Below are 115,343 nucleotides of genomic sequence, written 5' to 3' on the forward strand. Positions count from 1 at the left end.
ATTAGGCTAAAGCCTGCACAACAACACGTATGCCCGTGACATTTGCACCTGCCCCCTTTTCCGCTCGACAAACACAACCCAAATATTGAATCTAGACGAAGCACGAGTTGCACTATTGCCAAAAGCTGTTCGTCGTGGATCGATGCGGCAGCGGCTCGGTTTGCTTCGCTTGCGAGGCCGTCACGGCAGGCTTTGCCGGGGTGTTTTGCTGCGGTGGGGCGATTGCTGACCAGACGGCGACCTGAGGCTTTGGAAAGCCCGGCGACGGCACCGCACTGCCCGGCGACGGTGAAACGGGCACGGCGATGGGGGGAAGCTGGTTCTGGGGGAGATGTTGTTGGGGCACGGTGGCTGCTGGAGCCGGAACGTACTTGGTCGCCGTCGGCAGTCGGCGGTGGTAGCTGTAGCCACTCGATCTTTGGGAACGTTGGCGGCTGAAGTTTGCGTTTTTGTTACTCGTGTAGAACGCCCCCATTCGTTTGTTCAAGGGTTTGGCCCAGCCCCAACCGCTGTTGCCGCCGGCGCATGCATCACCGCCGGCTATCAAGCCGGACCCGAGAATGGAGAGAGCGACAAGTAATACGAATGGTTGGGGGCGATTCATCAGGGGATCTCATATTATTGGGGTCGGAATCGGTCGGAAAAAAGTTGGGATGGGCTCCAAGGCTGGAAGTTCACTTCACCGAGCGGAGACGGCGACCCAATGTTACGACGTTGACATCGAAAATAAAAACTTTTTCGTACGCCCATTGATTCGCCGCGAGCCGTCCCCCGATTGTCGTTCTGCCCGCCATTGTTCTGCCAATCTCTTGCCCGAACTCGGCGGCGTGTTAAGATGAAGTGAACCTTGAGAGTGATCGAGTGTCACTTTCAACGCATCGTTTTCCGCCACCGAATTGCAGTTTGTCAGTGAGTTGGCGGCGACCGACCAGTCAGGGGGGCGACTTGGATTCGACCGGATGATTGGAAGCGTATGGTCGCGTGTCGTGGTTGATCAGTTGGCCACGTAAAAAGCTGATCACAATTTTTAATTGCAGATGAAAATCTCCAATTGGCTGCCTAATTACAGGCTGCCCGGACTGATGGGGGCTGCCAGAGTCGCCTGAAAGTCCGTCACAATTCTGGATCGCCCACCGTCCTACTCGAGACGCGGTGGGTCAAACAAGATTCGAGTTAGCGAGCCACGTAGTTTGTCCAGCAGCGCCGTGGTAAGCGAAGCGAGTTTCGGCTCATAACCGCAGGACTACACACGTAGACGCCGTCGTGGACGCATCGCGGGACGAGGGTTCAATTCCCTCCGCCTCCATCACAAGCCGATTTGCGAGAGATCGCAAGTCGGCTTTTTTTTTTGCCGTTGATTCCACGCTGGTGGCCCAATTCTTTCAGCAACCGGCAGAGCACGCGCGAATCGTCTGTGACGTTGAAATGCCGAGTGTTGGGGGCTACGACCCTAGTTGCAACCACGACGGACGGAGGATCATGACCAATCCGAGCACTAGAATGACGACGCCGCTGAGCAGTTTTAGCCACCGCCCCTCACGCTCTTGCAATTTGCGGTGCGAAAGCGTGGCGACGACCACCGCGACCAGCAGCGTGTCGTCCAGCATGTAGGCCAGGATATACAGCGATAGAAACGCATAATTCTTCCAGCCGGGGTAGTCCTGGATCGTCAGCACTTGAGTGTACAGAGCCGGCAGCCCGGCTGTGCACAGCAGTTCGATCATATTGACGATCACCGCCAGAACGACTGCACCGGTCAAGGCCACCGTCAAATACTTGGCGCTGACGATCTCGCGGACACGCCGGTACAACTTAGGCTTGCTCGATTCGGGGATCGACAACGAAACCCCTTTCTTGAACGCAAAAAAGTCTTTGACATTGATCACGCCGATGAACAGCGCCAAAATCCCCAACGCAATTTGCACCGGTCTGGCGATTCCGATCAGCAGGAAAATATTCAGCCAAGCCGCCATGAAGGCGAAGTAGGCCAGCCCGCTGATCATGACAAACGTCCCCGCGATCAACAGAATCTTGCGGCGGTCTTTGATGTTGACCAACACCGAAAGTAAAAACACCAACACCCACATGGCGCAGGGATTGAATCCGTCCACCAAACCGATGGCCAAAGTAAACAGGGGCATGCCTAGCTCCGAAGCGCTCACCGGACCCAGCATCGGAACATCGATCGTATCGCTTGTTACCACTTCTATCGGCGTTTCGCTTTCACCCGACTGCGACGGCGTGGCTTCCTCGGGAAGCTCCAACAGATCCATCGGGATCTCTTCAGCGGAATCCTCCGGCTGCGTCGCTTGAGCAACCAGCAGCGCCATCGGCAAGACAGTGGCGTAAGCTTCCAGCTTGCGATCGGCGCCGCCGGCAAGCGGGAAGCTGGCGCCACTTAGTCGCCGACGGCTCAAGGGTTCTGGCTGTTTCATCCCCGAAACCTCCCTGATCAACTGTTCCAACTGGGCGCCGCTGGTGTCGTCACCCTGGTAACCGATCAAGATGCGTCTGGCAAAGTCAATTGTCGGCAACCCCGGCGGGCTGCCGGCTTTGCGACACAGCGTTTCCCACTCCGATCTGGCCGTCGCGGATCGATCGACATCATGGATCACGAAACGGATCGCCGGCCACCGTTGTTGCAAGGTCGGCACAAACGCTTTCAGTTTGCCGCACTTGGGGCAGGTCGTCCGAGTGTAGAGGTTGGCGGTAAAAAGCTGTTCGATCTCCGGGCCGGTTCGCCTCGCATCGTCAAAGCCAAAGTACATCCGGTCGCAGGCGAAAAACGCCGGCAGCAACGGTTTCTCTCGGCCCGCCTGTTTGGACAGTTCGTACAGACGAATCAGTTGCGTTTTGTCACTCAGTACATCATGAACATGAATGTCCAACCCGTTGATTCGCTGCTTTAATTGATCGCAATACGCCTGAACCGTTTCGGCGGATTCGCGATCACTGCGGACGAAGACGTCGAGGCGAATTTCATTCGTTGCCGCGTCGGGCGGACGGTCGTCGGCGCGTACCCAGGTCAGCGATGCGGACGATAAAAACAGAAAGCTCAGTAGTGCAAATCGGAAAGCCATGGTTGATCGGCTGATGTTGCGTGTTGGAAATCGGTCACCCGCCTGCCAGAAGGGTGACTTCAAAAACGGCACGACCTCCGCGCAATCGGTGCACGCAGCATACCAATGGCGTGCTTCGAATCGTCACAGGCTCAGGCTGACTCTTCAGCTTTGCCGCGCAGGTTGGCGACCGAGTACCGGCGCACCGGTTTGGAATACATCGTGCGCTGCGCGTATTCTTCGGCGGGCTGCTTGCAGCGCTGAATAAACTCCACAAACTGATCAACAAACGAGTCGACCTGCTTCCAATTGGTGAACTCATAATCGAAACGCGTGTCGGTCGGGCCGCCCTCTTTCTTGGCGACCCACTGCATCAGTTTTCGTTTCAGCCAGTTGTACTTGGAATAGGTCAACGCGCCGGCGAAATGAGTCGTCAACAGGGGATTCCAATCGGTCTCGTGCAAGTAGGCTTCGGTGATCTTTCGCACTTCATCGTGTTCGCTGTCGTCTTCGCTCATGATGCCCAGGCTGACCGAAAAAAATGCCGATGGCATTTCGTGCAAGAGGTCGCGAAACTGTTTGAGATACTCCGCCAGACGGATGTCGTAATGGGAGTAGTGGATCGGGGAGCCGACAATGACTGCGTCGTAGGCATCCAGCGCGATCGGCCGATTGGGATCGACTGCAATGTTGTGCCGGTCCGTTGCAATGCCTTGTTCGCTCAGTCGTTGTGAGATGTGACGGGCGATCTTCTCGGTTTGGCCTTCGTCAGTCGCAAAGAGAATCAAAGTCCGCATTCAACCTATCCTTGCCGGCGCATCACCGGCTTGTTGATTTTATCGATGTTTCGAACCAACGCGTTGGTATCAACCCCCCGCCTCCTCGCTTGACGCAAAAACGGGGTGTTGTTTAGTTAGCGTCAGGGCGCGAGCCCTCCGGTCTTTCACGTCGCAACCGGACGGCTCGCGGGCTGCCGTTTTTGTGAGCCGCGACGCGTAAGCGGCCGGGCATTCCGATGCTGCCCGAGGCCTTACGGCCAGCGGCTCACCATTGACTCAGCAGATCCCGACTAAATCGACAACCCGCTCGCGCCGTTCCGCTAACTCATTCAGTGTCAAAGTCGATGGTATTCAGGCTTGGCCTGAACGCGAAAACGAGGCGCGTCGCGTGGCCCCTTGCATACTTCAATGAATACGTCGGCGAGACGTTAGAACATCGCGGCGAGTGTTCCCGCCACCGTTTTGGCAAAGATCAAGAGCGACATGATCGCGATCACGATCACCGAAATCCAAAAGATCTTCTCATGTGGCGAGTCCTTCCAATTGATGCGGCTCATCGTTTTGCCTTGGGTTTTGAAGACCGGGGTACTCGGATCCAGGCATCCCGAACGCTTTGACACGACGCTGGGAATTTGCAGAATGCATCTTCTGTGCCAATTCCGCGCTGTCCCGATTGACCGTCACATCGTGCAACATCGTCGCGCGTTCGCCGCGTGTTGGCCATTTCCGCACACTCCGTCCACGAGATCCATCGATTGCTTTGGTTCCTGATTGTCGCACAGTTTCTGCTCGCCGCCGTGCTCGTGTTGTCGGCCCGCTGGTCTCCGCTGCCCTTCGCGGCATTGGTCGTCGCCGCGCCGGGGATCGGCCTGGCGGTTTGGGCGTGGGCGAAGGTGGGATGGCGGAAGATTCGGATCCACCCGGCGGCGACCGAGAAGACAGAGTTACTGACCGACGGGCCGTATGGAATCGTGCGTCACCCGATGTACGCGGGGTTATTGTGGTTTACCGCTGCGTTGCTGTTGACCCCGTGGCTGTGGTGGCGGGTGGTCAGCTGGGTCGCGCTGCTCGTCGTCCTTTACGCCAAATCCGCGCACGAGGAGCAGTCGATGCGCGAGCGTTTTGAGGGCTACCAGGCGTACAAGAACAGGGTGGGGCGTCTGTTTCCGGTTCGCCGCTGATCGATTCGACACCTCGTATTCTGCCGCTCGAGCGGGGCCAAAAGAGTCGCGGTCGCGAAGCGAAGTCCGGTCGCCCCCAACGGCACGTGGTCTGCTGGTGTATAATCGACCAGCGTCGACGGTGTTTTCTGGTGACAATCCTAGTCGAGCGGAAAAGGGGTCAGGCCCCAAAAACCAAATGGCCCGTAGGGTGCTGAGCATTTTTGGGGCCTGACCCCTTTTCCGCGGCACCCAAAACTGTGCAGGCGGTGTGTCATGGATAATGCGGAGTCTCCATCTTCAATTTCGTCCGTCGACGATCCTGCCGAGCGGCGACGCGTCGGGTTGGACGAAAACAGGCGGATCGCAAATCATCTCGGTGAGATCGCCAGTTTGCTGGAATCACAACACGCCAGCGAATTCCGTGTGTCGGCCTACCGCAAGGCGGCCGGCACGTTGTTGAACCTTCAAACCCCCGTGCGATGGATTGACCAAAAGCATGGGATCGAGGGCTTGATTCGAATCGAGACGGTCGGGCAATCGATTGCGAGGCTGATCGACCAGTACCTGAGAACCGGTCGAGTCCCGCTGCTGGATCGGTTGCGTGGTGAGGCGACCGCGGAAAGGATCTTTACGACGTTGCCCACGATCGGTCCCGAACTGGCCCATCGAATCTATGACGCGCTGCACGTGGAAACTCTTCCCGAACTCTACAGCGCGGCGATCCATGGCAAACTCGGCCAGGTCCCTGGGATTGGTCGCAAACGGGCCGCCGCGATTGAAGAGGTGCTGGCTGAACGTTTGCGTCGAAACCCCGGTCCGATGACGCCCTTGTATCCACAGACAGACCGTTCGATACCGGTTGCCGAGATTTTAGACGTCGACGCCGAGTACCGTCGCAAAGCTGAAGAAGACAAATTGCCCAAGGTCGCGCCCACCAAATTCAATCCCGGCGGTGTTGCCTGGTTGCCGATCTTGCACACCCAGCGTGACGACCGCCACTACACAGCCTTGTATTCCAATTCGGCACGCGCGCATGAATTAAATACGACGAAGGATTGGGTGGTGATCTACCGAGACGACGACCAACAACACGGCCGTTGGACGGTGATCACGTCCCAGTTCGGGAAACTACACGGATGTCGAATCATTCGAGGCCGCGAAGACGAGTGCCGCGACATCTATTTGAGGTCCCAGCAACAAAACCAGTAGCGTCGACAGCCCTGTGGCCACGTTTAATAATACGGCACGAAGGGCGTCGGCACGTAGATCTCCACCTCGTAGTGCTGTTGCAAGAACGTGACCAGATCGGCCAATTGCGTCACCGTCATTTCGTCGTTGTACGACCGCATCTTGGAAACCTCACCCTCTTGGATTTCGTCGGATTTGTAACCGAGTGCGAAGCGGTGGGAGGGGTTGATGATGGACGTCACGAGATCGCCGTAGGTCACCACGTATCCTTTTTTGCCCCCCAGGGCGACCGTCGTGACGTCTTCCGAGACGCTTGCGTCCAACTCCACTCCGTCGACGGTATGGCACGCGTTGCACTGCAACGCCACAAACGTTGCTTTGCCACGTTCGGCATCACCCTCGGGCAACGTGAATCCCCAGCCGGATTTTGGATCCGTCGTGCATCCCACCAGCGCTGACAAAAGAAGCACGCCCAACGCCGTTTTGAATGACTTGATCATCGATTGATTTCGATTGGGGAAAGACCTCGAACCGCCACAGGAAAAGATCAAACGCAAGCGTTGTGCCAACCATGATGTCCGGCTTTCTGACCCAGCGTTTGGCCTGTGACGCACACTTCGCGAAATAGTGTGCGTAAACGCTCGTCATGCCGTGGCCAGATTGTGCTATCCCACTCGACAGATCCGACACTCGTTTTCGATTGGATCCTAAATGACCAACGTCATGCCCAGCACCATGCTATCTTGCACGACATCCCGATCGCTGACGGTTGTGATGTCGATCAGCGGGGCAAAACCGGAACTGCGGACGTATTCAGCCGACACGCTGCAGTGGCCATTGAGGTGACGAAAATAGCCGATCACCAATTGGCGATTGAACTCAAATTCCGAGCCATCGGAGCCCTGGTCACCCGCACTCCAGCTGACACTGACGTACTGCGGGCAGGTTCCCCGGTCGATCCAATAGGCCGCTTCGGTTCGATAGGCGCTGACCAATGTTCCGGTGACCGGCCAGGGATGGGTGGTCGAAACAAATTCTCCGGCCAAGGACAAGCGGCCCTTGTCGATACGGCCGTTGACGTTCCAGCCGCTGTTGTAATCAGACCCGAATTGGTTCGCATCCAAATGCTCGGCACTGAAACCGTCATAGATGGTGCCGAGAAGGAATCCGACGCCCAGCTGGACCGAGTGTGTGGAGCAATCTCCGGCATGCCAGGTCGCGTTGGCCGCCAGGTTGTTCAGTTTACCGCGCTCCGGTGAATCATTCAGGCGGATTCCGCGGCCGCCGTTGATTGCCGCTGCCGTCAGGTCCCAGCGTTGATCGTGGTATCCGATGCCAACGCCTTCGGCCAACGCGGCAAAGTAATGCCAGGTGACGGCCTGGGTGAACGGGCTGAGCGTGCTGAAATCGCCAAAGCCAACGTTTTTCTTGCCGAGGTAGAAGTAAAACGGCGAAACGTCCAGGTCACCGATCAAAGCATACGCTTGCCTGACTTGCAGGCTGCCCTGTTTAAAATCGCCAAAGCTGAAGACGTCGGAAAACAACAGTTCGCCATGGACGCTGACCGTGGGCGCGACATAGGCGGTCGCGTGCGCGTTGGCCTGCAGCATCCGCGCATCGGTGGCTGTTTTGCCGCTGAAATCCGTCGGGAAGCGGCCCAGGTAAGGAAACTTATTTTCTGTGTTGGTCGTCGCCGCCAGAAACGAAAGTCGTGCCTGGCCGCCGACGACCACAGCGGGCGACGTCGATCCGGATTGCCTGCGGTGATGCAGGAGATGCCGTTCTTTGTCCGTCTGTCGGTTCTGGAAATCGAGCATCTGCTGGGTCAATCCGCCGTTCAGCCGCAACCAGTGCCCGGACGCGGAGAACTCTGTCGTCGACCATCGATGGCTGACCGGTGCGACGGCCGTCATCGGATCCAACTCGACGTCCGCCTCCCAGTTCGCTGATTCCGCACCACTGTTTGTGGGAGCGGGTTGCGCGATCGCACAGCTGGCAGTCACAACCGTCGCAGTCACAACCGAGACCGCGATCCACAGCCGCGCGAACCGACCGGTGCAGGCAGCGGCGCGAAAGCGGGACGTACTTTTCTCCTCGCTGTCGGCTGGTTGATGCCGACTGAACGATCCGTGTCGATTCCCCATTGGCTTATCCGCTATAAAAAGGCGCGTCCATTCTCGGCTCGATCGCAATGGCGCCGTCAATCGCATGCGTGCCCGACGCGTATCGACTGAATCGGTTATGGCGACTTTGCAGGTTAGGATACTTTTCCGGCCGGCAGCATTTCTCAAACAAATCGCGGCCTTTGACACAGACTATGAACGCATCAGAGGTCCAGGCCGGCAAAACCAGCGTGTTTCACGCCGTCGACATCGCCAAGATCTATCAGATGGGCGAGGTGGAAGTACACGCGCTGCGGGGGGTCAGCCTGGACCTTTACGAAGGCGAATTCGTCGTGCTGCTGGGAGCATCGGGCAGCGGAAAGTCGACGTTGCTGAACATCCTGGGCGGATTGGACTCGCCCACGTCAGGAACGGTTCACTACCTGGATCATGAATTGACCGCCAGCGATGCATCCGACCTGACACGTTATCGCCGCGACAATGTCGGATTTGTGTTCCAGTTTTACAACCTGATCCCCAGTTTGACGGCTCGTGAGAACGTCGAATTGATCACCGAGATCGCCACGTCACCGATGGACGCGATGGATGCGTTGGATCTGGTGGGGTTAAAGCCTCGCGCCGATCACTTTCCCGCTCAGCTTTCCGGGGGAGAGCAGCAGCGCGTCGCGATTGCCCGGGCGATCGCAAAGAATCCGAAAGTGTTGCTGTGTGACGAACCGACCGGCGCGTTGGACGTGCAAACGGGGGTCGTGGTGTTGCAAGCGATCGGGCAGATCAATCGACAGTTGGGGACCACCACCGCGGTGATCACGCACAACGCGGAGATCGCCAAAATGGCCGACCGGGTGATCTTGTTGTCCGACGGTCACATCGCCGGCATCGAAACCAACGCAACCAAGGTTGCGGCGCAGGACTTGAGGTGGTGAGCGATGCGAAAGCTGGACCGCAAACTGCTCCGAGACCTGAATCAACTGCGTGGGCAAGTGACGGCGATCGTGTTGGTCATTGCCGCCGGCGTCGCCACCTTTGTGATGTCGATGTGCGCCTATCGTTCGTTGACGGCGACCAAGGACGCGTTCTACCGCGACTATCGGTTTGCGGATGTCTTTTCCTCGACGCACCGGGCTCCGGACGCCCTGTTACCGCGACTGCGCGACATCGAGGGCGTCGCGGCCATTGAAACCCGCTTGGTCTACGACGTCCTGTTGGATGTTGTCGGCATGCCCGAGCCGGCCACCGCCCGTTTGATCAGTGTGTCCGATCGCGGCCAAAGTGAATTGAACCAAGTTTACATCCGCCGCGGTCGCATGATCGAACCGTTGCAAAGTGGCGAAGTCGTTGTCTCGGAGGTGTTTGCCGCGGCGCACGGATTCGTTCCCGGTGACCAGGTTCGTGCGATCATCAACGGCAAGACCCAGTCGATGAAGATCGTCGGGATCGCGTTGTCGCCGGAATACGTCATCCAAGTTCAACCGGGCAGCGTTTTGCCGGACGACAAACGGTTCGGCATTTTCTGGATCGGCCGCCGTGACTTGGAAGCCGCCTTCGACATGACAGGCGCCTTCAACAGCGTCACGGTCCGTTTGGCACTCGGTCACGAGACGGCACGCGTGATTGATGAACTGGACCGCTTGTTAAAACCCTATGGCAGCGTCGGCGCGTACGACCGCGACGAGCAATTGTCGCACCGGTATCTGTCCGACGAGTTGTCACAGCTTCGCGGCATGGCGGTGATGGCACCGGCGATCTTTTTGGGCGTTGCCGCCTTTCTGCTCAACATCGCAGTCTCCCGAATCATCACCCAGCAACGCGAGCAAATCGCCGCGCTCAAGGCCTTCGGGTACTCCGATTTCGAAGTCGGCGCGCACTACCTGAACCTGGTGTTCGTGATCAGCGTCGGCGGCAGCGTTACCGGTTCGTTGATCGGATTTTGGATGGGTGCCAACATGATGGGAATGTATGAGGAGTTTTACAAGTTCCCGGCACTGACGTTTCTGATCCATTGGCCCGCCGTCGCCGCCGCGTTCCTGATGACCAGTGCTGCCGCGGTGGTGGGAACGTTTCTGTCGGTGCGATCGGCCGTCACGTTGCCACCGGCCGAAGCGATGCGGCCCGAAGCGCCGCCGAGCTACCGAACGTCTTGGTTTGAGCGTGTGGTGCCCAAGCGGTTTTTGGCACCGGAAATGCGGATGGTCGTCCGCAACTTGACTCGGCGACCGGTCCGTGCGGCGCTTTCGGTCGTCGGAATTGCGATGGCCGTCGCGGTCATGGTGCTCGGCAATTTTTCCCTCGACGCGATGAACTACATGATGGAGTTTCAATTTCGCTTGGCCCAGCGTCAGGACTTGACCGTCACCTTTGTGGAACCGGCGACCGAATCAGTGATGTACGAAGTGCAAAACCTGGACGGGGTCTTGGAAAGTGAAACGATGCGAAGTGTGGCCACCCGCATACGATTCCAGAACCGTTCGCGTCGGATCGGCATCATGGGTCTGTTGCCCGATCCCCAACTGTATCGATTATTGAATGCCGATGAACGAGAGGTACGCGTGCCCGAGTTCGGGATCATGCTCAACAGCAAACTCTCGGAGGTCTTGGGGGCGTCGATCGGTGACGAAGTGATCGTGGAAGTCTTGGAAGGAAAACGTCCGACGTTGACGTTGGAGGTTTCGGCGATCGTGGAGGAATACGCGGGAATCAACGCGTACATGAACAAACGCCGTCTGCACGAGGTGCTGTTGGAATCCAACGTTGCTTCGGGGGCGTTTTTGAAAGTCGATCCGAACCGCATCGATGCCGTGTTCGCCGAGCTGGAAGAACGCCCGGGGGTGGGCAGCGTCACGATCAAGGACGCCATGATGCAAAGTTTTGAACAAACCGTCGCCGAGAATATCTTGGTCATGCGGTCCTTCATCGTGATGTTTGCTGCGGTGATCGCGATCGGCGTCGTTTACAACACCGCCAAGATTTCGTTATCCGAACGGCAGCGTGACTTGGCGACAATGCGTGTCATCGGTTTCACCAATCGCGAGGTGTCCACCGTGCTTCTGGGAGAGATCATCATTTTTACCGCGTTGGCGATCCCGCTCGGCTGCGTGATCGGGTACGGTTTGGCGGCGGTGATGACGGCGGGGTTGGATACCGACAACTACCGGATTCCGTTGGTGATCAGCCGCAACACATTGCTGTTGGCGGCGTCGGTCGTTGTGGTGGCGACGATCTTTTCCGCGACCCTGGTGCAACGACGCGTGAAACGTCTGGATCTGATCAGCGTGCTCAAAACAAGGGACTAGTGGTGCGATTTTCGCTCAAGACATTGCTGTGGGGAATCCTGGTGATCGCGCTCGTGATGGTCGCCGTTGCTGCGTTATTCCCCAGTCCCGTTGCCGTCCGAGCGACGCCGGTCACCCTCGGGCCACTGCGGGTGTCGGTCGTCGAAGACGGTAAAACACGGATTCGCGAAAAGTACACGGTGTCCGCGCCGGTCTCGGGACGTTTGTCACGCATCGAACTCCGCGAAGGCGATTATATCAGTGTGGATCGCTTGCTGGCGGTGATCCTGCCCAGCGACCCCGCGTTGCTGGACCAACGCTCGTTGGCCGAAACCCATGCCCGGGTTCAAGCCGCCGAGGCCGCCGTGCTGCGAGCCGATTCGAGGGAGCAGCAAGCCAGGATCGATTTCAGCTTGAGCCAAACGAAGTTCGATCGGGCCAAACGTTTGCTGCCCCAGCGAGGCATTTCGCAAGACGAATATGACATCGCCGAATCGCAAATGCTGGCGGACAAACAAGCGATCGAAACCGCGTCCTTCGATGCGGAAATCTCACGATTTGAACTCAAAATGGCCAAGGCGGCGCTGAATCAATTCGAACAAGACGACGACGAGGTCCAGGTCGCTCCCTTCGAAATCTTTTCCCCCATCGACGGTCGGGTGCTACGCGTGATGGAAAAAAGTTCCACGGTGGTCACGGTCGGAACACCGTTGATCGAACTGGGCGATCCACGCAATTTGGAAATGGAGATCGACGTGTTGTCGACCGACGCGGTCAAAATTCGAACCGGCGCGGATGTCACGATCGAGCACTGGGGTGGAGAATCTCCGCTCAAGGGTAGTGTGCGTGTGGTTGAACCCGGGGCTTTTACCAAGATTTCATCGCTCGGCGTCGAAGAGCAACGCGTCAACGTGATCGCCGATTTCAACGAACCGCCCCAGCGAATCGCTTCGCTGGGCGACGGCTATCGAATCGAGGCTCGGATCACGATCAACCAGCTCGACAAGGCCCTGTTGATCCCAAACAACGCCCTGTTTCGCTATGAGCAACATTGGCACGTTCTGGTGGTGCAAAACGGCGCCGCCGAACTGCGAAAGGTCCAGATCGGCGTTCAAAACGAATCACAAGCCCAAGTCCTTTCGGGATTGGTCGAGGGAGAACGCGTGATCGAATACCCCAGCGACCAGCTCAACCCCGGTACGCCGGTCACCGTTTTGGACTGATTTTGAAAGGTTTCTTGGAATTGACGCCCAGAATCGCGGTAAAATTCTGACCGAACTTGTCAGCACGCGCGCCTGGTGCAGTGTCCGCCAACGCCTGATCACACGAGGGCCTGATCGAGAGGTCCGCTTGACGGCGTTTGAAGCGTTCGAGCGCGATGAGTTCACCTCTCTTCTTTTCAAGAACCGGTCACAGGGGAAGTCAGCATGGCAACGACAAGTATGCTTGGGAACGTCAAGACGAAGCCTGCTTCACGGGTGAGACCCTCCAAGGTCGACCCGCGGACAGCGCAGCCGTTTACCTTGGATCAGGAACTGGAACCGTTTGGAACGTGGGCCGGCGATCCGATTCTTGTGCCGCCCAAAGACGCCAGCACGGAGATGGCCGAAACGATGCTGCGTCAGTCGGGAATCTTGACGTCCAAAGACAGCAGCTGGGAGGCAGTGGTCCAACAGCATCGCAGCCAATTCACCGAAGTCCGGGAACTGGAACTCACCAAGGCTTCGATCCGGCTGCCCAAAACCAAGTTGTTCTTCACCGTTACACAACAAGAACATTTTGACAAAATCACCGATTCGATCCCGGCTTGTGTGCAAACACGTCTGGATGAGTTTTTGGCCGGTCCCGGAAAGCAGCCCGGCGTCAAAGTCTATTACCTGAAACCCCTGTGCATCGAAGTCGATGATGAATTGATCTTCACGTCCGGAGCAAGTCTGGCGGCCGCGATCACGAAGATTCAGGAAGAGGTGTTTACCGAGTATCGACGGTTGTACCTGTTTCGTCGTCCCCGGCACGTGATGCGTCAGGCGGCACACGCGAGTTTTGCCCTGCCGCGGGCCATCGCCAACCGGGCGATCCAGCGGCGACAAAAAGCGATCGACGCCTATCAGGCCAAGCTGGAATTCCAACGCCGCAAGACTGCCTTACGCGCGGCCAAGACCTTTGAAAAGAATCGCACGACGGGGTGCACCTTTGATGAGATGTTGGAACTGACCAACCCCCTGCAACGGTATGATGTGATCGAGCAATTCGGCGTCGAGAACGAACTCTCGCGGGCCAAGCGAGATCAATTGATCCGCATGGCGGCGGGGCAGCTACCTTGGTTTGTCGCGTTCTCCATCGGCGCGTCGTACCTGGTTTCCATCGGCATCACTATCGGTACCTCGCTGTCGCCGCCGGTGTTGGTCTGCGACCCGGCCTTTGTCGCGGAGTTCCCCGGATCCAAAGGCCAGGTACTCAAAATCGGCCACTTTGATGAAGTCGCGGGCGTGACCCACGTCGAAATTTGAACCGGCTGGTTTCGCGACGACCCGGTTGCGTCGAGTCGTCCAGCCATGGCTGGCGACTCGTTAGAATGTTCGGATCGCGACGTAGTTTCGCGCACTGTTCCGCTTCGTCATAGACACTGGAAGTTCCCATGGCCACACGATTCATCTTCAATCCACCCGTCGATGCCGTTGAGTTCGACGAAAAGGTCGCGTTGGAGCAACACCCCGAGCACCGCATCTCCATCAAAAGCGGGAGCACGGTGGTCGATGAGCTGACCGTCGAAACGGACTCCGACACCGAGATCTTGAACCTGCAGCAGGAGTTGGCCAAGTTGTTCGGGACCGTGACCGTCCAACGCGGTGTCCGACTGCATTAGGATTCCGTCGCAGCAATCCAGACGTGCCCACGCTCCCCGGGCATCAATTGTCTCGACACCTCTAAAGTCACCTTCCCTGGCAGGGATTGGTGTCTGCGTAAATAAGCCGGCATTCTTTTCTGGCTCCCCTTTCCCCAATCAAGTCGTGGTTGCCAATTCAACACGGTCGACATGCCAGTGATCGATGCGATATGACAAACTCTCAATCTCGACGACGGGTTGATTGGGGGAGAGGGGCTGGGGCTGGGGCTGAGGGGCTCAGCATTGAGACGCTTCACATCGATTGACGCGCTAGATCGCCGATCATGTTGAGGCGTGATTGTTGTCGGGTTCAACCGCTTGGCTATCACGTCGCCCCTTCGGGGCTTCTCTGCTCGTCTGCGTCACGATGGTTTGGATTCCGATGCCCTAAACGAGAGGGGGACTTCAAGTCTTGCGACTCTCTCCCCACGCTTTGGCGGTCTCGGCGACGACATTGGAGTTCCGCTTGCTGCTTCGTGGTTCGGTCTTTGTTTTGATAGGGGAGACCATTGACCACTCACAATGGGGTTCGGGTCGCTCTTGTGGCTGTTCATCATGCCACCCCGATCAACACATGGGTGGGCCACCTTTCTCCCAGACTGGTGTTGATCGGGTGAAAGACAAATCGATAGGAAGGGCGGAAACAATAAATCGATCTTGGGTTAATGGTTGTCGCGACGCGCTTTAGAAACACCGCTAGGGATGACGATTCGTTTTAAGGACAGTCGGGACAACCATTCGCTTTCTCGTCCCTTGACAATCAATTCGAACGAGCAAGCATGTAAGCTCCTACCTTTATGCAAGCACTTCGTCGGCCGGCCTCCTCGGTGCTGTCACACGCCCACCCAACAGAAGCGTGTCGAACGACCCGGATTCGCACAATGTGATGTTTTCTAATTGTGTGTTTAATCACCGGAACTTAGTGGCCACAACGTAAGTTTTAAGACTTGTATCTCTGAACTACCTTTCTTTCCACCTTTACATCGAGACCCTTCAATGAAGCGTTCCGCTCGTCCGAGCAACGGTTTTACACTTGTTGAGCTTTTGGTTGTTATCGCCATTATCGGTATCCTCGTCGGTTTATTGCTTCCCGCTGTCCAGGCAGCTCGAGAAGCCGCCCGTCGAATGAGTTGCAGTAATAACTTCAAGCAATTGGGGTTGGCAGTCCACAACTATCACAGTGCTTATAAGCAACTTCCGATCCACGGGGTAGGCACAGGGAGCACCGACGGCGGGAGCGCCCCCTTCGGTGTCGTCACCGCCACCACCAACTGGTGGACGAACTACGGCGATTCCAACGCGTGGCGGTTGAGTGCCCTGGTCGGCTTGACTCCGTTCATGGAGCAGCAAGCGATCTGGGACGAGATTTCAAACCCCAGCTACATCAACGCGATTGATCCGACCAACCGACTGAGCGTCCCCTGGCCCGCGATGGGGCCGACCGTGCAGTTCATTCAATACCGTCCCTGGGTTACCGAGATCCCGATGCTGCGTTGCCCCAGCGATCCCGGCGTCGGTCTGCCCGCACAAGGGCGAACCAACTACGCCGCCTGCTTGGGCGATTCGATGGAATGGTCGGTTCGCGGCCCGAAACAGCACCAAGCCGCACGCGGCGGTGAGGTCGTGACGAACCAGACTTGGGCGATCCGGTCACTGGCCGCCGACCGCGGTGTCTTCGTGCCCCACAAAGACTCCAAGTTTCGCGACATTTTGGACGGCTTGTCCAACACCGTGGCCTTTGGTGAAATCCTCACCGACCTCGGCGACCGCGATGTGCGGGGAACCCAAAGCATCAACGGTAATCCTCCCAACGAGATCCGTTTGAATCCCAGCTATTGCGTCGACAACAACCAGCTCGATCCCGACCGTCCGGGATATTGGGCTCCCGGGACGCCGACGGAGAATGCCAATAATGGACGCGGGTTCAAATGGGCCGACTTCCGACCGAACTTCAGTGGTGTCCACACGATTTTCCCGCCCAACGCAGCGATCGGCGGTGGCAATAATTCCGGCCAAACCGGCATGTTTCCCCCGTCCAGCCGACACCAGGGTGGGGCGCATATTCTGTTGGCCGATGGTGCGGTGATCTTCATCACCGACTCGATCGAATCAGGCGACTTGCACCAAGAAATGGTCTGGCAGTCTCCCGTCAACGGCGTCTCCGTCCCTGGTTCGAAAAGCCCGTATGGACTTTGGGGGGCACTCGGAACGAGAGCCTCTCGCGAAACGATTCAGGAACAACTGAATCAGTAGTCTGGTGAATCGTTCGCCCGCCGCAGTGTCGTTGTTGGCGGGCACCGAATCCGATCATAGAAAAAACTCTCGGCCCTGCAGCGGGCCGAGAGTTTTTTGTTGTTGGTCAGCGCCCCGAAAGGCGATATTGCAAAACGCGATGCCGCAAATTGTTACGCCGCCGCTGCGAGCGGCCGACTCGCTGAGATCCCTCGATGCTATTTAGCGGCTTTGTCCGCGTTCTTCATCTCGCCGGCCAGCGCCGATTGCTCGGCGGCTTCGGTCGCCAAATACTCGTCAATCGCAGATTGATCGGCATCGGAGACGGCATCGGGCGTTGGCGACGAGCACCCGGCGAGGCAGAGGGCCAGCAGACCCAGCGTTAACAACTTTGCGTAAGGCTTCATCCATCTATCCTAGTAAAGACGATTAGTGTCATGGGACAAGCCAGAATTATAACTGTCCAGTCATTTTAGCATAGCTGGCATTTTACTTTCGGCTCGAACAAACAGCGTGGTGTTTCGCCTTGGGGTCAAGCAGACTCCAAGCGATTAGGTGGTAATGCGAATGCCTCGAAACCATGCTGCGAGCCACGGTGCGACGAACAAGACGGCAAGCCCGATTGGCATCAGCCCACCCTGCAGCATGTTGTAATCGGCGCAAAGTTGTTGCCACGAGAGCCCGGCCACAAACCGGCCGAACAGCAGTTCAAACGCCAGCGTCAACACCACCCACACCGCACCCGCCTGAAGCAGGTCCCTGCGGCGTGTCGGACCGATCCAGCGTATCGACAACGTGGCGAGTCCGAGCAGAATTGCCGAGCCGGTGAAAACACCGATCTGGTTCGAACGAAACTGCCCGACCAGAGGCACCAGCGTCAGCGCTCTGGTGATTCCATGAGCGATTTCGGCGACGATCATGACCAGCCAGATCGCGATGGTGCGTGCGGTGAGGTTCAAGGTGTTTTCTGCTCCAGCAAAGGGCGGCTTCAGCGCGTTCGGTACGGGCCTGGCAGTTCAACCGAAACGGTCTCAGCGGCGTAGCTCAATTCCCAGGCTCTTGATTCGAGACGCGAGCGTGGTCGGTTTCATGCCGAGCAACTCCGCAGCGCCACCGGCTCCAGATACCTTGCCCTTGGATTGTGACAGGGCGCGGCGAATGTTGTTGGTTTCCAATTCACGCAGTTCTGCGGCTGTTATCACGCGTTCGTCCTCGACGGGCTCGGTCGCACCGGTAACCTCGGTCGCGCCAACGGATGGGCGGTCGCTTGCGGATCGACCGGTGTCAAGCTGGAATCGTAACCGTCCGGCTTTGGACGTGATCATGGCGCGTTCGAGGACGTGCTGGAATTCGCGAACGTTGCCGGGCCAGTCGTAACGCTGTAAATCATGCACGTTTGCCTTGGTCAGCCGGGGTGTCGGACGGCCGAGCTTGCGGGCGAGCTGTGTGAGAAGGTGTTCGGCGAGCAGCGGAATGTCCTCCTTGCGTTGGCTGAGCGGTGGCAACTCGACCGGAAAGACGCTGAGGCGATAGTAGAGATCACTGCGGAATCGGCCGGCATCGCTTTCCGCTTTCAAGTCGCGATTGGTGGCCGCGATGATCCGCACGTTGACGCGGCGTGTCTGCTCTTCGCCGACTCTCTCCAGCTCGGATTCTTGAAGCACCCTCAGTAACTTGCTCTGCAGATCAAGTGGAATCTCACCGATTTCGTCCAGGAACAACGTGCCCCCATCGGCCAATTCGAAACGTCCGATGCGATCACGCACCGCGCCGGTAAAGCTGCCTTTGGTGTGACCGAAGAACTCGCTGTCGTACAGCTCGCGCGGGATCGCAGCGCAGTTGACCTTGATCAGCGGTCGATCGCTGCGTGTCGAACGCCGATGAATTTCACGGGCGACCAGCTCCTTGCCGGTGCCGCTTTGGCCGGTGACCAAAACCGTTGAATCGGTCGGCGCGACGAGCTCGATCTGCTCGGCGACTTTTTGCAGCGCCGCACTTTTGCCCACCATGTCACCAAACGCGTTTCTCGTCCGCACTTCCTCTTGCAGATAGTCGTTCTCCATTTCCAAGCGGCGGCGCAAGGATTCGATCTCCTCCCATGCCGACGCATTGGCGAGCGAAGCCGCCGCGTGGTTGGCGATCGTACGCAGCCAGTCCAGGTCTTCGTCGTTGATCGTGGTGCGACTAAACACGGCCAGTACCCCGAGCACTTCACCGCGGTAAACCAACGGTTGGCCACCGAAACCGCGAATGCCTTCCGCTTTGGCCCAGTCCGGGTGAACCAGCCAATCCGGCTTGCCGGCCAGATTGCCGACTTCCAATGGTTCGCCCGTCGCCGCGATCCGCCCCACTTTGCGGACCCCGATCGGGAACCGTCGAAACTGGCCATCGGTGCGCGACAGGTCGCGGTTTGGGTCCACCGCCGACGCACCGCCGCTGGCCACCAAATGCAGACACCTGGTTTGGTCGGGGCACTCCCGCCGCAGCGGGCACGATTCGCAGCCGGCTCCTGGCCGTATGAGCCAAATTCTCACCAACGCCACCGCCGGCGACGCGGCAATGTGATTGACGATTAACTTCAGCGCATCGTTGACCTGCAGCCGCTGGGCCATCTCCAGCAGCAGCGTCTTGGGCTGATCAATCAGGGGTGACTTTTCGCCGAGCATCCGCAAAACATATGCGAAAATTCGTGAACGGCAAGCGAAATGTCGTAAATCTACGATATCTCGGTGTCTTCGGTTTGCCCGCTGGGCTTCTGTAAGTGCCCTTTAGTATTGCAGTTACGGATTCCCAGGTGTTTTGGCCCGGGGCGTGCGATAGGGGGGCGCGACGAGCAGTGACTTCCACTGCTTGCAGTTCAGAACCCCTTTGTATGAGGACAGTCGTGATGACCCGAATCAGCCCCATCAACCCTGCAACCGCAACCGGCACCGCCCGAGAACTGCTCAACGGCGTCGAGTCCAAATTGGGCATGATCCCGAACATGATGTCGACGATGGCCAACTCTCCGGCCGTCTTGGACGCGTACCTGAAATTCAGCGGCGCGCTCGCCGCAGGCGGACTGTCGGCCAAAGATCGCGAGCGCATCGCGTTGGCCGTCGGGCAAGCCAATCGATGTGACTATTGTCTGAGCGCTCACACGGCGATCGGCAAGATGGTCGGACTGTCGGCCGAGCAGATCCGTGATGCCCGGTCGGCGACCGACGCCGATGCAAAGTCCGATGCGATCGTGAAGTTCGCGGCACAGCTTGTTGAAAAACGCGGTTGGGTTTCTGACGACGAAGTCGCCGCGGCCCGGCGTGCCGGTTTGGGCGACAGCGAGATCGCCGAAGTCGTGGCCAACACGGCGTTGAATCTGTTGACCAACTACTTCAACCACGTCGCGGAAACGGACAACGATTTCCCGCCTGCCGAGCCGATCGACTCACCGGCCTCCTGTGGCTGCCACAGCGACACCTGCGGCGTGGCCTGATCAACGCCGCAGCCGATCACCGTAGCTAACATCTCGTTTAGAGGAGGTTTGATGCGACGGTGCGAAGCCAGCATCAACGACGGCGCGATCGACCAATCGGATCGCAAGTTCCACCGGCCCCTCGGTCCCCGCCCTGCGGATCATCCCGGTTTGGGAGAGTTCGTCAGATAGGCGGGGTTTGATTCCCGAGTCGCTGGCCCGCTAGGTAAGACGTTCACGCCGATTCAAGTCACCGTCATGCGCGTTGCCGCGACCAGCAGAAGGCTGCTTTCGATCTTTCGGAAGCAGCCTGTTTTGATTCAGCGTTGTCCGAGCGATCGTTCCCACCGGGTCAATTCGCCGGAATGAAACCTCGAATGGGTTCGAGTCTTGAAAGTCGTTGATCGAGTGAAAGAATTTCGTCTCCCAAACGATCGACCTTGGCGTCGAGGGATTGGAGCATCGTGGTGAAATACTGTGGATTCTTCAGCAACACAAGCGATAGCTGTGCCAACTCGTACTTCAGTTTCAAACGTTCCAATTCAAGTTCATTCACCATTCCGTTGTCGTGTAGCTTTCTTCCATTCTCGAATTTGAGTTTTGCCAAACGGATTTTTTCTTCGGCATTACGAAGCCGAATACGTTCGCTTCCACCAACGGTCGCCAACTCCGCCTCTTGAAACCGTTGCTCGGCGATCGCCACGTCGGAATGCAACCGCTCAATCACAAGTTGCGCAATCGTTCCTGGGGACTCTCTGTTGATCTCCATCGCAGAGAGCAGCTCAACTTTCGCCAGCGCCAACTGCGTTTTGGCGTGTTTGACATTTAAGTCGTGCCATGAAGGCTCGGTCGGCGCGGTCTGGTTTTCTTGGCAAACCGATGGATTGGCCAACACGACCAGTAAGCAAAACGCGAATCCGACCGCATTGGAATGTGACATTGCTCCACCCACAGTTGTGCGAATTCGCCCACTCTTTCCTTGGTGGCGATGCGCTGATGACTTTCGTTTCCTCGTCCGGGTCAACTGCAAAGCTCGCGCCGCAGTGTCCGTGCTCGTCATCAGACTCGCGGAGAAAAACGCTTGAGCCATCAATTGGTGCCCGAGTGGAGTGGGATGGACACCGTCGCCGGCCAGCATCTTGGGCTCAGTTCCTTCGGCGACCGCATCGTCGAACATGGTTTGAAAGGGTACCCAGACTGCTCCTGCGTTGTTGGCGACGGCTTCGGCATACTTGCGGCGGACGTCGAACTCTGGGAACCATTTGTCACGGTTTTCCTAGACCGTACCGCTCATCAAAACGAACGGCTCACAGATCACGAATGTCGTCGTCGGAAGGGCGTTTCGCGTACGCTCCAGCAACGCGGCAAACCCATCGCGATACGTTTCCGACGTTCCGTCGTAACGGCCGTTGAGCATGTGCCAGATGTCGTTGACTCCGATCAGGATGCTGAGAATCTTGGGTTGAACGTCGACACAGTCTTGTTGCCAGCGACGGCTCCACGCCCACGTCACCCGACCGTGCCGCAGAGTTAAATCGATCCCGCGCCGGTTATCATCTCGCCCCAAACGGCATTTCCGTAACCCGTTGCCGTTCACCTCGAGCGGGCGCGTTTGCAGGGGAAGGAAGGTCGAATCGTTGCCGCAGAGCGGCCGGACGGCGAACGCATTGAGTTTCGCTGGTCATTTCGGGAGCATTGTCCGCCGACAAAGGGACGCACTCGTGAAGCCACCGAGCCTTTCGCTGCAAAAAAAAACGCCCGGTGAAACACCGGGCGATTTGCGAAGCGACGCGGACGGGACTCGAACCCGCAACCTCCGGATCGACAGTCCGGGGCTCTAACCAATTGAGCTACCGCGCCGAAGTTTGGCTCGCAAAATCTTGCGTCCCATCCTTCGTGGATGCGGGATTATATCGATGGTCGATCCCGCCGCAAGACCATGCTTCGGCTCATTTGCCGATCTTTCTTTAACCTTCTGGGTCGGATTGTTTTGGCTGGTCGTATTTTGCCTAAAAAACCACGTTCGGGACCATTCGGATTCCTGCCCAGCGGCGAAATTTTGGCCGTCGACGCGATGTGGAGACCTAGCATTTTTACGGTGGATTGCGTGCCGAGTCGCGAAAATCCATGTGTCGTTTTCGTTTGCCCGTTCCTTTGCCCCAAAATCGTCGCCATGTTTTTTAGCGTTCACCCGCCTGTTCTGGCCTCCGTCAGCGACTTCATCCGAGACGTCGGCAACGAATTGACCACGTATTCGAGCCAAATGACCACCACGCACTGGGGAATTGTCGCCGGATGCGCCGTCGCTTTCGGCTTTTTGTGCTTGAAGGGTAGCGGTGTAAACCGATAACAGCTTGGCAACGTAGAATCACGAGAGATCTTGAGTCATTTGTTGGGACCGACTGTCGACCGGTCCGGTCGGCCCACCACCCGGCGAGCCCTCTTCGCACGGAGAACTGGAAATGCCACTTTTTGAAATAGAAACCAATTCCCATATCATCATCACCTGGGCAGAGAACGAAGATGCCGCTCGTGAGGTGGTCCATGACGCCTATCCCCACGACGAGGTTGTCCGGCTGACCAAACGTCCTCGCGACACCTGGGTGATCAGCAAGGGCGCGTTGGGATTGACCAACACCACGCTGGATCCGTGCATGGTCGCCCGCGAATGCCTGAATCGATCGGCCGGTGACAAGGTCAATGCGATTCGTTTGTATCGGATGGAAACCGGCAGCGACCTCGATCAGGCTCGCAAAATGATCGAATCGAACATGGTCATGGGTTGGTAGCGAACGCCAAGCCACCAAGGCGTCGGGCATTCTCTGACGCCACCCGCGCAGCAAGTTCCGCTGCTCGGCGTATTCCTTGCCCCCTTGCGTAGCCGTGCAGGAACGCGCCGTGAAAGGTGTCACCGCAGCCCGTTGTGTCGATCGCCAATTCTGGTGAAACCGCCGGCCGGTGAAAACTCGCTCCGTCTCGCGCGACCCAATCACTTCCCGCCGGTCCGTCGGTGACTGCGACGATCTCGCAATCGAACTCCTCCATCAGTGATTCAGCCAACTCCATTGCAGGGAGTCGGCGCAGGCAGTCGGCTTGCGACCGGACATGCGAGTCGGCAAACTGCCGCGCAAGAATCGCGAAATCGGCGGCGCGGAGCATCGGCAGAATCTCCGGGCGATAGCGATACGCCCCACCGTCGAACGAGATCTTGACTCCACATTCTTTGGCGACGCGAATCGCCCGCAGGCAAATCTCGCCATGCCGTCCATTGAAATGCAAGATCTTGGCTTGCGAAATGAGCTGCTCGATTTGCGGCGTCCACCGCAACCGTTCACACGCTGAGCCGGGCGAAAAGACGATCGTTCGCTCGGCGGATCGTCTATCGGACCAGATCGACGCGGCCGAACTGGTCAACCCGGCGTGCCGGGCGATCGCTTGCGTGTCAACGCCCTCGGCGCTGAGCGTCTGGAAAATTCGAATTCCCGCGGGGTCATCGCCAACGGAATCAATCAGCGCGGTTTTCGAACCCAGTCGTGCTGCGGTCGCCATCGCGACGGTGATGCCACCCCCGATGCCTTCGAGGTGCCGCTCGGCCTGGACCACCGAGCCGGGTTGCGGCAGCGAATCGACCAGCATCAGGCTGTCCCAAACGGAGACGCCGATACCGACGATGTCCATTCGGTGACTCATCCTTGGTCGATCATTTCTTTCGCACCGCTGGCGACCGAGGCCGACGCGGCCAAACACATCGCCACCGACCAGCGCCCGTCTTGGGCGGTGCAATGCAGCGGGTGCCCGGTTTGAATCGCCTCGGCGACACGGACGATCTGGTCTTCCAACTCGAACAGCTCTCCGGTCGGCTTTTCGATCGGCACGTCGACGACTTCGTTGCCGTCAAAGGCGCGCAACTTGAACGTCGGGTGTCGAGTCCGATCCATCGCCCCGCTCCAGGACGCCCACAAGGCGCCTTTGCTGCCGGTGACCTTGGCGGTTTGGTGGTGTTCGAACGCGCTGAGCGTTTGCGAGACGACGGCGTAGGCGTCGCCGGCAAAGTGCATGATCGCACTGAAGTTGTCTTGCAACTCGGGACGCTCCGGGTCTCGGGAATTGGCCGTCGCATAGACCGACTGGGGCATGCCGGCCGTTTCCAGGTACCAGCGTGCGAGATCGAAGAAGTGGATCGGTTCTTCCAAAATCCAGTTCCCGACTCGATTGATGTCGTAGCGCCAACCGCCGGCACCCTGACGATACGGGTTTCTGGAGAGTTCGACCAGACAATACTGCGGCGTGCCGATGAACCCGTCTTCGATCATCTCTTTGACCTTGCCCCACATCGACGACAGTCGCAGCTCGTGACCGACGCACAGCAATCGATCGTGCGTTTCGGCCGATGCGATCATCGAGTCGCATTGGTCCAGGTTGATGCCCATCGGTTTTTCGAGCAACAGATGCTTGCCCGACTGGAGCACCGCCGTGGCGACTTCGTGGTGCAGATAGCTGGGGACGACGACGTCAATCACGTCTAAGTCGTCGCGTGCGAGCAGGGCGTGATAGTCCGTCGTGACGAAGGCGTCGGGATACGCTTGAGACGCATCGGAAGCCGTCGCAACACTGTGGGCTGCGATTCCGATCAGCTCGGCGTTGTGTGCTTTGCTGATCGCATCGGCGTGGTGTTTTCCCCAGGCGCCGAAACCGATCAATCCATATCGAACCAAATTCATTGTGTGTTTGAAAAAGTGAGGAAAGGCATTGGAAGGAAGGAGATCGACGCGGCCGGAGGTTTGTGGTGGAGGTCGAGGAAGTCAGACGGAATCAATTTCGTAACCGGAGCGATACTCTCGCGACATCAACCCGTTTGCCTCTTCGTCGCTTACAACACGTTCCGATTCGGCGTCCCACTGAACGGTGCGGCCCAACCGCAAGGCCAAATTGGCGAGGTGGCAGGTCGTCAACACGCGGTGGTGTGTCGCGATATCGGAAATCGGCACGTCACGCGTCTTCAAGCAATCGACGAAGTCTCGCATGTGCGAGGTCGGTTGCCTACCTCGATACAACTTCGTCATCGCATCGTCGTCGAGTGGTTGATCTTTCAACGCGTTGACCGGGATGCCTTCCAGCGTTCCCCGATTGACGAAGAAACGTCCGCGGTCCCCTTCAAAGGTGATTCCATTCCGCGTTGAATCGATCAGCATTTCGATGCCGCCGGCAAAGTTGCACGTCACCGAAAACTCGATGGGAGTGTTGTACATGTCACTTCGGGTCGGCCTTCCGCCCCGCAGCGGCTGATTCATCGTCGCGGTTCCGCCGACCGAGATCGGTCCACCGTGTTCTTGGCCGATCGCCCATTGTGCGATGTCGACGTGATGGGCTCCCCAGTCGCACAGCTGGCCGCCGGCGTATTCGAACCACCAACGAAACGTGCGATGGGTCCGTTGGGGGATGTAATCGGTCAGCGGTGCGGGGCCGAGCCAGCGTTCCCAATCGAGCGTCTTGGGTGGCGTGGCGGTGGCGAACGGGCCACCCTTCCATCCGGGGCCGAGTCCGATATGGATGCGTCGGAGATTGCCGACGCGGCCGTCACGAACCATCGCGATCGCTTTCAGAAATCGCTGGTCGTATTCGGTCCGTTGCTGCGTCCCGACCTGGAACACTCGGCCGGTTTCTTGCGCGACCGCACGTAACCACTGGCCTTCTTGGATCGTCACGGCGACGGGTTTTTCGCAGTACACGTCTTTGCCCGCCCGCATCGCTTCGATGGCAATTTTGGCGTGCCAGTGATCCGGGGTGGCGATCAACACCGCGTCGATCGATGGGGTATCCAGGACGCGGCGGTAGTCGTCCACCATCGCCGCTTTGCCGCCGCAGATTTTTTGGTTGGCAAAGTCGGCGGCCACCGAATCGAGTTCGCAGATCACGGGAATGTCGGCCAGTGAAGCGGCTTGGGTGCCGATCGCAATGCCGCGGCCTTGCCGTTTGGTTTCCGGTTGCCAGCCGGCGCCGATCAGTCCGAACACCGGCCGATCGTTTTTCGACGCGATCGCGGTGCCCGTTTGATAGGCAACGGTGGTGGCCGCGATGCCGGACGCACAGCGTGCCAGAAAAGTTCGTCTGGTCGTTGACATGGTGGATGGTGCTGGGGGGAGGGAGTGGTGGTGGAGTCAGCCTCCGGCTTGCGTTCCGAGGCCACGGGTCGCAAGCTGTAAGCTTACTCCGCTGGGGCGTTGCTCCATGGGGGTCGCAAGCTGGAAGCTTACTCCGCTGGAGCGTTGCTCCACGGGGGACGCAAGCTGGAAGCTTACGCCACTGGGGCGTTGCTCCATGGCGGTCGCAAGCTGGAAGCTTACTCCGCTGGGGCGTTGCTCCACGGGGGACGCAAGCTGGAAGCTTACGCCACTGGGGCGTTGCTCCATGGGGGTCGCAAGCTGGAAGCTTACGCCACTGGGGCGTTGCTACACGGCACCAGTGTAACATCGGCCGGTCGTCATCGGGTAAGCTGTTGATTCGTGCGGTTTGATTGCTGTCCCGCCCTCCATCCTTCCTTCATTGCACCGGTATTCATGACTCCCCTTCAAGGTATGCGTGACGCTGCGGTTCCTGGTCAGCGAAACGAGAGTGGCTCGTTGTTCCCATTGGCGATGACCTGTGACGAAGGCGCGGTGACGCTGGAACAATTCATCGATTGGGTGTCCGAAAGTCGCGATGACTTGTTGACGCTTTCCAGTCAGCACGGCGCGGTGGCGTTTCGCGGGTTTCCGACGCCGACGGTGGACGAGTTTGACGCGTTCATTCAGGCGCTCAAGATCGAGAATTTTCCCTATGCAAAGTCGCTGTCCAACGCGGTCCGCATCAACCGGACGCCGCGGGTGTTTTCTGCCAACGAAGCCCCGCCGGAGGTGAAGATTTTCTTTCACCACGAGATGGCTCAAACGCCGCTGTATCCCAAGTACATTCTGTTTTACTGTGAGATCGCGCCGGAATCCGGCGGTGCGACGCCGTTGTGCCGAAGCGATATTCTGTTTGCGAAACTGGCCGAGCAGTGTCCGGAGTTTGCGGCCAAGTGTGAATCGACCGGATTGCGTTACACCAACGTGATGCCCGGAGCTGACGACGCAAAATCTGGAATGGGACGGAGTTGGCATAGCACGCTGGGGGTGGAAACCAAGGCGGAAGCGGAGGCTCGACTCGGCGAGTTGGGTTACCGCTTTGAATGGCTGGCCGACGATTGCTTGAAAGCGACGACACCGCAATTGCCCGCCGTGATGGAGGTTTCACCGGGACAAAAAACATTCTTCAATCAGTTGATCGCGGCCTATTGCGGTTGGAAGGACGAACGCAACGACCCGTCCGATGCGATCCGACATGGCGACGGCACAAAACTCGATCCGGACGCTGTCGACGTGGCCGTTCAGCTTGCCGAAGAACTCACCTATGACCATCAGTGGCAGGCCGGAGACATCGTGTTGCTGGACAACACGGTGGCGATGCACGCGCGGCGGCCCTTCCAGGGGACTCGCAAAGTGTTGGCATCGTTGGCGGAAATGCGAACGCATGCCTTTGACGCAGTGGGTTAACCGAAATGGATGACGAAAAACGGAATCCCGAGGAGCCGGCGGTCGACGGTCCAGGCGAACCGGTTGTGTTGGACCCCGGCGGGAGTTCATCGGGTCGCTGGTACGATGGGGTGACGCGTTACCAGTGGTTGATTCTGATCATCGCCTGCGCTGGCTGGGTCTTCGACGTGTACGAAGGCCAAATCTTTAACATCACTCGCAGCGACATGTTGCTGGAAGTGCTGGACGGTGACGAAGCGGCGGCCAAAGCGTGGGGCGATAATTTTTTGGCGATCTTCCTGGCCGGTGGGACGATCGGCGGGCTGTTGTTCGGATCGCTGGCCGACCGATGGGGCAGACGCCCGATCATGATCGCGACGATCTTGATGTACTCCATCTTTTCAGGGTTGACCTATTTCGCCAACGACATTTACGTGATCGGAGTGTTGCGTTTTCTCGTCGCACTCGGGATCGGCGGTGAATGGGCGGTCGCTGCAAGTTTGGTGGCGGAGGTGTTTCCTAAGAAAGCGCGCGCCCAGGCGGCGGGGATTTTTCATGCTTCCAGCATCTTGGGGACCTGGCTGGCAGCGCTGTCGGGGATTCTGGTCGGCAGCCACTGGCGCTATGCCTACCTGCTGGGGGTGCTGCCCGCGCTGCTGATCGTCTGGGTGCGGGCGAGCGTGAAAGAGCCCGAGCGTTGGCAGGCGATTCGGAACAGTGATGTGGGGCAAAAGTCGGGCAGTTTTCGTGATCTGCTGTTGAATCCCAAATGGAACGGTTTGGCGTTTCGTGGGATGTTATTGGCCGCGGTCGGTTTGGGAACGTTTTGGTCGGTGACGGTTGCGGGGCAGGACCTCGTCAGAGCGTTGTTGTTGTCGCTCGGCACCGATCCCGAAGTCGCGGGGGCGAAGAGCAAGTTTGCCTACGGCATCGTGCAAGCGGCCGGTGGAGGTGCAGGGCTGCTGGCGTTTGGTCCGCTGTGCGCCCGGTTCGGCCGCAAGCCGACCTTTATTGCCTATCACATTCTGGGATTGTTGATCGTACCCGTTGTGTGTTTTCTGCCGCAAACCTACACGCAGATGCTGTTCATCCTGCCCGTGTTCGGGTTCCTGACCTTGGGGATGCACTCGGGCTATGCGATCTATTTCCCCGAGCTGTTTCCGACACACATTCGCGCGACCGGAGCGAGCTTCTGCTTTAACGGGGGACGTCTGTTGGCGGTCCCGGTGCTGTTCTTTTCCGGCTGGCTGAAAGGGCGTGAAGATGTCTCGCTTCAGCACGCGGTCTGGTGGCTGTCGTCGTTGTTTCTGGTCGGCATCGTGGTGATGTTGACACTGCCGGAGACCAAGCAGCGAGACCTAGTCGAGAACTGATGTTTTCTGGCGACCTGACCGTTTTCTTGTACATCGGCGTGATCGCATTGGCGGCGGGATTTGTCCACAGCGCGATCGGATTCGGATTCGGGATCGTCGCGGTGACACTGTTGCCGCTGGTGGTCGAAGTCCGGCAGTCGCACGTGGTCATTTCGACGGCCAGTGTTCCGGTATTGATGATGGCCGCGTGGGCGTATCGCGATGGGGCCGATTGGTCCGCGCTGTGGCGCGCGCTGGTCGGTGCGGCGATCTGCATGCCGCTGGGGTTGTTGGCGTTCGAGTGGGTCTCGCCGGACTGGTTGATCCGGGGCACGGGGATGGCGATTCTGGCGATGGTGGGGATCAGTTTTCGGAATCGGCGTCGGGCAAAGATGGAAATGAAATCGAGCGGCGGATCGTCATGGTTTGCCGGCGCGTTGGGTGGTTTTTTGGCCGGTGCGGTCACGATCGCCGGGCCACCCGTCGCCGCGTACGCGTTGTCACAGCCGTGGGAACAGGCCCGGTTCAAAGCATTTTTGAATCAGTTCTTGTTTGCGGTGTCGCTCTACAAAGTCACGGGGCTCGCGGTGCGCGGGTTTATCGATCAAGAAACGCTGGTGCAATCGGCGGCGTTGGCCCCGATGGCGATCATCGGCATTCAAGTCGGCGCAATTTTCAGCCGTCGACTTTCGACGCAGCGGTTCCACGTCTTTGTCGCGATCGCGCTGGTGGCGGTGGCGGTCTATTTCGTCGTCAGAGGGGCCGGCGAGTGATCTGCGGATCCACTAGTGAATCCAACCCAGGTAATCGCGAAGGATGGACCAGCGGGGCTCGTTTTCGCCGTTGGTTTTGCCCAGCACCCAATGGTCGTAGTAGTCTTGGGCGGTGCCGTCTTTCTGACGCAAACCGACCCAATACTCCAGGAAGTCGCGCATCTGCGCGTCGCGATTTCCCACGGCATAAAACAGGGGCAAGCTGGCTTTCAGTTCGTTCGGGATGATGACTTCGAATCGGGGGTACATCAATGTAAACGCCGCTCCACTCTCGGCGCTGATCAGTAGGGCATCCAGGTCGGGATGATTCCCGTTGAAGAAATCTCGATTGTCGGCGATCTCGACGAGCGTGGCATCGGGAAGCGCGGTTTCGATTCGATTGACGAAGCCGCGGCTGAGGTCAACGAATCCGATCCGCAAGTCATCCAGGGCAGAGATGCGTTTGAGCGTTCGGAAGTCGTTGCACCGAAAGTCGCGGGTGACCAATGCCAAGTTGACATCCATGTAACTTTCCGTGTGCGCCATTGCCTGGGCGCGTTCCAAGGTTCCCACCAGTCCGGACATGACGATGTCGAAGTGATCGGCGTCGAGTTGTTGGACCAGGGTGGCCCGATCGAATCGCACCAGTTCCAAGGTGACGCCCAGGTCGCGGGCGAGGGAGTGGGCCATTTCCACGTCATAGCCGACCAGCGTTCTGCGATGATTGAAGTAGGCGAAGGGCAGCTTGTCTTCGTTGTAACCGACGCGGATCACCCCGCGGCGGCGGATCCGTTGGAGCAAAGATTCTCCGTCGCGAAGGGGTTCCGGATTCGGACGGGGCTGTATGATGACGATGTTTTCGACCGGCTGCTCAAGTAGCTGCATCCGCTCGATGACGTCATATTTATTGTCGGCCATCGAGATCACGCGATACAACACCAGTCGCACGCCGACCAGAATGATGATCCCGAAAACGCAGACCACCAACGCGTATTTGACCAATCCCCAAAGCTGAAAACGCAGCAACCGGTTGAAACCAAAAATCGAGATCAACGTCAACACGCACAGGTGCATTGCTCCGACGGCGTCACCAAGACGTTCGCCGTAGACGCCGGAGACCAGGAACAGCTGGAACATGTCATGCGGCAACTGCATTTGGTCCAGCAAGAAGGGGATGGCGACGATCGGGCCACCGAAGAATGAAAACAACCCCGACAACAGAAAGCCGGGGTAGTTGGATGGCTCGATCGGGGCGCCCAGGAACCATGCCGCGAACGGAATGAACAGCATGCTCAACAGTTTCCCGACATGGGGAAACGGATAGGCGGTTCCGTAGAGCAGATCGATCGCCGGCGATTCGTCTTTTCCATCGATCTTGACCTGTGTTTCAAAAAGCCGTTCGGTGTTTTCGATCAGCATCGGCAACACGATGATCAGCTTGCCGGTGGCAAAGGCGGTCAACATCGGCTCTTTGACGACGAACAGGACTTGTCGATAGGTCAACGGGGTCAATGTCGTCACCAGCAACGGCAGAACGACGAAACCCAAAAAGACGGCACCGGCGGTGTAGGCCACCAAATATGCCTGCAGCCGTCCGACTTCGGCCACTGAGACGGTCCCCGCGGTGCTTGCCGCAATCGCAAAAATTCCGACCGGGGCCAGCCGCGTGATGAACTTGCTGATTCGCAGCAACACGTCGGCGGCGACATCGAGTTGGTTTAAGACGATCGTGCGATTGCGAGATTTGGACAAAGCCAACCCGCAACAGATGCCGAACAGCACGACGGCCGGTACCTGGTTGTTCGAAAGCGACTCAAAAATATTGGCGGGGATGAAGTAGGCAAGCACGTTGAGCGGCTCGGGGGCTTCGATCAGGGCGGTGCTGAAGAACGATCCCACGCTCCATTCGGGAAACGACGTGGGCATCACCCAGACCACTGCCAAGCAGCTCGCCCAAAGGCCCAACAGGACTGTCCCGCCGATCAGGGCCAGCCGGCGGCTGCTACGCAGTCTGAGTCGACCCAGGCTGACGACCAGCGTGACCAAGATGTAGGGCAGCACGGTCATCCGCAACAGTCCCACAAAGGCATCGCCGACAATCGCCAGCGGTGCGCACAGCTCGCCGGCGAACAGGCCACTGAAAATGCCCAAAGCCAGTGCGATCAAGATTTGCGTCGACAGGTCCACGTGGCGGACGAACCGCGCATAGCATCCCCGGACCGATGGTCGCGTTGAATCGGTCGGATTCGACTGCTCCGGCATGACATCTCAATAAGGCAGAACGGTGGCGTCACTCCGGCGACGCACCGCGATGGATCGAAGCGATTCTCGGATGAATCGTCTGACGATCGTTATACCGAAAGAATGGAAACCAAGGTCACCCCCGGACGGGATTGTCGCGCAGGACGCGTGTCAAATGCCCGCGACGTTGACGCCGTGCGGGGTGTTTCTTGTTAGCGGCAGGGCGCGAGCCCTCGGGTTTCCCATCTTTACCGAAACACCGGAGGGCTCGCGCCCTACCGCTAAAGAATGCTTCACAGCGTTTCCCGCTGGGTTGCCGCTCGCTGACGCGTCCCGCTGGGAGGGCGGAACGGCTATTTCGCTTCGGATGCTGGGGCTTGGCGTTGGGCCGCGTTGTCGTCGCTGCGGCGGCGGTTTTGTTCGGCCAAGCGGGCGCGATCTTCGGCGCGACGGTTCTGGCCTTCCAGATGATCGGTCCAGCGTCGACGTCCGTGTGACTGAGTCGGTCCGGGGGCGATCAAGAAAACGGCTCCGAGCCCGAAGATCAATCCGGCCATCATCGATCCAAACGTCATCGTTGTCGTGCCCGGTCCCAGCGGTTTGTCGGAGACTTGGGGAGGCCCGAGTTCGGCGACCAGGTTGGTCGACAGCGCTGCCGATCGACTGGCCCGCGCATCGACCAGCCTCTGTTCTGCTTCGGCCAATTGCTCCGATCGCTGTCGAAGTTCGGAATCGATTTCGGCGTACGTGGTTCGTGCTTCAGCCAGCATTTGCAGTTTGTCGGAGAGGTTGCTGACCTTTTCCGAGAGCTTTTTGACTTGAGCGACCTGCAATTCCAGCATCGGCTGCATGGAAGCGATCACCGATAAGGTTTCTTGGATGATGCGTTCGCGAATTTCTCGCTCGGTCGCGATCGCGGCTCTGCGTTTCGGATTCTCCAACGTGTAGACGCCGGAAAGCTGACTGGCCCGGAGCTGGGCGTCGATCAAGCCATCTTTCAATCGTTGCAACGACGGTTGGCTGTTCAGCAGATCGCCTCCGCTGATCAACAGCTTGGTCGGATCTTTCGAACCGGCAACCAGCAACGCATGAAGTGACTGAAGCTTTTCAAGTTCCAATTCGGCCAGTTGCAACTGTTCTTTGGTGGCCACCAGCGATCGCCGGTAGCTGCTGTCGCCGCCGTAGGTGTCGTTCAGGTTGCGTAGCTCGCCGAGGTCTGCACCAAATTGAACTTCGATTTCTTGCATCCGCGAGGATACTTCGTCGAGGTTTTGTTTGGCCAGATCGCGGGCATGGGTCAGTTCGACGATCACGCTATCGGCTCGAACACGCCGAACATCGCGCAAATGTTTCGTCAGGGAGTCGAACATGGCGTGACAAAACAGAATGGCACGATCGGGGTCTTCCGCTTTGACTTCCAGATAGACGACTTCGGTGTTGCCGAAGTCGGCGCCTTGCGGGGCCAAGAGATTGACGGATGATCGGATCGCTCCATTGACGTTGGACGGCGACGGCCAGTCCTCGTCCAGACGCCCATCGGGCGGACCGATCTCGCGCAATGCCGCCGCAACGACTTCGCGGTTTTGGGCCATTTCGAGAATGGTCTCCTGTGCCGCTTTTAGCTCCGTTTGGCTGGCGAATCGGCCCAGTCGGTCGACCGCACGCGTCGCTTCGTCACGCACCACCAGTGGTTGGCGGGCAGAGTAGACGTCCGAAGTGAGGAAGGAATAAGAAACGCCGATCAGGCCAAAGACCAGGACGGCTCCGATCCAAAGAGGCGCGAAGAGCACCAGGACGTTCCGAATGTGTTTCCAGGGGATCGGCGCAGCAGACATGGCATGCTTCAGAAGGGTAAGTGGAAATCTCTCCCAACCCTACGAGCGCCTTAATTCGGCGCGATCGCGATGTCTGTTTCAGTGACCGCAGTCCGGCCAGATGGATGCGGCCGGTAAAGATTGTGCGGGAATTGACGATTAGGGTTCACTGGGGGGAGTCCCGCCGTGTCCGATGGCGTGTCGAGGGGCGCGAACGAACTTTCGCAGCGCCGGCCCTCTCTGGCGTTTGCTTGCTGCGCAAACGCCGTCTCTCCCAGAGGGAGAGAATCTAAATCGGTTGCCAAATCCTGCAGTAAAAGAATCGACATCCCGAGGGAGAGTGACAAATACCTTTCAAACTGTACGACCTCCCCACGGGAGGGTGGCGCAGGCAATCTATGCTTCACGTCGTTAGCGAGAAGGTTTCCGCGAATCAACGCCCTAACGGACCAAAGACGGGGTGCGATTTCGCGCCGCGACGTCGGGCCTAGGCGACCGGAGTCGGCTCGTAGGGGATGTCCTCGATCAAGTCCATTGGCAGCGGTTTGACTTCCACGCCCGCTGCGGTGCAGATTGCGTCGATCGCTTCTTGAGCTTCCTTGACGGTGTTTTCACGCGTTTGGCCCTTGTAGCGGGTCGGCGACGCAGAGGGGCTGATCGGACCTTCGAATCCGGTTGCGATCAGGTGTTTGACGACATTGACGTGATTCAATCCGCCTTCGACGGCCGGCAGCACGCAATCCAAGCGGGTGGCTTTGGACGGGTCGGCGTCGTCGGCCAACGTTCCCAGCCGAACCGCAACGATGCTGGATCCGGGGATTTCGCTCAGTTGGTCCATGCCGCCGTCGCCGACCGCCCAGTCCCAAGTGTCGATGATGTAGCCGACGTTCGGGTTGGAAACGGCTTTGACGATGGCGATCAGGCCTTCGACGTTGCGGACGAAATCAAACTCTTTCGATTCACGAAGGACTTTGCTGGAGTTGAACCCGACGCCCAGCTGAATCCCTTTGGCCGACAGCACGTCGGCGACCTGCGACAGGCGGTTTTGCTGGGTGGTGAAGTATTCGTGGTAGGGCAAGCGGTCGGTGGCAGCGGGCAGGTCAATGTAGGCCCGTTTGGCTTCCAGGTCAGCCGCCAGTTCGGTCAGCGGGTGCAGTGCCCCGACTTGGCTGGTGAAGGCGTCATCGTCGGCGTCCAAATTGATTTCCAATTGGAAGCCCCCGATTTGCTCCAGACGACCCATCCCTTCGCCCATCGCGGCTTTGAGAAACTTTGCCGCGTCATCGGCCGTGGTCCGTTGCGACCGACGCAGGATCTCGTACATGTCGATGTCCATCGACGCAAAGCCGTAGGTCAGTGCGAGTTCGATCAGTTCGCTTTGGCGTCCGTTAATTCCAAGAGACTTGGGCGAGAAATTCTTGAGCATTCGTGATCCTGTCAGTGGTTTGCCAAGACGTCTTTCCCCGGGGCCAGCGACGCGTCGGCATAAAGGACGCCGAAAGGGTGGTCACCGTAGGGGGTCTGGCTGCCGGTAAAAAAGGGTGTGGAAGTGATTGGTTTGCGACTTTGGCGGCGTAGTATCGCAGAATCACCCCAAATCAGCCAAGGGGCGTTTGACCAGCTAATTGACGAGAATTTCAGCGAACGTTCGGAAACAGAACACTGACGGCGTTCTTGGCCGGCCGATGGCAAAGGACGGAAATTGGGGCCGAATTCGACCGAAAACCATTCAAACTCGGGCGACAATCTGCTTTAATGACACGATGTCGGGTCGTTGAGGCTCGATCCCCACCCCAAATGCGTAGTGAACTCACCCACCATACTACGCCCCACATCCGATTTCAGAACCTGTCGCGGTTCGACCTGCCCTGTCCGGCCACGACGTGGGCAGGCCGCGATTGCGGCGGGTAGGTTTGCCCGAATCTACACTGTCGCGAAAAATCAGTTGCGGTTTGATTCCGCCCCGCGAGATGGATTTGGAATCGGATCCCCACCACAGTTCCGCGTCACTTTATGAACAGCTCTCCAGCGTTTGACGCCGCACGGCTTCCCGCCGCGCCGCTTGCCCCGACAGGGCGACTCCGGTTGCTCGGAGCGATCGGTGTTGTCTTGCTGGCCGTGGGAGCCGGTTGGCACCGCCCGTCGGCGGCCGAATCACCGGGCGACGCTCTCACCCAAGCGACGTTGGCTCGGGGCAATCAAATCTACGCCCAGCAATGCCTCTCCTGTCACGGAGAAGGCGGGCGTGGAGAGACGGACGGTTACGCCGATCCGCTGGTCGGTGACGCTTCGATCGGCGAGTTGGCGGAGATCATTTCAGACACCATGCCGGAAGAAGACCCCGGGCAATGTATCGGCGATGACGCAAAAGCCGTCGCGGAGTTCATCTACGAATCGTTTTACAGCGAAGCGGCACAACTGAGAAACCGTCCCGCCCGACAGCAGTTTTCACGGCTCACGGGGACCCAACTGCAGCAAAGTTTGGCGGACCTTTACCAGCATTTCTTTGGCACACCGTTCCGAGTCCAGGAGCGTGGGCTGAGTGCGTCTTATTTCGATAGCGGGCGTTGGGACAAGAAGCACCTGAAAGTGGAGCGTGTTGATCCGGTGCTCGATTTCGACTTCGGCCACGACCCGCCGGTGGAAGGTGTGACGCCGGAAGAGTTCTACATCCATTGGTCCGGTTCACTGCAAGTCGAGCATACCGGACGCTACGAAATCGTGGTGCACTCAACGTGTTCGATGAAGGTTCGTTTCGGGCATCACGAACATGTGTTGATCGACAACCATGTCCAGTCCGAAGGGCGAACCGAATTCCGTCGAACGTTGAACTTGATCGGTGGTCGTCAGTACGCGATTCAAATCGACTTCACGCAGCGGAAACGAAAGACCGAACAACCACCGGCGACGTTCTCCTTGCGATGGGTGCCGCCGGGCGGAACGGAAACGGTCATTCCGAACGAGTACCTGTTGCCGTCGACGTTGCCGAGCGGGTTCGCTCTGCAAACCAAATTGCCGCCCGATGATCGCAGTTACGGCTACGATCGCGGAACGCGCGTGGATCGTCAGTGGGAAGATGCGATCACGTCAGCGGCGTTAGAGTTTGGCGACGCCGCGGTCAAAGAGCTGTGGCCACAGTACAAGCGAAAGCACCGCAAGGATTCAGATGAAAACCGCGGTCGGCTGCGTGGATTCCTAACGGAGTTGGCGTCGGTCGCGTTTCGTGGCCCCATCGATGATCAAACCAAACAGCTTTACGTCGACGATCAAGTGGACGCGGTCGAAGACGACCAGATGGCGATCGCGCGGGCCTGTTTGATGATCATCAAATCGCCGCGGTTTCTGTATCCCACATTGGACCACCAGGCGCCGATCAGCCGGCGTGTTGCGACGCGACTGGCGCTGACGCTGTTTGATTCGCTGCCCTCGGACGCTTGGCTTCAAGACCAGACCGGCAAGGACAGCTTTGCCATCGATTCCAAGTCAGATCAAAAAAACGCCGAACAGCGGATCCGTCAGGCGGCGCTGCGCATGGTGGAGGATCCGCGACTGCACGGGAAAGCGATGGAGATGTTCTTTGATTGGCTGGATGTTGATCCGGCGGCGGAAGTCTCCAAGGACCCCGAAAAGTATGCCGGTTTCGACACCCCTCTGTTGCTCGACTTGCGACGGTCGCTGGAAGCGGCAATCAGCGACGTGTTGTGGTCCGAGTCAAGCGACTATCGACAGCTGTTTCTGCGGGATTGGAATTGGACCAACGAGCGGCTCGGTGAATTTTATGGTGAGGGCTGGATGCCGGCGTCGGAAAGCACCGGCCACCGGCTCGTGGGTAGCAAACCTGCCGCGGGCAAGACATTCGGTGTGTTGACGCATCCGTTGGTCATGGGCCACTTGAGCTATTACGACACGACGTCGCCGATTCACCGCGGTGTGTTTCTGATACGGCGTGTGCTGGGACGAACGCTCCGGCCGCCCAACGAGGCGTTTACGCCGATTAATCCCGAGCTGCACCCTCAACTGACGACGCGACAGCGGGTCGAGCTTCAGACCGGCGAAGCGAAGTGCCAGGTCTGTCACCAGAAGATCAATGCACTCGGTTTTCCGCTCGAAAACTATGACGCGGTGGGACGCTTTCGGGCGACTGAAAAAGGCAAGCCGATCGATGCTTCCGGCGGCTACGTGACGCGAGACGGCCAACAGGTCGCGTTCGCTTCGCCGGGGGATTTGGCGCGGTTTCTTGCCGAGAATGATGACGCCCACCGAGCGTTCGTCGAACGGGCTTTCGAACATTTTGCAAAACAACCGCTCGCCGCTTATGGTGAAGCCGTTGCCAATGACTTAGTCAGACGATTTCGTGAGAGCGATTTTCACATCCGCCACCTGATTGTCGAAATCGCGGTCGTGGTTGCGACAGAAGAGTTCAACAAGGAGAACTTGAATGAATCGACGTGAGTTTCTAGCGCAGTTGGGTGTCAGTTCAGCCGCGGCAAGCCTGCTGATGGGGCTGCCGAGCCTTGCAATGGGAGCCGAGGCGTCGGCGCGAAGACGGCGTCTGGTGTTCGTGTTCAGCCCCAACGGCGTGATCCCGAAACACTTTTGGCCTGACAGCACCGGTAAGGATTACGATCTGAAACGCATTCTGGCGCCGCTGGCCGAATTCAAGGATCAGATGCTAACCGTCAAAGGCATTTGCAATCGGATCCAAGGTGACGGTGACGGCCACATGCGTGGGATCGGATGTCTGTTGACAGGCATCGAGCTGTTCCCCGGAGACATCCAGGGCGGTAGTGATACGCCGGCGGGATGGTCGATGGGCATCTCCGTCGATCAACACATCAAGAATCGATTGCAAGCCGACCCCGCGACGCGAACACGTTTCGGTTCGTTGGAGTTCGGTGTGATGGTCCCCGACCGCGCCGACACTTGGACGCGGATGTCCTACGCCGGGGCGAACCAACCCGTCGCTCCGATCAGCGACCCCTACCAGATGTTCGACAAGCTGTACGGGCAAACGAAGAACCGCCAAATGCTGGCCAGCGTGTTGGACGATTTGGCCGGCGACTTCAAACGCGTCAGCCAATCGCTCAGCAGCGAAGATCGTCAATTGTTGGACATGCACTTGGATCTGGTCCGCAGCGTCGAAAAGGATCTGAAGACAGAGTTCGCCGCAGCGACCAAGAACGATGGTGCCGGGCATGCCGTCCCCAAACTGCCTCCGAATATCGAAGAGCAGAACGACAACATGCCCCAAATCACGCAGATGCAGACGGAATTGTTGGTCAACAGTTTCGTTGCGGATTTTGCCCGCGTGGCGAGTTTCCAGATCACCAACAGCGTCGGCCAGCCGCGGATGAAATGGTTGGACATCAACGAGGGTCACCACGGGCTTTCGCATGAACCCGACAGCAACGAAGAAGCCTACGAGAAGCTGATTCGCATCAACACCTGGTATGCCGAACAGGTGGCTTACATGGCCAAGCGAATGAAAGAAACGCCGGACCCGTCGGGCCATGGATCGTTGCTGGACAACACCACGATTGTCTGGACCAACGAACTAGGCAAAGGAAACTCGCACACCCGCAATGACATTCCCTTCGTGATGGTCGGCGGCGGATTGGATTTTCAATTCGGCCAAGCCTACGACTTCGGCAAAGTCGCGCACAACCGACTGCTACTTAGCTTCTTGGAAGGGATGGGCATGCCCGAAAAAACGTTCGGCAATCCCGATTTCTGTGGCGAAGGAGCACTGACCGGTTTGATGGCTTAGGGCCAAACGGGCTGTGACTGACTCAAGATTCGTAGCTGCTGTCGCCGGACGGCGGACGTTCTTTCAAGCTTCCGGCCTTTGTTTTCCGCGTGTCGCCCGAGGGGCTGCGGGTGCGGGGGCGGGGGCGAGCGGTTGGAAATCCGTTTTGGGCCACTAAAAGTGGCGGCTGACCGACATTTTTCCCCGTGAAAACGGCGATTTGTGACGATCGGGCCGGGAGTGGCGGCGTATTCCAAAAGAGATGCCGGAAAGATCGACAGTTTCCACTCGACGGGGAAACATTCTGGCATTAACCTCTCTTACAGCGGTGACGACAAGTCGACACCGTTAGCGTTCAGGTGGTTTTGCCCCAACCTCCTGGACGCGTTTTTTTTGCGCTGACGGCAGGGTCTGGCCAATTTCCCCATCAAACGCCGGGCGGTTGAAGCGATTTGATGTACCACGTCACCTTGGCGCTGCTCTGGTGAGCGACCAGGGCGTCGAACAACGCGGTCGCGGCATCACGCCGAAGCGGGTTGAGGTCGGTGACGTTTTCGTAGGGAATTTGATCGACTTCCTTTTTGTGGACCAGAACGAGGTGGAAGCCGAGCGGGCTGCGGACGGGCTTTGACACCGCAGCGGTTTTGGTTTGGCCAATGGCGTCCATGACCGCTGCCGGCAGGTCGCCGGGCTTGGACACCCATCCCAATCCGCCGCCCTGTTTGGCCGTCGCGCCTTCGCTCTCGCTGATCGCCAGTTCTGCGAATCGTTTCGCTAGAATCTCCGGCGAGCCAGATTCGGATTGGAGCTGTGAAGCGATCGTCTGGATCCGTTGTTCGGCGATGGCTTCGGCATCCGGGATCTCTTTGTCCACCTCGATGAACAGATGCGAAACGTTCCAGCGAGCGGACGAATAGTTTTCCGAATGAAGTTCGTAGAAGCGTTTTAAGTTGGCGTCGGTCATCTTGCTCTTCAAATAACGGCGCCATGCCGAATCCCAGTCACGTGCGTTTCGAACGGACCGTTCGTCAGTTTGCCGTTGGGTGCAATACTCGTCGAGATTCGATCGTTTGCGGCGAAGGTCATCCAAAAACTCTTCCCAATCGCGGTCCAACAAGGCTTGCAGATTGGCACCGCCCTGCTGGCGGAGTGACTTCATGGCCAGATGCTGACGCACCAGTAACGCGGATGAGGCTCGCTGGACGTCCAGGCTCACCTGCGAAAGGTCGTTCGCTTTCAGTTTCGAGGAGAGTAAGAAATGCAGTTCGCCGAGGAAAACGGGCTCGCCGTCAATCGAAGCGATCGGATCGGTGGGACGTAACGCAGGTGGTTCACCGAGCAGCGTGGTTGGCAGCACGAACAGCGAAGTTGGCAGGACGAGCAACGCGATCAGGACGCCATGAATCCACCGCGCGGTGTGTGGCTGACGGACGACTGATGTGGGCGAAGGCTGGAGGCAGGCGATCATGGCAGCATGATGTCGTGCAAGACGAAGTCGACTTCGTTGCGGACAACGGATGTCGGGGATTCATAAACGAGTTTGGCACCCTCGAGTTTGTCGATCTCGAACAGATAGCCCATGCCGACACCGCTTTCGGTTTGTCGGTACAGTTCGTACCCCAGGTTTTCCACCCGATTCCCTTCGGCGTCGCGGACATACACGGGGTTCTGAAAGATCCATTGGCGGTGACTTTCCAGGGCTCGGTCGGCGTCTTGGAGTTCGACCGAGAATCGAATCTCGTAAAGGGCTCCGTTACGCTGCACGCGTTCGAGCTCGACCGTCATGGCGTCGACGGTTTGGTTGTTGCCGACCTCGGTCAGCGGCAATTCGAACGAGTGACGTTTGCCGGGCAACAGAGATTGGATGGTTCCGCGAAGCGATTCGATCCGGGTCGGGCTTTCGGTGGGAAGTTCCAGTGGCAGATAGAATTCGCTGAATGCCAATTCGCTGTTGGCGGCGATGTCGATGGTATTTTCGGTCGTTTGTGGTTTCAGCGATTGGCCGTCATCAAGTTTGCCGGATAGTTGTGCGACGGGGATGGTCAACCCGATCGGCGTCAGTCCCGGTTGCCAGGTGATTTCCATGGACAGGTTCAATCCGCTTTGCCCGGGTTGGTTGAAGACGCGGCGGGCGCTGACAGCCGTCGGCTCGATGCGATACACACCGCTGTAGGCCGCCGAATCGACCCGCGATTGCCGGGTCTCCTGACGCGGAACGAGTTGCAGGGTTTCGCGGTCGCCGCCGTAGTGGTTGATGTCCAAATTGGTTTGGTCCAACACTAGATCGACGGCATGCCAGAACGAGAGCGGTGCGTTGGACGATTGAATGGGCAGCGACTCGTCGGCGGAGTGTTCGAATTCGATTTCGCTTTCACGGCTGATCACTTCCAATGCCTCGCCAAGCGTCGTGGCATCGCCCAAGCGGATTCGAATCGCCTTGGACTGTGTTTCCGCTTTCAACGTCATCAGTGCGGCTTTGACGCGTGAGAGTCGTTCGCTCGCTTCGATCGAAAACTCGGGGCGCGATTCGGGCAGATACGGCAACGCATCGGCACCGGCCTCGATCAACGCTTTTTCGGCGGCACTTCGATCACTCGCCTTGCGGGCGTCCAACTGATCGACCCATTCCAGCACGTCGGTCTTGGAAACCGGTGGCGTGTCGTCGCGGGGTTTGGCCTGTTGGCCGACGGCGTTCGGTCCGGCAATCAAACCGATTAGGAACGCTGCGATCAGCAGGGTTGTGCCGCGGCGACGGGGCGTCGTCCGCAGAATCGTTTCGACCGTTCGATTCATCTCGTCTCCACAAATGCATCCGATCACGAATGAACAAGTTTTTGAGCTAGGTTTGGATTGCACCATGTTACCAGAGCTTCCCGCGAGGTTACGCCGACCCGGTGAATTCGGCAACGAAAACGGTTGGATTTGCCGTTTTTGAACACCGGTTGGCGACCTCCGGAACCGGCGGGACGCTTGTCATCACCTGCCCCACACCCGCTTGAGTCACGCAACCAAGATGAATCAAACCATCACGCGCCGTGAAGTCTCCTCCTTGTCCTTCCTTTCGCCCCCCTCGGCAATTCATTCGCGAAGCTCGGCAATTCGTTCGCGAAGCTCGGTGAAACGGTTCGTCTCCCTGACGCTTGTGCAGGTGCTGATTGCCGGCGGGATGTTGTCGGCCGGCCGATGCGGGGCCGCGGCACCGGCGTTGATCGAATTCACAATGGGCAGCAATTCGCTGCTCGGGATCCCGATCATGGACTTCCCATCGGAGCTGATCGTGTTGGCCCGCGACGGGCAGTTGCACACGTTGACGGGCAAAGCGAAAGAAAACATACGCACGTTGGAGGCGTCGTATCAGCCTGCGACGACGATGGAGATGAAGGTTGATCTTCAAAAGGAATTCGGCCGCGACTTTGAAGTCATCAGTACGCAGCATTTTCTGGTGGTCCAGCCGCGGGGGCGCGGTGAACGTTGGCCGCAGCTGTTCGAGCGCTCGCACCGTGCCTTCGTCGCCTACATGTCGCGACGCGGCGTTCAGATCCGCCGGGGACGATTTCCGATGGTGGCCGTCGTGATGCCCGATTCGGCGGCCATGTATGCCGAATTGCAGCGGATGAACGTGGACGTCAAACGTGTCGCCGGCATTTATGCCCGAGAGAGCAACCGCGTGATCACGCACGACGGCGGGCATTTGCGATTCATCGCCGATACCGTCCGGCACGAGGCCGCCCACCAGTCCGCCTACAACTACAACGTGCACAGCCGAGTCGTGATCACGCCCCGCTGGGTGACCGAAGGCGTCGGGCAGATGTTTGAACCCGAAGCGATGGTGCGGGGCCAGTCCGGGCTGCACACCCGAGACCGTGTCAATCAATCCAGTCTGGAGCAACTCAGAACCCGCTATGACGGCGGTCGTTCACCGGAGTTTGCCGATGCGGTCCGCGATCTGGTCGGGGCCAACGAGATGTTCAACAACCCCGCGACGACCGCTGACGCCTATGCCGTTGCCTGGGCGATGATGTTCTATTTGGCTGAGCGTGAACCGGAACGATTTACGGCGGTGCTTTCGGGAACCGCATCCCGGGGGACCTACCAGCCGTACGACCGATTCGCCCGTCTGAATGACTTTGAGCGTTGGGTGGGAACGGACATCGATCAATTTGCGAAAAAAGTGTCCTGGTTTCTCAAGTCACTTTAGCCAGGATGTTTCAAAACAATGGCCGAGGGCGTAAACTAGCGGGTTAGGTCGCAGTCCGCGTCCGCCCTGAAACCGCCCGCCTGGGACTCTGCACTGATGATGACGCCGCGATATCTGGTCCCTTTCGACACGCGTCACGCGGTCCACAGGTTCACGGATGTCTTGATCATCGGCGGCGGGCTTGCCGGACTACGCGCGGCCAACGCCGTCGATTCTCACCTGCGGGTCTTGGTGGTCACCAAAGATGTACTGCGAGAATCCAACAGCACCTACGCCCAGGGCGGGATCGCCGGTGTGCTGGATCCCGAAGATCGCTTTGAAAATCATATCCGCGACACCCTGGTCGCCGGTGCAAACCTGTGCGACGTCGACGTCGTCAACATGGTCATCCGCGAGGGGCCGGGACGGATCGAAGAGCTGGTCCGCTGGGGCACGCAATTCGATCTGGAAGAAGGCGTGTTGGAACTCGGTCGCGAGGGCGGTCATTCTCATGAACGCATCGTTCACGCCCAAGGAGACGCGACCGGCGCGGAGATCATGCGCGCGGTGATCCAGCGGACGCGGTCCCTGAAAAACGTCCGCATCCTGGAAAATACCTTCACCATCGACTTGCTCACGCACGGCGGACAATGCCGCGGCGCGATTGTTTCCCAAGACGGCGGGCCACCGATGATGGTCTGGGCCAAGGAAACCATCTTGTGCACCGGTGGTGCCGGACAGATTTTTCGCGAATCGACCAACCCCGCCGTGGCGACCGCCGATGGTTCGTCGTTGGCCTATCGCGCCGGCGTTCAACTGAGCGACATGGAATTCATGCAGTTCCACCCCACGGTGTTGTACATCGCCGGTTCCTCGCGGTCGTTGATCACCGAAGCGATCCGCGGCGAAGGCGCCCATCTGGTGGATTCCGACGGGCACCGATTCATGCCGGACTATGACGAGCGGGCGGAGTTGGCGCCCCGAGACATCGTCAGCCAATCGATCATTCGGCAAATGCAGGCGACGTCACATCCCTGTGTTTACTTGGACCTTTCCCATCTCGATGCCAAGCATGTCGTGGCGCGGTTTCCGGGGATCGCCGAACTCTGTGCCAAGTTCGGACTGGATCTCGCCAGCGATCGCATTCCGGTTCGGCCGGGGGCGCACTACATGCTCGGCGGTGTGACGGTCGATCGCCAGGGACGCACCAGTCTGCCGGGGCTCTGGGCAGCCGGTGAAGTGACCAGCAGCGGCTTGCACGGCGCGAATCGACTGGCCAGCAACAGTCTGCTCGAAGGGCTGGTCTATGGAGCGGCCGCCGGCGGCGCCGCGTCTCGGTCGGCCAGCGAAGGAGATCATGAAATGCGGGCGATGCAGATTCGTCAGTCCGCGACGTTGCCCACCGAGTCGTTCGACATCGATGATGTTCGCATCTCGCTGAAGAGTTTGATGGGGCGATTGGTCGGAGTCGAACGCGATGCCGAAGGTTTGCAAAAAGCCGCTGACACGATCCGTTCCTACGCCGCGTACGCGATGAATCATCAATTCGAAGATGAAGCCGGCTGGGAATTGCAAAACCTGTTGACCACCGCCGCAATCATGGTCTCGTCGGCCATGGTGCGAACCGAATCGCGGGGCGTTCATTTTCGAAGCGACCACCCCGCGCAGAACGATGAACAATGGCGCCGCCATCTGACCGTCCAGATCAACGTCGACGGCGGTTACCCCCAACGCGGCGCCTTGCTCGAGCCGGAGCCGGTGACGAACAGTCGCTGAAGGTGGGTAGGAAGATTTTGGGGTAGGAAGATTGGCGAATTCGAAGGGATGGTGCATTGCATCATTTTCTTACCCTCGAAATCTTCTTACCTGTTATTCGCAACGGCTAAGCAAGCGAGGGGGGCGAACGCGTACGCGAATCAGCTGAAGTCAGTTGTGTTTTCTTTCCTGCCCATCCGCTGCGTTTTCGGCGAGGGGCGATCACAGAATCGATTCGGCAGAGATCGAGCGATGATTGGATTCGCGATGTTGCGCGAGCGAGGCAGGCCTCCGGGACCGGTGTAAGACTCTGCTCTGGACCGAGTAATAGACTGTGGTAACTGATTCCACATACGTACTCGTTTCCATAGGCAACACCAACTGATGTCCCATTCGCCGAACTTGATGCAACCGTTTGACCTGCGCGGCCTGTCGCTGGCCAATCGCGTGGTGCTCGCACCGATGACCCGAGCCCGGTCGGGCGGCGACCGTGTCCCCAACGCTTTGATGGCCGAATACTATCGGCAGCGCGCCAGCGCGGGGCTGGTGATCACCGAAGCGACGGTGGTTTCGCAGCAGGGCATTGGATGGGTGGATTCGCCGGGAATCTACACCGATGAAATGACCGAAGGCTGGCGATCGGTAACGGAGAGCGTGCATGACGCGGGCGGTAAGATTTTCATGCAACTGTGGCACTGTGGCCGCGCCTCGCACAGTAGCTTCCACGAGGGCGAGCCGCCGGTGGCACCTTCGGCCATCAAGATCGACGGCGATACCATCCACACGCCGCGGGGGAAAGAACCCTACGAGGTCCCGCGGGCGTTGACGACCGAAGAGATTCCCGGCATCGTTGCCGACTATCGCGCCGCCGCGGAACGGGCCGAACAAGCGGGATTTGATGGCGTCGAAGTGCACTCGGCCAACGGTTATCTACTCGATACGTTCCTGCAATCCAAGACAAATCATCGTGACGATCCGTACGGTGGCAGCATCGAGAATCGGTATCGGATTCTCGGTGAAGTCGTCGACGCGGTTTCCGAAGTAGTTGGCTCGCAACGTGTCGGCGTCCGCTTGTCGCCCAACGGGGCGTTCAATGATATGGGTTCGCCGGACTATCGTCAGCAGTTCACGTTCGTCGCCCAACGTCTTGATCGGTTGGATCTGGCCTACCTGCACGTCATGGACGGGTTGGCATTCGGGTTCCATGAGCTCGGCGACCCGATGACGCTGGCCGAGTTCCGCAACGTGTTTCGTGGACCGCTGATGGGAAACTGCGGGTACACCCGAGTGACCGCCGAGCAAGCGATTGCATCGGGCGCCGCAGACCTGATCTCGTTCGGTCGGCCGTACCTCAGCAACCCGGACTTGGTGCGCCGCTTTGATGAAGGATTGGAGTTGGCTCCCGAGGCGGACATGGGCGATTGGTACCAGCCCAACGGCAAGAAAGGTTACACCGATTTTCCGTCCTATCAGACGGTTTGATCAGTTCTCGCTGACGCAACGGCGAAGGCTTACAGCGTCATCGTGACCGTGGTCGGGCCGCCGGGGGCGGATTCGACCGACACGGTTTTTCCAACCAGTCGGGCACGCCCTTTCATGGAGCGAATTCCGAACCGGTTCGGATCGATGGCGGCCGGGTCGAAGCCGGTTCCGTCGTCGACGATCACCAACCGATCGGGTTGGCAGTGGATCGAAATCGTTTTTGCGTTGCCGTGCCGGGTGGCGTTCCTCAACGCTTCGATCAAAACGCGATAGGCGGTGGTCGCCTGATCGCGGTTCCAGTTCGAATCGCAGACCGGGCTCGCCGGGTCGACGTCCCAATCGACTTGGCAATCCGAGCCACCGATTCGGTTGGCGGTGTCTTTCGCCGCAGCCAACCAGGACAACTGATCCAGTTCGGGCGGATAGATCTGAGTCAGCAGATTTCGCGCCAGGCTCAAGGCTTGCTGGAGCCACTCGTCGGATTTGGCGATGCGATCCAAAAGTGGCGCCAGCTCGCCGGCCGGACCATCGGCTGAACGCAACGCGGCCTGCAGATTTGCCGATGCGGCAAACATCAACGGGATCAACAGGTCATGCACGTCATGACCGATCTGCGAGCGTTCCAGATCGATGATTTGGGCGGCGGTCAGTTCGGAGGATGGCGATTGAGGATCTTCCGCGTCACCGTTTCCCGTCACGCCGGAGGGGCTCAACCGAACCAACCTTTCTTTTCAAAGCTGGCGATCGCCTTGTCTTCGCTGCCCTGAATGTCAAACAGTTTGTTCAACTTCGTGATTTTAAAGACTTCCAAGACGTTGGGCGAGACTTCACAGAACTTCAGTGCAACGCCCTGGGCTTTGCATCCTTTGTTCAACATCACCAACTTGGTGATCATCGCCGACGACATGAACGAGACGCCACGAAAGTTCAGCAACAACTTTTTGTGGATTGCCTGGGGAACGGCGTCTTGCAGCTCACGGCCGACTTGCTCGATCCGTTGGCTGTCGAGAATCTTGCTGTCCATGAATCCGACAACCAAGATTTCGCCGTTATTTTCCGTTGTGGTGGCGGACATTGCGAGTGGTTCTGAGAGGGGAGTGACAAGCGGAAGCGGGATGGGCTGTCGCGAAAACTCGCCCCATCCAGCCGCTGTAGATTAGCAGCGTTGGGCGCCGGTCGCAATTCTCCGGCCGCCAAACGGGATCGGAGAGGCCAAAATTAGTGGGCGGACTTTCGGAACACACCCGTGGCGTTGACCATCACGGTGTTGACGGCTGGGTTGTATTGCGCCATTCCGGTGACGTAAACGATGTCTCCCTTCTCTAAGGCCAGCATTTGGCGGGCATCGCCTTCCAAAATGCCGCCCTCGGGCCCCTTGAACTGGACGATCGCCCGCGGGGCGTTTTCCAGCTTGCGCTTGCAAAATGGGCAATTGTCGGCGTGCTCGGGATCACCTTCACCGTGTCCTTCGTCGGGCAGCTGGGAGATCATGAACGCCAATTGTTCCGGCTGGAACGGATCGGCCGCACCGGCGTCGATCCGGCCGCCCAAGACGACGGAGATCTCGTCCGTCCCGGCTTCTTTGATTGCCGTCGGCGTCACGATTTCGCCTTCAGGCATCTCGGTCAAGACGAGCGATCCGTCTTGCATGGCTGTCGGCCCGAGGCTGGCCGGTGACGCGTTTTCGAAGCTCGTCTCGGAGCTGTCACCACAGCCGACGAGTGTCCAACAGGTTAGCAGCAGCGCGGCGCTGTAGAGGAATCTGGACATCATTTCGCGTCCTTTTTCAGCGTTTCAATTGCTTCATCGATCGACTTGCTGACGTCGTCGTATTTCTTGCCCTTCGCTTTGCTCTCTTCGCTGCCATGCAGACCTTGATCGACCGCGGTGAAATCGTCCAACAGCGATTCGACAGCCGCCGCCGCCGCCGTTTTCTGTGCGGAGTCGTCCATGGTTTGGATGAAGTTCTCGGTCGCGATCAGGACTTCGCCGATGTGGTGCAGTGGATCGTGAGCGGCATCGGCGTCGCCGGCGGCAAATCCGTCGCGGATCGTATCGCGCAGTGATTCGATCTCTTTGATCGCTTCGGACAGCGACTGAAAATCGTGGTTGTGCTCTTCCGCATGGGCGTCGTCATGGTCGTGCCCTTCGTGGTCGTCATGGTCGTGATCGCCGTGCTCGTCATGGTCATGGCCGTCGTGGTCATGTTCGCCATCGTCATGGCTGTGGTCGTGATCCGAATCGGACGCCTCCGTCACCGTCGTGGTCGATTTGTCTTGGCACCCCGGCAGGGCTGCAAAGCAAAACGCGGCGAGAAATCCAAGGGTAAGCGAGAACGATTTGGACGTCATCGAATTGGTATCCAGAGAGTGTAGTGGGGGGAAAGGCCGGCGACGGTGCTACGCCCGCGGTCAGGAGGCCAATAGATTATCACGTTCTACGTCGATTTGGCCAATCGGTTCGCCGGGCGGGATAAGTCGGGGGGGCAAAACGATGGGTGTGAGTTGCGTCGGTGACGCTGTGTGTAACGTCCGGCATGCACAGCATGCCCTACGCAGTAACGTCCGGCATGCACAGCATGCCGGACGCAGATCCTCCGTCTCGCCTATTTGCGGCTATTTCGCCGGCGGTCGGATTCTTTGAGCAGGACCTTACGCAAACGGATGCTTTCCGGGGTGACTTCGACCAACTCGTCGTCTTCGATGTATTCCAGCGCCGCTTCCAGCGACATGTCGCGTGGCGGTTTCAGGATGACGTTTTCGTCGCTTCCCGACGCCCGCATGTTGGTCAGTTTTTTCTCGCGACAGGGGTTCACGTTCATGTCGTTGTCGCGTGCGTTTTCGCCCACGATCATGCCTTCGTACGTTTCCACGCCGGGGCCGACGAACAGGTCACTGCGGTCCTGCAGGGCGAACAGAGCAAACGGCATCGTTTTCCCGGAAACCATCGAGATCAAAACGCCGTTGGCGCGGCGGGGGACTTCGGGTTCGACCGGGCGATAGCTATCGAATCGGTGGTGAATCTGTGCGGTGCCACGCGTCGCATTGAGCAGCCGGGTTCGCAATCCGATCAGCCCGCGGGAGGGGATCGTGAATCGGAGCAAGCTGTAATCGCCGCGTTGTTTCATTTCCTCCAACGTCCCACGGCGCAGCCCGACCAGTTCCATCACCGGGCCCATCGCCTCGGTGGGCACTTCGACCCGCAGCGATTCGAACGGTTCGTGGGGTTTTCCTTCGATCTCGCGATTGATGACGCGTGGTTTCCCGACACTCAGTTCGAATCCTTCACGCCGCATTGTTTCGATCAAGATGGCCAAATGGAGCACGCCACGCCCCTTGACCGCATAGGACTCGGTCCCGGGGATCAATTCGACGCGGAGGGCGACGTTGCGTTCGAGTTCTTTTTCCAGACGTGCCTTGATCTGCCGCGTGGTGACGTATTTGCCCTCCCGGCCCGCCATCGGAGACGAATTGACGGCGAACACCATTTCGAGGGTGGGTTCGTCGACGGCCGGCCGATCGAACGGGTTATTGGCGTCGACTGCGGAAACCGTGTCGCCGATTTCGACGTTGTCAAAGCCTTCGATCGCCACGATATCACCCGCACTGGCAACTTCGGTTTTCGCCCGGCCCAGATTGTTGAACACGTACAGCCCCGCAATCTTCTGTTTGACCGGCCCTCCTTTCTGGTGCAGGTCAATCGTCTGGCCGGCGCGAATCTGGCCCGATTGGATCCTTCCAACGGCGATTCTTCCGACGTACTCACTCCAATCCAGCGTCGTGACCAGCATCCGTAGCGGGGCTTCGGCGTCGATTTCCGGCCCCGGCAAATGATCGACCAACAGATCCAGCAGCGGCCGCATGTCATTGTTGGGCTGGTCAGGATCGGTGGTCGCGAATCCCTCTCTGGCGCTGGCGTAGACGTAGGCGACCGAATCGAGTTGGTGCTCACCACCGAGGTCGGCCAACAATTCGAGTGCCTCGTCGAGCGCCTCGTGCGATCGCGCATCGGGGCGGTCGATCTTGTTGACCACGATGATCGGCTTGACCCCCGCCGCCAGTGCTTTTTCCAAGACATATCGCGTCTGCGGCATCGGGCCTTCGGCTGCGTCGACCAAAACCAGGCAGCCGTCGGCCATCGTCATCACGCGTTCGACTTCACCGCCAAAATCGGCGTGCCCCGGCGTGTCGATCAGATTGATCTTCACGTCGCGGTAGGGAATCGCGATGTTCTTGGAAAGAATCGTGATCCCACGTTCTCGCTCCAAGTCGTTCGAATCCAGGATGCAGTCGCCCTTGAGTTCCGCGTCGCGGAACTGACCGCTTTGCCGCAGCAAGCAATCAACCAGCGTGGTCTTTCCGTGGTCAACGTGGGCGATGATGACAACGTTTCGAATATCGGTGCGGCGATCAGCCAAAGTGGAGTTGGTCACAAAAAACGCTTGCAGGGTAGTGGAGAGGCTTCGAAGGGACTCAGCGGGCCGTTGACGCGGCACCGAGGTGGGGAGGGGGTGCCGTGTCGTTTCGCAACGAAAATCGGTAAGAAATGAGGATTCGCGCCAACCGTTTGAGTCACAGAAACGAAAAGGAAGTTTCCTCGTCGGATAGATAGTGAATACGCTTGGGCGATTTCTCGCTAGACCTTTCCTGCCGTGCGGGTGACAGCTTCGCTAGCCGCCCGCACAGGCGTTCCGTTGGCCCTAAGGGTTTTGCGAGCCTCCGTCTCTGGTCTGCCGATCGGTGTACCGTTGCGAGTTATTGTCAGCTATGTAATATTCCCTGGCCAAGGAACTTGCCGTTTTCGTTTGCCCACCGACGTGGGCATTTGCTCGCTGCTCGCTTGTGAAAAAAATCACAAAGTGCCCCGTGTCTGCTTGATCCTCCGACGCCGGGTTGCGTCCCCGCGTTTGTTTTCGTTCCCGCGTTCAGTCCCGCGTTCAACCGTTTTTCGAAGCCTATGATCACGATCAAAGAAGGATTGGATCTTCCGATCCTCGGCACGCCCGCTCAGCACATCGAAGTCGCCAAGCCGGTCACGCGAGTGGCGTTGGTCGGGGACGATTACATCGGCATGAAGCCCACGATGTTGGTGGCCCCGGGCGACAAGGTGAAATTGGGTCAGCCGTTGTTTACCGACAAGAAAACCGAAGGCGTGACGTACACCTCGCCGGCGGCGGGAACGGTTGCGGACGTGATTCGCGGTGAAAAGCGAAAGTTTGAGGCTGTGGTCATCGACGTCGATCCTTCGCCGGGCGAATCGGACAGCGTCAGCTTTGACGTCGGCGACGTCAACGCGATGGATGCGGCGGCCTTGACGGAGTTGCTGGTCACCAGCGGGCTGTGGACGGCGTTGCGGACGCGACCGTTTGGCAAGGTCCCCGCCCCGGGCACGAAACCGAGTTCGATTTTCGTCCAGGCGATCGACACCAACCCGCTCGCGGCCTGCCCGGCCACGGCGATGGCCGACCGTAAGGATCAATTCATTCTGGGGCTCACTGCGATCACGAAGCTGACCGACGGCACGGTCCACGTCTGCAAGGCTCCCGGGTCGGCGATCCCCGGCGGCGCGGTCGATGGCGTCACGGTCACCGAATTCGGCGGTCCCCATCCGGCCGGCTTGGTCGGAACCCATATCCACGAACTCGATCCGGTCGGTCCGACCAAGAAGGTGTGGTACTTGGGTTATCAAGACGTGATGGCGATCGGTGCCCTGCTGACGACTGGCAAGTTGGATGTGCGACGGGTGATTTCGCTCGCCGGCCCTGTGATCGGCAAACCGCGTCTGTTGGAAACCCGCATCGGGGCCGACATCAGCCAGTTGGTCGACGGCGAGTACGATGCCGAGATGAAAGTCCGCCAGATTTCCGGGTCGGTACTTTGCGGCCGCACCGCCAATCCTCCGCACAACTTTCTGGGACGCTATCACACGCAGATTTCGGTGATTCAAGAAGGCGACGAGCGAGAGTTTCTCGGCTGGCAAAAACCGGGCTTTGACAAGTTCAGCACGACGCGGGTGTTCGCTTCGACGATGTTGCCGAACCAGAAGTTTGCCTTCACGACCAGCACCGGCGGCAGCGAGCGTGCGATGGTTCCCTTGGGGACTTACGAGAAAGTGATGCCGCTGGATATCTTGCCGACGCAATTGCTCCGCGCGTTGATCGTCCGCGACACCGACCAGGCGCAACAATTGGGCGCTCTGGAGCTGGAAGAAGAAGACTTGGCGTTATGCACCTTCGTCTGTCCCGGAAAATATGAATATGGCTCGTTGCTTCGCGAGAACTTGACCACGATCGAGCGCGAAGGCTGATCCGAACCGTTCACAGACACCTAGCGGACGCGGCGGGGAGCTGCCGAGCCGTTCCATTTACTCAGAAAAAACCGTTATTGGGCAAGACTGACCAATGAAAGCACTCCGCGCTGCTCTGGACAAAGTCCATCCGCTGTTTGACAAGGGCGGACCGCTGCAGATCGCGTATCCGGTGTACGAATCGATTGACACGTTTCTGTACACGCCGGGCGAAATCACTCACGGGCAAACGCACGTGCGTGACAATATCGATCTGAAGCGAATGATGATCACCGTTGTGATGGCTCTCGTGCCAGCGACGCTGTTTGGAATGTGGAACGTCGGCTACCAGGCGAACACCACCATCCAGCGTGTCGCAGAGGCTGGTGAGAAGTACGTTGGTGATTGGCATTACACGATTCACAACGCCATGGGTTTCACCAATGACCCGGGCAGCATTGCCGATTGCATGGTACTCGGGGCGATCTTTTTCATCCCGATCTACTTCGTTTGCATGTTCGTCGGCGGTCACATCGAAATGGTCTTCAGTGTCCTTCGCGGGCACGAGATCAACGAAGGCTTCCTCGTCACGGGGTTGCTCTTTCCGCTCACCCTGCCGGCCTCGATTCCCCTCTGGCAAGTGGCCGTCGGGATCGCGTTCGGCGTAATCGTTGCCAAGGAGGTGTTCGGGGGAACCGGACGAAACTTCTTGAACGTGGCCCTGACCAGCCGAGCGTTCCTGTACTTTGCGCACGCCGGCCAGATCAGCGGTGACAAAGTTTGGACGGCGGTCGACGGTTTCAGCGGCGCGACCGCCCTGGGGCAGATGGCCGTTGCGACGCCCGATCCGGGCGGCGAAACCAACGCCGCCCTGGCCTCGCTTGAATCGGTCAATTATTCACTCGGTGCGGCCGATCCGGTGACCTGGACGGAGCCGATCACCTGGACCAGTGCGTTCCTGGGAACGGTTCAGGGATGTGTGGGCGAAACGAGTGTGTTGATGTGCTTGATCGGTGCGGCGATTCTGATCGGGACCGGGATCGGCTCCTGGAAGATCATGGCCGGTGTGCTGGGCGGTGTTGCCGCGACGTCGTTGCTGCTCAACGGTGTCACCACGGGCAGCAACCCGATGATGAGCGTTCCCTTCTACTGGCACTTTGTCGTCGGTGGTCTGGCGTTTGGTCTGGTGTTCATGGCCACGGACCCTGTCAGTGCTTCGATGACGGAGAAGGGCAAGTGGATCTACGGCGGGCTGATCGGTTTCATGACTGTTTTGATTCGATGCATTAACCCGGCGTTCCCCGAAGGCATCATGTTGGCCATTTTGTTCGGCAACGTGTTCGCGCCGCTGATCGATTACTTCGTTGTTTCCGCAAACGTTCGCCGGAGGATGGCACGCTATGTCACAACGTGATTCAACTGTTAACACCCTGCTCACGGCGACCATCCTGTGCGTCGTCTGCTCGCTGGTCGTCAGCGTTGCCGCTGTCGGACTCAAGGGCAAGCAGGAAGAAAATAAGATGCTCGACCGCCAGAAGAACATTCTGGATGCTGCGGGACTGTCGATCGGCGAATTCGGCAAACCGGCCAGTGAGCTTTCCAAGGCGCAAATCGAAGAGCTGTACGCCTGGGTCAGCGAAGAATTGGTCGACTTGGAAACCGGCGAGATCGTCGAGGGCATGGATCCGGCCGACTACGACCCGCGTGAAGCGGCCGACAAGGTCGACGCGAGCATCGAGATCGGCGAAGTGCCGTACGATCCGGGTGTCGGTCGTCGCGAAAAAGTGGCCAAAGTCTACTTCGTCACCAAGCCCGGAACCGATGGCTTTCAGCAAGTCGTGTTGCCGGTTTACGGCAAGGGCCTGTGGTCGACGCTTTACGGATACCTGGCACTCAAGGGCGACCTGGAAACGATCCAAGGGTTGACGTTTTACGAACACGCCGAGACACCCGGATTGGGTGGCGAAGTCGACAACCCGGCGTGGAAAGCGCAGTGGGAAGACCAGAAACTGTATGACGAAAACGGTGAGCCCGCTGCCGTGGTCTACAAAGGCTCCGCTCCTCCAGGAAACCCTTACGCGGTCGATGGATTGTCCGGAGCAACCATTACCAGCCGGGGCGTGACGAACCTGTTGCGTTACTGGGCCAGCGAGGATGGATACGGACCATTCTTGTCACAACTGAAGAACGGCAAGTCGAAGACATCGGGGTCCTGAGAGATGGCTGAAAAAACTGCAAAATCTGTGATCGTCGATCCACTGGTCGACAACAACCCGATCGCCTTGCAGATCCTCGGGATCTGTAGCGCGTTGGCGGTGACGACCAAGATGGAAACATCGATCGTGATGGCCGTTGCCGTGATCGCCGTGACGGCGTTCAGCAACCTGGCCGTCAGTGCGATCCGCTCCTACATCCCCAGCAGCATCCGGATCATCGTTCAGATGACCGTGATCGCGTCGCTGGTGATCGTCGTCGACCAATTCCTGAAAGCTTACTTCTTCGACATCAGCAAGCAGCTTTCGGTGTTCGTCGGTTTGATCATCACCAACTGTATCGTGATGGGTCGCGCCGAAGGCTTTGCGATGAAGAACGGCCCCTGGCTGAGCTTCTGGGACGGGATCGGCAACGGACTCGGCTACGGCCTGGTGTTGTTGTTCGTCGCGTTCTTCCGCGAACTGTTCGGCAGCGGAACCTTGATGGGCTATGTCATCCTGCCGCTGGACCGCAACGGCGGTTGGTACAACCCCAACAACTTGATGCTGTTGCCACCGAGTGCGTTTTTCTTGATCGGCTTCCTGATTTGGTTGATCCGAGCATACAAACCGGAACAAATCGAAGAGTCCTGAGGATAGAACCATGTCAGAAATCATAGAAACCCATCTCAGCATCTTGCTGAAAGCCGTCTTCGTCGAAAACCTCGCGTTGGCATTTTTCCTCGGGATGTGCACGTTCCTTGCGATCAGCAAGAACGTCAAAACGGCCATCGGGCTGGGCATCGCCGTGATTGTGATCGAAGCGATCACGGTGCCGGCCAACCAGTTCATTTACGCCTGGTTCCTCAAGAAAGGGGCTTTGACGTGGGCGGAGGGATTGCTTCCCGTTTCGCCCGGTTACTTCGCGACCGTCGACCTGACCTTCCTCGGGTTTATCAGCTACATCGGCGTGATCGCCGCCATGGTTCAGATCCTGGAAATGTTCTTGGACAAGTTTTTCCCCGCGCTTTACAACACGCTGGGGATCTTCCTTCCGCTGATCACGGTGAACTGTGCCATCCTGGGTGCGTCGCTGTTCATGCAAGAACGTAACTACTCGTTCGCCGAGTCGTGCACCTACGGCTTGGGCTGCGGGATCGGTTGGGCGCTCGCCATCGCGGCGCTTGCCGGCATTCGGGAAAAGATGAAATACAGTGATGTCCCCCCGCCGCTTCGCGGTTTAGGAATCACGTTCATCACGGTCGGGCTGATGGCGCTCGCATTCATGTCGTTTAGCGGAATCCAGCTGTAACGCGGCTGTTGTACGTTCAGCGAAAGCAACTTTGACCAGACGATACTCAGAAACCTCAAATCAAATCGATCCGATATGGGCACCGTAATCCTTGGCATCGCAATGTTCACCCTGGTCGTGGTGGCGTTGGTGGTCTTGATCCTAGGCGCGAAAGCGCAACTTGTTGCGTCAGGCCCCGTGAAGATCATGATCAATGACCAAAAAGAGATCGAGGTTCCCGCCGGCGGAAAGCTGTTGGGTGCCCTTGCCGATGCCGGCGTGTTCGTCTCCAGCGCCTGCGGCGGCGGCGGAACCTGTGCCCAGTGTAAGGTCAAGGTTCACGAAGGCGGCGGCGAAATTCTGGCCACCGAAAAAGACCACATCACGAAGAAAGCCGCTCGCGAAGGCGAACGCCTCTCTTGCCAAGTGGCCGTCAAGCAGGACATGAACGTCGAGGTTCCCGCCGAAGCGTTCGACACCAAGAAATGGGATTGCACAGTCCGTAGCAACCACAACGTGGCCACCTTCATCAAAGAGTTCGTGCTGGAACTGCCCGAAGGCGAGGACGTCAATTTCAAGGCCGGTGGTTACATCCAAATTGAATGTCCACCCCACGTGGCGAACTATAAAGACTTCGACATCGAAGAAGAGTACCACGAAGACTGGGACAAGTACGACATCTGGCGATTCGTATCGAAGGTCGATGAACCCGTGATCCGGGCGTATTCGATGGCGAACTATCCGGGCGAAAAAGGCATCATCATGCTGAACGTCCGCGTCGCCACCCCGCCGCCGAGGAACCCCGAACTGCCGCCGGGAAAAATGAGCAGCTGGATCTTCAGCCTCAAACCGGGTGACAAGGCCACCATCAGTGGTCCCTACGGAGAATTCTTCATCAAGGACAGCGACGCCGAGATGGTCTACATCGGCGGTGGTGCCGGAATGGCCCCACTGCGGAGTCATATCTTTGAATTGTTCAAACGGCAAAAGACGAACCGAAAGGTCAGCTACTGGTACGGCGGCCGAAGTCTGCGTGAACTGTTCTACATCGATCACTTCCGCGACATCGAAAAGGACTTCCCAAATTTCCAGTTCAACATCGCACTGTCCGATCCGTTGCCCGAAGACAATTGGGACGGCTACCAAGGCTTCATTCACCAGGTGTTGCTGGACAACTACCTGAGCAAGCACCCGGCGCCCGAAGACATCGAGTACTACATCTGTGGCCCGCCGATGATGAACCAGGCCGTGTTCCGCATGTTGGACGATTTGGGTGTCGAACCGGAAAACATCGCCTACGATGACTTCGGCGGCTGATCTTGATTGAGACGATGGAGTCGGCACGGTCCATTCCCCAACGATCGATAACAACCATGATGATCCAACAAACGCGACGAGCATTGCTGCTGGTCGCGTTTCTTTCGTTTCCCCTGGCAGAATTCAATACCACTCCGGCGGGCGCCCAGAACGAATCGGCTCCGCGAACGATTCGCGAGTACCGCGGCAAGACGATGGGCACGTCGTACATGGTCAAAGTCGCCGGTGCGGAGGGGGTGGACGACCAGACGCTGCGGTTCGCCATCGATGCCGAACTGCGACGTGTCAACGACCAAATGTCGACCTATTTGAAGTCGTCGGAGATCAGCAAATTCAATCGCTCGACCAGCACCGAGTGGTTTGATGTGAGCGTCGAATTCGCCGGTGTCGTCGCAGAAGCTCAATCGATCGCCGAGAAAACGGACGGCGCGTTTGACATCACGGTCGCGCCGCTGGTCAACGCGTGGAATTTTGGTCCCACGGAACGTTCGTCGGCGGTTCCCGACCCGGACACGATTTCAAAACTGATGGCGACGGTCGGCTACAAGAATCTGGAAGTTCGAACCGCTCCGCCGAGTCTGCGGAAACGGATCCCCGAATTGCAGATTGATCTCTCGTCGATCGCCAAGGGGCACGGTGTCGATCGAGTGGTCGACAAGTTGGCTGAGCTCGGAGCGGGGGATGTGTTTGTCGAAATCGGTGGCGAGGTGCGGACCAGCGGCGACAAGCCCGGCGGCGCCTGGAAGGTCGGTATCCAATTGCCCGATGCCGCCAAGGACACCGTGATGATCGCCCATCCGATGTTGCAGAACGAACCGGCTGGTAACGCGATGGCGACGTCGGGAGATTACCGCAACGTGTATGTCGTCGACGGCAAACGGTATTCGCACACCATCGATCCGCGGACCGGTTCACCCGTGGAACACGATCTCGCATCGGTGACCGTGATCGCCAAAAGCTGCATGCAGGCCGATGGCTGGGCGACCGCCCTGAATGTGCTGGGACCGGAGCCTGCCTTGGCGATCGCAACGCAAAACAACCTTCATGCATTGCTCGTCTCGCGCAGCGGGGCGAAGGAGTATCAAATGGTGGGCACCGGAATTTTGGCACAGTACGCCCAGGCGACGCCCGATACGGCGGAAACCACCAGTTGGTTGGCGGCACTGGTACCGATCGCCATCCTGACCTTCGGCGTGTTTTCGATTTTACTGTTCGCGATGGCGATCGGAGTCGTTTTCGGTCGGCGATCGATCAGCGGTTCCTGCGGCGGATTGGCGAACAAAACGAACGAAGACGGCAGCACCAGTTGCTCCCTGTGCAGCAATCCCTCCGACGCCTGCAAGGAACTGCGAGAAAAGATGGACTCCAGTCAATCGGATTCCAAACAGTCGGCGAGGTAGAGACAAGTGGCGTAAGCGTCCAGCTTGCGTTGCCGGAATCTCTCTTCCGTTTGCCGCTAGCGCAGCAGTTGCCACAACCGCTGGTCCAGTAACGATTCGGCGACCAGCATCGCGCCGCTGAAGTCCTGTTCACGCGTGTGCTCGTTGGGGATCGCAACGACGTTTGCGCCCGCCGCGCAGCCGTTGCCGCTGTCTTCGAGCACCAGCATCTGTTGCGGTTGAAGCTGGAATTTTTCGGCCGCGGTGAGGTACATCTCCGGGTGCGGTTTGCCTTGGCGGACGTCGTCGCCGGTCAACACAAAGGTGAGTGATTGCCGCCAGTGCAGTTCGGCGAAGATCACGTCCACCCATTTTCGGCGACTGCTGGTGGTCAACGCAAACGGAACGCCACTGTGTTGCAGCAGTTCGATCCACTCTTCCAATCCCGGCATCGGCCGCAGCAGTCCCGGTAACAGCTCGCCGTACAGCTGGTCCGATTCGGCCAGTAACTCTTCCGCGGAATCGTCCAGGGCGTGATAATCGATCATTTGCTGGACGGCTGCCGTACCGATCCGCCCCATCATCCGTGCCTGTAGGGCCGCACTGTAGCGGTGTCCGCGTCGTTGTAAAATCGTGTCGCCGACTTGCCAATAAATCCGTTCGGTATCGAACAGCAATCCGTCCATGTCCAGGGCGACTCCCGCCACCGCGGGAATCGGCTCGCTATCATCTCGCTGGGTGATCGGTTCAAATACTCGGTGTGGCGGCGTCGCCATTTCTGTCCCTTTTCGCTTTTGCGCAATTGCCGTGTCTGGATCGGTCGACCGAATTCTTACCAACTGGTCCATCGATGGAACAGGCCCGCTGACGCGTGGGATCAGCGAAGTCAGTACGTCGGGGTGGATCGACGAGGACGCGACGCATTGGTCGATCGAGCCATTCTTGCCGATCGAAACACAGACCTTGGTCGAGTACCTGAGCAATCGGGCGGAGAAAACCGCCGGACTGGATCCAGCCGGACGCGACGCCTTTCAATCCGCGGTCCAAAAGATCAGTGACCACGTGGCGGCGAAGACGTCACAGTACCACGCCCAATTTTCGGATCGGTACCACGCGGTGGATCCGGACAGCGATTGCAAAATTCCGATTGATCTGCAAAGCGAGCAGGTCGTCGATCACTCCCAGCGGCTGATGGAGTTGTGTGATCAGATCCTGGCCGATGCCGCCTACCAGAAGCTAAGCCAGGAGGACATCGAGAAATGCGTCGGGGTTTCGAGCCATTGGGGTGTCCCGATGAGTGCGAATTTCGGCCTCTTTCAACAACTGGCCGTTTATGCCCGCGGGGACATCATCGGGCGGCGATACAAACGACGTCTGCAGAACCTGTATCGCATGGAGATGGTCGATGTCGCCATCTACCAACGGCTCGTGGTGCTCTTTCAACTGGCCGAAGACCACGAGCGTGGCGAAATGCTCTCGGCCGGGCAGTTCCATTTGCGGATTTTTAAAAACATTCCCAAACAGGACGTGGACATGTTGTTGCCGGGCACGCAAGTTCGGCTCAGCAAACTGGATCGCGTCAAGGTGATCGCGCCCAGCCTGGGTGGATGGCTGTTGTCGCTGCAAAAGATCTCGCGGTTCGTGCTGGTCACCCTTGCGTTGGCCGCCTATTACTCCACCGCCCTGGTGATCGGTTTGATCCTCGCCGGGATCGGCTACTGTGTCAAAAGTTTTTTCAGCTACTTCCAAACCAAGAATCGCTATCTGTTGGATCTGACGCGGAACCTTTACTTTCAAAAGCTGGATACCAACGCCGGCGCCGCGTTTCAAATCATCCAACAAGCCGGCCGTCAATCGACCAACGAAGCCTCACTGGCGTACTACGCACTGGCGACAGAAGCCGAACCGATCAGCCGGCGAAGACTGAGACGCAAATGCGAGCGATTGATCCGTGAGGCGATTGAGGTCGAAATTGATTTCCGAGTCGACAGAGCGCTCGAAACACTGTTGCAACTCGGTCTGGTGACAGAAACGATCGATCAGAAGCTATGTCTTGTGACTGGGGCGGGCTCTGCAGGAGCGGAGGAAACGGGGCGGCAGAATGATGGGGTGGCAGAATGATGGGGGAGGCAGAATGATGGGGGCAAAACAATGGGGGCAAAACGATGAGGACAGAGTCATCGGGCAAACTCCTCAAGTCTCCCGCATACCATTATTCTGCCCCGTATCATTCTGCCACCCTCTCCCCATCGTCTTGCCCCCCATCGTTTTGCCCACTCGCCTCCGCTTCCCTACCCGCCAAATCCGATCGGCCGATTGGCATGCCGATGCCCTTTGGCAAGCGACTGTCGAGCTGACCCGCAATAGACGGCATTGAATTCGTACCGGTCGTCGTAGGCAGTCCAAGGTTGCAGGGAGTGGTAATGTGTTTGTCCGTGGGGTAATCCCAGGGCGTCGAAGCTGTCACCGGTGCTCGCAAACGTCTCCGCCGCGGTGCTGATTTCTTCGAACTCCACACGCACCTCTTCTTCCTGATCCAAACCCTGGAATTGCATCATCCAGTTGCCGCCCATGTCCGCGAAGACGGATGCGCTGACGATTTGATATCCGTCGGAATCGTAGAGCGTTGCCTGAATTCTCGCTCCCGGACGTGCGGTACCCGAAAAGATCGGGTCTGCGACAAGCCGTGGTATCTGCTGGCTGAGCAACCGATTGGGAATCACTGTGAATTCACTTTCGTATTGCCTGGCAACGTCAAACGGGTTGCTGAAGCTGTTGAAACCGTCAAATGTGAAGTAGGTCAGCGACGTGGGCGTCGGATCGTCAAAGCCGCCGGTGTCACCCGGTGCGTTGGGGTTGTTGCTGCCAGGATCGGCGCCTGAGTCCGACCAATCGGTCACACGTCGGATCGTTTGGTTGGATTGATTCAACACGGGGCGGCCCGCAGCGTCGACGGGCATGCCCGCCGCCATCGCCTGATTGACCAAGTGTACGTCGGCTTGACCGGATGTCGGTTTGACCTGTACCACCAGTTGCACCAAAACCTGCTCGCCCGGTGCGAGACGTCCGCTGCTGCCGTCAAACATGTTTTGTGATGGATTGTCAGCGTACCCGGGCTGGAGGTTCGGATCGACCGTCGCAGAACTTGCGACGATGGTGGGGGCGGAGACGACGGAGTCAAAGTTGTCTCCAAATTGGGATTTGACATCGTCGAGCAGTTCGATGTTTTCCAAGTAAACCGTGCCGGTGTTTTCGACCATGATTTGGATCGTCACCAGCGACGACATCCCGACCCGCTGCACGTGCGTGACGCGTTTGGCGACGCCGATTTCCACGAATTCCAGCGACACCGGATCGTCGGGGTCATTGTCGTCGTCGCTGTGGTCATCGGGGTTGGCCGGATCACCATCGACGTTGGTCGGATCGGTGGGGTCGTCCGACCGGTCCCAGACCATTTGGCCTGTCGCCGGATCTTTCGCCGTGATGACGGCTTGGGTTTCGAAATCGCCACTGGCGTCGTCGCGCACCGAATCCAGCCTGCGTTCCGGAGCATCGGGATCAACTTCGATCGTGAGCCGGATCACCAGGAACTGGCCGGATTCCAATCGGCCCGATTCGGCGGCGTCGATCAGCGACGTCCCGGTACCCTGCCCGGAGTATTCGGCATTCAATTTCGGAACGTCGCTGGCATCACCGTCCATCACGGACGGTGCCGAGACGATTCCGACGAAAGCGCGTCCCAAATGGTCTCGCAGGTCCTCCACCAACACCAGCTCCTCCAAGGGGGTCGAGCCGTTGTTTTCGATGCGAATTTGATAGGTCACGTCGTAGTTGCCCGACACCCCGCTAGCCGACGGGACGGGCGAGCCGATGATTTGTTTCGTCAGACCGAGCATTGGAATCCGGTGGATGTTTGGATCGTCAGGCTCGTTGTCGGCAATCGGATCCAGTTCGACATTCGTCGGACGATCCGGGTCATCACTCAAGTCGACTGCGGCCAAGCCAGAAACCTCCCCGAAAGCGCGCACCTGGGCTTGAGCGATCATGGAACCATTGTCGACCGAGATGCCTGGTGCATCCGGATCGACTTCTACCGTGAATCGAATCGTCACGGATTCGCCTTGCAGCACGCGATTGAAGACGCCGGCAGAGTTGTCCACGATGGAGGGATTGATCGAGGTCCCGTCGTAGGCGGTATTTAACGTCAGGGGACGGTCTGCCGTCGTGTGGATCACGGCCGGGGGGACCACTACACTGACGAATCCGTTGCCGAACAGGGTCGAGAAGTCTTCGTCGATCGCAATCTGTGTCAGTGGATCGTTGCCGGTGCTGGTGACCGTCAACTCGTAAGTGATGTCAACATTGCCGGTGGTTCCCGATGCCGCCGGTGTCGTTGCGATCGTCGACTGCGTGATCTCCACCAGCGGATGGATGATCGTCGATGTTTCGTGTGCCTGGGCCACGTAGTCGTCTTGACCGGCGTGGCCACCGTCGCCGTCGCGTTCGCTGTTGTTTCCGCTGTACAGCCCGTCCGGCAATGATGTCCATTGAACAACGGCATCATTCTGGAGCGTGTTGGTGATCGCGGCGTGGCTGTCGGTGATGCGGACGTCGTATCGGATCGTCGCGGTTTGTCCAACCGGCAACGAGTCCAACAGCAGCGCCACCGACCCCGAATCGGAACTGTCAAATTCGAGCGCCGCTCCCGTGACCGTCACACCCAGCAACTTCATTCCGGCGGGTAGTGTGTCCAAAAAAGAGAGGTCGTGGGCGGTCGCATTGCTGCCAGCGGTGTGGCTGATCGTCGTCGCGTAGCGGATCACCTGGTTTAAGGATGGCGTGTGATCGCTGACGGTGACGTCAAGACGGAGCTGAGGTTCGATGATCGTCACATCCGTGGCGCTGCTGACCGCCGTCGCAGCCGAGACGCCGCCACGAGTCCAAACGAACTGCACGTGATTACTGAGGGTCTGGGACTGTTGGTTGACCGGCGCATTGACGACTCGGGCCGTGTAGACAATCTCCATCGATTCGATCTCGGAATTGTCATCGTCGGGATTAATGATTTGTCCAAAATCGAACGTCAATTGCTGTCCGACGACAGATGCATGGTACGTGGCGGGGGGACCGATCGGAACGCCGTCGGCGGTGATGATGCTGGTCGCGCCGCCGCCACTGGTCACCGCAAGGCTGTCAACGGAGACGAATTCCAGTCCCGGGTCTAACGTGTCGATGATTCGCGCGTCGTCGATCGTCGACTCGGGAATCTGAACGCGGATCCGGTATTGGACCAGCTCTCCGATGACGGCTTCCGTCGTCGAGTTCCCGGCGTCGGTGATACTGGTTCCCACCAGTTCCTTGGTCGTCAACGGACGAATGATGTGCAGATCGGTCGCGCGGGTGGCTCGATAGTCGTTGACGCCCCCTTCCCCAGTGCGTTCGACTGCGGTGGCCTCGTCCATGCTGGTCCAGCGGGCGTCCGCATTGACGGTCAGCGTTTGTGCGGGGTTGACCGATTGGCTGACGACGCCGGTCACTCGAAGTGTCAACGTTTCGCCCTTGTGCAGATCAAATCCCGCCGGAGCGATGGTGGTGATGGTCTTGGTGCGCGGCGACAGGTCGAACAGCGACGACAGGTCGCCGGCGCTGGAATGAATCGCTGAAACCAACGAGACGTGCTGCAGCTCGATGGGCAGGTGTTCCGAAAGGATGACGTCAAACGCATCGGTGTCACTGGACGCGGTATGGCGAACGACCAAATCCAGCGTCACGCGATCGCCGGCGTCGACCTGGTGCGGCGAGGCCACGTAGACAAGTTCTAATTCCGGTTCGATCACGATGACATCGGCCACGGCGCTGGCGGTCGATCGGGTCACACCATTGAGGTCCCATGTCACCCTCGCCGCGTTGGACAGCACCGTCCCGGATGCTTCGCCTTGGTTGCCGGCGGTGTTGTCGGTGCGCACGGTGTAACGGATCGTGATGGTTTCCGGGGCGGCATCGTTGGGAGCGTTGGTCAGATTCCCAAAATCGAAACGAACCTGTTGTCCACTGATCTGCGGCGTGACCGGACCGGAACGATCTGTCACGATCGCCGAATCGACGGCCACCGCATCCAGACTTTCAAAGACCAGCCCAGGTTCCAGCGTGTCAACCACGACCGCGCGGTTCATGGTGGTTTCGGGAATCGTTACCACCAACTCATAGGTGGCCCGCTCGCCGATCACGGTTTCCGCCAGCCCGTTGTTGGTGTCGATGATACCGGTCGAGACGAGCGATTTGGAGATGGTCGGCGGAAACACGGTCAGCAACGCCGACGCGTTGTCGAAATGGTGGTTTACGCCGCCGGTGCCGGTTCGCTCGCCGCGAGCGCTGCCCGATCCACCGGGCAGATCGCTGCCGGTCGGGTTTCCGACGGTCCCCGATTCCGGCAAGCTGGTGTAGGTCAGTTGCGCCGGCGTGATCAGAGCTTCACCCGGCTGCACGGATCGTTCGAGCGTCGCGTCGAAGGTCACCGTCACGCGACCGCCGCTGGGGATCTGGTCCAACGCGATGTCGACGTGATTGCCGTTGGAGTGGTCGGTGGTGGTTCCGAATCCACCGCTGTTCTGGACTCGGATGGTGCCGGGGTGCAGGGTGTATTGGTCGGGCAATCGGCTCGTCAGCCGAGCTTCGAAGGCGTCCGAATTGCTTACGGTGGCGTCGTTGCTAAACGTGATCGTGAACGTCACCTTGTCGCCGGCGTCCGCGTCCGGTGGAGAGACACGGATCGTCAAGTCGTCGATCGTCGGTTCCACGACGCGCGTGTTGGCTTGATTGCTGGTTCGCAGGGTCTGTCGCCCGGGCTGCTCCGTCGGGTTGATCGACAGTTGAAAGTCATTTCGTAACAGCGTGTTCTTTTGTGCCGAGGGGTGATTGAGCACCAGGGCATTGAACTCGATCACGATGTATTCGGCATTCGCGTCGTTGTCTCGATTGACGAGCGTGCCGAGCTTGAACTGGGGATCGGTGCCGTTGTTGTAGGAATCGATATCAGTTCGCAGGCTGCTGGTTGAACCGACATTGACATCCGGCAATGCGAACGTCGGTGAAGTCACGGTGCTGCCGACCGAGTTTGCGGCATCGCCGAGACCGACCGGCAATGTTGCCGATCCGTTCGCCGAGGAAATGCCGGCGTCGGAAAGGAAGGCCAACGTGGCCGTGCCATCATCGAGGTACTGCATTCCGCTCCGCAGTCGATCGCGGATCACCAGATCCGGCAACGTACCTTCGGGGATTTCGACCACCATTTGATAGCGGACGACTTCGCCGATTGCGACTCGCTCGTTGCCACTGGTAAACCTGGTGTGCGCCTCACTGGTTGCCAGGATCGAATGGTGCGTCGCGACGTTTTGGACCGTGATCGTCGCATCGTCGGCGAGCGACCCCGCCGGCAAGCCGTCTGCATGATTCGCTCCGCCGTCGATCGCACCGTAGGCGATGATCTCGGCAGAGGTTTGGTAGGTCTGATTGATCTCCACGTCCTCACTGAGCTCAAGATCGTAGCTGATGATGATCACGCTGGATCCGCTGCTGCCCCCGTCGGTCTGTTTTCGGATCGCGCCCTCCGCGGCCGATGGGTCTGTGATCTCGATTCCGGTGGTAAATAGGTCGCCGGTGAAGTGCAGCGCCGTGCCATCGCCGCGATGGACTTGCAAATTCAGCCCCGACGCGGCGACCGCGTACTGCGGTAGCAGAGCGTCGACAATTGTTAAGTTGAAACCGTCGGCGCCGCCCGAGTTTTCGATCGCAATCGCGACCTTCACGCGATCCCCCGCATCGACGTCGCGAAGATTGGCATCGATCGGATGGGCGGCCAGATCAGCTCCGGTGATCCGACCGGTAAAGGGGATTGCCGTGTCCCCGGGCGACGCGAACGCCGTCGGCGCCGGCGTCGAAGTAAAACTGGGGCTGGTGCCATCGGTCGACACGATTCCCTTGGTGATCGTCATTTCGGGCGCCGCGGCAAGGTTTTGGGTGATCGTGTTCGACGAGCGGACTTCCGTTGTGGTCAATTGGTACGTCGCGATCGCCTGGTTGGTTAACAACAACCCGTCGTCAAATCGCATGTCTTGGGCGGTGACGGTGAACAGGATTTCGATGGTTTCCGCGTCACTGTTGACAACATCAAAATTTCCAAAGTTGAATCGCACGCTATTGGAGTCACCATCGACCGCCAGCGTCGGAGGATCCGTGGCCGATGCGACCTGATTTAACGTGTGCGACGGACCGTAGCTGAACATGCCCGCAGGCGGCGGTGTGGCGGAAGATCCACCGCCAGCGAACGCAGTGACTTCGGTGGCCTTGTAGATGGGCAGCGGCAGGAAATCGGTCAGGATCAAGTTTTCGAAGTCGGCGGTGGGCATCGAAAACGCGAGTCGGTACGTGATCGATTGCCCAGCCATGATCGGGTCGTTTCGCTTGTCCGGTTCTCCTTCGATGGCGTAAACGGATTTGCTGATCGCCGGGCCGACGATGGAGACGCCGGTGCCACTGGAATCCGATTCGAACTGTGTGTCGCTGAGTCCGTCGCGCACGCGTCCGGTCACCGTGACAGAACTGGCTAACGGATCGCCGGCATCGACCGATCGGTCTCCCGACAGAAAATAGGTCGTGAAGTCTTCTTCGATGGCGGTCCGAAAACGGATTTCCACCGTCGTGCCGCCGTCGGAAACCGCATCGTCAAACAGGTCGCCCGTCAGGACGCCATCGCTGATGGCCGACGCCAGGTCAAACCGAACTTCGGTCGCCCCAGTGCCCGATGCCAATTTGGTGACCGAGTGCTGCGTTTGAGAGAATGTTCCACTGGAAACGAGTCCTTGCTCACGAATCACAAACAGCGGCTGGAAGGAATCGTCCCACCTTTGTCCGTCGCTCAAAGTGCCTTGGAGGACCAGGTCGGCGAACTCGAAATAGTCCGAGACTTGAAGGTGCATGACGTATTCCAGCGTGTCGCCGGGAGTCGCACCGCGTGCACCGGTGTCGTTGACAATGGAGACGGACTGTTGAATCGACAACGATTGCTGCGAAACGGTGGTGTCGGTGGAGTCGTCGTTGTCGGCAAGCGGTGCCGATTGATAGACCCCGGCGACCCGTGCATCATTCACCGCGGTCTTGTCGTCGCCACTTGAACCATCCAAGACCGGCTTGCCGTCCGCATCGATCTTGTCGATCCAGGCTTGATAGCTGATCACCGCGTCGACCCCGCCGGAACCCGTCAGGTTGCCCAGTTCGACAGCGAGCCGGTTCCCGGGTGGAGTTGGTGGCGATCCCGCAGTGGGCTCCGTCGTCGAATAACTGCCCGTCGTGTTGACCTGAAGTGAGCCGGGGACATAGACGTGGGAGTGAGGCAGAACGTCCTCCACCAACACCTGTTCGACCGTTTCGCCCTGTGCCAGTTTTAACGTTAGCGTGTAGGTGATCGGGAAGTTTGGACCCGTGCTCCGCTCCGCCTCGGCGGCGTCACTGGTTTTCACCAATTGCAAAACCGTTGGCGTGACAGACGCTGTCACCGCTGCGCCCACAATCGGTGGGTCGGTCAATCGGTTGTCGAGCGGATCGTTTCCCAATGCGAAGAAACCGACCGCCGACAGATCGAGCGGCGTGCCAACGGACGCTCCGTCTGCCTTACTGAGCGTTGCATTCAAAAGAACGGTGGCATCGGGCTGTTCGGGGACAAAGCTACCAAACGGCAATTGGTACACCAGCAAGGTGTCGCCGGCAGTGCCGGTCACCGCTTGTCCCGTCACCGGATGCAGGATCGGATTGCCGCCATCGTCGACAAGGTCTCCATCAACATTGAACCGGCCTGCCACGATCGGGGGCAATGTCCCGCCAAAGATGGCGGCATGGTTGACGCCAATTCCTTGCGGTACGTGCAGATCAAAGTAGGGCGCGAAACCGGCGTCCGATGGTGTCGTTGACGTGTTGTCGAATTTGACGGTGAATTGAAACTCTTCGTTGAGAAACGCTTCTGAAGGCAGTTGAAGGGAGACGTTTGGTGTCGGTGCCGTCGCCGGGGACAATTTGCCAAGCCTTTGCCTCTCCGTCGTGTCGCCCCAAAGTGGCTTTGCGTCGGTCTGGGCGGGGCCGGTGGAATGCGAAATGGTCTGGATTTCCGGCGCTCGTTCGTCTGGACGATCCGGATTAGCGATCTCGGCGTCGCACGATGTCGCATCGAGTGCGATGAAATCTGCTACGTCGGCATCGAAGAGCAGACGGTCTTCGAGCTGTTCGGACAGTCGCCGTCGGCGCGGCTTTTGGGAGAGATTCATGCGCGTCATCGTTCAACGGGTCCGTGCAGTCGACGAACGTTGGGGAGGCGCCGGCTGCCGAATAGTTCGGGGGGAGATCGCCAGTCACGGTGGGCCGTTTGCGTGCGGCACGCGCGGCCACCGGATGCCGATTGCTGTTGATAACGGCTGGGGGTAAACCCTCAGTGGAGGGAAACTTACGGGTTTGCCCTCGCGATTAGCCGAGGACTGTCAATCAGGTGATCCTTGACGTCTGTAACGATTCGGCGTTGCAGGGGACACCAAAGCCGGTGCATTGGCACTTCGGCGGGAGAGGGCAAAACGATGGGGGCAAATTGGACACAGGTGGTCGAATTTATGGGCGGATCGTTGATCGAGCCGGCCAACCCGTTACGGGCAACCCCGTCGGTTTACTGATCGGCCACCAAAGCCTGCAGCCGGCCATGCGGCAACTCACCGACAACGACGGGAAGTACTCCATCGACGGCATGCCGATCGATCGTCCCGTGCGCATCAGTACGTATTCCCACAAGACTTCGAGTGGGGCTTCGTGGGAGACGCAAACGGTGTCGATCGGGCCGGCGGAACAGATGGAAGTTAATTTTTCCGTCGATGGTGACCACGCGGCACCTCCGGAAACGGACTCGCCCGGTATTCGCGCGCTCTCGTCTGACGATCCGGATCCCGGCCGAGGGGCGATCCGGGGCCGCGTCGTGCTGCCCGGTGGAACCCGGCGACGTGACCGTGGTCACGTTGAAGTTGAAAGCTCGTAAAAACTAACTACTGGGCTTGGCGGTTGATCGGTTCGTCGACGACGATCGATTTGGGGAAATCCGCCGCCTCATGGCCTCCACGATCGTCCCAGCGTTTGTTTTGGCTGTTGCCTTTGGGCTGGTTCATCGGAATGTCCATTCCGCCGGCGTCTCCGAGCATGGCGTACAGCTTGTTTTCCATTTCTTTGGCCACCGACTTGTAGTCGGGGTTGTGTATCAGATTTTTAGTTTCACCCGGGTCGGTCGTCAGGTCATACAGTTCGTCGACATCCCAAAGTCCGTAATAGGTGATGTACTTGAAACGGTCGCCCCGCAGTGCAAATTGCGTCGGTGACTGCGGAAAGTTCTTCTCCCAGTAATACACGTACAAGAAGTAGTCACGCCACGGTGAATCGGGTTTGTTGGGAATGTCGAGGAAGCTTTCGCCGTCCATGTACGAGGGTGTCTGCAGGCCGGCGGCGTGCAGGATGGTGGGGCCGACATCGATGTTCCCGATCACGTTTTCGATCACTTTGCCGCCTTCAAACAGATTCGGGCATTGCATCATCATCGGGACGCGGATCGACGCTTCGTAGGAAACGCGTTTATCGATCAAGCCGTGTTCGCCCCACATGAACCCGTTGTCGCCCATGTAGATGACCAGAGTGTCGTCGTGCACGCCCATGTCTTTGAGTTGTTGCACCACGCGGCCGACACTGTCGTCAACGGCCAAGATCGATTCGCAATAACGGCGGTAGAGATAATCCAATCCCTTATCGCTGTGGTAGGAGAAATCGATTCCGTGCCAGCTATTGCGTTGGTCGCGGACCCAGCGCGGGGCGTCGTTTTCTGCTTTGATGTTCTCACCGCGGGGAAGGAAACTGAGGTCGGCGTCGGCGTAACGCCCTTGGTGTCGCTTGGCGGGCGTGAAGTTGGCGTGGACGGCCTTGTGCGACAGATACAAAAAGAACGGCTCGTCACCATCGCGTTGCTTCAACCAATCGACGGCATAGTCGGTCAACTCGTCGGTGATGTAGCCTTTTTGTTTGACGCGTTTACCATTCACGTTGAGCGTGTACTTCGGGCCGGGCGGAAGATAATTGCCCTGGCCGCGAAAGCTGATCCAATGGTCGAAGCCGGGCCGCGGATCATCATGGTCGCCGCCCATGTGCCACTTTCCGATGAACGCCGTTTCATAGCCCGCACGTTGCAGATACTGCGGAAAAAACAGTGTCCCGTCGGGGACCAGTCGATTGTTGTCGATCACACGGTGCTTGTGGGTGTACAGCCCCGTCAAGATCGAGGCGCGACTCGGCGAACACAAACTGGTCGTGACGAAGGCGTTCTTCAGATGCGCACCGTTGGCGGCCATCGCATCCAGGTGCGGGGTTTCCAGAAACGGATGTCCGGCAAACCCCATCGCATCAAAGCGATGATCGTCGGTCAAAATAAAAACGACGTTACGCGGCTTGACACCTTCGCGCTGGGGCGTCGCCGGCAGTTCGGCTGACCGTGCTTCGGGGTGTAACAAAACCAGAAACGCCAGCACGATAGAAAATGCTGGCGTGAGAAAACGCGTCTGGAAGAACATCTTGGGGGTGGGCTCCGAATTCCGCGGGAATAGACAATCGAGAGCCCCGTAGTCTAAACCGAAAGTGGTGTCAGCTTCTAGCTTGCGTTTCGGAGATTCTGGCAGGTGGGCTGCCGGAGCAGCCGGGATTCGCAAGCTGGAAGCTTACGCCACTGGACTGCTTGCGCAGCTGGGGTCGCAAGCTGGAAGCTTACGCCACTGGGCTGCTTGCGCAGCTGGGGTCGCAAGCTTGAAGCTTACGCCACTAGCGTGCGGGTCGGGTGGCGATGCGTTGGCCTTTGGGTCGCAGCACGTAGACCTTCGGATCGTCGACGACAAACGTCGTGCTCCAGCGTTGTCCGTCGTCGGCGCTGCAAACGTTGTAGAAAAACGTTCGGAAGCGTTCAGCGCGATAACCGTACGGGAACTGGCTGGTGATGTAATCGTCTTCAGTCAAGTCATCGACTCCGGGCGAAGCATAATAGTGCACCATTCCGTCGGGGGTGACACTCATGCCCAGTGTCCACCAGCCGGTGGTCGTGATTTGGGGGCCGCGGAAGTCGCCGCCGCGTTGGTTGCCGCGGATTCGCAGGTACGCGTAGTCGTGATCCTTGCGGGTGGTGGACTTGCTTTCGAATTCAACGAACATCCCGGGCCAATAGACTTCGTTGCCCATTTCCTGGGTGGTGCGTTTGAAGATTCCGACGCCCCGTTCCTTGTCGACCATCGCGGTGGTTTCCAACGCCAGGCGGAATCCGAAATGCGGTCCGCTGCGGTTTTCCCAACTTTCCACCGGCGGCAGAAAGACTCGAGTCGTCACGCTGGGGACTTCGGCGATGTCGATCCGTCGTTTCAGCCGGTATTGGACGTTTGCGACGAAGTCGTCTTGGTGCATGGTGCCGCTGGGCCGGCCGGGGATGCCGGTAAACTTGCTTCGCATCAACAGCGCTCCGGTGCTGCCGGGGATTCCGCCCGGCGGAGTCGCTACTCGTTTGACTTCGTCGGGATGTCCGCGTTTGATGCCTTCGTACCAGCGACCGTTGGTGCTACGCCCCATCGGACCGCGTTGGTTTTCGTCAATGTCCTCGGTACTCTTGGGGTTCTGCGGCACATAACCCCAATTGGGGTCCTCGAAATCGTCCGAGACGCCAACGATTTCACTGCCAGTTCCGGGCACGACAGGACGCTGGGCGTTGACATCGGTTCCTGAATTCGCCAGGCCTGCGAACAAGGTGACAGCGAGGCCTCGGCCGCACCATTTCGAAACGGCGGCGAAGGTTTCCTTGAGCGAGTTTGTCATCGCTTTTTCCGTTGGTTTGGATCAAATCATCAGCGTGAAACAACGGAGATCGGCTATCGCTGGGCGGGATGCAATGGGATGCACCCGCGCATGCGGTTGGACGATGGCCTTCCCCCTTGTCAAGATTGATCGGCAACCAATTGGAAGATCTGTAACGGTTTTCCCGATTTCACCGGTGACGCGGGGCGATCCGCGCAAAGCTTGCTCGGCGTTCGATGGTGGGCTAGGCTGGCGAAATTCAAAGCAATTTCTGAATCGAGATCTCGATGCGTTTGACATTCATGCTCCTTTTGGCGTGCGGTTTCAGTCCCCTCGCCATGGCCAAGACGATCTCGGAGGCGGAGCTGGAGTTCTTCGAGGCAAAGATTCGGCCGGTGTTGGTCGAGCATTGTTATCCGTGCCACAACTCTGTCGATTCGTCCGAGGGGGGATTGGTGATGGATCACCGTGACGCGGTGCTGCGTGGCGGTGACGGAGGCGCGGTCGTCGTCGCGGGCGAGCCGGGCTCAAGCCGGCTGATCAAGGTGCTGCGTCACGAAATCGACGGGCTGGAGATGCCCGAGGGAGGGCCCAAGCTGGACGAATCCATCGTTCGTGATTTTGAAAAATGGATTCGCATCGGGCTGCCCGATCCCCGCGACAAACCGCCATCGGATGAGGAACTTCAAGCGTCACGTTCGTGGGCCGAAAAGTTGGAGCGGCGAAAACAGTGGTGGAGCTTCCAGCCCATCGTCGCAAATGAGCCGCCCGCCGACGAAAACGATTCGCCTCATCCGATCGACCGCTTCATCAACCATGAATTGGAACGCAACGGGTTGCAGGCGTCTCCCGCTGCCGATGGTGCAACCCTGGTTCGTCGCTTGTTCGTGACGTTGACTGGCCTGCCGCCGTCAGCCGATCAGGCAACAAGTTGGACACGACGGATTGAAGATGCACCCGATCGTCACGCGGTCGTCGAGGAACTGATCGACCAGCTGTTGGCGAGCGACCAATTCGGTCCGCGGTGGGCGAGACATTGGATGGATTGGATTCGCTACGCCGAGTCCCACGGCAGCGAAGGCGATCCGCGGATTCAAAACGCCTGGCACTATCGTGACTACTTGATTCGCGCGCTCAACGCAGATGTTCCCTATGACCAGCTGCTGCGGGAGCACGTCGCCGGCGATCTGTTGCCCGAACCGAGAATCAATCCGCAGTTAGGGATCAACGAGTCGATCATCGGTACGGCACATTGGCGGATGGTGTTTCATGGATTCGCACCCACCGACGCCTTGGATGAAAAGGTTCGTTTCATCGATGATCAAATCAATGTCTTCAGCAAAGCATTCTTGGGGCTGACGGTTTCCTGCGCCCGTTGTCACGACCACAAATTTGATGCGATCAGCCAAGCCGATTACTACGCGTTGTTCGGTGTCCTGGCCTCGTGCAGACCGGGACGGCATGTGATCGACCTGGAGTCCAAACAAGAACTTCACCGCGAGACGCTGGCGGAACTGAAAACGCAGATCCGCAAATCGGTCGCCTCCCAGTGGCTGGTCGAATCCAAGGTGGCGATTGAGCGATTGTTGGATTCAGATTCGAAACCCGGCAAGCCGGTCGAATTGGTCAACGTCTTGCGCGGACTACGCCAAAAGGTCTCCGATGGAACCCCCTTTCAAGTGGCCTGGGCCGAGACGGTGGAGTCTCAATGGAATCATCGAAAGACGTTTGACGGGTTCTTCACGGACTCGACAAGCGAGAACTGGGATTTGAGAGATGATGATGCGCGATCCCAGTGGTATTCGTCTGGCTTGGGACTGGAGGGAGAAACAGCCGCGGGGCAGTTTTCGATGGACGTCGATGGCGAGGCGATTTTGTCCGGCATCTATCCGGCGGGCGTCTACACGCACGGGCTATCGTCCAAGCATCCCGGGCGGCTGACATCACCCGATTTTGAATTGAAAGACGGCCAGGCGATCTGTGCCGAGGTGATCGGCGCCGGCGATGCCAGCTTGCGCTACGTGGTTCAGGACTATCCGCGCAGCGGGACCGTTTATCCTGTCACTCGACTCGACGGCGATTGGAAACTGCAACGCTTCGATTTGTCGTACTGGAGCGGCGACGCAATTCATCTGGAGTTGGCGACCGCGATGGACGCACCCTTGTTGACATCCGACAAGCCGCGGTCGTGGTTCGGCGTGCGACGGGTCGTGGTGACGGACAACGATCGCGAAGTTCCCAAGCCGGCATCGGAAGGGTTCTTGGCGTTGATCGAGTCTGATCAGTCCGCAGGTGCCGCCGCCGCAACCGAGGTCGTTGTGCCCGGCGATTGGTCGGAATTGGAGTCGTTGTTGCGTTCGTCGATCAAACGTGCCGTGGTGGCGTGGCAGTCGGGCTCGATGACGGACGCCCAAGCGATCCTGCTAAACGACTGTCTGCGGACCGGTGCGTTGCCGAATTCGTTGGATCGGCTTCCCGAGTTGAACGCATTGGTGGGCCAGTACCGAAAGCTCGAAAACGAAATTCCCGTGCCGACGCGTGTTCCCGGTCTAGATGAATCCGAGGGAGTCGACCAGCCGCTGATGGTCCGCGGGAATCACAAGCAGTTGGCGGATCCGGTGCCGAGACGATTTCTCGAAGTGATCGATGACAGCGCGTATCAATCGCCGATCAGCGGACGTGCGGAGCTGGCGGAGGATCTGTTGCGGGACGACAATCCGTTGACTCGCCGTGTGATCGTCAATCGCATTTGGCACCATCTGTTTGGTAAAGGGATTGTCTCCACGCCGGATAATTTCGGCCGTCTAGGGAATTCGCCCTCGCATCCCGAACTGCTCGATTGGCTGGCGATCCGGTTCGCTGATGAGGGGTGGTCGATCAAGAAATTGATCCGGCTCGTCCTGACGTCTGAAACCTGGCAACGCTCATCAATGCCGCAGCCGGGTGTCGAGAAAGCGGACCCGGAGAATGTGCTGTTGACTCGGGCGAACGTGCGCCGGTTGGAGGCCGAAGCGATTCGGGACGCGCTGTTAAATGTCTCGGGGCGATTGGACGACCGGCCGTTTGGCGCGCCCGTCGGGGCCACTTCGCCACGACGAAGCGTTTATGTGCGGGTGATCCGAAATGATTTGGACCCCTTCCTACGCGCCTTTGATTTTCCCGAGCCGTTCAGCAGCGTCGGTCGGCGGGACGTGACGAATGTTCCCGCTCAATCGCTGGCAATGATGAATGATGCCCAAATCGCCGACGTCGCCAATGATTGGGCAAGCCGAATCCTCGCAGGGGCTGCGTCCGGCGGCGACCGCAACGGCATCGTCCGCATGTTCCTCGATGCGTTCGGTCGGCGGCCATCGGATCAGGAAATCGCCCAATCGGAAACGTTCTTGGACGAGATGCGTTTCGTCGTTGCGGAGAGGACACGACAGAAAGCCGAGTTGCAACGACAAATCAACCAGTTCGAATCAGCGATCGACGCGCGGTGGCAAGTGGCCCGCGAGCGGCTTGTCGATCAAGCCGAACCCGGCGGCCAGCAATCAACAGTCGAAGTGCCCGCGCCGATCGGTCGTTGGGACTTCACGACGGGGCTGAACGATCATGTCGGTAGTGCGAACGTGACGCTGAAGAATGGTGCGCGGCAATCCGACCAGGGTTTGATCGTGACCGGTGGCGGCTATGCCTTGACCGGTCCGATCGACGTCCCGCTGTCACAGAAGACGTTGGAGGTTTGGGTGAAGCTGGATGATTTGGACCAGCGTGGCGGCGGGGCGATGACGCTGCAATCCAAAAATGGCGTGTTGTTTGATGCGATCGTGTTTGCCGAGCGAGATCGCCGGCAGTGGCTCGCCGGCAGCAACAGCTTTCAACGCACCGAACCGTTTGGCGGCCCCGAGGAGTCGTCGGCTGATCGCCAACCGGTGCAGGTTGCGATCAGCTATGACGCGGAGGGTCAGATCGTCGGGTATCGCAACGGCCAGCCTTATGGGAAATCGTATCGCAGTCGCGGACCACTGACCTTTGCCCCCGGCGAGTCCATCGTCGGATTCGGGATCCGGCACCTGCCCGCGGGCGGAAATCGCTTACTCTCCGGTACGATCCTGCAGGCGAGGCTTTATGACCGTGCGTTGACGGCGGAACAGATCGCGGCATTGGCGTCGAATTCGGCATCGTTCGTTTCCGAAGAAGTCCTGCTGAAACAACTGACCGAAGCCGAACGAAATGCGATGCAACGGGACCGTGCGTCGTTGCAGGAACTGAGCCGTCGATGGAATTCAGTTCCGGAATCCAAGCTCAGCGAGACGGGGCAGGCCTGGTCCGAGTTGGCTCGCGCGTTACTGTCGTTCCAGGAGTTTCTCTATGTTCGCTGATCATCGATCACACCCGCCCCTGCCAATGCGTCGCTCACGCAGACTGTTTCTTGAGCGCTGTTCGACCGGATTCGGTGCCGCGGCGCTGACGGCGATGATGCAGGGGAACGGATGGGGAAACACGGGCGCGGCGTCGGAAGCGGTCTTGCCCGACGACGCGGCGCTGCGAACGTTTCATCACCCGCCCAAAGTCAAGCATGTGATTTTTTGTTACATGTCCGGTGGCGTTTCGCACGTCGATTCGTTTGATCCAAAACCCAAACTGGAAGCGTTGCACGGACAGCCGATGCCGGTCCAGGTGGAACGGACTCAGTTCAATCGAAACGGCAATGTGATGGCCAGCCCCTTCACGTTCAAACGCTCCGGCGAATCGGGGTTGCCGATCAGCGACATGTTTCCCGAAATCGCTTCGGTGGCGGATGAGTTGGCCGTGGTTCGTTCGATGACGACACCGGTCAACGAGCACGCACAGGGAAACTTTGTGATGCATTCGGGATTTCCCTTCATGGGGCATCCGAGTGCGGGGGCGTGGTGCTCGTACGGGCTGGGCAGCGAGAACGAGAATCTGCCGGGCTTCGTCGTTTTGCAGAGCGGCAACGCGGTCGTGCCGCACGGCGGATTGAGTCTGTTCAGCAGCGGGTTTCTACCGGCACAACATCAGGGATCGGTCTTGAAAGCAGACCAGGCCGAAGCGATCCGCAATGTGCGTCCGCGAGGCTTGCGTGATGACCAACGCCGACGAATGGAGTTTGCCAAATCGTTCGATCGACAGTTCTTGGACCAAGCCGGGGGCGACGCACAAGTCGAAGCGGCGATCGAGAATTATGAAACGGCATTTCGGATGCAGACGTCCGTGCCGGAGTTGTGTGACATCTCTGACGAAAGCGAGTCGACTCGACGCCAATACGGGTTGGATTCCGGCGATCAACAAAAAGCGGCTTATGCGCGACAGTGTTTGCTGGCTCGACGATTGGTCGAACGCGGTGTCCGGTTTATCGAGCTGAGTTGTTTGACCAAGGGTATCGGTGCCGGTGGAGCGGCCAACCCGTGGGATCAACACGGTGATCTGGAGAACGGGCACCGGGCGATGGGATTTCAAGTCGACCAGCCGATCGCTGCGTTAATCAAAGATCTGCGGGCCCGAGGATTGCTGGATGAGACGTTGATCGTGTGGGCGGGTGAATTCGGTCGCACGCCGTTTTCGCAAGGCAGCAACGGACGGGACCACAATCCGCAAGGCTTCAGCGTTTGGTTGGCCGGCGGCGGGATCAAGGGCGGCACGTGGTATGGCGCAACCGATGAATTGGGCTACCACGCGATCGAGAACAAGTGCACGGTCTATGACCTCTGGGCGACGGTGCTGCACCTGCTAGGTGTCGATCATGAGAAACTGACCTACCGATACAGCGGACGCGACATGCGGCTGACCGATGTCCATGGGAACGTCCTGACGGGCATCCTCAGCTGAACTAAAGGTGTTAGCGGAACGGCGCGAGCTGGCCGGTCGATTTAGTGAGCCGCGACGCGTAAGCGGCCGGGCATCCAGACGCTGCCCGAGGCCTTACGGCCAGCGGCTCACCATTGTCTCGACAAATCCCATTAAATCGACGGCCCGCGAGCCGTCCGGTCGCGTTTCAAAAACACCCCGTCTCCGATCAAACGCGCCACCCGAAGATCAAGCTACAGCGCAGCACTAGTTCCCGAACGTGCTTTGGATCAGCACCATCATCTCGCCTTGGTTGTCGGTCGGGTCGACGTCGAACATCCGTAAGAACAAGCGTCCGGAAGCATCGGCGACAAAATCGCCGCCGTGTTTGACCACAAACGGCTTGGCTGTTTCCAGTTCGCTGGGTGACGATGCGATCACGCCGATCAGTGTCCCCAGCTTGATTCGGGAATCGCGTGGTCTCATCTTTTCGGGGATCTCAATTCCCTCCGGTCCGGTTTCCAACACCACTCTCCAGGTGCCTTTGACTTCGACATGAACCGGCATGCCTTTGATCAACTGAGCCCCAGAATCCTGCCAGCCTCCGGTCGCCTCGACTTTGATCACCTTGCGATCCTTCATCGATTGCATCTGCAGCATCCGCTTCACGCCCGCGTCGGCTTCGGGGTATTTGGGGACCAGACGCGCCATCGCCTCAAAGACTTCGCGAGCCTTGTCGTATTGTTTCTTACGTTCGTATTCCCCGGCCAGTTTCTCCGCTTTGACGATGAACTCCTTGTGCAGCGAGAGTAATTCAGGGTCGCTGGGGAGATCCGGCTGATTTTTCGCGGCATCCTTGACCGCCTGGTCCATCCGTCGCTGCATCTGCTGTTGTTGCTGCTGGAATCGTTTCAGATTCGTATTTTGGGCGAGGACGGGCTGCCGGCAGTCATTGGCCAGACAAACGGCGAGGACGACGAGGAGGAATGGGAGTCGATTCATGGTGCGGATTAGATTTCCTGACGGCGTCTTGCTGGGGCGGTACACGTTGATTCTAGAACGGGCAAAAAAGGGAATTGTCATTCGAAAACGGGGGGAACTCCCCAAAAACGCAAGAGAGATGCCTAGCCGTTTCGGCAGGATGGGTTGGTCAAAAAATGAGTTGGTCAAAAAATGTTGGGACTGACGGGCAGGCAGCAGGGTGACGACATATTTTGACCAACCCATGTTTTGACCTTCTCTCTTTTCCCCGGCGACAATTTGCAGGTGACAACATCAATGGATGCTCGGACGCAGACGGGTGAGTGGATAGGACAGTATCGTTGAGAAACGGCGAAACTTCGCGGGGAAATGCGACGTTTGTGCGGAGCTGGACGCGCTCTGCAACGGGGCTGCGGGGTGTTGCAGGGCCGGGCGTGCGTTTATAACGTTCGCGTTTCTGGTCTCCCTTCACCGTCTCTCCAGCGAAAAACCCCTCCGATGCCACGCGTTCAACCGTTTCGTGCCGTTCGCCCCACCGCGGAAAAAGCCGCCCAGGTCGCCAGCGTTCCTTACGATGTCGTCAATCGTGACGAAGCGGCAGCGTTGGCCGATGGGAACCCGGATTCGTTCTTGCACGTGGTTCGTCCGGATATTGATCTGCCGCCTGAAACCGATCCGTACGCGGATGAAATCTACGCCAAAGCCGCCGAAAACCTGCGGCGTTTGATCGGCGACGGGGTGCTCGAGCAGGATGCCGAGCCGAGCATTTTTCTGTATCGCCAAATCATGAACGGCAAGAGCCAAGTCGGTGTCGTGTGCTGTTGTCACGTGGAGGACTATGAGAAGAATCTGATCCTCAAGCACGAGTTCACGCGGCCGGCGAAAGAAGATGACCGGACCCGTCATGTGATGACGCTGGGCGCCCACGCCGGCCCGGTCTTTCTGACCTATCGTGATGATTCCGATTTGAACGGGATGGTCGATGCCGCGATCCGAGAAACCCCACTGTATGACTTTACGGCCGACGATGGCGTTCAGCACACCGTTTGGCGCGTCGCAAAAAGCGCCGCCTACGTCGCGTCACTGACCGCGGTGCCGGAATTCTATGTCGCCGACGGGCACCACCGGGCGGCCAGCGCCTGGCGCGCCGGAAAAGCTCGGCGTGAAGCCAATCCCGATCACAACGGAACCGAAGAATACAACTGGTTTTTGACGGTGCTGTTTCCGGCCTCTCAATTGAACATTCTGGCGTACAACCGGATCATCAAGGATCTCAATGGACAAACGCCCGATCAGATTCGCGAACGTTTGAGCGGCGTCGGCCGCCTGGAAGAAACCAGTGATCCGGTTCCAGACCGCGCGGGAACGTTTTGCATTTACCTGGATGGGAAATGGTGGCGGCTGCGGGTTCCGGCCGATTCGATTGATCACCACGATGCGATCAACAGCCTGGATGTCGCGATCTTGGAGCAGCGTGTGATTCGCCCGATCTTCGGAATCGAAGATGTTCGCACCGACCCGCGAATTGACTTTGTCGGCGGAATCCGCGGAACGAAGGAACTGGAGAAACGGGTCGACTCGGGCGAGTGGGCGTTTGCCGTTTCGATGTTCCCGACCTCGATCGAGCAATTGATGGCGGTTTCCGATGCCGGAGAAGTGATGCCGCCCAAGAGCACCTGGTTCGAGCCGAAGTTGCGAAGCGGATTGCTGACGCACCTGTTGGATTGAAAGCACTAGAGTCCGATCCGCGCTAAGAATTCAGACTCGGTCAGGATCTCCAATTCCGCTCGACCGGTCAGATCTTCGACTTGCTGTCGATCGACGTCGGACGATCCGAGCACCACACAGTTGGTCGATGCATCAACGTCGACTTGGTGAACGCCGCCGCTGCGACGGGTCAGGTCAATCGCTTGTTCATTGGTGATGACCTGAAGCCGACCGACGATGACGATCTGTCGGCCACGCAGCGGCTGAATGAATTCCGCCCGGATCGACAGCCGTTGCAAGTCGATGGCGGATTCGGTCGATACCGGTGATCGTGTCGCCGAGTCCGTGTAGGCGGCTTGCGACTCACCAACGATGGCGGCTTCGTCGAAGGGGTTCATCGGAAGCGGCAACAGTTGGCTGCCGCCACGCCGCAGCGTCCGTTTGGGAAGTCCCTTGTCGGTTTTTCGTTTCGCCGCGGACTTGCGCGGGTTGCCTTTTTTGGACGCGTGGCTGACGCCCCAGGGACCCGCTTTGCCACGCTCGATGCGGAGTTTCTGTTCCAAGTCTTCGATCGACTCGGCGGCTCGGGCGATTCCCGCAGCCAGTAAGACCTTGGCGCACGCCCGCGAGTCTTCCAATGCGTCGTGATGTTTGAATTCGACGCCCAGCCAATCCGAGAGCGGCTTGAGGCCGAAGCGGCGGCGGTCGGGCCAGGTTTGACGCGCGATCAGTCGCGTGCAGGAGAACCGCAGATCGGGGATGTCGCAATGGTGCCGCTGCAGGCACCCCAACAAGACGCCGATGTCAAACGGAGCGTTGTGGGCAATCAGGCAATCGTCGGCCAGGAACTCCGCGATCTCGCCCCACAAATCGCCAAAGGTCGGTTCGTGTTGGACGTCTGTCGGGGAGATGCCGTGGATGCGAATGTTGCCCGGTGAAAAAAAGAACGGGTCCGGGCGGATCATCCACATCTTTTCGCGGACCATTTGGCCGTCGCGCACGACGACAGCGGCGAGTTGACAGGCGCTGTCTCGCCGTCGGTTCGCCGTTTCAAAATCGATCGCCGTAAAATTTGCCAGGAACGCCATGGCAAAAGTTTACGGGCCGACGCCACGGTTTCCCAGTGGCGTAAGCTTCCAGCTTGCGAAACGGCAAGCAGGATGCTTGCCCCACTTTTTGGCAAGCAAGATGCGTGCCCTACTAGCCGGCCATGCGGGAGATGCGGTTGCCGGGTTGGGCGATTTCGCTGGCGCTGGGGTGGTACCGGTATTGCATCAGGTAGGCGTCTTCGACGGTGTCGTCGTAGAAGTCGCGGAGCACGCTGATGGCTCGGAATCCGAGATTTTTGAAGAACAGCTGGGCGTCCAAGTTTGTTTCTCGGACTTCCAGCATGATGCGATTGCGACGCTCGTGCGACAGCTTTCCGAACAGCTTGCTGCACATCGAGTTTCCGACGCCTTGGCGGCGTTGGTCGGCGTGGACGGCAAAATTCAGAATGTGCAGTCGGTTCTTGTGCAGTTCGTAGATCATGAAGCCGACGATTTCGTCGTCTTTCTCAGCGACCATGCCGATGCAATTGCGTTGTCGCAGGCAGCGGATGAAGTCCTCTTCGGTCCAAGCAAATTCGAAACAGTTCTGTTCGATTGCGAGGACAGACGGCATGTCGCGACGAATCATCCAGCGGATGTGCACGCAGACCGGAGTTTCTTTGGCTTGTTTCACTTCTGGGCTCCTTTCCAGCGAGACGAAACCCGGCCGGTGTTACCGGTCCGGTAATTCGAAAAATGCGTCAACAAAACCAGCAAATCGTCTCGATCATCGCGTCGTTTGCCGTGTGCGGGGAAAATAGCAAACGACCCGGCCCGAACCAAGACAGATTGTGAGGTCTTTCGAATTGGCGCGTTTAATTCTCTCACTGCATGTGTTCCGGGACGCGTGTGCCCCGCCCCGACTGGACCCGCGTGACGTTGCGGATCAATCATCGAGGGCGCTGCGTCCTTCCCATTCAATTCCATAGATTCAAACGGTTCTGTCGGGGGGACGCTACTAAAAAGACCGCAATCCGGGGAAAATTTTTTTCTAACTCAACTCAGCTTGCCAAAGCCCTAGAGCCGGGTTCTGGATGTAGTAAAATTCGCTGCCATCGACGTCGGTGTGCCAGCCGTCGGTCAAGGTGCCGACGTTGTAGCGGTTCATCAACGCGTTGATGTCACCGGGCGTGTATCCGACCGACGAGATCTCTTGCGAGGACAGCTTTCCTGCCGCGTAGACGACTTCAAAGCGGTTTTCATGGGAACCGTGAACCAGGTGTGCCGCGGCCGACGGATTGGCGGCTAAGTCTTCGTTTTCGGCAACCAACTGCACGATCTCTTTTTTGGTGCGGTAACCGTACTTGCGAATCAGCCGATCAATTTCGCCATCTTCTCCAAACTCTTCCACCGCTGGGCCCAGGATGGTCAGCCGGCCGCCGGTCGCGATCGCCAACCGAGTCCGGTAGATTGCCTTGTTCCCCAACCAAGTGCTTTTGAATTCCGACGGATCCAGGTAGGCGACGACGTGCTGGGGAGGCTTTTCCAGGTGCGTGATGTTGACCTGGTAAGCGAGCTCGGCGGCTTTGAAGAACGTTTCGTGATCATCGCCGATGTACAGTCCTCGCGTGTGCAACGTCCCGTCGCGCATTTGTTGGATCACGGTCAAGGCGTAGACGATCGGCATGCCCTTGCAGAATTCGTCTTGGGCGTAGTTCAGGATTTGCCGCAGCGGCGTGTTCGCCCGTCCCAGTGTTTGTTCGATGCCGTAGACCGCGCTCAAGTAGTGGCTCTCGTTGATCCCCTCCACGCCACCGGTTCCGACAAAGACGTTCTTGTTGTAGTTGGCCATCCCGATGACTTCGTGCGGCACGACTTGGCCGATCGAAAAGATCAGATCATGGCCACCATCGCGGAGCAACTTGTTGACTTGCGCTTTCCACGGTTTGTCATACACCCCTCCCGTGACATCGGAAACATACGATGCCGGTACCGTGCCCAAGGTGACCACGTCATCGCGCCAGCGGTGGGGGCGAAACAGATCCAGCGGCACACCGGGGAACATGTGCGACAGCTGTTCGGGCTTCATCGCGCTATGGGTGCCCAGGGCCGGCATGATGTCGGCGACGCGCCGGCCCAGCATTTCGTGGCACAGCGCCGTGATTTCACCGGCGCGGCTGAACAGTCGTGTGTGGTCGGGCGGCAACAACAACGCTTTGTCGGGCAGTCCGATCTTGGCGAAGGTCTCTTCGAGCGCGCGACGCAAGTCGTCGGACGTGAGTGAAGTCGATTCGCTGCCGGTTTCAAAATAGGTCGTCATGGTCCGTGGTCCGGTGTCATTCTTCCTGGCTGCCGTGGCAATCGCGGGGGATCATCCGCCCGGGGCCGTCGCTGCCGTAATGGATTTGAAGCGCGGATTCAAAATCATCGCGCGTTTTAATTTTGACAAACGCCTGGCGAACCGTTTCGTAGTCCGGGTGCGATTGGCTGTATTTAATGGCGAATTTTCTCATCAACAAGGGGGCTCGCCCCGCGCCATAGGTTTGCTCACAGAGCGTAAAGTGTTCGCGCATCACATCGGCTTGCTGGTGCAACGACGGTGGATCGGGTAGCGGTTGGCCGCCGGCCAACGCGTGGGCCTGTTGAAAAATCCAGGGGTTGCCGATCGCTCCGCGGGCCACGGTAACGCCGTCGATTCCCGTTTGATCGATCATCCGCAGGCAGTCTTCGGCGGAGAACAGATCGCCGCTGCCGAGAATCTGCGTCGACCGGCCGACGTGTGATTTCACTTCGCGTAAAAACTGCCAGCGACTGGGGCCGACATACCGTTGGACGACCGTTCGGCCGTGGACGGTGGCGGCGGACAGTCCGGCGTCCCTGGCACCGTCCAGAATTTCGAAGAACGCATCGCGGGATTGCTGTGTCTCGTCGATGCCGCGACGCATCTTCACCGTGACCGGGATGTGGGGGGGAACGATGTCGCGAGTCCGCTGCAAGATTTCGATCGCGACCTTCGGCTGTGACAGATGAAAACCGCCCCGGCATCGTCCCAAGACCTTTTTCACCGGACAGCCGAAATTGACGTCGATGATGTCGAACCCCGCTTCGACCAATTTCAACGCCCCGAGAGAAAACTGCTCCGGTTCGGCGCCCATCAACTGTCCGCCAACGGGGTGTTCGTCGGGATGAATGTCCAGAAAGTGTTTCGTCTTTTGCCGTTTGCCGAGCGCCAGCAAAAACTGGTCCAGCATCACTTCACAGACGCTGTAGCTGGCGCCGTGTCGTCGCGCGATCACTCGCATGGGCAGGTCGCTGTAACCACTCAATGCCGCTTGCACGACCGGGAAACCGATCCGAACGTTGCCGATCTTCAGGTCACGGTATCGACCGGGGGCCGCTGTGTCGGAGGTGTCCATGGAGTCGGTTGCGACACAACGCGACCGACCGTCGGACGCGACCTGTCGATCGCCGACGTCAACGGTGCCCCCATTCAATTCCCCTAGCGGACCCGTCATGATGTGCTGTGACCTGACCTTGCCATCGAATTATTTTGTCGCATTGTCTCTGTTTTCCCCGTCGCTCAAACCGCCTATCCCATCGACCATGAAGCTCGAAACCGCACCGTTTGGAACCGCCGACGATCAACCGATCACCCGCTACACCCTCATCAATTCGAGCGGTCACCGAGTCAGTGTGATGAATTTCGGCGCCACCCTGCTGGACGTCGAAGTGCCTGATCGCGACGGGAAGCTGGCCAACGTCAATCTGTGTTTTGATTCACTGGATCGCTATGTCGCCGGGCATCCGTATTTCGGCAGCAGTGTCGGTCGGTTCTGCAATCGCATCGGCAACGCGAAGTTCACGATCGATGGCACTGAGTATGCTCTGGTCGTCAATCACGGAAAACACCAACTGCACGGCGGGGTCAAGAATTTTTCCTACCAGGTTTGGACTGCGGAGACGCTGGAGCAGGACGGATCGGTCGGCGTGCGGTTTAGCCTGACCAGCCCCGATGGGGACAACGGCTTTCCCGGCAACGTCGAAGTGACCGCCGAGTACAGCTGGAACGACGCCGACGAGCTGAAAATCGTCTATTCAGCGACGACAGACAAGCCGACGCACGTCAATCTGACCAACCACAGCTATTGGAATCTGGGCGGTGCGGGGACGGGGACCGCCACAGACCATGTGGCGACGATCCAGGCGGATCAGTTCTTGGACGTCGACGAGGACTTGATCCCGACCGGTCAGTTCAACGACGTTCAGGGGACGCCACTCGATTTCCGCACGCCGACGCCGCTGGGCGACCGACTCGACCAGCTTCCCGCGACCAAGGGCTATGACCACTGCTACATTGTGCGTGGCGAGCGCGGCCAGCTACGAAAAGCGGCCTGGGTCGCCGATCCCGATTCGGGGCGGACGTTGGAAATTGAAACGACGCAGCCCGGGATTCAACTCTACACGGCCAATCATCTCGGCGGCGGACCCGAAAACGCGGGCAACGGATCTCACGACGCGTTCTGCCTGGAGACTCAGCACTACCCCGACGCGCCCAACAAGCCGAACTTTCCCAGCACATTGCTACGAGCGGGAGACAAGATTTCTGAAACGACGGTGCATCGTTTCGGCGTCAATTAGTATTCCGTGTCAGCTACATTTTCGGGTAGTGGACGAGGCGACGAGTCCCCCGCAGTCGGCATATTGGCAAGGACTCGTCGCCTCGTCCACTACCGCCTACCCGGGCGATCCATCGAAAAGCACACCCACGGATAGCAGCGCGAACCCACGGATGACGGGGTACAATTAATACGTGGGTTCGCGCTGCCATCCGTGGGCCCAGTCATCGTTCCGCAAGTTACAGCCTGACCTTTTTCCGCTCGCGGGGCAATCGCAAACGCGGGCGACAACAAACACCGCTCACAGTTCTTTCAAACGCACGTTGCGATAGTAGACCTCCAGCGGCGGCCCGCTGTGGACCTGCAGCCCGATCACGCCTTCGCGTTCGATATCGGGATCTTGCTCGGTGTAGTCCACCGTTTGGACGCCGTTCAAAAAGATCTGAATCCGGTCGCCGCGGGCGATGATTTTCAACGTGTTCCACTGGCCGCGTTTCACCGTCTTCATCGCCAACTCAGGCGATTCGGCTAAAAACTTTCGTCGTCGGGATTCATCGTACAACGCCCCCCAGCAGGTCCCGTTGGGCATGAATCCGATGTCGGCCTGATAGCCGATGACTTCGGTGTCATTCGGGATGCGTTTGGTGCGGAATTGAACGCCGGCGTTGTTGCCTTGCCCGACCAGTTTCGCGTCGACGGACAATTCAAAATCGCGATAGGTCTTGTTGGTGCACAAAAACTGGTTGGCGGGTATTTTTTCAGTCGCGCTGCCGGCAACGATCGCACCGTCCTGGACGCGGAACCATTGGGTATCACCGTTCCAGCCGTCGAGGGTTTTTCCGTCGAACAACGGAACCTCATCACCCGGAGCGGTGTCAGCGGCTGACGAAAAGGCGGCGTGGATCAGGCAGGCGGCCAGCACGGCCAGGCACGACAATCCGTACAGCAGGGTTGGACGCGGGAAGTTGGGCATGGCGGGAGGATCCGATGGCGGGGATCGCCGAAAGTCCGGCGGATTGTGAAACGGGCAGCGATCATGATAATAGCCCTCACAGCTCCCGTGCGATGAACAGTCTCGGTTTTTTGCCCCCACCGCAAGCTGGAAGCTTACGCCACGTCTTCATCCCCCTTTCCCCAAACACCGTTACCGATGTCCCAGCTGAACAAATACTCGAGCAAGATCACGCAGCCGAAAAGTCAGGGTGCCTCCCAAGCGATGCTCTACGCGACGGGATTGACCCGCGAAGACATGGACAAGCCCCAGGTCGGGATCGCGAGTGTTTGGTACGAGGGAAACAGCTGCAACATGCACCTGTTGGACCTGGCCGCCGAGGTCAAGCAGGGCGTGGAAGCGGCGGGCATGGTCGGAATGCGATTCAACACCATCGGTGTCAGCGACGGGATCTCGATGGGCACCGATGGGATGAGCTACTCCCTGCAAAGCCGCGATCTGATCGCCGATTCGATCGAAACCATCATGGCCGCCCAGTGGTACGATGGATTGATCGCGCTTCCGGGCTGTGACAAAAACATGCCGGGTTGTTTGATCGCGATGGGACGCTTGAATCGTCCGGCCATCATGGTTTACGGCGGCACGATCAAACCCGGGTTTCGCAACGGAGAAAAATTAGACATCGTCAGCGCGTTCCAGTGTTACGGCCAGTTCATCGCCGGACAGATCAGCGACGACGAGCGTCAAGAGATCGTCGAAAAAAGTTGTCCCGGCGCGGGAGCCTGTGGCGGCATGTACACGGCCAACACGATGGCCACCGCGATCGAAGCGTTGGGCATGTCGCTTCCCTATTCCGCCAGTGCTCCGGCAGAAGATCAACAGAAAAAAGACGAGTGTCGTTTGGCCGGCGAAGCGATCTTGGAATTGTTGAAGAAGGACATCAAGCCGCGTGACATCATGACGCGCGCCGCGTTCGAAAACGCGATGGTCACCGTGATGGCACTCGGCGGCAGCACCAACGCCGTGTTGCATTTGATCGCGATGGCACGCAGCGTCGACGTGCCGCTTTCGATCGATGACTTCCAATCGGTCAGCGATCGGATTCCCTATCTGGCTGACCTGAAACCGAGTGGAAAGTTCGTCCAAGAAGACTTGCATTCGATCGGTGGGACGCCGGCGGTCATGAAGTATTTGCTCGAAAAAGGACTGATGGACGGTTCGTGTCTGACGGTGACCGGCAAGACGCTTGCCGAAAACGTCGAAGGTCTGCCGGGGTTGAAGGAAGGACAAAAGATCGTCAGTACGGTTGAAAAACCGATCAAATCCAGCGGCCACATTCGAATTCTTAAAGGCAGTTTGGCGCCCGAGGGTGCCGTGGCAAAAATCACCGGCAAGGAAGGATTGAAATTCACCGGCCCGGCTCGTTGCTTTGACAGCGAAGAAGCAATGCTGGCGGCGCTGGAGCAGAAACAGATCCAGAAAGGCGACGTCGTCGTCATCCGGTACGAAGGCCCGCAAGGTGGCCCGGGAATGCCGGAGATGTTGACGCCGACCAGTGCGATCATGGGAGCCGGCTTGGGATCCGACGTCGCGATGATCACCGACGGTCGATTCAGCGGCGGGAGCCACGGGTTCATCGTCGGGCACGTCACCCCCGAAGCCCAACTCGGTGGACCGATCGGATTGCTTCAGGACGGTGACCAAATCACCATCGATGCGGAAACCAATTCGCTCGATGTATCGCTGTCGGCCGAGGAAATCGCATCGCGAAAATCGGCTTGGCAAGCCCCGCCGCTGAAGGCGAATCGCGGGACGCTGTACAAGTACATCAAGACCGTCAAATCGGCCAGCGAAGGTTGCGTGACCGACGAGTAGGATGGCGTGATCAGAAAGCGTTACAATGAAGCTTGACGATTCTCCCCCCCCATCCCCTCCTTGCTCAAAATGCGACTTATGAAAATCCGTTGTTTGGCCGCGTTGTTTCTTGGTCTGTTGGTGCTCCCTTGCCAGGCTGACGATTCCGGCGGTGGACAAGCCGTCGATTCCGAATCGCTTTGGATCACTTCGATTACTGCCGCCGGTGACGGAAGTTTTGTCGCCGGCACGGCAACCGGATTGCTGTTGCGGCCTGGATCGGTTGCAAGGTTTCAACCCGACACGCCCGGCCAACTGGATCCGCTTTATGAGCATTCCGCAGCCGTGTGGACGGTGGCAACCACGTCCGATGGCAAGAAGATCGCCAGCGCGGACTACAAGGGAAACTTGGTGGTCTACGATGTCGACTCCAAAACGCCAACGACCCACGAGGGAGCTTTTGAACGATGGTGCCAAAAAATCCTCGTTTCACCCGATGACCAGATGATCGTCGCGGGGAACGAATCGGGGAAACTGTTTGCGTGGAGTCTCGCTGACGCCAAGGTGTCCAAATCAGTTGAACTGAGTCAAGCGTCAATTACGTCCCTGGCGTTCTCTCCCGACAAGTCCCAGTTGGCCGCCACCGACGGTGAGGGGAAAGTCCATTTGCTGAAATGGCCCGAGTTGGAAAGCACCGGCGTCGTGGCGGTGGGTGAAGAAACCGCGTGGTGTGTCGCGTACGAAAGTGATGCGTCGCTGATCGTAGGCTCGGCCGATCGCAATCTGTACCGTGTCGAAGCCAAACCAGATGCGAAACCGGAGTCGATCGCCAAGGGCACGGACTGGATCACCCGAATCGCGGTCTCGGACGCCGGCCAGATCGCCGCGTCCGAAGTCAGTGGCAAAATCCATTTTGCGTCCGGAGGCAGTGTGTCGACGATCGGTGCCGAAAGTGGTGTGTGGGCGCTGTGTTTTCGGGGGGCAGGGCAGTTGCTCGTCGGCACTCGCAAGAACGGCATCGTCACCGCCGGGCAACGTTGGGCGTGGCAACCCGCCGTCGCAAAAACGGCGGAGGCCAAGGAATGACGAGTCCGGATTTGCCGGAACGTATGACGCAATCAGAACCGCCCAAACCGAAAAAAAACTGGGAATACGTCGCCCGGTTCGGCTCCATGCGAATCCTCGGCGTGCTCAGTACACGGGAGAGCTTTCGCTATAACGACCAGGTGGTCGCGCGAACCGATCGCGGGACCGAGATCGCGACGGTGCTCTGCGAAGCGACGCCCAACGCGCTGGATTCCATGAACGAACCCACTGCGGGAAAGATTGTCCGGCGGCTTTCCGAGGACGATCGCAAGCAGTGGGAACACATCCAGGGTCAGACCCGCGATGATTTGGCGATCTGTCAGCGCTGTGTCGACGCGCGGGCGTTGAAAATGGATTTGGTGGACGTCGAGCGGCTGCTCGGCGGAGAACGGATCGTCGTCTACTACGTCGCCGAGGGGCGGGTCGATTTTCGCCAATTGGTCCGCGATCTGGCCGGCGAGTTCCAGACCCGGATCGAAATGCGGCAGATCGGCGTCCGCGACGAGGCCAAGCTGCTGGCCGACTATGGCGATTGCGGCCAACCGCTGTGCTGTGCGACGTTTTTGAGCAAGATGCCGCCGGTGTCGATGAAGATGGCTAAACTGCAACGATCGACCCTGGATCCGACAAAAATTTCCGGGCGATGCGGGAGGCTGAAATGTTGTTTACGCTATGAGTTTGAGACCTACGAGGCACTTGCGGCCGAGCTGCCGCCGATCGGTGCGGAGATTTTGACCCGAGAAGGCAACGCTTCGGTCTTGGCTCACGACATTCTTTCGCAACAATTGATGGTGCGGACGGAGGACAATCGGAGGATACTGTTAGGTGTCGACCAAGTCGTTCGTGTGACCAAGGCTCCGCCGCCAGCCAAACCCCGCCGAAGCGGGCGCAATGGTGGCACCCGAGACGCTTGACGGTTGGTCGAGGATGACGGTGTGATGAATCAGATAAAAACGAATCTAGATAGACCGCGACATGAGCAATGAATTGACCAACTCGCCCCTCCAAGCGATGCGAAAATTGTTGAAGGAGGACGCGCGGTACAAGTACGAGGCCTATCAATTCATCCGAGAAGCCCTGCAGTTTGCCCACGAGCATCTGCCCGAGCTGACCGAAGCCGCAATCTCGGCGGAATCGATGTCCAAGGGACGGCCCAAACACATCACCGGTCAACAGCTCTGCGAAGCCTGTCGTCGATACGCCATCGACCAATACGGTTACCTGGGCCGCATGGTGTTGGGGTCGTGGGGAATCAAATCGACCAGCGACTTCGGTGAAATCGTCTACAATCTGATCCGCATCGAGCAGATGCGAAAGAGCGAGTCGGATCGTCGTGAAGACTTCGACGACGTCTACCCCTTCGATAACGCGTTCGAACCCGAGTTTTCGCTGCCGAAAGTCGTTGACGATCTGGAATGCTAAGAACGCATTCGATCACCACCATGCCATCCATGATCTCACCTGCCCAGCTTTGCCTCATGCGCGTCGCAATCTGCTTCATGCTCGCGGCCACCTTCAGTGGAGTCCTGATGGTTTATCCGGCCTGCGTCGCGCAAGACGCTGCCGTTGAGCAGAGCTCGCCGTCGTCAAACGAGGCGCCTCAAACATCTGACGAGAAACCCAACGAGCAGGCGCGGAAGAGCTATCTGGGACGTGTCGTCGCGCAACCGATGAGCCATCTCGGCGCGTCCTGGTTGGTGCGACCGGAACGCGATGAAGAAGAAAGCGCTTCCGAATCGTTTCAGAAACTCGACCTCAAGCCGGGAATGGTGCTTTGTGATCTCGGCTGCGGCAACGGATATTGGACGCTGCCGATGGCCAGGAAGGTCGGACCGGAAGGAGCCGTCTATGCCGTCGACATCCAGCCGGAAATGTTGCAGAAACTCCGTCAACGCGCCGACCAATTCGGCCTGAAAAACATTCGCCCGGTTTTGGGGACGATCGACAATCCGAAGATACCGGAAAACAAAATCGACTTGCTATTGATGGTCGATGTCTATCACGAGTTCTCGCACCCGCAATCGATGCTTTGGGAGATTCGGCGTTCCTTGACGCCCACCGGAGTCGTCGCGTTGCTGGAGTACCGGAAAGAAGATCCGACGGTTCCGATCAAACTGTTGCACAAAATGTCGAAACGACAGATCATGAAGGAATACCATGCCAACGGGTTCAAGCTGGTGCGTGAATACAACGAATTGCCGTGGCAACACCTGATGTTCTTCGCCCGCGACGACAGCCCGCTCGAAGCGATCCAGCCGGAGCCGACCGAACAAGTGCTCCAACGCATCGGTCCCGCACAAGAGCGTTGATCGCGCTGGTGTCCAGCCTTTAGGCCNNCAAACGATGATCAGCCGTTTGACGCAGGGGCTACGGGCCGCAATGTATCCCACTCGCTAGATCCGACACTTATTTTCCGTTCGAGTCTTAGCGGTATCGGCCAGAGCCCAACGCCAGCTGATTCCCGCTACAACACGTTCGTTTTGATTGCCGATCCGTCGGGGCGGGTCAGTCGGAACTGGAATTGCCAATCTTGTGCCCAGGGTTCCGTTTGGGCGTTCTGCATGACTTTGATCATCACCGTGTTTTCGCCGTCGACCAATTCACAGGCTTCGACATATTGGTCGATGCGGGTTCCCGAGTGATAGACTTCGTTGCTGGAGACCAGTTTTCCGTTGATCCAGACTTTGTTGGCCGTAATGCAGCCGATTCGAATCTGTGCCGGCATCGGCGTTTCTTCGCCGTCGACGGTGAAGGTGGCGAACACATAGGCGGCGGCATCTTTCTCGTTGGACAGCGGTCCGTTCAGATCGACCATGCCCAGGTTGTCGTCGCTTTCAATCTGTTGCCACGTGACGGTTCGCTTCCTCCCTGTTTCCGGTTTCGGTTCGCCGGCTGAATCTCGGGCGATCGGAGACCCCGATTCGAGGTAACGGTTTTCGGGAACGTAGGCCGTGTCGAAGTGTTCGCTGTCGGTGTTGTCGAAGGGGCCGATCAGCCACCAGCGACGCATCATGCCCAGTTCTTCGGCGAGGTCAATGTTGACGTCTAAGTCGGCCAGGAGCTTGGCGGTTTTCTCCAGCTGTTTGGGACTTCGGCCATGGGCGATCACCTGGCGAAAGATCTGTTTGGCCTGATCGGGTTGCGCCGACATCCGCGCCGCGCCCGCCTCGATCATCGATTCGATCTTGAGGTAGCGGATCGGCAGCGAGGGGTCGGTTTCGGCATCGGCTAGCAGATCGGACGTCAGCCCCTGGTCGTGTTGGGTCAACAGTTGGTACGCGACGTAGCGAGCATCGGCGTTCTTGGAGCGATCGGCAAAGAACCCCAGCAAAGCGTCTTTGGGAAAGGGGCCGTTGTCACTGACGTCGGCCGCGATCGCCCGCAGCCAGTTTTTCCCACGTTTGGAGGCGTTGTCAAAACCGTCTAGGACGTCGGTTACCTGAGAGCTGGGCAGCGACTGCAGCTGGTTGGCGGCTGCCGACGCGTCCTGGTCAAGTGCCACCGAGCCGTCGGTCTTGGCAATCGCTTGAAGCGACTGTTCCAAGTCGGGCTGGGCTGAAAAGGCCGTTGGAATGGAGCACATCATCGCCAGCGCGATCCCCGCCAGAGGACTCGCGCCCGCTCGGGGTGCGAACCAACGTGAGAGTGAGCGGCAGCCGGGATGACTGGGAATTAGACGAAGCGTTCGAGTCATGTTCATCGATCAAGTGAGTCCGGTTGGGGCGGGCGAGATTCGCAGCATGATAGCCGAATCGGACACCGCCCGTCGAACACTTCGATCGGGAACGTCGCTTAGAGCAGGTCTTCTTTTTCCAGAATTTCTCGATACTGATCACGTTCTCGGCGGGTCGCTTCGAGGTCGAAGACGAGGTATTTCATGTCCAACCGAAGTTGCGACAGGGCCTCTTGGACGAGGTTCAGGATGCGACGCCGACGGGTGCTGCAATCGATCGCTCGTGAAAGCGCCGGCGCGACAGTGTCTCGGTAGCGTGCGGGAAGGGCGTCGATCGCTGCAGTCAGCTCACGCAATTCTTGAGGAACTTCGTCGCCAACTTGTTTGTTCGATCCGATCGTCGTCTTTTGCATGCGCCAGGGCTCCGGAGAGAGATACGTTGAAGGGTTGCTTTGATTGCCGTCCATTGCACTCGCGATGCCGAATCCAGCCAGCACAGCCAAGGTTTCTGCGTAAGGTGTTTTGCGGCAATGGTTTAGGGTGATCGCAGTTTTTGCGATGTCAAAAGGAAACGGTGAAAAAAAACAACACCGTTTCGGCTTGGCTTGGCACCCTAAATCTTGATACACAAACGTCTTACGTAGTAAGCGACGGGTTGCGACGGGATGTGGAGTTTTCTCTACATCGTCGCGTCAACCGCACACTTTGTTACACGAGTCACCGGCAGGCTATCAGTGGTTGCTCCGATAGCGACGTCCCCGTCGTCCTGCTGATTGTTTGGGCAACGCAGATTTGGGTCAACAATTGAAGTTCAAATACCGAGTGCCGCGTCCGAAAGTGTTGTCAGTCGTTCGGGCTCGGCAAAGCTTGCCGTCGGGCGAACGCTCCGGGATCCCACCGCAGGCCCGCAGGCCGGGTGGTGTGGAGCGCGCAAAGAGCGAAAAAGACGCGTCCGTGCCACCGGTCGGAACGTCCCCGCAGCCGTCCCCCGCTGCGATCTTGATGGCTGTACTTGTCTCCGTTTTCGGTGTCTTGGACGGCTCGCCCGCGCGAGCCGATCTGTTTGATTCGCTGGATGCCTATCCGCCCCGTTGGCACCTGGACACTTCCGATTGCGACGCGCGTGTGATCGATCACAAGAACGTCGCCGGTGGCGGGGTTGATGGTGGCGGTTGCGAGTCGTTGACGTTTCAAGCCGGCGTCGGCAGTGAGTCGATTTTGATCTATCCGATCGAACCGGTCCGCGCGTTCAATGATCTGGTGGCCAACGTTTCGATCATGAGCGCCCGCCAGGGCGCACGGGTCGGCTTCCGCGTCCGGTTTCCGTTCGTCCGAGATCCACAGACCCGACGCCCCGTCGCGGCGATCATTTATGGTGCGACCTATGAGCACCCCGGCAAATTTCAATCGCTTGGGATCGGCAATGTGGAACGCGAGCTGCGAATCAAGATGGCAAAGCTGCGCTCCGTCCACGGAAGTGATGCGAACGTCAAGAATCCTTACATCGATGCGATTGCGATCAACGCCTACAGCGGTCCCGGGACGACGACGTTGCGGATCGACCAGGTGTCCGTTCGCGGAATGATCCCGGTGGGGGATCATGGCCGCGTCGAGATGGTTCCGCCGAGTCGTGAAACGGAAACCGTTGACGCCCCTGTCGAAATCGATTCGCTTCAAGCGCCGCGATTGTTGCAGATGCGACGCCCAGCCGCTCAGCCAGAACGCTCCGGTCAACGCGTCATCGTGTCGGCGTTTCCACAAAACAATGTGATTCGTATCCTGGAACATCGTGGGGAACCACTCGACTGGGTTCGCTCGTTGGGCTTCGATGCGGTCTTGTTGTCGCGTCCTCCGACCGCGGATTTGTTGCGTGACGCGATCCAGTCGCAATTGCTCGTTTATGCACCGCCACCGGTGGCCCCCGATCCTGCGATCGCCGCGCTGCTCGATCCCGTGATGGCTTGGTACCTCGGCGGCGGCGTCGCGTTGGATAACTCTCGTGTTTCCCAAACCGATCAAACCGTTCGGCGTCTGCGACTGTTCCCCGAGACCTGGCAACGCCCGATCGTGATCGCGCCGGTTGAACGTTGGGCGGGATATGCGTCCATCGCCGATGCGATCGTTTCCGATGCAGCGCTCCGCAGTCGGGGACTGTTGGCTGCGGAACAGACGCTGCTGTACCAGGATCGTCGCGCCCGAATCGGCAGTGGCACCGAAGTGGCTGTTGCGATCGAATCGTCGCCGCCGAAAAAGTTGGCGGAGATGAATCGATCGATCAGTGCTGCGATCGGGGCGCCACCGGGAGGAAACTTTCGCTGGCATTCGATGTTCACCCAAGTTGTTCAATCGCTCGAACAATCACCGCGCGCGATCGTGTTTCGGTCACACGAGTCGCTCGTCTCCGGGTCGGTGTTCGCCCACCAGCGGTCGATGGCGCTCAGCTATGTCAATCGATTTGTGGCCATGATGGGGCCGTGGATCGCCTCGTCACGGCCGGCTGCGCCCTATCGGATTCGCGGCGCCGCCTATCGCTGTGGCCGATTGGATGCCGACGGAGACCAGTTCTTGCTGTTGACGTCAGACCAGTCGGTTCGCGATCAGGTCCTAGCGGGCGACGGGCGGGCCGTCGAGATCTTGTTGCCGCCGGAGATGGTGCATCGCACCGCGTGGCGTTTGACCAATTTTTCGGCCCAGCGGATCGACATCGCCCCGACGCCAACCGGTGCCCGGGTCGAGATCGTTTCACCGGATGTCGCGGAAGTCATCGTGATCAGTGCCGATTCGTCTCTGGGTGCCCGGCTTGACCAATCCGCGCGACGCTTTGCCGCCAGGGCGGCTTCGGATCGGTGGCAGTTGTGCGGCGATCAGGTCCGTCAGATTCGTCAAGACTGGGATCATGCCGTCAGTTCCGGCGCGACCGAGGCGATCATGCCGGTCGACCTGCTTACCGCGGCGCGCCGGACGCTCGATGACGCCGAGGCTGTTTTTCGTGCCGGCGACGCCGAAGCCACCTTGCGACTCTCTCGCCGCGCCGATGCCTGGTCGGTTCGATCCAGTCTGCAGCTTTCCCAGGCGCTGCTGTCGGGAACCCTGCCATCGTTCTCACCGCGGCACGTCAGCAGCCCGCCGATCGATGAAGGACGTCCGACTCTACAAACGGCGTGGCAGCCCCTGATGCGCGACGAGGGTTGGAGCGAGAACTTGATCGCCACGGGCGGCCTGGACCGGCCCGATGTCTTGTCGTCCGGTGGTTGGACGTTTGGGCAGCGAAAACTGGTTCGGGCGCAGTCCGACGCCCGCTGGATGTCCCGCGGATTCTTCAGCGGCCAAGGCGCGATCACTCTGTCCGCCGCCGCGACGGCCGGTGAGTCACTCGGCGGCGGCTATGAAGGGACGATCGCGATTCTCTCCAGCCCCACGGTCAGGATTCAGCCCAACCAGGCCGTTCGTGTCGATGCGATGATTCGCACGATCGGGTTCGGTGCGCCGCACCAGGGGATTTTAGTCTATGACGATTTAGGCGGCCAAGAGATGGGGATCTTAGTTCGCGGCGCCACCGACTGGACTCCGATTCGTCTGTATCGGCAAAGCACCGGAGAGACGGAGGTGCGCGTGATGTTTGAAGTGATCGGCGATGGAGAAGCCGTGGTCGACGAAGTGGGAATTCGCGTCTGGGATCCCGCCCCGTTGCCCGCACTTCCCTTGCGGAGTATCACTCCCTAGCTCCGGCACGTTCGCATTTTGTTTACGCTGTTGGCTATCACTCCTACCCACGCAAGATACAAATCCCGAGCCGTCACGCATGCCAACGACCATCAATGGAATTGGGACCCAGTACTACGGTCGAAAAAACCCGCGGGTTTATGGCGGTATCTGTGAATCATGCCAGCGACATGTGACGCTGACCGACTACGAGACCGGTTACTACGTCGTGGTGCTGTTCATCCCAGTCATCCCGCTGGGAAAGAAACAGATCATCGGGGAATGTTCGGCCTGTCGGCGGCACCGTGTGATGCCGCTCAAAGAATGGGAGCGGATCAGAGAAGAGAACTTGGAGAACGGGTTGGCGAGCTTGGCGGAGAACATGGACGACCCGTCGAAGGCGCTCGAGTTGCTGCAGAGCATGACGGTCTTCAATCAGCTTGACGAAGCGATGGAGCTTGCGGCGGCTACCGCCAAGCAGCATGCCAAGGACTTCGACACCCTGATCGACATCGGGTCTTGGTACGAACGTCAAGGACAGACCGAGTTGTCCAATCGTTGTTTCGACCAGGCGATCGCGTTGGACCCCGCGCATCCGACCAGCAAACGGATCCAAGGCGTCGACGCACTTCAGTCGGGCAACCCGAACGAGGCCGCGAAGTACTTTGAGCCACTGCGCAAGTCGGCCGACTTCTACGACCCATCACTGTTCTACATGTTGGCCAACGCCTACCAAGCCAAGGAAATGCACGAAGAGGCGCTGGAAGAGTTCAAGGATCTGTTGGCTCGAATCCCCGAGTTCGGCAACGACAAGGAATTCCGCAAAGCCGTCAAAAAATCTGAAAAGGCGGTCGGAAGCCCCACATCCATCCTGCCCAAGAAAGGGCTGTTCGGTTGATCCCGCTGTAAACATCAGTGAGACAGAAGTACCCGTTCGCCAATCAACCGATGGGCTCGGTTGGGCAATGGGCCGGGCAGTTGGCCCTGAATTTCGGGCCAACGGCCCATGGGTCTACCTAGCCCAGTCCGAAGGGCTGGGTTATGGAAAAAACACTCGCGATGAGGGCCGAAGGTCCGGTCGGTTGCATCCTCGCGGCGAACAAATGGCCGGGCCGTTGGCCCTGCGTGGACATGGATGTCCGAATTACCCAGCCCGTTGGGCTGGGCTAGGCAATGGACCGGGCCGTTGGCCCTGGATTTCGGGCCAACGGCCCATGGGTTTACCTAGCCCAGTCCGAAGGGCTGGGTAACGGGAAAAAACACGCGCGATGAGGGCCGAAGGTCCGGTCCGTTGCATCTGGAAGCTTACGCCTCGGGGAAGACGGTATTTTGCCGGGGCGGGTATGACGAACGAGTTGTTCGTACTCGGTTTTGGGGCAATGCCCGTGGGATCGATGTCGCTCTGCGGTCACCCATTGTCGTGCGTTGCGGCTGCTATAATTGACATCCCTGGTTCCCCCCCTCCCTCGCATTTTTCGTCAGCGATCACCATTGTCATGTCAAACCGAAGAACTCTTTTGAAAGCTGCCGGCCTTGCCGCGGTTTCTCATGTTGCCCTGGGGACCGCCATGCGTCCCGTCCCGGCCAGTGCCGCCGCCAGTGAACGCATCCGTTTAGGCGTGATCGGGATCGGGCCGCGCTGCCGTTATGTGTTGGGAGGGATGCTCAAGCATGCGGACGTGGAGTGCGTGACCATCGCCGATGTCCAAGCCTCGCGCCGTGAGCAAGGCAAACAGTTGGTCGATCAGCAGTACGGCGACACGAACTGCGAAACCGTGATTGACTTTCGCAGGGTACTCGACCGCAAGGACATCGATGCGGTCCTGATTGCGACCGGCGATCGATGGCACGCGACCGCGTCGATGTTGGCCGCCGAAGCCGGCAAAGATGTTTACAGTGAAAAGCCGTGTGGGATCACAATCGATTTGTGCCGCCGGCTCTCGGACACCATTGCCCGAACCGGACGCGTCTTTCAAGCCGGGACGCAACGGCGCACGGTCGCGAACTTTGCCCAGGCCGTCGAGCTGGCTCAGACGGGAAAACTCGGCAAGCTTCAGAAGCTGCACGCCACGGTTTACATTCCCGAGATCAACACGACCTGGTTGCCGGGACAACCGACGCCGGATCCCAAGGTCTGCGACTGGAACATGTGGCTCGGCCCGGCAGCGTGGCGACCCTTTCATCAAGACTACGTCAACGGCCGTTGGCGGGGTTACGTTGATTTTGATTCGGGTGCACGGTTGCTCGATTGGGGCGCCCATACCGTGGACCTGTGTCAGTGGGCCAACCAATCCGATGACACGATTCCCGTGGAGTACTCGCCGGATGAAACAGGCATCACGGCGCGCTACGAAAACGGTGTGGAACTGAGAATCCATTTCCTGGAAACGCCGTTCGGTGAGCGTCCCGGCTGGGTGCAATCGTTGGGCACCTGTCCGGTTCGTTTCGAAGGCACCGAGGGGTCGGTCGAAGTCGGCGATAGCGGCGGCATCGTGATCAAGCCCGAATCGATCGGCAGAGGGTTGCCGCAATTGCCGAAGAAGGAGTCCGGTTTGGACGTGGAGGCTCATTCGAGGAATTTCTTGGACTGCATCAAGTCTCGTCAGTTGCCCAACGCAAACCATATCGTCATGCGTCGATCGCACACCGCATCCCACGCCGCCGCGTTGTCCTGGTTGCTGCAGCGGAAGCTACGGATGGATCCGTCGACGGAGACGTTCGTCGGCGATGACGAGGCAAACCGATTGCGGTTCCGCCCCGAGCGAGATTGGGCGTAGGTTGGCGGGTCGCTTAGCTTTTTGAACGGTGAATTTGGACTTGCAATTTGCCGTTCGACCCTCCCCTCGCTTTGCTCGACCCTCCCTGCCAGGGAGAGTGGCTCTCGAGTCTAAAATCTGCTCGAAAGATTTAGGCCAATACCGCTAAGAGAAGCNNAGCTTAACTTAGCGGGATTGAGCTTTAGGCGGTGGGAGGACATCCTGCAGAAGAGCTTGGAATGCTTTAAACTGCCCCGGGCAAGGCTCGCGACTGCTCGCGGTTGACCTGACACTCCGAATCCTCACGAATCACTCAATGCCTTTCAGGTTCAAAATGCTCCGCTCTCGATTTTCGATCTGTTGTGTCGCCGCCGTCGCACTCGCGTTGACTTCTTGCCGCGTCGATGCCGACGATTGGCTCGGGTTTCGCGGCGACGGTCGCTCGTTTGCGCCCGAAGCGAGAACCCCCGCCGAATTTGATGCCGAGTCCGGCAAGAACGTTGCGTGGCGGGTGGCGACGACGGGGCGTGGAATTGGCGGCCCGTTGGTCATCGGGGATCAAGTGATCGTGACCGGATGCGGCGGAGAAGACGAACGGGATCTGTATGTCGAATCTTATTCGGTCGCCGATGGAACAATGCAGTGGTCACGGCCCATGCGTGCGACCGGCCGACCGTTCACGCACCCGACCAGCTCCAATGCGTCCCCCACGCCGGCGAGCGACGGCGAGCGTATCTTTGCATTGTTCAGCAGCTGCGACCTGGTCTGCTATGATCTCGCCGGGCACTTGGTGTGGTATCGAGCATTGGCAATCGACCGTCCCAAGACGGGCAACGACATCAGCATGAGCAGTTCACCGGTCGTCGTCGACGGTGTGGTCGTGGTGCAGCTTGAAAACCAAGGCGACTCGTTTGCGGCGGGGATCGATGCGGAGTCCGGCGAGATCTTGTGGACCAACGCGCGAAACGCGTCGTCCAACTGGTCGTCCCCGCAACCGGTTCAAACCGACGATGGCCTTTCGGCCGTCGCGATGCACAACGGCCGGGGAGTGGAATTGGTGGATGTCAAAACCGGCAAAGTGCTCAAACGATTTGACGTCTCCGGCGATGGAACCGCGTCGAGTACGTTTGCCTCGCCCTACATCATCGTTCCCGGACAATCCACCACGGCGATCCGATTGAGTGCGGCGGAGACGGTGGGTGAAGATGCCGTGGCGACGATCCAGTGGCAGAGTAACAAGCTTCGCCCGCAACGCTGCAGTCCGGTCGCATCGAACGATCGAATCTACATGGGACGCGGGAGCACCTTGATGGCCGGTTCGATCAGCGACGGATCGATCCTCTGGCAGGCCCGGCTCGGTAAGTTGAGTAACGTTTGGGCCACTCCGGTGATGACAGCGACGGGAATCTACATCGTCGGTTCGGACGGAAAGGTCATCGTCGTGGAGGATCAAGGCGACAAGGGCGAAGTGATCGGGGAATCGGAGCTGGGCGAGTCGGTGTTGGCCAGCCCGGCCGTCAGCGGCAACGCCCTGTACTTTCGCGGCGAACGCGCATTGATCAAGGTCGCGGACTGAAATTCACTCCGCGCTGTCAGCTGACCCCATGCTCCTATGTTGCCTTGTTTGCCAAAAAGGTGTCGGACACCTTTTTGGCTAGGCGGTCATGGATTTGCGATAGTACTTTCGTCCGGCTTGGTCGGGCGCGAAGGTGCGATCGAGTTCGGCGGGATTTTTTTTGAACCAGGATGCGACCGTGCCGAGCGTGTACGGGAACGGGCCGTGGCCGCGGTCGGCGGCGCTTTCCAGGGTGGCTTTCCAGCTGTTGACGATCGGCTTGATCGCTTGATAACCGTCTCGACCGATCGGTGTGGCTGCGACGGCGCTGACTTCGCCGCAGTGAATCAGGTACCAGGTGTGGCATCCGTCATAACCCGGGACCGCGTAGACAAAGCTGAATTTGCGGCGTGCGTTGGCCAATAGGGTCAGTTTGCGGTGCACGTAGCGAAGCGATTTGAGCGTCTGGTACGCCCTGCCGGCGAGTTCGTATTGTCGATTGGCCGAAGCGGATTCCATCTGATCCTGGAGCGCAATCAACGGTTCATCATTGAATCCATCCAGAAAGCTTTCCGCCGCGTTGACTTGGCTGGCGTATTCGCTGCGTGTGCAAGCGGCCGCACAAGGACCCAGGCAGGTGTTCAATTCCAACCGCAGACAGCCGGGGCGATGATCGATTTGGAACAGTGAAAGCTGTTCGGCAAACTCGAAGGTTTGTTGTTGGCTGCAATCTCGCAACCGAAACACTTTGTTGAGTGCGTCGACGGCGTTGGCCATCCGTTTGGCACCGAAGAATGGTCCCTGCAGTGCGATGTAGTCTTTGGGGATTTTGGGCGAAAGGAAGAACTGGGGTGCCGGCGCACGTCCCAGGCACAGGTAGACCGGCCGTTGACGTTTGGGAACGCCTTGGACGTTCCATCGCGGCGTGAATTGGCGAATGAGCTGTTGTTCGCGCAGCAAGGCCGCAAACTCACTCGGTTGCGTCTCCCACTGAATCGCTCGGGTGTTTTCGATGATCCGTCCGCCTTTCTCGTCTTCATTGGCATCGCTGAAATAGCTGAGCAGCCGATTTCGCAGCGACTTGCTCTTGCCGACGTAGATCAGATTCCCGGAACGATCGAGCATGCCGTAAACACCCGGCACCCTGGGGCAGGATTGGCGGATTTGGCGTTTCAGCTTTTCTTTGGTCGTGGCCCCGACGGCTTCGACCGGACGAGCAACGCGCGGATTGAAGGGATCGACCCCGAATCCAAATTCGTCGTGATTTGGCGATAGCACGTCCACTTGGAACCCTTCCCTGAGATTTCTTCACCCGCGATCAATCCCGTCAGTATGACCGATGAAGGGGCCAGTTGAAAATCGCAGTTTCCAGCACAGGGTTTGGGGGCGATTTGCTGGCAAATGGTTGGGTGGCGGGATCACAGGCCGGTCGCTGACGCGTCCCGCTGGGATGACATCTCAGCACGTGGCGTGAGCCCAATGCCAGCTACCTTGACGCCAAGCGGGGTATTTTTTGTTAGCGGTAGGGCNNNNCGTTCCGCTAACACCTTGAGAGCCAAAGTCGATGGCACGTGGCGTGAGCCGGTGGCGTGGGGGTGGCGGGAGATGCTAGCCGACCGGGGAATCGTTTTCGTGTTGGTGCTCGATGAGTTCCGATTGGGTGGTGCGGCACAGCTCGAGCAGTTCGTTGGTGTCGCGCAGCAGGTCGAGCCAGGAGATCTCTTGTTCGCTGGCTCGCTGGCGGATGCGATCAGCGGCTTTGGCGATCGAATCGATGTCACAGCGACGGGCGTACATTCCCAAACGTTCCGCCAGCGTCTGCATTCCCTCGGTGTCTTGGCTATCGATGGCCGCGGCGAGGCGTTCGACTTGAAAACCGATTTGAATGGCGGCTTCGCTATTGATCGTCGCGTCGGGCTCGGGTTTGCTGGTGATGACGCTGGCGAAGTGCTCCACCAATTCGGGATCGAACTGAGATCCGGCGTAGCGTCGCAATTCCTCGATGGCAACTTGATGCGAGCAACCGTCGCGGTAGACGCGGTCGGAAACCATCGAGTCATAGCTGTCACAGATCGACAGGATGCGCGCCCCGATGGGGATTTCCGTGCCGACGGGCAAATTTCGGAAGCGACCCGAACCGTCAAAATGTGCTTGCCGAAACTGGACGGTTTCGGTCAGCTCTTGGCACTCGAACGCAGTCTCGATCAGCTCAACGCCGATGCGATCATGCCAGGCGATCAATTCCATTTCGTCGGGGCTGAGTTTTCCGCGTTTAAGAAGGATCTCGTCGGAGACACCGACTTTGCCGATGTCGTGAAGCAGCGCGGCGATCTCCAGAACGTATTGGCTGGCCGAGTCCATGTACTGTTTGGAGACGCGGGAACAGAGGTCCGCCACACGGCGGCTGTGTTGTGCGGTGGCGGCGTCGCGGTAGGAAAGCGAAGCGATCAGCGCCGTGACCGCCTGGTAGGGAATTTCGGCGCGCTCCCGCGAGTCGGGTTCTTCGCCATCCATTTGCGAAAGTTCCGGGCTGTAGGGAATCACGCAGTTGCGTCCGCCCCGTTTGGCTGCGTACAGGCAAACATCGGCTTGATTGATCAGCTCCTGGGGATCGGAGGCGTTGAAGCGTGTTTCCGACACCCCGACGCTGGCGGTCAAGCGAAGTTGAGCGGGTTCTTTGAAGGTGATTTGCTCGATCGACGCCCTGGTTTGTTCGGCCAAGTCGAGGGCGTCCTCAAAATCAATGCCGGGTAACAAGACGCAGAATTCTTCACCACCGTAGCGGCAAACCAGCCCGTGATCGCCGTGGGTTTCTCTGAGCACACGAGACACTTCACGCAACACGTCATCGCCGACACCGTGCCCGTAGGTATCGTTGACGCGTTTGAAGTGATCGTTGTCGAACATGATGCACGAAAGCGGTTTCTGTTCCGCAGCGGCCATTTTCCAGAGATGGCCGAACCGTTCGAAAAAGGCGCGACGGTTCAGGCAGCCGGTCAGTGCATCGGTGGTCGCCAGGATTTCCAATTCTCGGTTTTTCTCTTCGATCTCATCGCGACTTTCACGCAGCATCGACAGCATCGCTTCGAGCTGTTTGCGATGCTCTTCGATATGGGTCACGTCACGGAAGGTCGCCAACGCTCCGCGTCGCGCGTTTCCGCCACCGATCGGAGCCGCGTTGACCGAGAAAATGCGTTCGACGCCGTCGCCGACATTCAGATGCAGAATCTGTTCGGTGATCGTGGCGGACTCGTCGATCGCGGTCATCCAGGGGAAATCGTTCTTGGACTGGTCGTGCTCAAACGTCCAAGGTAATTCGTTCGCACGCGATTCGACCAACAACTCGGTCGGCACATCGACCGTTTCGGCGAACGCCCGGTTGGCCAGCACGATCTTGGCTTTCTCGTCCAACACCAACAGGCCTTCGGCGAGCGTGTCGAGGGCTTGGCGAACGCGTTCGGGCACGACCTGGGTGGTACTGAACACCCTCATGACTTTGCCCACAAATAGCGTGTACCCGAACAGTCCGGTGATGCAGTAAAACGCCAACAAACGCATCAGGGGATGTTCGGCAATCGCGCCAAACGTCGATTGGTCGGGGGCGTGAAAACAAAACTCGACCTCGCCCCATTCGCGTCGGTTCAGAGTGATCGGCACGGTGATGGCGTCGATTCCCCGGCTGTCGTTTGCCACGTGACGCCACAGATCGTCGTGGTGGCCGGCATTGACCTTCAAGTCCCCGTGCTTACTGCGAACCCCGATGGAAAGCAGTTCGTCGTCGCGATGGACGAGTGTTTCGGCCGTCGCACGCAGGTCCACCCACTGTTGTTTTCGAACGTGGGCCGCCGCGTTGACCGCGACGGCTTCGCTGAGTCGTCGCCGTGACGCACTTTCGATCTTCGTCACATCAGGCATTAGCCCGAACCAGTGACTAGCCAAAATCAGGCTAGCACCGAGGCAGACCAACGCAATTGCGAGGCGAATCGATTGGAGATAGACCCTACCCAAGGTGCAGCTTTAGGCGAAAATGAGGTGATGTGGTCAGCTTGGGGTGTCGCCACCCCGGTAGTGAGCCAAGTTTTGCTTGCGCCTATGGGCATGGGAGCGGGGAATCGCCAGCAAGTCTTCCGGCACACGAAAAGAAAACGGGATCGCGCCGCGATGAGAGGTTGTGCGGATCGTGACGGCCGGCGAGCGTCAGTCGCTGCCATGGATGGCTTTTGGCATCTACTTCTGTAGGGCGGGGTGATTTTGTCTTCAGGGCATGCCCCAATGCTGGCAAATGGCAGGCCTTGACGACTGTGACGATTGTCCTTGACCGGGCTGCCGTGAACACGCCGATTCGTCGTGGCGGATCGATCCGAATCATCGTTGCGACCGATCCTGAGGTTGCGTGCCCCTGCAAGCCGCATGGAATGCGCTTTCGTGAAGGACCTAGACGAGAATTTGATGCCACGGACGGGATTCGATCTGCATAAACGCTTCGCGCTTGTCATGGTGTCCGCCATGACGATCGTGCCAGGTGTGTATGCCGAACCGCCGACGGGCAGCCGAGGGTTGGGGACTCCGCAAGCGAATCGCCCTGCGACGGCCGCATCAACGCCCGCGGTCGGGAGCCTGCCGAAGCGATTGCCCCCGGCTCCAATTTCGCCTCTGCCTGATCCGACACTTGCCGGGGAAACGGCGCCGATGCAGTGGTGGACCGATCGAGTCACCCAGCAAGTGCTCGATCGCGATCGCTGGGTCCGGTTTGACCTTGAAACGATCCTGCTGGATACCCTCGCCCATAGCCCCCGCATCTTGAGCGTTGGCTATGAAGCGAGTTCCACGTTCCAACGGATTGTTCAGCAGGACGCCGAATTCGACTCGACGATCCTGTTGAGTGGCAACCTCGGGGCGACCAATGATCCCGTGGGGAATACCCTCACAACCGGTGGCGCAGACCGGTTGCGTGAAAAGTCGCTGAACTTTAGCGGCGGCGTGCGCAAGAAAACACGGACCGGGACTGAGTTGGAATGGAACCAGGAAATCGGTTTCTTGGATAGCAACAGCTCCTTCTTTGTCCCACGAGACCAGGGGAATGCACGGCTGAGTCTCAGTTTGACCAAGCCGCTGTTGTCGCGCGGCGGGCGATATTACAACGAGCGGTTGGTCACCCAGGCTCGGATCGAAAGCCGGGTCGCATGGCAAGACATGCGGGGTGCGGTCGAGCAACGGATCGCCGATGTCATCGCCGCTTATTGGAAATTGTACGAGGCGCGAGCTCAGCTGACCCAGCAACGCGAATTGCTCGCCCGCAGCCGCAACATTGAACGGTTGTTGGTCAGCCGCAAAGATTTCGACGCCGCCTTGATCGAGATCACCAAGGCCAAGCAGCGGGTGGCACGTCGCGCCGACCAGGTCATCGACCTGGAAGCAGATCTGAAGAAGCAACAGGCACGGCTGGCTGCCCTGGTGGGGAGTGAAGCGATGATCGGGGCGGACAGCGATTTGGAACTGATTCCGATGGCGGCTCCGCTGATCGACGGGGTGCGGTGGAACTTGCGTGATGCCGTCGCACAGGCGCTTCAAAACCGGCCCGAGGTTCGCGCCGCGACATATGACGTCGAACTCTCGGCGTTGGAGCTGCGCGTCGCTCGGGCTGAACTGGAACCACAGCTCAACTGGGTCTTCAACGGATACTTGTCGCAGCTCAACGGCGCCAGCAAGGTCGCCCGGTCGTTCGGCGAACAGTTTGACAATGCCCCCGGGATCTCGACGGGGCTGGAATTCGAGCTGCCGCGGGGACGACGGGCGTTTCGCGCTCAGCACCGTGAAGCCTTGTTGAGGGCGCGTGAGCGATCCCAGAAGTTGCGTGAGGTAATCCAGCAAACCCAGTTCGACGTCGAAACCGCATTGATCGATCTGGAACGGTTTGAAAAACAACTGATCAGCAAACGCAACGTGCTGTCGACCGCGGTGACCGAAGAGAACATCTTAACGGTCCAGTGGCGGATCATTGGGGGCGATGATTCTCGCGTCGGCATCAAACTGGAGAACCTGCTCGACGCACAGCAACGTCGGACCGATGCGGAAAAGGATCTGGTGAAGGTGGAATCGGCGTACATGATCGCGCTGGTGCAACTGCAACGCGCGATGGGAACGCTGTTGATCAACGAGGGGGTTCGGCCCGTGCAATCGGACTGTTCCGGTGAGATCAACTTCTTGCACGACGACTATCAATCTACCGTGTTTGTCCCCTCCGACGAAGCCGGCAGTGAAACTCAGACGGAGCCGGAAACGCACCCGTCGAGTCCGCGTGATCTGTCTGGGGTGGATGGACTGCAGCGTGCCGCATCCACCGTCAAGCAAACCCCGACGCGGCTCCCGTTCACACAGGCTGACGAGTCGCCGACCCCGTCGGTGCCCGCGGAGAGTGAGAGCCCGATCCGCAACGATAGCGAGTCGGCCGATCAAGCACCGCGGAAGGTCGCGGTGCCGCGACGCATCGGTCGGCCGACAGCAACTCCCGCGTCCACGCCAGCGCCTCAACGGGCACCGCAAGCACAACCCACGCCGCAACAGCCACCTACAACACCACAGCAACCACAGCCGTCGGCAAAGCTGCCAAGGGGCTGGGACGCGAATGCGTCGAGCGTCTGGCAGCGGGATTCGAGCGCTGCGGCCCTTCGCTCCGGTGACGCACGCGGGACCCCAACGCAGCCTCCGCCACCGCAGCGCGCCGACTGGCGGACACCATCTGCGGGCTGGGCGCGATAGCGACGACCGCGTCACCCCACACCGCGCCCCGGGCGTACAAAACCGTCAACATTCCAAAGACACCACCGAATCGCATGACCGTCATGAAGTTCACTCCAAACCACACCAAACGAACGCGATCGAAGCGGCCCCCGATCACTGCGACGGTCGTCTTCGCGTTGCTGAGTTGCGGGCTGGTGATTGTCTCAGCGACCGTGATCGCGCAAGACAACGCCGGTTATTCACCAACCTCTCGTTCCCCGCAAGGCCTGCGGGGCGGCTCGGTCACCATCGATTACGAAGGTTTCACCATCCCCAAGTTTGATATTCTTGTCGCCGCGACAGAAATCGGGCGTTTGGAAGAGGTGAATGTCAAAATCGGCGATCGTGTTTCCAAGGGGCAGATCGTGGCCAAACTGGAAGACGGATTGCAAGTCGAAGCGGTGGCGACGGCTCGCTGGCGGGCGCAAATGCACGGCGAAACCGACGCCGCCAAGGCAGAAACGGCGCTGATGAAGTTGCGTTTCGAGCAATTGCAATCGTTGGCCGATCAAGACATTGCCCGTCCCGACGAATTGAAGCGAGCCTACGCAGACTGGGAAATTGCGAAGTCCCGCGAATTGAACGCGGTGGAACAGGACCAGCTTCGAAAACTGGAACTGTCACGCTACGAATTGCAATTGCGGCGGCGTAAAGTGCTCGCGCCGATGGACGGAGTGGTCGCCGAACTTTTCCATGCCCCCGGCGAGTACATCACGCCGGCAGATCCGGCTGTGATTCGGTTGGTGGTGCTCGATCAGATCTACGGGGTGTTCAACGTCCCGGTCGAAGAAATCGGCATGATTCGACAGGGCGATCAAGTTCAGGTCTTCATGGTCAGCGCGTCAAGGAGCGTACGTGGGGAAGTCGCGTCGATTGCACCCGACATCGACGGGGAAAGCGGCACGATCATGGTCAAGGTGTTGTTGGACAACGAGAACGGTGCGCTTCGAGCAGGCGACCGGTGCCGGATGAGGCCTGCACGAAACCAAACGGCACATCAGGAACGGATCCAATTGCCGGTGACACGGCGTATCGGTGCCAACGGCTCTTCCAATGTTCCCGCCAGCCAAAACGGGGTGTCGCGAATCCGATGAGCACCAGGCCCCCTTTGCTCAACGCTGGGTCGGCAACGACGGCCCACAGCGGAACGGCGTCAGCATCGCCGGATAGCGATGCTGCGCGGCGGGACGCGACTCGGGCAGAGTCTGGTACGTCGGCGGATTGGGCCAAAACGGTGTCTTTGATCGAAGTGGCCGCGGCGGCTGACGATCAATCCGAAGCGGTCATTGCATTGGTGCAATGCATCGCCGAGCAATTCCCCGCAAGCAGCGTGCGGTGTGGAATCGGAACAACACGATTGCGGCGATTGTATGAAAGCCGGCTTGGTTGGCTGGGGCCCGCAAGTGAACTCTATCAAAACGCAGCCGAAAGCTGGGATGAAGAGGCAACGCCGGTTCCGACCCGACCCTCGGTTCCAACGGCACTCGCTGCGAACAACGAGCAAAAAGACAGCGATGCGATTCGTTTGAACCTGGATGACGACGTCGGGCTGGGCCGTTGCGTGTTGTGGATCGACGGAGTTCCGGTGACGGCTGCCGACCGAACATGGCTGCGACGTGCGCTGCCGGCCCTGCGGGCGATCATTTGGAGTCGCAGCGGCGGGGTGGCGGCACAACTGTCGCGATGGCTGGCCCAAAGCGGTTTGAGTACACGCATATGCTTGGGGTTCGCCGGACTGGCCGTGTTGCTGCTGGCGATTTGGCCGGTTTCCTATCGCGTGCGTTGCACCACGCTCGTCCGCCCCAAACATTCGCGGATTGTATCGGCGCCGTTTGACGCCACGTTGTTGTCGACCCACGTCCAACCCGGCGATGCCGTCCAACAGGGCGATGTGCTGATCTCGCTCGATGGCCGTCCGCTCCGCCTGGAACTGGAAACGGTGGAAGCTCAGATCGGTCAGGTGCTGAAGGAACGCGACGTCGCGATGGTCGGCGGTCGTGTAGCCGAATCACAGCAGGCCAAGTTGAAGATCCGAGAATTGAACCGACAACGTGACCTGCTGCTGAGTCGTCTGGATCGTCTCAACGTGACCAGCCCGATCGATGGCGTCATCGTGTTGGGCGATCTGAACCGATCCATTGGTGCGCCGTTGGAAACGGGGCAAGCGGTGTTGGAGATCGCACCTCTCAATGAAATGCTGATCGAGCTGGAGATCCCCGAATATGAGATCAGCTACGTCGACAAGGGGACGTTGGCTCGCGTCCGGCTGACAGCCGCCGAAGGAGATCCGATTGAACAACCGATCGATGCGGTGTACCCGAGCGCCGAGCTGCGCGACGATCAAAATGTGTTTGTCGCGCACATCCATGTCGACAATCGAGCCGGAACGCTTCGTCCGGGAATGCGAGGCGATGCGATCGCGTATGGTCCCGTTCGTCCCTGGCTCTGGTCGATGGTCCGTTCGGGCTGGGAGAAATCGTTGTGGTGGATCGGGTACTGAGACATTTCTATGGACGATCAATCCAGCCATTCGACACAAGACGGAGCCGCGATTGACCCGTTGTCGGTCATCGTGAAAGTCGATCCGGCGGTGGAGTTTTCGTCCCGTGGACGACGCGCACAACCGGTTTATGTTGGGCACGACCGTCGGACCGGAAAATTCTATCGTTTCGGCGCCCGTGAATATCATGCCGTGACGTTGATGGATGGTGCGCGGACGCTCGGCGAAATCTACCGCCAACTGCAGCACGACGGTTTGTTGTGGTCCGAAGTCGATGTGATCGCGTTCGCCAAGGAGTTGACGCAACACCGATTGGCGGTCGTCGTCACCGCGGCCTGCGACGCCCGGACCACCGGGGGAACCGGGGGAACCGGGGGAACCGGGGGAACCGGGGGAACCGGGGGAACCGGGGGAACCGGGGGAACCGGCCAGGCGGCGGATCCGGCCCCCGGAAAAGTCGACGCGGCACCCACGGATTCCGAGACTGCATCAAACGGAGCGGCATCGGCCAAGACTGCATCGGCACCTCCGAAGCGGTGGTTCGGCGTGACGCTGCGACTCCTCGGCGGGTTGCTGACGCAGCGTTTTCCACTTGCCGACGGCGACCGGATTGCCACGAAACTGCTGCCCGGCTTCGGGGCCCTGTTTGGCGTTCCCGCGATCGTCGCCTGGGCGGTGCTCGTGGGAGCTGGAGTCAGCGTGGTGTGGTCCAACGCCGACGCCTTCTCGGCGGAGGTGCGTCGTGTCTTTGATCAACAATTGTGGTTGGTCCTGGCTGTCTTGTGGTGCGTGTTGAAAGTCGTTCACGAATGTGGACATGCGGTGTGTGCGAAATACCATGGCGTTCGTGTCGGACGGATGGGGATCATGTTTTTCCTGTTCGCTCCACTAGCCTATGTGGACGTGACCGATGCATGGAAACTGGTGCGACGCCGGGATCGCGTGCAAATCGCGTTGGCCGGCGTCTATGTGGAACTCGCCATCGGAGCCGCCGCCGCGTTGCTGTGGTGGTTCTGTCCCGTCGGATTCACCAAACATCTCGCCGCCCAGGTCTTTCTGGTCGCGGGGCCGGCGACCATTTTGGTCAATGCGAATCCACTGTTACGTTTGGACGGCTACTATGTGTTAAGCGATTTACTGGAGATCCCTAATCTGCGCGCACACGGACGGGCACGATTGGGGGCGATGATCGAGGCCTTGCTGTTTCGCATCCGGATGCCCGAAAGCCCCTTGACCGGTTGGCGAAGAGACTTTGCCGCCTTTCATGCATTGTGCTCGGTGGTGTTTCAGATTGTTTGGATGTCGGGTTTGGTGTTTGCCATCGCCACGTGGGCCAGAGGTTTCGGAATCTTAATCGCGATCGTGGCCACGACGATGTGGGGCGTCTTACCCCTGTTGCGATGGCTGATCAAGATCTGGAAACTCGAGCCACGAAACGGTTGGGGATTGAATTTCTATCAACGGCGTCTGATTGGCGTCTGCACCGTGGTCTGTCTTGTCGTTCAGTATGCGACGGTGCAGAGTTCGCCGCTGGCGCGACGCGTGCCGGTGGTGGTCCAGTTCCAAGAGGAACAAATCGCCCGTGCCCCCGTGGATGCGTTTGTGACGTCGGTCTTTGTACGGTGTGGTGATCGCGTCGAGCGGGGAACCTTGTTGCTGGAACTCGATCAGCCGGAGCTGGTGCTCCAACGTGATCAGCTGATGGATCAGCGTGACGTCGAGTCGGCCAAGGCGATTCAGCATCGTCAGCGTAGCGAGCTCGCCCTTTCCAAGGTGGCGCAGCAGAACGCCGAAAGTTTGGAACGCCGGCTTGCCGAGATCGACGAACAGATCGATAGCATGCGCATCGTGGCGACCCGCAGCGGAAAGATCACCACACCGGCAACCAACCAGCTATTGGGGCGATACGTCAAACAGGGCGAAGAACTGTTGCGGGTTTCCGATCCCCAGGAAAAGGAAATCTTGGCAATCGTCGCCGAAGACACTCTGGAAGCCTACAAAAAGGCATCCTCGTCCAAGCAAGTCGCTTCGATCCGTCTGCGGGGCGGCGTTTCGATTACGGCGCCGCTGCAGGATCTACAACCTTCCGCCAGTCGCACCCTGCCGCATCCCGCCTTGGCGGCGACAGCCGGCGGCCCGTTGGCGGTGCAGTTGCTACAGCAATCGGAGTCGAACGAGTTGGTTCATCCGCAGTTGCGGTCTGTGTTGCCATTGGATCCGTTGACCAGTTTGGCGGTACAATCGGGGCAAATCGGGCGTCTGACCATCCCGGATGATCGCAGTCTGGTCTCACGAATCTGGGATCACCTGCAGTCGCGTTAGTGCTGCGGGATCCCCTTGCGTGACAATAAGTACGTCATGCACAGCATGACCTACCCGAAAACCACGGTGACACGGAATACTAGTCGTTGGTCGCGACGAAGCAATCGGAAGTGAATCGCCATTGATGAATGAACCGTCTGACCCGCCGGAAATCGAAACGCCCATACGCTCCTCACTGCTGACGAATGTGTTCGCGGCGCTGGCGCGGTTGGCCTGTCTGGCGGTTGTGCTGGTGACAGTCGCGACCCTGTTCGCCCGTTGGTTCTGGGTGTCGGACCTGCTTGCCAATCTGAGGACCCAGCAATGGATCGCCATTGTGGCCGTGATTGCCCTGTGCACGATGGCCAGGCAGTCTCGCTTCGCGTGGATCGCCGCAGTCTGTTTCATGGTGCAATTCGCTTCCCTGTTTGCTCAACTGATTCCCGACCCGATGACCGCACCGGGCGGTGAGCCATTGCTGCGCGTGATGACCATGAATGTGTTGACCAGCAACCGGTCGTATCGGCGGGTGTTGGACGAGATCCGTGAGGTCGATCCGGACGTGGTCGCGATCCTGGAGCTCAGTCGCGGACTAGACGATTTCTTGACGGAACAATTGAGTACCGAGTACCCGCACGCCTTGACGCGTCCACAGGATCAGGGGAATTTTGGAATCGGCGTC

At 58.8% G+C, this 115,343-nt stretch carries 83 protein-coding genes, 1 tRNA gene, 1 other RNA gene and 1 pseudogene (1 of these 86 running past the window's edge); 47 read left to right on the forward strand and 39 right to left on the reverse strand.

Going from position 1 to position 115,343, the window contains the following annotated elements; all coding sequences use genetic code 11:
* Positions 1-112: 112 nt before the first annotated feature.
* Positions 113-604 (reverse strand): hypothetical protein, encoded by a 492-nt coding sequence (locus NZK35_RS12540; protein ID WP_259632881.1) that lies wholly within the window; start codon positions 602-604, stop codon positions 113-115.
* A 332-nt stretch (positions 605-936) separates the two neighbouring features.
* Between NZK35_RS12540 and ssrA the strand changes: the two genes are divergently transcribed.
* Positions 937-1,309: a transfer-messenger RNA gene (gene ssrA / locus NZK35_RS12545) on the forward strand.
* Between the two features lie 133 nt (positions 1,310-1,442).
* On the opposite strand, the gene NZK35_RS12550 is transcribed toward ssrA, so the two are convergent.
* The 3 genes from NZK35_RS12550 to NZK35_RS12560 form a co-directional block, all read right to left on the reverse strand.
* Positions 1,443-3,080: a glutaredoxin family protein gene (locus tag NZK35_RS12550; protein WP_259632882.1), complete on the reverse strand. Its 1,638-nt coding sequence runs from the start codon at positions 3,078-3,080 to the stop codon at positions 1,443-1,445.
* A gap of 131 nt (positions 3,081-3,211) precedes the next feature.
* Complete coding sequence (gene hemG / locus NZK35_RS12555; protein WP_259632883.1) at positions 3,212-3,856, reverse strand: menaquinone-dependent protoporphyrinogen IX dehydrogenase; 645 nt, start codon at positions 3,854-3,856, stop codon at positions 3,212-3,214.
* Between the two features lie 410 nt (positions 3,857-4,266).
* Positions 4,267-4,395 (reverse strand): hypothetical protein, encoded by a 129-nt coding sequence (locus NZK35_RS12560; RefSeq protein WP_259632884.1) that lies wholly within the window; start codon positions 4,393-4,395, stop codon positions 4,267-4,269.
* 156 nt (positions 4,396-4,551) lie between these two features.
* Here NZK35_RS12560 and NZK35_RS12565 point away from each other — a divergent pair, with 156 nt between their 5' ends.
* Together NZK35_RS12565 and NZK35_RS12570 are read left to right on the forward strand one after the other, a co-directional pair.
* Positions 4,552-5,019: a methyltransferase family protein gene (locus tag NZK35_RS12565; RefSeq protein ID WP_259632885.1), complete on the forward strand. Its 468-nt coding sequence runs from the start codon at positions 4,552-4,554 to the stop codon at positions 5,017-5,019.
* Positions 5,020-5,274: 255 nt separating this feature from the next.
* Complete coding sequence (locus NZK35_RS12570) at positions 5,275-6,210, forward strand: helix-hairpin-helix domain-containing protein (RefSeq protein ID WP_259632886.1); 936 nt, start codon at positions 5,275-5,277, stop codon at positions 6,208-6,210.
* Positions 6,211-6,233: 23 nt separating this feature from the next.
* Here NZK35_RS12570 and NZK35_RS12575 read toward each other — a convergent pair whose 3' ends face one another.
* Together NZK35_RS12575 and NZK35_RS12580 are read right to left on the reverse strand one after the other, a co-directional pair.
* Positions 6,234-6,689 carry a c-type cytochrome gene (locus NZK35_RS12575; RefSeq protein WP_259632887.1) on the reverse strand — a complete coding sequence of 152 codons (456 nt, stop codon included), beginning with the start codon at positions 6,687-6,689 and terminating at the stop codon, positions 6,234-6,236.
* Between the two features lie 207 nt (positions 6,690-6,896).
* Complete coding sequence (locus NZK35_RS12580) at positions 6,897-8,333, reverse strand: hypothetical protein (RefSeq protein WP_259632888.1); 1,437 nt, start codon at positions 8,331-8,333, stop codon at positions 6,897-6,899.
* Between the two features lie 173 nt (positions 8,334-8,506).
* Here NZK35_RS12580 and NZK35_RS12585 point away from each other — a divergent pair, with 173 nt between their 5' ends.
* The 6 genes from NZK35_RS12585 to NZK35_RS12610 all read left to right on the forward strand — a co-directional run bounded on the left by NZK35_RS12585 (position 8,507) and on the right by NZK35_RS12610 (position 16,724).
* Entirely contained in the window at positions 8,507-9,238 is a 732-nt protein-coding gene (locus NZK35_RS12585) for an ABC transporter ATP-binding protein (protein ID WP_259632889.1), read from the forward strand.
* Between the two features lie 3 nt (positions 9,239-9,241).
* The gene (locus NZK35_RS12590; protein ID WP_259632890.1) at positions 9,242-11,605 is read left to right on the forward strand and encodes an ABC transporter permease; all 2,364 of its coding nucleotides are present in this window, start codon (positions 9,242-9,244) and stop codon (positions 11,603-11,605) included.
* 2 nt (positions 11,606-11,607) lie between these two features.
* Positions 11,608-12,807: an efflux RND transporter periplasmic adaptor subunit gene (locus NZK35_RS12595; protein ID WP_259632891.1), complete on the forward strand. Its 1,200-nt coding sequence runs from the start codon at positions 11,608-11,610 to the stop codon at positions 12,805-12,807.
* Positions 12,808-13,011: 204 nt separating this feature from the next.
* Entirely contained in the window at positions 13,012-14,094 is a 1,083-nt protein-coding gene (locus NZK35_RS12600) for a hypothetical protein (protein ID WP_259632892.1), read from the forward strand.
* 128 nt (positions 14,095-14,222) lie between these two features.
* On the forward strand, positions 14,223-14,450 hold the full coding sequence (locus tag NZK35_RS12605) for a hypothetical protein (protein WP_259632893.1): 228 nt from the start codon (positions 14,223-14,225) through the stop codon (positions 14,448-14,450).
* 1,017 nt (positions 14,451-15,467) lie between these two features.
* Positions 15,468-16,724: a DUF1559 domain-containing protein gene (locus NZK35_RS12610; protein ID WP_259632894.1), complete on the forward strand. Its 1,257-nt coding sequence runs from the start codon at positions 15,468-15,470 to the stop codon at positions 16,722-16,724.
* A 197-nt stretch (positions 16,725-16,921) separates the two neighbouring features.
* On the opposite strand, the gene NZK35_RS12615 is transcribed toward NZK35_RS12610, so the two are convergent.
* The 3 genes from NZK35_RS12615 to NZK35_RS12625 form a co-directional block, all read right to left on the reverse strand.
* Positions 16,922-17,110: a hypothetical protein gene (locus NZK35_RS12615; protein ID WP_259632895.1), complete on the reverse strand. Its 189-nt coding sequence runs from the start codon at positions 17,108-17,110 to the stop codon at positions 16,922-16,924.
* Positions 17,111-17,254: 144 nt separating this feature from the next.
* Positions 17,255-17,662 (reverse strand): hypothetical protein, encoded by a 408-nt coding sequence (locus tag NZK35_RS12620; protein ID WP_259632896.1) that lies wholly within the window; start codon positions 17,660-17,662, stop codon positions 17,255-17,257.
* A gap of 72 nt (positions 17,663-17,734) precedes the next feature.
* Positions 17,735-19,369: a sigma-54-dependent Fis family transcriptional regulator gene (locus NZK35_RS12625; protein ID WP_259632897.1), complete on the reverse strand. Its 1,635-nt coding sequence runs from the start codon at positions 19,367-19,369 to the stop codon at positions 17,735-17,737.
* Positions 19,370-19,590: 221 nt separating this feature from the next.
* Here NZK35_RS12625 and NZK35_RS12630 point away from each other — a divergent pair, with 221 nt between their 5' ends.
* Together NZK35_RS12630 and NZK35_RS12635 are read left to right on the forward strand one after the other, a co-directional pair.
* Complete coding sequence (locus tag NZK35_RS12630; protein ID WP_259632898.1) at positions 19,591-20,175, forward strand: carboxymuconolactone decarboxylase family protein; 585 nt, start codon at positions 19,591-19,593, stop codon at positions 20,173-20,175.
* A 45-nt stretch (positions 20,176-20,220) separates the two neighbouring features.
* A pseudogene (locus NZK35_RS12635) lies at positions 20,221-20,346 on the forward strand (DUF1348 domain-containing protein); the annotation flags it as partial.
* A 160-nt stretch (positions 20,347-20,506) separates the two neighbouring features.
* Here the strand turns inward: NZK35_RS12635 and NZK35_RS12640 are convergent.
* The 3 genes from NZK35_RS12640 to NZK35_RS12650 form a co-directional block, all read right to left on the reverse strand.
* Positions 20,507-21,094 (reverse strand): hypothetical protein, encoded by a 588-nt coding sequence (locus NZK35_RS12640; RefSeq protein WP_259632899.1) that lies wholly within the window; start codon positions 21,092-21,094, stop codon positions 20,507-20,509.
* A gap of 336 nt (positions 21,095-21,430) precedes the next feature.
* Positions 21,431-21,667: an SGNH/GDSL hydrolase family protein gene (locus NZK35_RS12645; protein WP_259632900.1), complete on the reverse strand. Its 237-nt coding sequence runs from the start codon at positions 21,665-21,667 to the stop codon at positions 21,431-21,433.
* Between the two features lie 273 nt (positions 21,668-21,940).
* Positions 21,941-22,014, reverse strand: a tRNA-Asp gene (locus NZK35_RS12650).
* Positions 22,015-22,616: 602 nt separating this feature from the next.
* On the opposite strand from NZK35_RS12650, the gene NZK35_RS12655 reads away from it, so the two are divergent.
* Complete coding sequence (locus tag NZK35_RS12655) at positions 22,617-22,943, forward strand: DUF6793 family protein (RefSeq protein ID WP_259632901.1); 327 nt, start codon at positions 22,617-22,619, stop codon at positions 22,941-22,943.
* On the opposite strand, the gene NZK35_RS12660 is transcribed toward NZK35_RS12655, so the two are convergent.
* From NZK35_RS12660 to NZK35_RS12670, 3 genes are all read right to left on the reverse strand, one after another.
* On the reverse strand, positions 22,930-23,844 hold the full coding sequence (locus NZK35_RS12660) for a carbohydrate kinase family protein (protein WP_259632902.1): 915 nt from the start codon (positions 23,842-23,844) through the stop codon (positions 22,930-22,932). The two genes, NZK35_RS12655 and NZK35_RS12660, sit on opposite strands and share 14 nt — an antisense overlap.
* Positions 23,841-24,875, reverse strand: coding sequence for a Gfo/Idh/MocA family protein (locus tag NZK35_RS12665; RefSeq protein WP_259632903.1), 1,035 nt, complete (start codon positions 24,873-24,875; stop codon positions 23,841-23,843). The genes NZK35_RS12660 and NZK35_RS12665 overlap by 4 nt, the downstream gene beginning before the upstream one ends.
* 81 nt (positions 24,876-24,956) lie before the next feature.
* Positions 24,957-26,276 (reverse strand): Gfo/Idh/MocA family protein, encoded by a 1,320-nt coding sequence (locus NZK35_RS12670; protein ID WP_259632904.1) that lies wholly within the window; start codon positions 26,274-26,276, stop codon positions 24,957-24,959.
* Between the two features lie 435 nt (positions 26,277-26,711).
* Between NZK35_RS12670 and NZK35_RS12675 the strand changes: the two genes are divergently transcribed.
* The 3 genes from NZK35_RS12675 to NZK35_RS12685 are packed head-to-tail and all read left to right on the forward strand — an operon-like array spanning position 26,712 to position 29,829.
* Complete coding sequence (locus NZK35_RS12675) at positions 26,712-27,725, forward strand: TauD/TfdA family dioxygenase (protein WP_259632905.1); 1,014 nt, start codon at positions 26,712-26,714, stop codon at positions 27,723-27,725.
* A gap of 5 nt (positions 27,726-27,730) precedes the next feature.
* Positions 27,731-29,077 carry an MFS transporter gene (locus tag NZK35_RS12680; protein WP_259632906.1) on the forward strand — a complete coding sequence of 449 codons (1,347 nt, stop codon included), beginning with the start codon at positions 27,731-27,733 and terminating at the stop codon, positions 29,075-29,077.
* Complete coding sequence (locus tag NZK35_RS12685) at positions 29,077-29,829, forward strand: sulfite exporter TauE/SafE family protein (protein WP_259632907.1); 753 nt, start codon at positions 29,077-29,079, stop codon at positions 29,827-29,829. The genes NZK35_RS12680 and NZK35_RS12685 overlap by 1 nt, the downstream gene beginning before the upstream one ends.
* Before the next feature lie 12 nt (positions 29,830-29,841).
* On the opposite strand, the gene NZK35_RS12690 is transcribed toward NZK35_RS12685, so the two are convergent.
* The 3 genes from NZK35_RS12690 to NZK35_RS12700 all read right to left on the reverse strand — a co-directional run bounded on the left by NZK35_RS12690 (position 29,842) and on the right by NZK35_RS12700 (position 35,289).
* Positions 29,842-32,070 carry a cation:dicarboxylate symporter family transporter gene (locus tag NZK35_RS12690; RefSeq protein ID WP_259632908.1) on the reverse strand — a complete coding sequence of 743 codons (2,229 nt, stop codon included), beginning with the start codon at positions 32,068-32,070 and terminating at the stop codon, positions 29,842-29,844.
* A 332-nt stretch (positions 32,071-32,402) separates the two neighbouring features.
* Positions 32,403-33,884: a GumC domain-containing protein gene (locus tag NZK35_RS12695; protein WP_259632909.1), complete on the reverse strand. Its 1,482-nt coding sequence runs from the start codon at positions 33,882-33,884 to the stop codon at positions 32,403-32,405.
* A gap of 466 nt (positions 33,885-34,350) precedes the next feature.
* Positions 34,351-35,289: a sugar phosphate isomerase/epimerase gene (locus NZK35_RS12700; protein ID WP_259632910.1), complete on the reverse strand. Its 939-nt coding sequence runs from the start codon at positions 35,287-35,289 to the stop codon at positions 34,351-34,353.
* Positions 35,290-35,876: 587 nt separating this feature from the next.
* Here NZK35_RS12700 and NZK35_RS12705 point away from each other — a divergent pair.
* Both NZK35_RS12705 and NZK35_RS12710 read left to right on the forward strand, forming a co-directional pair.
* Positions 35,877-38,315, forward strand: a complete 2,439-nt coding sequence (locus NZK35_RS12705; protein WP_259632911.1) for a DUF1588 domain-containing protein — start codon at positions 35,877-35,879, stop codon at positions 38,313-38,315.
* Positions 38,302-39,630 carry a DUF1552 domain-containing protein gene (locus NZK35_RS12710; RefSeq protein ID WP_259632912.1) on the forward strand — a complete coding sequence of 443 codons (1,329 nt, stop codon included), beginning with the start codon at positions 38,302-38,304 and terminating at the stop codon, positions 39,628-39,630. Before NZK35_RS12705 ends, NZK35_RS12710 begins: the two co-directional genes overlap by 14 nt.
* Before the next feature lie 406 nt (positions 39,631-40,036).
* On the opposite strand, the gene NZK35_RS12715 is transcribed toward NZK35_RS12710, so the two are convergent.
* A complete protein-coding gene (locus tag NZK35_RS12715; RefSeq protein ID WP_259632913.1) occupies positions 40,037-41,077 on the reverse strand; it encodes a peptidylprolyl isomerase in 1,041 nt (346 codons plus the stop codon).
* Positions 41,074-42,402 (reverse strand): hypothetical protein, encoded by a 1,329-nt coding sequence (locus NZK35_RS12720; protein ID WP_259632914.1) that lies wholly within the window; start codon positions 42,400-42,402, stop codon positions 41,074-41,076. The genes NZK35_RS12715 and NZK35_RS12720 overlap by 4 nt, the downstream gene beginning before the upstream one ends.
* 220 nt (positions 42,403-42,622) lie before the next feature.
* Between NZK35_RS12720 and NZK35_RS12725 the strand changes: the two genes are divergently transcribed.
* The 3 genes from NZK35_RS12725 to NZK35_RS12735 all read left to right on the forward strand — a co-directional run bounded on the left by NZK35_RS12725 (position 42,623) and on the right by NZK35_RS12735 (position 47,023).
* Complete coding sequence (locus tag NZK35_RS12725; RefSeq protein WP_259632915.1) at positions 42,623-43,807, forward strand: DUF1570 domain-containing protein; 1,185 nt, start codon at positions 42,623-42,625, stop codon at positions 43,805-43,807.
* Positions 43,808-43,903: 96 nt separating this feature from the next.
* Positions 43,904-45,562: an L-aspartate oxidase gene (nadB, locus tag NZK35_RS12730; RefSeq protein ID WP_259632916.1), complete on the forward strand. Its 1,659-nt coding sequence runs from the start codon at positions 43,904-43,906 to the stop codon at positions 45,560-45,562.
* A 363-nt stretch (positions 45,563-45,925) separates the two neighbouring features.
* Positions 45,926-47,023, forward strand: a complete 1,098-nt coding sequence (locus NZK35_RS12735) for an alkene reductase (RefSeq protein ID WP_259632917.1) — start codon at positions 45,926-45,928, stop codon at positions 47,021-47,023.
* 29 nt (positions 47,024-47,052) lie between these two features.
* On the opposite strand, the gene NZK35_RS12740 is transcribed toward NZK35_RS12735, so the two are convergent.
* From NZK35_RS12740 to typA, 5 genes are all read right to left on the reverse strand, one after another.
* Complete coding sequence (locus NZK35_RS12740; protein ID WP_259632918.1) at positions 47,053-47,736, reverse strand: sensor histidine kinase; 684 nt, start codon at positions 47,734-47,736, stop codon at positions 47,053-47,055.
* Positions 47,733-48,098: an STAS domain-containing protein gene (locus NZK35_RS12745; RefSeq protein ID WP_095742109.1), complete on the reverse strand. Its 366-nt coding sequence runs from the start codon at positions 48,096-48,098 to the stop codon at positions 47,733-47,735. The genes NZK35_RS12740 and NZK35_RS12745 overlap by 4 nt, the downstream gene beginning before the upstream one ends.
* 143 nt (positions 48,099-48,241) lie before the next feature.
* Positions 48,242-48,796, reverse strand: a complete 555-nt coding sequence (locus NZK35_RS12750; protein ID WP_259632919.1) for a hypothetical protein — start codon at positions 48,794-48,796, stop codon at positions 48,242-48,244.
* Positions 48,793-49,374 carry a hypothetical protein gene (locus NZK35_RS12755; protein ID WP_259632920.1) on the reverse strand — a complete coding sequence of 194 codons (582 nt, stop codon included), beginning with the start codon at positions 49,372-49,374 and terminating at the stop codon, positions 48,793-48,795. Before NZK35_RS12755 ends, NZK35_RS12750 begins: the two co-directional genes overlap by 4 nt.
* 254 nt (positions 49,375-49,628) lie before the next feature.
* Positions 49,629-51,455 (reverse strand): translational GTPase TypA, encoded by a 1,827-nt coding sequence (gene typA / locus NZK35_RS12760; protein ID WP_259632921.1) that lies wholly within the window; start codon positions 51,453-51,455, stop codon positions 49,629-49,631.
* 524 nt (positions 51,456-51,979) lie between these two features.
* Here typA and NZK35_RS12765 point away from each other — a divergent pair.
* The 7 genes from NZK35_RS12765 (at position 51,980) to NZK35_RS12795 (ending at position 59,508) form a co-directional block, all read left to right on the forward strand.
* Positions 51,980-53,329, forward strand: a complete 1,350-nt coding sequence (locus NZK35_RS12765) for a Na(+)-translocating NADH-quinone reductase subunit A (RefSeq protein WP_259632922.1) — start codon at positions 51,980-51,982, stop codon at positions 53,327-53,329.
* A 94-nt stretch (positions 53,330-53,423) separates the two neighbouring features.
* Entirely contained in the window at positions 53,424-54,722 is a 1,299-nt protein-coding gene (locus NZK35_RS12770) for an NADH:ubiquinone reductase (Na(+)-transporting) subunit B (protein WP_259632923.1), read from the forward strand.
* The gene (locus NZK35_RS12775; protein WP_259632924.1) at positions 54,709-55,524 is read left to right on the forward strand and encodes a Na(+)-translocating NADH-quinone reductase subunit C; all 816 of its coding nucleotides are present in this window, start codon (positions 54,709-54,711) and stop codon (positions 55,522-55,524) included. The genes NZK35_RS12770 and NZK35_RS12775 overlap by 14 nt, the downstream gene beginning before the upstream one ends.
* A gap of 3 nt (positions 55,525-55,527) precedes the next feature.
* Complete coding sequence (locus tag NZK35_RS12780; RefSeq protein ID WP_259632925.1) at positions 55,528-56,154, forward strand: NADH:ubiquinone reductase (Na(+)-transporting) subunit D; 627 nt, start codon at positions 55,528-55,530, stop codon at positions 56,152-56,154.
* A gap of 19 nt (positions 56,155-56,173) precedes the next feature.
* On the forward strand, positions 56,174-56,812 hold the full coding sequence (nqrE, locus tag NZK35_RS12785) for an NADH:ubiquinone reductase (Na(+)-transporting) subunit E (RefSeq protein WP_197456193.1): 639 nt from the start codon (positions 56,174-56,176) through the stop codon (positions 56,810-56,812).
* A gap of 75 nt (positions 56,813-56,887) precedes the next feature.
* Positions 56,888-58,108, forward strand: a complete 1,221-nt coding sequence (nqrF, locus tag NZK35_RS12790) for an NADH:ubiquinone reductase (Na(+)-transporting) subunit F (RefSeq protein WP_259632926.1) — start codon at positions 56,888-56,890, stop codon at positions 58,106-58,108.
* A 56-nt stretch (positions 58,109-58,164) separates the two neighbouring features.
* The gene (locus NZK35_RS12795; protein WP_259632927.1) at positions 58,165-59,508 is read left to right on the forward strand and encodes an FAD:protein FMN transferase; all 1,344 of its coding nucleotides are present in this window, start codon (positions 58,165-58,167) and stop codon (positions 59,506-59,508) included.
* 56 nt (positions 59,509-59,564) lie between these two features.
* Here NZK35_RS12795 and NZK35_RS12800 read toward each other — a convergent pair whose 3' ends face one another.
* Positions 59,565-60,263 (reverse strand): HAD family hydrolase, encoded by a 699-nt coding sequence (locus NZK35_RS12800; protein ID WP_323379636.1) that lies wholly within the window; start codon positions 60,261-60,263, stop codon positions 59,565-59,567.
* A 31-nt stretch (positions 60,264-60,294) separates the two neighbouring features.
* Between NZK35_RS12800 and NZK35_RS34680 the strand changes: the two genes are divergently transcribed.
* Positions 60,295-61,608, forward strand: a complete 1,314-nt coding sequence (locus NZK35_RS34680) for a TMEM143 family protein (protein ID WP_259632928.1) — start codon at positions 60,295-60,297, stop codon at positions 61,606-61,608.
* 170 nt (positions 61,609-61,778) lie between these two features.
* On the opposite strand, the gene NZK35_RS12810 is transcribed toward NZK35_RS34680, so the two are convergent.
* The gene (locus NZK35_RS12810; RefSeq protein WP_259632929.1) at positions 61,779-69,800 is read right to left on the reverse strand and encodes an isopeptide-forming domain-containing fimbrial protein; all 8,022 of its coding nucleotides are present in this window, start codon (positions 69,798-69,800) and stop codon (positions 61,779-61,781) included.
* 218 nt (positions 69,801-70,018) lie between these two features.
* Here NZK35_RS12810 and NZK35_RS12815 point away from each other — a divergent pair, with 218 nt between their 5' ends.
* Entirely contained in the window at positions 70,019-70,552 is a 534-nt protein-coding gene (locus NZK35_RS12815) for a carboxypeptidase-like regulatory domain-containing protein (protein WP_259632930.1), read from the forward strand.
* A gap of 7 nt (positions 70,553-70,559) precedes the next feature.
* Here the strand turns inward: NZK35_RS12815 and NZK35_RS12820 are convergent, their stop codons facing one another.
* Positions 70,560-72,122 carry a sulfatase family protein gene (locus NZK35_RS12820; RefSeq protein ID WP_259632931.1) on the reverse strand — a complete coding sequence of 521 codons (1,563 nt, stop codon included), beginning with the start codon at positions 72,120-72,122 and terminating at the stop codon, positions 70,560-70,562.
* A 244-nt stretch (positions 72,123-72,366) separates the two neighbouring features.
* Positions 72,367-73,401: a hypothetical protein gene (locus tag NZK35_RS12825; protein WP_259632932.1), complete on the reverse strand. Its 1,035-nt coding sequence runs from the start codon at positions 73,399-73,401 to the stop codon at positions 72,367-72,369.
* A gap of 317 nt (positions 73,402-73,718) precedes the next feature.
* Here NZK35_RS12825 and NZK35_RS12830 point away from each other — a divergent pair, with 317 nt between their 5' ends.
* On the forward strand, positions 73,719-77,744 hold the full coding sequence (locus NZK35_RS12830; protein WP_259632933.1) for a DUF1553 domain-containing protein: 4,026 nt from the start codon (positions 73,719-73,721) through the stop codon (positions 77,742-77,744).
* Between the two features lie 25 nt (positions 77,745-77,769).
* Positions 77,770-79,212, forward strand: a complete 1,443-nt coding sequence (locus tag NZK35_RS12835) for a DUF1501 domain-containing protein (protein WP_259632934.1) — start codon at positions 77,770-77,772, stop codon at positions 79,210-79,212.
* Positions 79,213-79,437: 225 nt separating this feature from the next.
* Here the strand turns inward: NZK35_RS12835 and NZK35_RS12840 are convergent, their stop codons facing one another.
* Entirely contained in the window at positions 79,438-80,172 is a 735-nt protein-coding gene (locus NZK35_RS12840) for a hypothetical protein (protein WP_259632935.1), read from the reverse strand.
* 477 nt (positions 80,173-80,649) lie between these two features.
* Here NZK35_RS12840 and NZK35_RS12845 point away from each other — a divergent pair, with 477 nt between their 5' ends.
* Positions 80,650-81,879, forward strand: coding sequence for a DUF1015 domain-containing protein (locus NZK35_RS12845; protein WP_259632936.1), 1,230 nt, complete (start codon positions 80,650-80,652; stop codon positions 81,877-81,879).
* Positions 81,880-81,884: 5 nt separating this feature from the next.
* On the opposite strand, the gene NZK35_RS12850 is transcribed toward NZK35_RS12845, so the two are convergent.
* The 4 genes from NZK35_RS12850 to NZK35_RS12865 form a co-directional block, all read right to left on the reverse strand.
* Positions 81,885-82,946, reverse strand: coding sequence for an exonuclease domain-containing protein (locus NZK35_RS12850; RefSeq protein WP_259632937.1), 1,062 nt, complete (start codon positions 82,944-82,946; stop codon positions 81,885-81,887).
* Between the two features lie 112 nt (positions 82,947-83,058).
* A complete protein-coding gene (gene rimI, locus NZK35_RS12855) occupies positions 83,059-83,535 on the reverse strand; it encodes a ribosomal protein S18-alanine N-acetyltransferase (RefSeq protein WP_261364684.1) in 477 nt (158 codons plus the stop codon).
* A gap of 402 nt (positions 83,536-83,937) precedes the next feature.
* Positions 83,938-85,206, reverse strand: coding sequence for a nickel-dependent lactate racemase family protein (locus tag NZK35_RS12860; RefSeq protein WP_259632939.1), 1,269 nt, complete (start codon positions 85,204-85,206; stop codon positions 83,938-83,940).
* A 16-nt stretch (positions 85,207-85,222) separates the two neighbouring features.
* Positions 85,223-86,302: a tRNA dihydrouridine synthase gene (locus tag NZK35_RS12865; protein WP_259632960.1), complete on the reverse strand. Its 1,080-nt coding sequence runs from the start codon at positions 86,300-86,302 to the stop codon at positions 85,223-85,225.
* Between the two features lie 187 nt (positions 86,303-86,489).
* Here NZK35_RS12865 and NZK35_RS12870 point away from each other — a divergent pair, with 187 nt between their 5' ends.
* Positions 86,490-87,524, forward strand: coding sequence for an aldose epimerase family protein (locus NZK35_RS12870; RefSeq protein ID WP_259632940.1), 1,035 nt, complete (start codon positions 86,490-86,492; stop codon positions 87,522-87,524).
* 279 nt (positions 87,525-87,803) lie between these two features.
* Here NZK35_RS12870 and NZK35_RS12875 read toward each other — a convergent pair whose 3' ends face one another.
* Positions 87,804-88,475 carry a 3-keto-disaccharide hydrolase gene (locus NZK35_RS12875; protein WP_259632941.1) on the reverse strand — a complete coding sequence of 224 codons (672 nt, stop codon included), beginning with the start codon at positions 88,473-88,475 and terminating at the stop codon, positions 87,804-87,806.
* 177 nt (positions 88,476-88,652) lie between these two features.
* Between NZK35_RS12875 and ilvD the strand changes: the two genes are divergently transcribed.
* The 5 genes from ilvD to NZK35_RS12900 all read left to right on the forward strand — a co-directional run bounded on the left by ilvD (position 88,653) and on the right by NZK35_RS12900 (position 93,703).
* The gene (ilvD, locus tag NZK35_RS12880; RefSeq protein WP_259632942.1) at positions 88,653-90,329 is read left to right on the forward strand and encodes a dihydroxy-acid dehydratase; all 1,677 of its coding nucleotides are present in this window, start codon (positions 88,653-88,655) and stop codon (positions 90,327-90,329) included.
* Between the two features lie 69 nt (positions 90,330-90,398).
* A complete protein-coding gene (locus tag NZK35_RS12885; protein WP_259632943.1) occupies positions 90,399-91,394 on the forward strand; it encodes a WD40 repeat domain-containing protein in 996 nt (331 codons plus the stop codon).
* 23 nt (positions 91,395-91,417) lie between these two features.
* Positions 91,418-92,308, forward strand: coding sequence for a PSP1 domain-containing protein (locus NZK35_RS12890; RefSeq protein WP_259632944.1), 891 nt, complete (start codon positions 91,418-91,420; stop codon positions 92,306-92,308).
* Between the two features lie 61 nt (positions 92,309-92,369).
* Complete coding sequence (locus tag NZK35_RS12895) at positions 92,370-92,816, forward strand: Minf_1886 family protein (protein ID WP_259632945.1); 447 nt, start codon at positions 92,370-92,372, stop codon at positions 92,814-92,816.
* A gap of 107 nt (positions 92,817-92,923) precedes the next feature.
* A complete protein-coding gene (locus tag NZK35_RS12900) occupies positions 92,924-93,703 on the forward strand; it encodes a class I SAM-dependent methyltransferase (RefSeq protein WP_407699788.1) in 780 nt (259 codons plus the stop codon).
* 155 nt (positions 93,704-93,858) lie between these two features.
* Here the strand turns inward: NZK35_RS12900 and NZK35_RS12905 are convergent, their stop codons facing one another.
* Both NZK35_RS12905 and NZK35_RS12910 read right to left on the reverse strand, forming a co-directional pair.
* On the reverse strand, positions 93,859-95,094 hold the full coding sequence (locus tag NZK35_RS12905) for a hypothetical protein (RefSeq protein ID WP_259632947.1): 1,236 nt from the start codon (positions 95,092-95,094) through the stop codon (positions 93,859-93,861).
* A 92-nt stretch (positions 95,095-95,186) separates the two neighbouring features.
* A complete protein-coding gene (locus NZK35_RS12910; protein WP_095739454.1) occupies positions 95,187-95,480 on the reverse strand; it encodes a transcriptional regulator in 294 nt (97 codons plus the stop codon).
* A gap of 589 nt (positions 95,481-96,069) precedes the next feature.
* On the opposite strand from NZK35_RS12910, the gene NZK35_RS12915 reads away from it, so the two are divergent.
* The 4 genes from NZK35_RS12915 to NZK35_RS12930 all read left to right on the forward strand — a co-directional run bounded on the left by NZK35_RS12915 (position 96,070) and on the right by NZK35_RS12930 (position 103,101).
* Positions 96,070-98,790 (forward strand): hypothetical protein, encoded by a 2,721-nt coding sequence (locus tag NZK35_RS12915; RefSeq protein WP_259632948.1) that lies wholly within the window; start codon positions 96,070-96,072, stop codon positions 98,788-98,790.
* 79 nt (positions 98,791-98,869) lie between these two features.
* Positions 98,870-99,667 carry a tetratricopeptide repeat protein gene (locus NZK35_RS12920; RefSeq protein WP_259632949.1) on the forward strand — a complete coding sequence of 266 codons (798 nt, stop codon included), beginning with the start codon at positions 98,870-98,872 and terminating at the stop codon, positions 99,665-99,667.
* Positions 99,668-100,286: 619 nt separating this feature from the next.
* Entirely contained in the window at positions 100,287-101,546 is a 1,260-nt protein-coding gene (locus tag NZK35_RS12925) for a Gfo/Idh/MocA family protein (protein ID WP_259632950.1), read from the forward strand.
* A 295-nt stretch (positions 101,547-101,841) separates the two neighbouring features.
* Entirely contained in the window at positions 101,842-103,101 is a 1,260-nt protein-coding gene (locus tag NZK35_RS12930) for an outer membrane protein assembly factor BamB family protein (RefSeq protein WP_259632951.1), read from the forward strand.
* A gap of 78 nt (positions 103,102-103,179) precedes the next feature.
* Here the strand turns inward: NZK35_RS12930 and NZK35_RS12935 are convergent, their stop codons facing one another.
* Positions 103,180-104,364 carry a GIY-YIG nuclease family protein gene (locus tag NZK35_RS12935; protein WP_259632952.1) on the reverse strand — a complete coding sequence of 395 codons (1,185 nt, stop codon included), beginning with the start codon at positions 104,362-104,364 and terminating at the stop codon, positions 103,180-103,182.
* Positions 104,365-104,688: 324 nt separating this feature from the next.
* Positions 104,689-106,995: a diguanylate cyclase gene (locus NZK35_RS12940; protein ID WP_259632953.1), complete on the reverse strand. Its 2,307-nt coding sequence runs from the start codon at positions 106,993-106,995 to the stop codon at positions 104,689-104,691.
* Positions 106,996-107,586: 591 nt separating this feature from the next.
* On the opposite strand from NZK35_RS12940, the gene NZK35_RS12945 reads away from it, so the two are divergent.
* The 5 genes from NZK35_RS12945 to NZK35_RS12965 form a co-directional block, all read left to right on the forward strand.
* Entirely contained in the window at positions 107,587-109,839 is a 2,253-nt protein-coding gene (locus NZK35_RS12945; RefSeq protein WP_259632954.1) for a TolC family protein, read from the forward strand.
* An 83-nt stretch (positions 109,840-109,922) separates the two neighbouring features.
* Positions 109,923-110,954, forward strand: a complete 1,032-nt coding sequence (locus NZK35_RS12950; RefSeq protein ID WP_259632955.1) for an efflux RND transporter periplasmic adaptor subunit — start codon at positions 109,923-109,925, stop codon at positions 110,952-110,954.
* Between the two features lie 140 nt (positions 110,955-111,094).
* Positions 111,095-112,360 (forward strand): efflux RND transporter periplasmic adaptor subunit, encoded by a 1,266-nt coding sequence (locus NZK35_RS12955; protein ID WP_259632956.1) that lies wholly within the window; start codon positions 111,095-111,097, stop codon positions 112,358-112,360.
* A gap of 9 nt (positions 112,361-112,369) precedes the next feature.
* Positions 112,370-114,682, forward strand: coding sequence for an efflux RND transporter periplasmic adaptor subunit (locus tag NZK35_RS12960; protein WP_259632957.1), 2,313 nt, complete (start codon positions 112,370-112,372; stop codon positions 114,680-114,682).
* A 124-nt stretch (positions 114,683-114,806) separates the two neighbouring features.
* On the forward strand, positions 114,807-115,343 hold the 5' portion of the coding sequence (locus tag NZK35_RS12965; protein WP_259632958.1) for an endonuclease/exonuclease/phosphatase family protein. It continues 513 nt past the right edge of the window; the window shows 537 of its 1,050 coding nt (coding positions 1-537); it begins with the start codon at positions 114,807-114,809; the stop codon falls past the right edge of the window.

Origin of the sequence: Stieleria sedimenti, from assembly GCF_025060895.1 — a bacterium.
GTDB lineage: Bacteria > Planctomycetota > Planctomycetia > Pirellulales > Pirellulaceae > Stieleria > Stieleria sedimenti.

Coding starts and splice junctions, on each gene's coding strand:
- NZK35_RS12600 (WP_259632892.1), top strand. CDS start 13,012: ATGGCAACGACAAGTATGCTTGGGAACGTCAAGACGAAGCCTGCTTCA.
- NZK35_RS12910 (WP_095739454.1), bottom strand. CDS start 95,480: ATGCAAAAGACGACGATCGGATCGAACAAACAAGTTGGCGACGAAGTT.
- nadB (WP_259632916.1), top strand. CDS start 43,904: ATGATGACGCCGCGATATCTGGTCCCTTTCGACACGCGTCACGCGGTC.
- NZK35_RS12825 (WP_259632932.1), bottom strand. CDS start 73,401: ATGACAAACTCGCTCAAGGAAACCTTCGCCGCCGTTTCGAAATGGTGC.
- NZK35_RS12830 (WP_259632933.1), top strand. CDS start 73,719: ATGGCCAAGACGATCTCGGAGGCGGAGCTGGAGTTCTTCGAGGCAAAG.
- NZK35_RS12850 (WP_259632937.1), bottom strand. CDS start 82,946: ATGGCGTTCCTGGCAAATTTTACGGCGATCGATTTTGAAACGGCGAAC.
- NZK35_RS12840 (WP_259632935.1), bottom strand. CDS start 80,172: ATGAATCGACTCCCATTCCTCCTCGTCGTCCTCGCCGTTTGTCTGGCC.
- NZK35_RS12860 (WP_259632939.1), bottom strand. CDS start 85,206: ATGACGACCTATTTTGAAACCGGCAGCGAATCGACTTCACTCACGTCC.
- NZK35_RS12940 (WP_259632953.1), bottom strand. CDS start 106,995: ATGCCTGATGTGACGAAGATCGAAAGTGCGTCACGGCGACGACTCAGC.
- NZK35_RS12725 (WP_259632915.1), top strand. CDS start 42,623: ATGAATCAAACCATCACGCGCCGTGAAGTCTCCTCCTTGTCCTTCCTT.
- NZK35_RS12590 (WP_259632890.1), top strand. CDS start 9,242: ATGCGAAAGCTGGACCGCAAACTGCTCCGAGACCTGAATCAACTGCGT.
- NZK35_RS12685 (WP_259632907.1), top strand. CDS start 29,077: ATGTTTTCTGGCGACCTGACCGTTTTCTTGTACATCGGCGTGATCGCA.
- NZK35_RS12655 (WP_259632901.1), top strand. CDS start 22,617: ATGCCACTTTTTGAAATAGAAACCAATTCCCATATCATCATCACCTGG.
- NZK35_RS12640 (WP_259632899.1), bottom strand. CDS start 21,094: ATGTCACATTCCAATGCGGTCGGATTCGCGTTTTGCTTACTGGTCGTG.
- NZK35_RS12845 (WP_259632936.1), top strand. CDS start 80,650: ATGCCACGCGTTCAACCGTTTCGTGCCGTTCGCCCCACCGCGGAAAAA.
- NZK35_RS12770 (WP_259632923.1), top strand. CDS start 53,424: ATGAAAGCACTCCGCGCTGCTCTGGACAAAGTCCATCCGCTGTTTGAC.
- NZK35_RS12800 (WP_323379636.1), bottom strand. CDS start 60,263: ATGGCGACGCCGCCACACCGAGTATTTGAACCGATCACCCAGCGAGAT.
- NZK35_RS12920 (WP_259632949.1), top strand. CDS start 98,870: ATGCCAACGACCATCAATGGAATTGGGACCCAGTACTACGGTCGAAAA.
- NZK35_RS12560 (WP_259632884.1), bottom strand. CDS start 4,395: ATGAGCCGCATCAATTGGAAGGACTCGCCACATGAGAAGATCTTTTGG.
- NZK35_RS12550 (WP_259632882.1), bottom strand. CDS start 3,080: ATGGCTTTCCGATTTGCACTACTGAGCTTTCTGTTTTTATCGTCCGCA.
- NZK35_RS12885 (WP_259632943.1), top strand. CDS start 90,399: ATGCGACTTATGAAAATCCGTTGTTTGGCCGCGTTGTTTCTTGGTCTG.
- NZK35_RS12930 (WP_259632951.1), top strand. CDS start 101,842: ATGCCTTTCAGGTTCAAAATGCTCCGCTCTCGATTTTCGATCTGTTGT.
- NZK35_RS12875 (WP_259632941.1), bottom strand. CDS start 88,475: ATGCCCAACTTCCCGCGTCCAACCCTGCTGTACGGATTGTCGTGCCTG.
- NZK35_RS12890 (WP_259632944.1), top strand. CDS start 91,418: ATGACGCAATCAGAACCGCCCAAACCGAAAAAAAACTGGGAATACGTC.
- hemG (WP_259632883.1), bottom strand. CDS start 3,856: ATGCGGACTTTGATTCTCTTTGCGACTGACGAAGGCCAAACCGAGAAG.
- NZK35_RS12665 (WP_259632903.1), bottom strand. CDS start 24,875: ATGAATTTGGTTCGATATGGATTGATCGGTTTCGGCGCCTGGGGAAAA.
- NZK35_RS12895 (WP_259632945.1), top strand. CDS start 92,370: ATGAGCAATGAATTGACCAACTCGCCCCTCCAAGCGATGCGAAAATTG.
- NZK35_RS12735 (WP_259632917.1), top strand. CDS start 45,926: ATGTCCCATTCGCCGAACTTGATGCAACCGTTTGACCTGCGCGGCCTG.
- NZK35_RS12745 (WP_095742109.1), bottom strand. CDS start 48,098: ATGTCCGCCACCACAACGGAAAATAACGGCGAAATCTTGGTTGTCGGA.
- NZK35_RS12575 (WP_259632887.1), bottom strand. CDS start 6,689: ATGATCAAGTCATTCAAAACGGCGTTGGGCGTGCTTCTTTTGTCAGCG.
- NZK35_RS12775 (WP_259632924.1), top strand. CDS start 54,709: ATGTCACAACGTGATTCAACTGTTAACACCCTGCTCACGGCGACCATC.
- NZK35_RS12960 (WP_259632957.1), top strand. CDS start 112,370: ATGGACGATCAATCCAGCCATTCGACACAAGACGGAGCCGCGATTGAC.
- NZK35_RS12540 (WP_259632881.1), bottom strand. CDS start 604: ATGAATCGCCCCCAACCATTCGTATTACTTGTCGCTCTCTCCATTCTC.
- NZK35_RS12610 (WP_259632894.1), top strand. CDS start 15,468: ATGAAGCGTTCCGCTCGTCCGAGCAACGGTTTTACACTTGTTGAGCTT.
- NZK35_RS12715 (WP_259632913.1), bottom strand. CDS start 41,077: ATGATCGCCTGCCTCCAGCCTTCGCCCACATCAGTCGTCCGTCAGCCA.
- ilvD (WP_259632942.1), top strand. CDS start 88,653: ATGTCCCAGCTGAACAAATACTCGAGCAAGATCACGCAGCCGAAAAGT.
- NZK35_RS12810 (WP_259632929.1), bottom strand. CDS start 69,800: ATGAATCTCTCCCAAAAGCCGCGCCGACGGCGACTGTCCGAACAGCTC.
- NZK35_RS12780 (WP_259632925.1), top strand. CDS start 55,528: ATGGCTGAAAAAACTGCAAAATCTGTGATCGTCGATCCACTGGTCGAC.
- NZK35_RS12835 (WP_259632934.1), top strand. CDS start 77,770: ATGCGTCGCTCACGCAGACTGTTTCTTGAGCGCTGTTCGACCGGATTC.
- NZK35_RS12625 (WP_259632897.1), bottom strand. CDS start 19,369: ATGCTCGGCGAAAAGTCACCCCTGATTGATCAGCCCAAGACGCTGCTG.
- NZK35_RS12605 (WP_259632893.1), top strand. CDS start 14,223: ATGGCCACACGATTCATCTTCAATCCACCCGTCGATGCCGTTGAGTTC.
- NZK35_RS12670 (WP_259632904.1), bottom strand. CDS start 26,276: ATGTCAACGACCAGACGAACTTTTCTGGCACGCTGTGCGTCCGGCATC.
- NZK35_RS12695 (WP_259632909.1), bottom strand. CDS start 33,884: ATGTCTGCTGCGCCGATCCCCTGGAAACACATTCGGAACGTCCTGGTG.
- NZK35_RS12915 (WP_259632948.1), top strand. CDS start 96,070: ATGGCTGTACTTGTCTCCGTTTTCGGTGTCTTGGACGGCTCGCCCGCG.
- NZK35_RS12570 (WP_259632886.1), top strand. CDS start 5,275: ATGGATAATGCGGAGTCTCCATCTTCAATTTCGTCCGTCGACGATCCT.
- NZK35_RS12750 (WP_259632919.1), bottom strand. CDS start 48,796: ATGATGTCCAGATTCCTCTACAGCGCCGCGCTGCTGCTAACCTGTTGG.
- NZK35_RS12585 (WP_259632889.1), top strand. CDS start 8,507: ATGAACGCATCAGAGGTCCAGGCCGGCAAAACCAGCGTGTTTCACGCC.
- NZK35_RS12580 (WP_259632888.1), bottom strand. CDS start 8,333: ATGGGGAATCGACACGGATCGTTCAGTCGGCATCAACCAGCCGACAGC.
- NZK35_RS12900 (WP_407699788.1), top strand. CDS start 92,924: ATGGTTTATCCGGCCTGCGTCGCGCAAGACGCTGCCGTTGAGCAGAGC.
- NZK35_RS12710 (WP_259632912.1), top strand. CDS start 38,302: ATGAATCGACGTGAGTTTCTAGCGCAGTTGGGTGTCAGTTCAGCCGCG.
- NZK35_RS12675 (WP_259632905.1), top strand. CDS start 26,712: ATGACTCCCCTTCAAGGTATGCGTGACGCTGCGGTTCCTGGTCAGCGA.
- NZK35_RS12660 (WP_259632902.1), bottom strand. CDS start 23,844: ATGAGTCACCGAATGGACATCGTCGGTATCGGCGTCTCCGTTTGGGAC.
- NZK35_RS12870 (WP_259632940.1), top strand. CDS start 86,490: ATGAAGCTCGAAACCGCACCGTTTGGAACCGCCGACGATCAACCGATC.
- NZK35_RS12755 (WP_259632920.1), bottom strand. CDS start 49,374: ATGACGTCCAAATCGTTCTCGCTTACCCTTGGATTTCTCGCCGCGTTT.
- rimI (WP_261364684.1), bottom strand. CDS start 83,535: ATGATTCGTCGCGACATGCCGTCTGTCCTCGCAATCGAACAGAACTGT.
- NZK35_RS12905 (WP_259632947.1), bottom strand. CDS start 95,094: ATGAACATGACTCGAACGCTTCGTCTAATTCCCAGTCATCCCGGCTGC.
- NZK35_RS12865 (WP_259632960.1), bottom strand. CDS start 86,302: ATGGACACCTCCGACACAGCGGCCCCCGGTCGATACCGTGACCTGAAG.
- NZK35_RS12630 (WP_259632898.1), top strand. CDS start 19,591: ATGACCCGAATCAGCCCCATCAACCCTGCAACCGCAACCGGCACCGCC.
- NZK35_RS12765 (WP_259632922.1), top strand. CDS start 51,980: ATGATCACGATCAAAGAAGGATTGGATCTTCCGATCCTCGGCACGCCC.
- NZK35_RS12700 (WP_259632910.1), bottom strand. CDS start 35,289: ATGCTCAAGAATTTCTCGCCCAAGTCTCTTGGAATTAACGGACGCCAA.
- NZK35_RS12945 (WP_259632954.1), top strand. CDS start 107,587: ATGACGATCGTGCCAGGTGTGTATGCCGAACCGCCGACGGGCAGCCGA.
- NZK35_RS12690 (WP_259632908.1), bottom strand. CDS start 32,070: ATGCCGGAGCAGTCGAATCCGACCGATTCAACGCGACCATCGGTCCGG.
- nqrF (WP_259632926.1), top strand. CDS start 56,888: ATGGGCACCGTAATCCTTGGCATCGCAATGTTCACCCTGGTCGTGGTG.
- NZK35_RS12615 (WP_259632895.1), bottom strand. CDS start 17,110: ATGAAGCCTTACGCAAAGTTGTTAACGCTGGGTCTGCTGGCCCTCTGC.
- NZK35_RS12680 (WP_259632906.1), top strand. CDS start 27,731: ATGGATGACGAAAAACGGAATCCCGAGGAGCCGGCGGTCGACGGTCCA.
- NZK35_RS12795 (WP_259632927.1), top strand. CDS start 58,165: ATGATGATCCAACAAACGCGACGAGCATTGCTGCTGGTCGCGTTTCTT.
- NZK35_RS12705 (WP_259632911.1), top strand. CDS start 35,877: ATGAACAGCTCTCCAGCGTTTGACGCCGCACGGCTTCCCGCCGCGCCG.
- NZK35_RS12820 (WP_259632931.1), bottom strand. CDS start 72,122: ATGTTCTTCCAGACGCGTTTTCTCACGCCAGCATTTTCTATCGTGCTG.
- NZK35_RS12720 (WP_259632914.1), bottom strand. CDS start 42,402: ATGAATCGAACGGTCGAAACGATTCTGCGGACGACGCCCCGTCGCCGC.
- NZK35_RS12950 (WP_259632955.1), top strand. CDS start 109,923: ATGAAGTTCACTCCAAACCACACCAAACGAACGCGATCGAAGCGGCCC.